Source organism: Pseudarthrobacter sp. MDT3-1, from assembly GCF_054510755.1.
The window spans coordinates 55,569-150,495 of record NZ_JBTNDX010000010.1; the positions used below are offsets into that span (position 1 = coordinate 55,569).

A 94,927-nucleotide genomic window follows, 5' to 3' on the forward strand; every position below is an offset into this window, starting at 1 on the left:
TGGCAGCCATGGTTTCGTAGCCGGCGAGGATCCGCGGCTTGTCCTTGGGTACCTCGATGTCCGAGATGGCGACTGTAACGCCTGAGCGGGTGGCCCAGTAGAAACCGGCATCCTTCAGGTTGTCCAGCGTTGCCGCCGTGACCACCTTCGGGTAGCGCTCGGCGAGATCGTTGACGATCGTGGACAGTTCGCCCTTGTCCGCAACGTTCTCAACCCACGGGTAATCCGCCGGCAGCGTCTGGTTGAAGATGACCTGTCCCAGGGAGGTCTGGACGATCACCGGCTGGCCGGCTTCCCAGCCTTCCGGAGCTTCCCAGCCCGCGTACGGAACGAAGCCTTCGAGACGGATCCTGACCTGCGAGTTCAGGTGCAGCTCGCGGAGGTCGTAGGCCATGATGGCTTCGGCAACCGAGGAGAAGACGCGTCCTTCGCCAGCTGAACCGACACGCTTGGTGGTCAGGTGGTAAAGACCGATGATCATATCCTGCGAAGGCAGGGTGACCGGACGGCCGTCGGACGGCTTCAGGATGTTGTTCGAGGACAGCATCAGGATGCGTGCCTCGGCCTGGGCCTCGGGGCTCAGCGGCAGGTGGACTGCCATCTGGTCGCCGTCGAAGTCAGCGTTGAAGGCGCCACAAACCAGCGGGTGGAGCTGGATTGCCTTACCTTCAACAAGCTGCGGTTCGAAAGCCTGGATGCCAAGGCGGTGCAGGGTGGGTGCACGGTTGAGCAGCACCGGGTGTTCGGTGATGATCTCTTCCAGCACGTCCCAGACCTGCGGACGGTAACGCTCAACCATGCGCTTGGCCGACTTGATGTTCTGTGCGTGGTTGAGGTCAACCAGGCGCTTCATCACGAACGGCTTGAAGAGCTCCAGTGCCATCTGCTTGGGCAGACCACACTGGTGCAGCTTCAGCTGCGGGCCGACGACGATGACCGAACGGCCGGAGTAGTCAACGCGCTTGCCGAGGAGGTTCTGGCGGAAACGGCCCTGCTTGCCCTTGAGCATGTCGCTCAGGGACTTCAGCGGACGGTTGCCAGGACCGGTGACCGGACGGCCGCGACGGCCGTTGTCGAAGAGGCTGTCAACAGCTTCCTGAAGCATGCGCTTCTCGTTGTTGACGATGATCTCCGGGGCACCGAGGTCAAGCAGGCGCTTGAGGCGGTTGTTGCGGTTGATCACACGACGGTAGAGGTCGTTGAGGTCGGAGGTCGCGAAGCGGCCACCGTCCAGCTGGACCATCGGGCGCAGTTCCGGCGGGATCACCGGGACGGCGTCCAACACCATGCCGAGCGGGCTGTTGTTGGTGGTCAGGAACGCGTTGACCACCTTCAGGCGCTTCAGGGCGCGGGTCTTGCGCTGGCCCTTGCCGTTGGCGATGATGTCGCGCAGCAGGTCAGACTCGGCCTGCATGTCGAAGTTCTCAAGACGCTTCTTGATCGCTTCGGCACCCATGGAGCCTTCGAAGTACATGCCGTAGCGGTCGCGCAGCTCGCGGTAGAGGCCTTCGTCGCCTTCGAGGTCTGCGACCTTCAGGTTCTTGAAACGGTCCCAGACCTGCTCGAGCCGCTCGATCTCGGCGTCGGCACGCTTACGCACGTTGGCCATCTGACGGTCCGCGGAGTCGCGGGCCTTCTTCTTGTCGGCAGCCTTGGCACCTTCACCTTCGAGGCGCGCGATCTCGTTTTCGAGGTCACGGGCGATCGTGGCGATGTCGGAGTCGCGGTTGTCGATCAGCTGCTTCTTCTCGATGTCGTGCTCAACCTGCAGGTTGGGCAGTTCCTCGTGGCGGCTGTCGGCGTCGACGCTGGTGATCATGTAGGCAGCGAAGTAGATGACCTTTTCGAGGTCCTTCGGTGCCAGGTCAAGGAGGTAGCCCAGGCGGGACGGAACACCCTTGAAGTACCAGATGTGCGTGACCGGGGCGGCCAGCTCGATGTGGCCCATGCGCTCACGGCGGACCTTCGCACGGGTGACTTCAACGCCACACCGCTCGCAGATGATGCCCTTGAAGCGCACACGCTTGTACTTACCGCAGTAGCATTCCCAGTCGCGGGAAGGGCCGAAGATCTTCTCGCAGAAGAGGCCGTCCTTCTCGGGCTTGAGCGTGCGGTAGTTGATGGTTTCCGGCTTCTTAACCTCGCCGTAAGACCAGCCACGGATGTCATCCGCGGTGGCGAGGCCGATCTGCATGAGGCCGAAGGAGGATTCGCTGGACATATGGTCCCTGTTCTCTCTTGTTCTCTAAATTCTGAAGTCTTGGTTACGGGAAGAGGGAGGTCATGCCCTGGGAATAGACAGCCGGCGGGCCGACTGCTTTTCCCAAGACATCAACCTGCTAAACCTCTTCTACGGAACTGGGCTCTGCACGAGACAGATCGATGCCCAGTTCTTCCGCAGCCGTGAAGACTGCGTCATCAGAGTCACGCATTTCAATTGTGGTTCCGTCCGTGGAGAGTACTTCCACGTTCAGGCACAGCGACTGCATTTCCTTGATCAAGACCTTGAAGGACTCAGGAACGCCCGGCTCGGGGATGTTCTCGCCCTTGACGATTGCTTCGTAGACCTTGACACGACCGTGGATATCATCCGACTTGATGGTGAGGAGTTCCTGGAGCGTGTACGCGGCGCCATAAGCTTCCAGCGCCCACACTTCCATCTCACCGAAGCGCTGGCCACCGAACTGTGCCTTACCACCCAGCGGCTGCTGCGTGATCATGGAGTACGGGCCAGTGGAACGGGCGTGGATCTTGTCGTCCACCAGGTGGTGGAGCTTCAGGATGTACATGTAGCCGACCGAGATCGGATCCGGGAACGGCTCGCCGGAGCGGCCGTCGAAGAGGCGGGTCTTGCCTGAGGAGTTGATCAGGCGGTCGCCGTCGCGGGTGACGTTGGTGGAGTCCAGCAGACCCGTGATTTCCTCTTCACGGGCGCCATCGAACACCGGCGTTGCAACAGTGGTCTGGCCACTCTCGCGCGGCAGGTTCGGCAGCTGCTTCATCCACTCGGGCTCGCCTTCGATCTTCCAACCGGTCTTGGCAACCCAGCCGAGGTGCGTTTCCAGCACCTGGCCGACGTTCATACGGCCCGGAACACCCAGCGGGTTCAGGACAATATCAACGGGGGTACCGTCGGCGAGGAAGGGCATGTCCTCGATCGGGAGGATCTTGGAGATAACGCCCTTGTTGCCGTGACGGCCGGCGAGCTTGTCGCCGTCGGTGATCTTGCGCTTGGCGGCCACGTAGACGCGCACCAGCTGGTTCACGCCCGGGGGCAGTTCGTCGTCGTTGTCGCGGTCGAAGACGCGGACGCCGATGACGGTGCCGGACTCGCCGTGCGGAACCTTCAGGGAGGTGTCGCGCACTTCGCGGGACTTTTCACCGAAGATGGCACGCAGCAGGCGTTCTTCCGGGGTCAGTTCGGTTTCACCCTTCGGGGTGACCTTTCCGACCAGGATGTCGCCGGCTTCAACTTCGGCACCGATGTGGATGATACCGCGCTCGTCCAGGCCTGCCAGGACTTCCTCGGACACGTTGGGGATGTCACGGGTGATTTCCTCGGCACCAAGCTTGGTGTCGCGGGCATCGATCTCGTGCTCCTCGATGTGGATGGAGGAAAGAACGTCCTCGGCAACAATGCGCTGCGAGAGGATGATGGCGTCCTCGAAGTTGTGGCCTTCCCATGACATGAATGCCACGAGCAGGTTCTTACCGAGGGCGAGTTCGCCCTGGTCCGTTGCCGGACCGTCGGCGATGATGCCGCCGACCTCGAGGCGCTGGCCTTCGTTCACCAGGACACGGTTGTTGTAGCAGTTGCCCTGGTTGGAGCGTGCGAACTTGTTGATGCGGTAGTTGGTTTCCGTACCGTCGTCGTTGAGCATAATGACGAGCTCAGCGGAGACCTCGGTAACCACACCGGCCTTCTTCGCAATGGTGACATCACCGGCGTCGACGGCTGCGGCGCGCTCCATGCCGGTACCCACGAACGGGGCCTCGGAACGGACCAGCGGCACGGCCTGGCGCTGCATGTTGGCACCCATGAGTGCGCGGTTAGCATCGTCATGCTCGAGGAACGGGATCAGGGCGGTAGCCACGGACACCATCTGGCGCGGGGAAACGTCCATGAACTCGACCTCGCCGGCGGGAACGAGCACAGGCTCGCCTCCACCACCACGGGCGCGGACCAGGACGGTCTCTTCGGCGAACTTCTTGTTCTCATCCAGCGGAGCGTTGGCCTGGGCGATCAGGACCTCTGCCTCGTCGTCGGCCGTGAGGTACTGGACCTCGTCGGAGACAACGCCTTCAGCGACGAGACGGTAAGGAGTCTCGATGAAGCCGAACGGGTTGATGCGGCCGTAGGATGCCAGCGAACCGATCAGACCAATGTTCGGGCCTTCAGGGGTTTCGATGGGGCACATACGTCCGTAGTGGGACGGGTGAACGTCTCGAACTTCCATGCCTGCGCGGTCACGGGACAGACCACCCGGGCCAAGCGCGGACAGACGGCGCTTGTGGGTCAGACCCGAGAGCGGGTTGTTCTGGTCCATGAACTGTGACAGCTGGGAAGTTCCGAAGAACTCCTTGATGGCTGCAACAACAGGGCGGATGTTGATCAGTGTCTGCGGCGTGATGGCCTCGACGTCCTGGGTGGTCATCCGCTCGCGGACAACGCGCTCCATACGGGACAGGCCGGTGCGGACCTGGTTCTCGATGAGCTCGCCGACGGCGCGGATACGACGGTTGCCGAAGTGGTCGATGTCATCGATCTCAACGCGCAGCTCGTGGTCCTGGCCGTCGCGCTTGCCGGTGAGGGTCTTCTCGCCGGCGTGCAGGGCAACCAGGAACTTGATCATGGCCACGATGTCTTCAACGTGCAGGACAGAAGCTTCCTTGTCGCCAAGGGAGCGGTCGATGCCAAGCTTGCGGTTGATCTTGTAACGGCCAACCTTGGCCAGATCGTAGCGCTTGGAGTTGAAGTACAGGTTGTCCAGGAGTGACTGGGCAGCCTCGACTGTGGGCGGCTCGCCCGGTCGCAGCTTCCGGTAGATGTCCAGCAACGCGTCTTCGCGGGTCTCGGTGGCGTCCTTCTCCAGCGTTGCACGCATGGAGTCGTACTGGCCGAACTCTTCGAGGATCTGGCCTTCGGTCCAGCCGAGGGCCTTCAGCAGAACGGTGACGGACTGCTTGCGCTTGCGGTCGAGGCGAACGCCGACCTGGTCGCGCTTGTCGATTTCGAGTTCAAACCATGCACCGCGGGACGGGATGATCTTGGCAGTGAAGATGTCCTTGTCACTGGTCTTGTCGGCGGTGCGCTCAAAGTAGGCGCCCGGTGAACGGACCAGCTGGGAGACGACCACACGCTCGGTGCCGTTGACGACGAAGGTGCCCTTCTCCGTCATGAGGGGGAAGTCGCCCATGAACACGGTCTGCTGCTTGATTTCGCCCGTGTTGTTGTTCATGAACTCGGCCTTGACGTACAGCGGTGCCGAGTACGTTGCGTCCCGGTCCTTGCACTCGGCCATGGTGTACTTCGGGTCAGCGAACTCCGGATCGGAGAAGCTCAGGGACATGGTGCCCTGGAAGTCCTCGATCGGGGAGATCTCTTCAAAGATGTCCGACAGTCCGGACGAGGTGGCGACGCTGAGATCGTTTTCTTCGACGGCCTTCGCTACGCGCGCCTGCCAGCGTTCGTTTCCGACCAGCCAGTCGAAGCTGTCCGTCTGCAGGGCAAGGAGATTCGGAACGTCCAGCGGTTCGTGAATCTTTGCGAATGAGAGCCGGCGAGTGGCACCATCAGTGCTGTCGGCGGTGTTAGCGGTTTCGTTATTAGAGGTGCTCGAGGCGACCAAGAGGGATCCTTCCACAGACCTTCAGGCGTTTTCAGATCTCCCCCGCTGTGCACCCTGCGGAATGACTCCGCAGTGCTACCATCCGGTTCCGCTATATGACCCGGGCCGGGGCTTTCCATACAATGACGTTGTTGACGGCACGTTGATGGTCAGCTGCCAGGCAAAGCCCACCGCTATATGAAGGCTGAAGGTAAACAGGGAAGACGCAAATATCTACGATACGGCAAAACCAATTACGTGTCTACCCCACAACCGGACTTATTGCAAGCACTGATTTCTTGATACCGGAAGCGGCATCAGAGCCGCAGCGTAACGTCCTCAGCCGTGCAGGCCTGGGCGTTTGCGAAGACAGCATCACGCACACCATCCTTGGAAGTCTGCTCGGGATCGCCGCCGCTTTTCGCGGCCGTGGAGTGGTCAAGCGCGAGGACGCTGAGCGAGGTAAACAGTCCCACCAGGTTCCCCGACACCGTGTCCTTGGCGTCCTGGGCGGCAAAGTAGATGTCCTCGTAGGCGTTGGAATCGTCCTGGATGGCCTTGTAGTCGGCGTAGAGCGAGTTGAACGTCTCGCAGGCTCCCTTAACACCGCCGGCCTGGGGCGCTGCTGACGGAATGGAAGAGCGCGACGGCGATGCGGTGGAAGGTGCCGACGTGGACGCAGTGGGGGCTGCTGTGGATGAAGTGCTGTCCGGCGCAGGAGTGGCAACGCTGCAGGCGGTGAGTCCGGCGAGGCTGGCCATGGCTGCCGCGGCGAGGATTTTCTTCAAGATGCTGCTGCTCCCTGTTTTGCGTTGCTCTGATGTTCTTGCGTCGCTCTGTTGCTTTCGTCTTCGCCGTCCACCCTACGCACCACCGCGACCTCGCGCACAACCGGCGGATGGGTAGTTCTCCCCTGGTGGCCACGGCCGGCAGGATTGGAATCATCGGCACCCCTGCGGCGTTTGGATAAATAGGTGACATGCCTCACGGTAGCCTTGGAAGTACATCGATTCAGAGCGGAAGAGATCACAATGGGCAACTCCAACGACAACACTGACGTGGTCATCCTGGCCGGTGCGCGCACCCCGCAGGGCCGGCTCAACGGGCAGTTGGCGAGCTTCACCGCCGTCGAACTGGGAGCGCACGCGATCAGGTCCGCGATTGCAGCGAGCGGCGTGGACGCCGGCCAGGTGGACGCCGTCATCATGGGCCAGGTACTGCAGGCCGGCGCCGGGCAGAACCCCGCACGCCAGAGCGCCATCGGAGCGGGAATCGGCTGGAACGTTCCGACCGTCACCATCAACAAGGTGTGCCTGTCCGGGCTGACCGCGGTGATCGACGCCGCCAGGATGATCCGCAGCGGCGACGCCACCGTCGTCGTGGCCGGCGGCCAGGAATCCATGACCCGTGCGCCTCACCTGCTGCCGGGTTCCCGCCAGGGCTGGACCTATGGCGCCATCCAGGCGCTGGATGTTGCGGCGCACGACGGCCTCACGGATGCGTTCGACGGCCAGTCCATGGGCCTGTCCACCGAAACCAAGAACCTGACCCTGGGCATTGACCGGACCTCGCAGGACAACGTGGCCGCCCACTCGCACCAGCGTGCGGCGCTGGCGGCGAAGAACGGCGTCTTCGACGACGAGATCGCACCCATCAGCGTCAAGCAGCGCAAGGGAGATCCCATCGTCGTCTCCACGGATGAAGGGGTACGGCCCAACACGTCCATCGAGTCCTTGGCCGGGCTCCGGGCCGCCTTTGTCAGCGACGGAACCATCACCGCCGGCAACTCCTCTCCCCTGTCCGACGGCGCCTCCGCACTGGTGCTGGCATCGCGCCGATTCGCGGAGGAGAACGGCCTGGAATACCTGGCTGTGGTGGGAAAGCCCGGACAGGTTGCCGGTCCGGACAATTCCCTGCATTCGCAGCCGTCCCACGCCATCATGAACGCACTGCAGCGGGCGGAATGGAGCACCGCCGACCTTGACTTCATCGAAATTAACGAAGCGTTCGGTTCGGTCGCGGTGCAGTCGCTGAAAGACCTGGACTACCCGCTGGAGAAGTGCAACATCCACGGGGGCGCCATTGCCCTGGGCCACCCGATCGGGGCGTCCGGTGCGCGGTTGGCGCTGCACGCGGCCCATGAACTCAAACGGCGGGGCAGCGGCAGGGCCGCGGTCTCCCTGTGCGGCGGCGGCGGTCAGGGCGAAGCGCTCCTGCTGTACCGGGACTGATGGCGGGCACGGAATAATGGTGGGCAGGAACTGATGGCGGGCACGGACTGATGGCGGGGCAGGCGGACAACGGGAGCGCCGCCGTCGGACGTCAGCGCTTCCTTGCTGACGCCGCCGCACGCGGCCTGGACGTGCAGCTGGTGGAGCGGCTGGCCGCGCGGAGCCTCGAGGAGGCTGCCGGGTTCCTGGGCATCACGCCCGCGGACATCGTGAAGTCCCTGGTGGTCAAGCACAAGGACGGGACGTTCCTGTTCGCGCTGATTCGGGGTGACCGGCAGATCTCCTGGCCAAAACTGCGGACCCTGATGGGCGTCAACAAGCTCTCGTTGCCGCCCGCGGACGTGGCCCTGGATGCGACCGGCTACGAACGCGGGACCATCACCCCGCTCGGCAGCACCACCGCCTGGCCGGTGTACGCGGACGCCACCATCGCCGGCCGACGGATCTCCATGGGCGCCGGCGAACACGGCTACAGCGCGTTTGTGGACGCCGATGCGCTCACCGCAGCTCTGGGCGCCGTCGTCGCCGATATCTCCGAACCGAACTAGGCACCACACGCAAGTAGGTCGCACTAACTGTCGTTTTGAGCGCTCATAACGACAGTTAGTGCGACCTACTTGGGTTAAATGCAGGAAAACCCCGCCCACCGAAGTGGACGGGGTTTTCCGTGAAGCGGCGTGAGTTACTTGAGGGTAACGGTTGCGCCGGCAGCCTGGAGCTGCTCCACTGCCTTTTCGGCAGCTTCCTTGGTGACGCCTTCGAGGACAGCCTTGGGGGCGCTGTCAACAACGTCCTTAGCTTCCTTCAGACCCAGGGAAGTGATTGCGCGAACTTCCTTGATCACTGCGATCTTCTTTTCGCCAGCTGATTCGAGGATAACGTCGAATTCAGTCTGCTCTTCAGCTTCTTCAGCTGCGCCGCCACCGGCGGGGCCAGCAACAGCAACTGCAGCTGCAGTAACTTCGAAGGTCTCTTCGAAGAGCTTGACGAACTCGGAGAGCTCGATGATGGTCAGTTCCTTGAAAGCTTCAATGAGCTCTTCGTTGGTGAGCTTCGCCATGGTGTGGCGTCCTTCCTATAGGTGGTGCTTGGCGGCCTGGGCCATTGCCTTCACACCGGAGTCTGGTGGGTGAAGAGAAACTAGTTCTCTTCGGCAGCGGGTGCTTCGGCGGGAGCCTCTGCAGCTGCTTCGGGGGCTTCGTCTGCGGCCGGAGCTTCTTCCGCGGCGGGAGCCTCGGCAACTGCCGGTGAACCGTTCGCTTCTTCGAGCTTGAGGCGCAGTGCGTCAATGGAGCGTGCAGCGGCGGCAGCAGGAGCCTTGAGGATGCCTGCAACCTTGGCGAGCTGCAGCTCACGGGACTCGAGTGCTGCCAGGGCAGCGACTTCGCTCGCGTTCAGTGCCTTGCCCTCGAAGTAACCGGTCTTGATAACCAGCTGCTTGTTGGCCTTGGCAAAATCCGTCAGGCTCTTGGCAGCGGCAACTGCGTCACCCTTGATGAACGCGATTGCAGTGGGGCCGGAGAGCTGGTCGTTGAATGCTTCGACACCAGCTTCCTTGGCTGCAATGGCGGTCAGGGTGTTCTTGACGACCGAGAACTTGGTGTCCTGGCCGAGAGAAACACGCAGCTGCTTGAGCTGTGCAACGGTGAGCCCGCGGTATTCGGTCAGGACAGCGGCGTTCGATTCCTTGAAATCGTTAGTGATCTCAGCTACTGCTGAAACCTTTGTAGGCGTTGCCATAACCCTCCTTCCGGGGATAGTGCCGGTATGCGACGGTCCCCGCTCAGATGAGCTAAAACTAAAAAACGCCCCGCGCAGATGCACGGGGCTTGGCTCAACACGGCTTTCACTGTGGAGCGTTGCTTCGTTCACCTGCGCCGGCCGCCCTATGTTCAGGGTCCTTCGTCCAGAAATACATTTGGCCTCCCGCACGCAACTGCAGAGTTGAGCTGTGTTCAGGAGAATGGATTTCCAACAACCGACGGTCTTTGGTACTGCAAGCTTACGGGACCGGCCGCCTGACCACCAAATCGGCCTTAGCTCTTGCTGGTCCCCAGGTACGGGAGTTCCTTCTGCCAGATGCCGGTCACGCCGGCGGTGGTGAAGCCGAGCTGCTGGTTGACAGTCAGCAGGTACCTGTTCTCGGGGGCGTTCCAGGTGTAGATGACACGGGCATCGGGGAACTGCTCGGTGAGCCGCTCCATGTTGGCCACCTTGATCAGCAGCCCCAGCTTGTTCCCCCGGTGCTCCTGCAGGACCAGGGTGTCGTCCTGGAACACCACATCGGGCCGGTGGGCCAGGACGCTGATGGTGGTCAGGCCCACCAGGGCCCCGGTGGCCAGATGCTCGACGGCGGTGACCACCGTCCGCCGCCCCTGCGCGATGGTGACCTCTTCGGCCTCGCGGAGGATGCCGCCGTCGAACACCATGTCCTGCTCAACGGGAGTCTCGAGGGAAGGGTCGACGTCGGCGCCCGCCTGGTTCTCGAGCACGGCCACGGCTTCCAGCCACTCATCCGGGCAGCGGTCCGTCCAGTGATGGAGCCGGTACCGCCCGCTATTGGCTTCATCCGCCTCGGCCTGGAGGTCGGCCACGAGTTTGGTGTCCAGCGGCAGTGCACAGGAGCTGAACTGTTCGATGTGCTGAAGTGTGTAGCCGGTCCGGCGCGCGAATTCGACTTCCCGGCTGTCCAGCGGCACAAAGCCCTGGCCTGAACCCGGCACCAGCTGGCCGGTCTCGAACTCGTGCAGGGACGCGCCGGGATGGTTGGTGTCAACGAGGATCAGCGTGCGGCCCTCGCTGCGGGCAAGGTGTTCAGCCGCGAGGAGCAGCTTGCGGCCCACTCCCTGGCGCTGGAATTCCGGCAGGATGTCCAGGGTGAACTCCGCCATATCCAGGTTGTCGGTCAGCGGCAAGGCAATGTCAACTGTACCGATGATCTGCTCCCCGGCCTTGGCTACCAGGATGACCTGGCGCTCATAGGGATCGGCCAGCTCCAGGAGCTTCTCCAGCGGTGTGTACGCGAGGTCGTCGCTGCCCCAGGTCTGCATCCGGACTTTGCGGCCCACCTCTACGGCAGCCAGGAAATCCACCGCGTCAGGTGCGTCCAGGGTGTCCGGGATCCACAGCTGCTCTATCCGTACGTCTTCTGCCATAAGGTGCGTCATCCCAGCCGTTTCTGCCATTCGCCCTCATAACCAGCAGGTTTGAATCCAAACAAATTATTTATCGCCAGCATATGCCGGTTTTCCGCGGCGTTCCATGTCAGCACCGACCGCGCCGCCGGCCATCGATGCTGCGCGGTGCGGAGGTTCGCGGCCTTGATCAGCAGTCCCAGCCTCTTGCCGCGGTGCCTGGCAGGGTCCCAGTCCCCGGCTTCCCAGTCCAGTCCGGCAATGGGGACATCCTTGCTCATCCGGTTCTTGAGAACTGCGCATTCAGCCAGGAGTTCGTGAGGACACGTATCAGACCAGCCCACCAGGACGTAGCCGGTTGCCCGTGAACACGCATCCATCTCCAGCGTGTCCAGCTGGTTCGCCGGGACCGGCAGCGTTAGCCGGCTAGACCTCTCCACCTGCTCAAGTTCGTAGCCCGCACCGGCTGCAAAGGCCACGGCAGGATCATCTGCGGGGAGCCCGACCGCGCCGGATTTGGCGGGGATCAACCGGGCCGCGTTCTCCACCGGCCCGGCGGGCAGCTCACAGTACGCATCCAAGGAAGTGCGGACGCTGTCCGCGGCCACCGCCTCGGCGTGCTCCAGCAGCCGGCGGCCCCAACCCCGCCGCCGGAAGGCTGCCGCCACGTCCACCATGATCCCTGCCGTGGACGTGTTCTCACGCAGGGGCAGGGTTACGGAGCAGGTACCCACGGTTTCCTGGCCCAGCCGTGCTACGAAAAGGCGGCGTTCCTCATACTCATTGCCGCGCCAGTATTCCAGGCTCTCCATGGCCGTGGGGCAGCGGTCCAGGTCGCCCCATTTCTCCAGTTCATGCTTCTCGCGCAGGGCGTGGCACTCGAAGAAATCCATCACGCCGCCGGCGCCGCCGGCACTGTGGTCTGTCCCGGCGTCGAGCGCTGAAGGAATGGCCCCTGCGGTGATCATCAGCTGCTGACCGGTCATGCCCCATCCTAACCATCCGTTGGGTTTGGTCGAGGGCAGGCGGAGGCCGTTTGGTCCAGGGTCCTTGGGTAAGCAAAAGGACCGTCCGGCGCAGTGCCGGACGGTCCTTAGGTGTGCCGGGATAAACCGGCCGAAGTGCTGTTGAGGACTAGACCTCGGTCAGGACCTTCGTGACGTTGGGGTCGACGGAGATGCCGGGACCGAACGTGGTGGCCACGGTGGCCTTCTGGATGTAGCGGCCCTTGGAAGCGGACGGCTTCAAACGAAGCACCTCTTCCAGTGCTGCTGCGTAGTTCTCGGCCAGCTTGATGGCGTCGAAGGAAACCTTGCCGATGATGAAGTGCAGGTTCGAGTGCTTGTCGACGCGGAAGTCGATCTTGCCACCCTTGATGTCGTTGACAGCCTTGGCCACGTCTGCGGTCACGGTGCCGGTCTTCGGGTTCGGCATCAGGTTACGGGGACCCAGGACCTTACCAAGACGGCCAACCTTGCCCATGAGGTCAGGGGTGGCTACGGCTGCATCGAAGTCGGTCCAGCCGGCTGCGATCTTTTCGATCAGGTCATCGGAACCAACAAAGTCGGCGCCGGCAGCGATTGCTGCCTCAGCCTTGTCGCCCGTTGCGAAGACCAGGACGCGGGAGACCTTACCGGTGCCGTGGGGCAGGATAACGGTGCCGCGGACCATCTGGTCAGCTTTGCGAGGGTCAACGCCCAGGCGGAAGGCAACCTCAACGGTGGCGTCGAACTTGGACGGGTTGGTGTCCTTGGCGAGCGTTACTGCCTCGAACGGCGCGTAGAAGTTCTCCGCGTCGATCTTGGCGGCTGCTGCCTCATATGCTTTGCTGCGCTTTGCCATGCTGCTTATTTCTCCTTGTGCAGTTGTGGTCTGCGGACCGCGCTGGGCCCTGCCACAGCCGAGGATCCTGGGAGGACCCTGCGGCATTACGGTTTGTGCCGGTTGTCCGGCAGTGGTGCCGGTTTCCCGACGGTGAAGGCTATTAGCCCTCTACGGTGATACCCATGGAGCGGGCGGTACCGGCGATGATCTTCGCTGCGCCTTCGAGGCTGGTGGCGTTGAGATCTTCCATCTTGGTGGTGGCGATCTCGTTGACCTGGGCCTGAGTCAGCTTGGCAACCTTGACGGTGTGCGGGGTGGGTGAACCCTTGGCAACGCCTGCAGCCTTCTTGATGAGCTCTGCAGCCGGCGGGGTCTTGGTGATGAACGTGAAGGAACGGTCTTCGTAGACCGTGATTTCCACGGGGATAACGTTTCCGCGCTGGGCTTCTGTGGCAGCGTTGTACGCCTTGCAGAATTCCATGATGTTGACACCGTGCTGGCCAAGCGCAGGACCGATCGGCGGGGCCGGGTTAGCGGCGCCTGCCTGGATCTGCAGCTTGATGAGGCCGGTGACCTTCTTCTTGGGAGCCAATGTAAGGTCCTTCTCTCAATATCTTCCTAGGACACAGGAGCGTGCCTCAGGTTGTTGGCCGCCATGGCGAGGCGACCGGCCGTTCCGGGGCTGCTAAGCGGGCAGTCCGGAACGAATTCTGTGCGGGTAACTAGATCTTGCTGACCTGGTTGAATGCCAGCGTGACCGGGGTTTCGCGTTCGAAGATCGACACGAGCACCACGAGGGTCTGGGATTCCACCTTGATCTCGGAGATCGTGGCGGGGAGGGTCTCGAACGGACCTTCCTTGACGATGACCGATTCGCCGACCTCGAAGTCGACGTCGATCTGGGCGGCAGCGTGCTTGACGGGCTTGCCCTTTTCGGCCTGCTCTTCTTCGAAGACCGGCGCGAGCATGGAGAAGACTTCGTCGAGGCGCAGCGGCACCGGGTTGTGGGCGTTGCCCACGAAGCCGGTAACACCGGGAGTGTGGCGGACGGCGCCCCAGGAGGCATCCGTCAGGTCCATGCGGACCAGGACGTAGCCGGGGATCCGGACGCGGTTGATGACCTTGCGCTGAGCGTTCTTGATCTCAACGACCTCTTCCATGGGCACCTGGATTTCGAAGATGTAATCTTCCATGTCCAGGGTCTGGATGCGGGTCTCAAGGTTGGCCTTGACGCGGTTTTCGTAGCCGGCGTAGGAGTGGATGACGTACCAGTCACCCTCCTGGCGGCGCAGCTTGGCTTTGAATTCGTCGGCGGGGTCAACCTCGGCCTTGGCGGCCGCGGCTGCCAGGGCGTCTGCATCAGCGTCGTCGCCCTCCGAGTCGCCCTCAGCAGGTTCGCCTTCTACGGCGTCACCCTCTGAATCGGCACCCTCTGAATCGTCTGAATCGTCGGCGGAATCGGCGTCGGCGGATTCGGGCGCAGCGGACTCAACCTCGGACTCTTCACCGGCTTCAGCCGTGGGGGCCGCCGTCTTGTCCGTGGACTCTTCCAGCTCAGTCTCGGTTACCTCGAGCTCCTGCTCAGACACTTGGTCTCCTGCTTCCTCATTGCCTAACATGCCTATTTAAATGGCTCAATTCCGCACACCGCGTGGATTCTTCCGGTTTACCCGGACAAGGCCACGCGGCCTGCGGACGATATGCCTTAGCGGTCCCCGGGAGCTATCCCGCCGAAGACCCAGCTGACCGCGGTTCCAAAACCGATGTCCAGCAGGCTGACGATCACCATCATGATGGCCACGAACACCAGCACCACGAGCGTGTAGTTGATCAGTTCCTTGCGGGTTGGTGCAACAACCTTCTTCAGTTCGCCGATGACCTGGCGAATGAAGAGTGCAATACGAGCGAAGAAGTTTGCCTTGGCGTCCTTCTTAGCTGGGCGGCCCTTGGAGCTGCTGGCAGCTGTTTCGGTCACCTGGTCCTCGCTCATCTTTGCAATGTTGGATTACCCGGTTCTGATCAGAACCATGGTTGCTGCGCTTGCTCCGGCATTCCGCCGGAACAGCTTGCGCAGGGCAGACAGGACTCGAACCTGCAACCTGCGGTTTTGGAGACCGCTGCGCTACCAATTGCGCCACTACCCTATGGATCGAAAACAGCATCCTGACAAACTTCCGCAGTTTGCACTGGGGCGCACGTCATCATCCGTGTTTTCAACACCGGAAAACCAGTCTACGCAACAACTTCGTCTACGTCGAACCAGCCTCATTCCGGACCGTCCAATCCGCCCTGGTGGGTGACTTGACCTGCAGTCACATCCACGCCGGCAGCCCGAACGATCCGCTGAACAGCATAGAGTAGATCACGTCGAATTCCACCATTCAGCCTCCGGGCTGCAAGCGAAGAACGGACCCCGCCATGTCTGCCGCCCGCGTTTCCAAGCGCATTTCCGCTATTGCCGAATCCGCAACCCTGGCCGTTGATGCCAAGGCCAAGGCGCTGAAGGCAGCTGGCCGGCCCGTTATTGGCTTCGGGGCAGGGGAACCGGACTTCCCCACCCCGGACTACATCGTCAAGGCGTCCATTGAGGCCGCCGGCCAGCCCAAGTACCACCGCTACTCCCCCGCCGCCGGCCTGCCGGAGCTCAAAAAAGCCATCGCCGAGAAGACTCTCCGCGACTCCGGCTACGCCGTGGATCCGTCCCGGGTGCTGGTGACGAACGGCGGCAAGCAGGCCGTGTACAACACCTTCGCCACGCTGTTGGATCCGGGCGACGAAGTGATTGTCCCCACGCCGTTCTGGACCACCTACCCGGAGGCCATCAGGCTCGCCGGCGGTGTCCCCGTTGAGGTGTTCGCCGGACCTGAGCAGGACTACCTGGTCACCGTTGAGCAGCTTGAGGCCGCGGTGACGGACAAGAGCAAGATCCTGCTGTTTGTCTCGCCGTCCAACCCCACCGGCTCCGTCTACAGCCCCGAGCAGGTCGCCGAAATCGGCAAGTGGGCCGCCGCCAAGGGGCTCTGGGTGGTCACCGACGAGATCTACGAGCACCTGACGTACGACGGCGTCCCGTTCACCTCCATCGCCACCGCAGCCCCGGAACTGGGCGACAAAGTGGTCATCCTCAACGGCGTCGCAAAGACCTATGCGATGACCGGCTGGCGCGTCGGCTGGATGATCGGCCCGGCCGACGTCATCAAGGCAGCCACCAACCTGCAGTCGCACGCCACCTCCAACGTTTCTAACATCATGCAGATCGCAGCCCTCGCCGCGGTCTCCGGACCGCTCACCGCCGTCGACGAGATGAAGGTGGCATTTGATCGCCGCCGCAAGGCGATCGTTGCCGGCCTGAACGCGATCGACGGTGTTGAATGCCCGACGCCGAAGGGTGCGTTCTACGTCTACGCGGACGTCCGTGCGCTGCTGGGGAAGGAATTCCCGACGGCGGCAGGCACCGCAACGCCGTCGACCTCCGCCGAACTGGCTGCTTTGATCCTGGATGAGGTTGAAGTTGCCGTGGTACCGGGTGAGGCGTTCGGCCCTTCAGGCTACCTGCGGCTCTCCTACGCCCTGGGCGACGATGACCTCGCCACCGGCGTCGCCCGGCTCCAGGACTTCCTGGGCCAGGCCAAGTAGGGACGCTCTCTCACTTCCTGCAGGAAATACTCAAACGCTCTATCACTTTCTTTAGGAGTGATAGAGCGTTTGCGCTTAAGCCGCATCAAGTGAGAGAGCGTTGGGGGAAAAGGCACATTATGTGAGAGAGCGTCCGGGGTGGGCTAGAGGAGGCGGCGTTCGGCGGCCCACTTGGTCAGCTCGTGTCGGCTGGAGAGCTGGAGTTTGCGCAGCACCGCTGAGACGTGGGTTTCCACGGTTTTGATGCTGATGAACAGCTCCTTGGCCACCTCCTTGTAGCTGTAGCCCCGGGCGATCAGACGCATCACTTCAAGCTCGCGGGCAGACAGCCTGTCCAGCTCGTCGTCGGCAATATCGGCCGGAGCGGTGCCGAAGGCGTCCAGCACGAAGCCGGCCAGCCGGGGCGAGAACACAGCGTCGCCACCGGCGACTCGGAACACGGCGTCGGTGATCTCGGCCCCGGAAATCGTCTTGGTGACATACCCCCGGGCACCGGCGCGGATGACTGACACCACGTCCTCGGCGGCGTCGGAGACGCTCAGGGCCAGGAACTTGGTGGTGGCCAGGAGCGACGCGGAACCCGCGATGACTTCCCGGCCGCCGCCACCCAGACCACCGGGCAGGTGCACGTCCAGGAGCACCACCTCCGGACGCTCCTGCGCGATCACCGCGATGGCCTGCTCAACCGTTGCCGCTTCCCCCACTACTTGGATGCTCTCAGAGAGGTCGGCCTTGAGTCCCGAGCGGAAGATGGCGTGATCGTCCACGATGACCACCCTGACCGGCGTTGCGGGGCGGATGGGCCCGGTCCCCTGTATGCCGGTCCCCTGTACGTTGTTCATGATTTCCCTTCCGCGTTTTCCGGTTGGAGTGCCGGCATTCCCAGCCGCACCTCAGTGCCGTTGGGCGTGCTGGTGATGGAGGCGGACCCGCCGTGGCGTTTCATGCGTCCGATGATCGATTCGCGGACACCGAGACGGTCTTCGGGCACCTCCTGCAGGTCGAAGCCCGGCCCCCTGTCCTTGATGAAGATTTCCGTCCGACCATCGGAAACTTCGAGGTAGACAGAGACGGTCCCGCCGCCGTGCCGGGAGGCATTGAGCATCGCCTCACGGCTGGCCTGGACCAGGGCTTCATGGGATTCGGTCATGGCTGTGTCCCCGACGCTCACCACCTCCACAGCGTTGCCGAGCGAGTCTTCCACTTCGGCACCCACGGCCTTGATGCGGTCCGAAAGCTGGCCCGCCTCCTTACCCGGGTCCTGGAACAGCCAGCTCCTGAGCTCACGTTCCTGCGCCCGGGCGAGCCGGACAACGTCGTGCTCGTTTCCCGCCCGCCGCTGGATCAGGGCGAGGGTCTGGAGGACGGAATCGTGCAGGTGGGCAGCGATCTCGGCCCGCTCCGTTTCACGGATACGGCCCGCCCGCTCAGTTTCCAGGTCCCGCCAGAATTTGAGGGCCCACGGAAGAAGTACCAGCACCACGCCGCCCAGCACCGACACCGACGCCAGCAGCGCCAGCCAGGTCTGTTCCCAGGATCCGGAACCGGACACCATCACCAGCACGCCGGCAACCACCAGCGCCAGACCGGCGGCCAGGCGCGCCCAGCCGCCTGCCTGATCGGCCTTGGTTTTGTCCACGAGCCCCGCGCGGCGGGTTTCGTCGAGCTGCATCCAGGCGATGGCTGCACCGCCCAGCACGGCAGCCGCGGGGATAAGGGTCTCCAGGGGCACGTCCACGCCCAGGAGCCGGGCAATCATGATGCCCGCCACGAGGAGGAGTCCGGCGCCCAGCAGAATCTCCTTGCCATAACGCATGCTGCGGACCCGGAACCACGGCGGCCGCACGGGGGCCCCGTAGCTCGAACCGTAGCCGGCAGCGGGCCCGCCGGAAACACCCCCCGGGGCGAAAGCACCGGCGTCGGGATTTCCCCACCAGGGAGCGGCCGCGGGCGAGCCCTGCGACGGCGCCGCCGAGTGCGGCCCGGCGCTGAATGCCGGGTCAAGGCTGACGGCCGGGGCAATGGGCGACGCCGGACGCCTGGCATTGCGCCGGGCACTTTCGTCGGCGGTGGGGACCATGATCCACAGCCACGCATAGAAGGCCAACCCGGCGCCACCGGCGAGCGTCGCGAGTGCCATGCCGATCCGCACGCTTTTCACCGGCCAGCCCAGATGCGCCGCGAGGCCGGCACAGACGCCCGCGATGACGCGGTCGCTGCTGCGGACAAGCGGTGGGCGGGTGAGGGCGGTGGTCATGTGTCAATCCAAGCACGGATCAGGGTTCCCCGGACCCGATTCCGGCCTGAACCGGGGGTAACTCAGGGGCGAGTCAGGGTGTTCCCCAGTAGAGCTGCGCCGCCCCGGACGGCAGGATCGAAGTATGAACTCCCAGACCCCCACCCCCGATGACGGCCAGCCCACCGAACCGCTCCCCCCAAGCGACCCGGACCAGCCGACCGAACCCCTGCTGCCACCCCCGGCTGCTTCGCAGGACACACCCCCGACCGCCGGTCCCTATGCCGGCCCGTACGCAAGCCCGCATGCCGGCCCGTATTCCGGCCCGTACTCCAGCGCCAAAGCGCCGGGGCAGTCCGGTGACTTCTTCACCTGGGTCCGGAGCCACGGTATCCAGCGCGGACGCGACCGGTGGATCGGCGGTGTCTCCAGCGGCATCGCGCACCGGATGGGCATCGATCCGCTGATTGTCCGCGGCATCTTCATTGTCCTCACCCTCTTCGCCGGAATCGGCGTCCTGCTCTACGGCCTGGCCTGGGCAGTCCTTCCCGAACCCGACGGGCGCATCCACGTCCAGGAAGCCGGCGCCGGCCGCTGGTCCAGCGGCATGACAGGCGCCCTGATCACCACTGTGGTGGGGCTCACCGGGCTGGGCGGCGGATTCTGGGGCTGGAGCCGCAACGGCTTCGGCGGATTCCTCTGGACCGTCTTCTGGGTGGGCGGCGCCATCTACTTCATCTACTACCTGACCCAACGCAACAAGGCCCGGAATGGAGCTCCCATGAACGCCGCACCGCAGCCGGCCGGCGCAAACTCCGGTTACTCGGCCGACCCCACCGCCCCCTATGCCTCGCCGTTTGCGGCCACGGATTCCGCCTCTGCCCGCACGTCGAGCACGTCCGGCGCGACCGGCAGCGCGCCTTACCTTCCGGTCCCGCCGTCGAGCGTCAACCCGCCTTACGGTGGGGGCAGCTACGGCGGCGGCAGCTACGGCGGGGGCGGCAGCGACGGCGGTGCCTACGGCGGCTACCAGCCTCCACAGGGCCCGGCACGCGCACCCAAGGTCCGCCCGTCCGGCCCCGGCGCCCCGGCAGTAGCCATTACAGCCGGAACAGCGCTCCTGGTGGGTGGCGGGCTCAAAGCCCTGGACGCCGGCAACGTGATCAACCTCGGCGACGCCGCCAACGCGATCGTCTGGGCCAGCGGTGCAGCCGTCCTGGGCCTGGGCATCCTGGTCGCGGGCCTGCGCGGCAGGACGTCCGGAATCCTCGGATTCTTCGCCGTTGTTGCCCTGGTGATTGGCAGCATCTTCAACGTTGTGGGCAACGGCGACAGGGTCCGCTTCACCCAGGTCGACTGGGCACCGACGAGCCAGCAGCAGGCGGCCGATGGCTTCAGCGTCACCGGCGGCAGGGGAACCGTTGACCTCACCCAATTGGGCGCGCAAGCCCCGCTGGACTCAGAAGTCGTGGTTCCCCTGGACATCACGGCGAGCAACGTCACCGTGATCCTCCCCAGCAACATTCCCGTGGACGTGAGGGCAGACATGACGCTGGGGAACCTCAACGAAGGCACCAACCACCGGGGCGGCATTACCTCCCAGGAAACCAGCTACAACACCGACAAGCCAGGCGGCCACCTGATCATCCGGATCGACGGCACCCTCAGCAACGTCACCATCCAGGAAGGAAACTGACATGAGCAGCTTCGATCCGGCACCGGATTCGTCTACCCCGCAAACCCCGACGACGGTGCACACCGACGCGGCCGGACCCTCACCCACACGGGTGGGCACGATAGTCTGGGGCCTGATCGTGATGGCGCTGGCCGCCCTGATCATCATCGCCCAGTTGGGCGTGGTAACCCTGAACGGCACCTACGTACTGATCGGCCTTATGATCGGCGCCGGCGCCGCGCTGGTGATCGGCGGGCTGCTTTCGGCCCGAAAGCGTGACAATGAACCCACAACAGGGAAGTCTTGAACCATGGACAAGTTCTTCAGCATCGTCAGGGGCTTCGGCCTGAAACGTGGACCCCAACGCTGGCTGGGAGGTGTGTGCGGCGGCATTGCAGCAAAGCTCAACGTGGATGTGGCATTCGTCCGGATCGCTTTCCTGGTCTTCTGCCTCCTCCCCGGCCCCGCCGTCGTCCTCTACATCGCAGCGTGGCTGGTCCTTCCTGACCAGCAGAACTCCATCCCGCTGCAGAAATTCCTGGACCGCCGCTCCATCAGCTGACCTCAGGTCAGAACCGCAAGGCCCCCGCTCCCCGGAGAATTCCTTCCAGGAGCGGGGGCCTTTCTGCTGTCCTTGTCCACCGGCCGGTGGACAACAGATTCAACCGGCCGGGCCTGTTGACCGGCACCCCGGGACTGCAACGCTGGAAGCATGAACACTTCCCTCATCCCCGGGCAGCGGCAATCGCCTGATGCCATCTGAGCAATCCCGAGGTGGCCACCGCGCTCCATATCGCCGAGGCGACGGTCAAGACCCACCTGCTGCGGATCTTCAACAAGCTGGACGTGGACGACAGGACCCGTGCCGTGGTCCTTGCCATGGAGCGGGGCGTTTTGTAACCGGTTTGTGTCGTAACGCACACCGCCGACTACAATCTAGGTGAGCTCAGCGTGGCGCTCTGCCTGTAAACCTTCACACCAGGATTTGAGCCGAGACATGAAAATTGGAATTCTTACCAGCGGCGGCGACTGCCCCGGACTGAACGCTGTCATCCGCGGAGCCGTCCTCAAGGGCATCGCCATCCACGGCCACGAATTCGTGGGGTTCCTGGACGGCTGGCGGGGTGTCGTCGAAGGCGACATCATCGACATCCCCCGCAGCATGGTCCGCGGCATCGCCAAGCAGGGTGGCACCATCCTGGGCACCTCCCGCACCAACCCCTTTGAAAACGGCGGCGGGCCGGAGGTCATCAAGGCCCACATGGACCGCCTCGGCATCGACGCCATCATCGCTATAGGCGGCGAAGGGACCCTCGCGGCCGCGAAACGCCTTACCGACGTCGGTCTCAAGATCGTGGGTGTCCCCAAGACCGTGGACAACGATCTTGACGCCACCGACTACACGTTCGGTTTTGATACGGCCGTCCAGATCGCCACCGAGGCCATCGACCGGCTCCGGACCACGGGCGAGTCCCACCACCGCTGCATGATCGCCGAGGTCATGGGCCGCCACGTTGGTTGGATTGCCCTGCACGCCGGCATGGCCGCCGGCGCCCACGCCATCCTGATCCCCGAGCAGAAGGTCAGCATCGAGCAGATCACCGAATGGGTCCAGGAAGCCCATGACCGTGGCCGCGCCCCGTTGATTGTTGTTGCCGAGGGCTTTGTTCCGGACCACATGGAATCCCCGCACTCCGAGCGCGGCCTGGACACGTTCGGCCGGCCCCGTCTGGGCGGCATCGCGGACCAGCTCGCCCCCGAGATCGAAGCCCGCACCGGCATCGAGACCCGTGCCACGATCCTGGGGCACATCCAGCGCGGCGGCGTCCCGTCCGCGTTCGACCGTGTGCTCGCCACCCGGCTGGGCATGGCCGCAATCGACTCCGTGGTGGAGGGCTACTGGGGCACCATGGTGGCCCTCAAGGGCACCGACATTGTACACGTGAGCTTCGACAAGGCCCTGGGCCAGCTGAAGACCGTACCGCAGAACCGCTACGACGAGGCTGCGGTCCTGTTCGGCTAAGCCTGATCAGCGCGAACGGACACTTGAGGCCCTCCGCTGTGGGGCCTCAAGTGTCCGTTCGCGCTTCCCTGTGCTGGGTAGGCTGGGGATATGACTCTTGACCCCGGTTCCGCCGCCATCATCCAGCTCGCTTGGGCCCGGCATTTGGGGCTCGACGACGGCGCTTTCGCTGCGTCGCTGACTTCCGGCGAGCGTTTGGTCAGGGCCGACGACGCTGCAGGGACTGTGGAGTTCGTCAGGCTGTTCGGCAGCTCGGCACTGGTGGGACCCCAATGGGTCATTGACGCCGCCGCCGGAATTCCGGATGAGGAGATGGCCCAGCATGTGACCCTCCTGACCCTGACCCGGTCCCACGGAGGCCACGGCCTCGGCGCCGCGGCATTGTTCTTCGCCGACGACCTGCCCCTTCGCCAGCCCTCCGAAGAGCTGACCGTGTCCCACGGAAACCCGGAGGCGATCGAGCTGGAAGGCCTGTGCCCGCCGGACGACGTCAACGAAGTGCACCTGTCAGAACTTGGGCACCGCTACACGATTCTCCACGAGGTGGACGGGCGGCGCTTCCCGGTGGCCTGCGGCGCCTACGGGGAATGGGAAGGACTTCTCGCGCAGATGGGAGTCCTGGTGGACCCCGAGTGGCGGCGACGCGGGCTCGGATCGGTGGCCGCATCGATCGCCGCCCACGCGGCCCTCGCGGCGGGCCTCACCGTCCAGTGGCGCGCCGAGGTCAGCAACACCGGCGCCGTGGCCCTGGCGCGGCAGCTGGGCCTGTCCACCGGCGGCATCCAGACCAGCGTGCACCTGGGCTGACGCCGCCTGGGACGGCTGCCTACTTTTGGGACGCCGCCTAGGACGCCCGGGTGGCACCCTCTACGGCCGGAGCCGCCGGCTGACCGCCCCAGCCCGCTGCTACCTTGGGCTTGGCGAAGAACAGTGCCACGGCTGCGCCCACCAGGATCACACCGGCAGGAAGCAGGATGGACTGTCCCATCGCCGTCGAGAATCCCTCATGGAGCGCCTCAGGCAACAGTCCGGAGAATTCCATTCCGCCGGACCCGGAACCTTGCGCGGGAAGCTCCGCGGCCAGGCGCGCCTGGATGAGCACGGCGAGGGCCGCGCTGCCCAGTACCGCGCCGATCTGACGGGTGGTGTTGTAGACCCCGGAACCTGCCCCGGCCTGACGCGGGGGCAGATTGCGCGTGGCCGTGGAGCTCAGGGGCGCCCAGATGCCGGCATTCGCGAACCCCAGGACAGCACTGGGCAGGAGAAAGAGCAGGATGGGGGTATCCGGGTGCATCAGGTGAAGCCAACGGTGGTGATGCCGATGTTTGCCAAGGAGAAATTGCGGTCCCGGAACAGGCCCAGCGGCAGGAGCGGCTCGCCCTTGTTGAAGCGCTGCCAGAGTATGAACGCCCCAAGGACCAGCAGGCCGGAGATGATGAGACCCCAGACGCTGACGGGGCCAACGATGGTCCCCCAGTTGTACGTCTCGCCTTCCTGGATGCCGAACACCAGGAGGAACAGCCCGGCGGCGCTGAGCAGCACGCCCGGGATGTCGAACTTATGGGGGTCCGTGCTGAGGGTGGGGACGAACCGCCAGGCGAGGATAAATCCAACGATGCCGACCGGCACGTTGATGAAGAAGATCCATTCCCAGCCGAGGCTGTCCACGATCAGGCTGCCCAGGATTGGTCCCCCCAGCGTTGCCAGGCCCGCGGTGGCGCCCCACAGGCCCATGGCGGCGCCCCTTCGGTCCGGCGGGAAGATCCTGGTGATCACCGCCATGGTCTGCGGCGTCATGATGGCGGCGCCCAGGCCCTGGAAGATCCGGGCCGTGATCAGCGTCTGGACGTCACCGGCCAGCCCGCACCAGAGGGAGGCGAGCGTGAAGACCACGAGGCCGGAGAGGTAGAGCTTCTTGGGTCCGAAGCGGTCGCCGAGCCGGCCAGTGCCAAGGCCGCGCTACATTTTCCAAGCCTCAGTTGCCCAACAGATCGAGGATGTCGGTACGGGCGAACATCTGCGCGGCAGCCCGGGCGGAGGGGCTGCCGGCGTCGGGATCTGCTCCGGCGTCGAGCAACACGCGGGACACGTCCGTGTACCCCTTGAATGCTGCACCGGCCAAGGGGGTCTGGCCGCGGTCGTTGGCCGTGTTGGCCTCTCCGCCGTGCTCCAGGATCAGCTGTACCGTCTCAGCGTGGCCGTGGTATGCGGCCAGCATCAGAAGCGAATCGCCCGCGGTGTTGGTCATGGTGGCGGGCGCTCCGGCCTCGAGATAACTCCGCAGCAGACCGGTGTCCCCCTCCCGGGCAGCCTGGAAGAGCCGGTGCGCCAACGCCACCGCTTCGTCGTCGGTCGTGGCCTCGGGTTTGGCGGCGCCGGGCGTAGCGGCGTCGGGTGCGGTGTTCTCGGTCATGAGCGGGTCCCCCTCAGGAATCCAGTCTGGCGTCCCACTACCTGGCCGGCGTCGGGAGCAACAATTACTTCCTGGGCAGCGATGTAAGGCTCGTCGCCGTCCAGCACGGTCAGCATTTCGTCCGGTGCGACGGACCGTTTGATGACGGCCAACGCCACCGGGCCCATTTCGTAGTGCTGCGCAACGGAGGTCACTGTTCCGACCTTCCGTTCGCCGAGCATGACCTGGCTGCCGGGCGCGGGCATGGTGTGCTGCGATCCGTCCAACTGGAGGAACACCAGGCGCCGCGGCGGATGGCCCAGGTTGTGCACGCGGGCGATGGTCTCCTGGCCTTTGTAGCAGCCCTTGGACAGGTGCACGGCGGTGCGGAGGAGGTCCAGTTCGTGCGGAATGGTTTTGTCGTCGGTTTCGGCGCCCAGCCTGGGGCGCCACGCAGCGATGCGGAGGGCTTCGGCCGCCATTACGCCGGCGAGCGGGCGGTCTGCCAAAGTGTCCTCAAGTGCTGCGGCCGGGACGAGGTACTCGATCCAGGGCCGCTCCAGCCCTGGGTGCCCTTCCTCCGGAACCACAGCGTAGGAGTAGCCGCCGGCGCCGACGTGCGGCCACGGATCCCGCCAGGCCAGCAGTGCGGACCATTCCTCCACAGTCTTGGTGGACCCGAGAACTGCCCAGTCGGCGGAGACGTCGGTGACCTCGACGCGCAGCATGAACTTCATTTTGTTCAGCCACTCAGCCAGCGGTGCAGCCTCGGCGGCTTCAACAATCAGCCAGGTGGTCCCGCCGTCGTCCACTACACGGGCGTCAAACTCGATCCGGCCTTGGATACTCAACAGCAGCAACTCACTTGACTCGTCCGGCTGCAGGCCTGTGACCTGCTGGGAAGACAGGGTGTTCAGCCAGGTCAGCCGGTCCGGACCGCTGACCGTCACCACGCCGCGGTGGGAGAGGTCGACGACGGCGGTACCGGCCGCGAGGGCGCGCTGCTCACGCAGCGGCTCACCGTAGTGGGATGCGACGCCGGTGTCCGCGCCGGTGGCCTCGACGGCGCCGGGGCGCGACAGTAGGGGGCTGGGAGTAGTCATACTGGGGGAACGTCCTTAGGTCGGTGGGTATTCCGGTCTCGGGCAGCGGGTCCTGACAGGCTCGACCACCGGTGGGTCAACCACCGCGCCGCGGCGTTAGCGGTATTCCGGGTTTTCGAAGTCGAAGCGTGTTCCGGCTTTCCATTCTTCAGGAAGATTGCCGTAGGCGGGAATCCCGCCGGCGTCCTTAAGCATCCGGGCGAAATGCAGCAGGTTCCATGTCATAAACGTGGTGTTGCGGTTGGTGAAGTCGGATTCGGGGCCGCCGGAGCCTTCGTCAAGATAGCTCGGGCCGGGGCCAACCGGGCCGATCCAGCCGGCGTCGGCCTGGGGTGGGATGGTGAAGCCGATGTGCTGCAGGCTGTACAGCACGTTCATGGAACAGTGCTTGATGCCGTCCTCGTTGCCGGTGATCAGGCACCCGCCAACTTTGGGGTAAAACACCCATTGGCCCTTGTGGTTGAGTTCCCCCGAATGCGCGTAAAGCCGTTCGATCAGCTTCTTGGTCTGGGAGGAGTTGTCGCCCAGCCAGATGGGACCGGCCACCACCACAATGTCGGCCTCCTCAACAGCAGGGTACAGTTCCGGCCACTCATCGGACGGCCAGCCGTGCTCGGTCATGTCCGGGTAAACACCGCTCGCGATGTCGTGATCGACAGTCCTGATCACGCGGGTGCTCACGCCCTGTTTCTCCATGATGAGGCGGCTGACATTGATCAGGCCCTCGGTGTTGCTGGTCTCGGGCGACCGTTTCAGAGTGCCGTTGAAGAACACAGCCTTCAGGTCGCTGTAATCCGTGGAGTCCTTCTGTGTAGCCATGATGCTCCCTTGATTCACTCGTGGGTGAAGCCCAGGATGCCAAGTCTACCGATGACCGGTGACACGGCAGGGCGTCAGGAAACCTTTTTCAGGAAGGCAGAGGCGTGCGCTTCGAGGCCCTTGCCGGGCTGCGATGTTCCGCCGGTGGCCACGTCCCAGCGCCAGAGCAGGTTGCCGTCCACCAGTCCGAAGATCCGGGTGGCCGCGCTGTAGTCCTTGGAATGGCTTCCGCGCATCACCATATCGGTGGTCAGCTGGATCTGAGGGCCCTTGATCTGCCCGTAGTAGAGCTCGGAGATCCCGCCGGGATGTGAGATGGACACCGAGATATCGAACCCGCCGTCTTTATTGCGGAGCGCTTCGACTTCATCGGCGCTCTTGAGAGCGGGAACAATATCGGCCGGAATCAGGCCCGGTCCGCCGTCGGCATCAAGCTGTTTGCGCTCCAGCGCCCAAAAACCGGTCTCAACCGTCAGCGGCCGCAGGCGCGTGCCGTCGTCGTCGGTTAACCAGCTCTCCGCGCGGTACTGAAGATACGGCAGGCCGTTGTGCGTGAAGGAGACATGCTGGAGGAAGTGCTCCGAGTCCTCGTCCCCGCTGCCGAGCCGGCCGCTGCCTTCCCACTCACCAATGAGCCAGGAAAGCGGAACAAGTTCCGGTGTCAGGTCTGTAGGAATTTCTATCGGCACGGCAATTACCTCAGGAAAATGCTAGCTCGTTGAACGGGTTTACTTCTGGCCTTTGAAGAGGCGGTAAACCACAAAGCCGGCGAACCAGGCCATGGACAGGCTGGCGATGCCGAGCAGGACGAGGAAGAAGATTTCAAATGCAAGTACGGACATGATGCCATCCTAACCGGTTAGTAGATGAGTAGTTTGTCTATGAAGTAAGCCAGGGAGCCCACGGCCGAAACCGGCGCAAGGCCCATGCTAACCGCAGCCAAAGGATTCAGCGGACCGCCGCGGAGTGTTACGAGTCGGCGGAAGCTGACCAGCACGGCGCCCACCACAACACCGAAGATCGCCGCCGGCAGAACAGCAATATCGGAAAAGACCAGTCCGGCGAGCGGCCCGGCAAGTCCTGCCATCACAATGCCGAGGGGGGCCACGATGCTGTCCGGCCAGCGGATCAGGCCGGCCAGCAGAGCCACGGCAGCGCTGATGGCTGCCACCAGGAGCATCTCCCGCACGCCGTTGAAGCGCGCGCCGGCAATCCAGCCTGCCCCCAGGCACGAGAGGAGTACCCCGGCGCAGCAGCCCAGCGTGGACTCAAGCCGTTGGGCCTGGCCCGTGCCTCGGATGAGCTGCACCACAAACACAGCCATCATTCCCAACGCCATGAACGCCGGCGTCCAGTCCAGGAAACCCGGGGCGGGGACAAAACCGGCAGCGAGCGCCGATCCGACGCCCGGCAGCGCAATGACGGCTGCAAGGGTCTTTTTCGCGGGGATGCGCAGGAAATGGGGCCAGCCGATGCCTACTGCCACAGCGATCGCCACAGCGACGCCGATGAGTACCTCACGTGAGATGTAGACGCCGGCGATGATCGCTACGAGTCCCGCCACTCCGACAACACCGATGACCCACGAGTCCAGTGACTTTGCCGGGGCCTGCACGTCGGCGGTCATCGGAAACCCGGCCGGCCAGTTCGCTTCGGCTTCGACTCTGCACTCAATTCGTGGCATCCCATTCTGGCTGTGGACCCGGCGGCTCGGCCTTCGGTGTCAGGGCGTTCTGCCCGACGGTTCAATCCTGCCTTATGTGACCCGGATATGTCGCAAAACGAAGGTTTGAGGGGGCGGAATCCGTGCTGTCGTGCAGGCCGGTGGGTATACTCAGAGTTCAGCTACGCTTCCTGCTACGGATGCCGGCCGGATAGATACTTAGTCGGCCAAGTCCGCTGCAGTGAGATAGTACCGGCCGGTGAAAACCCGGTTCAGTCGCCCGAAGATGCGCGGACGCCCCTTGGAGGAACAATGTCGCACATCCTGCTATTGACGAACAGCACCGGTTCTTCGGTAGACATTCTGCCTGCCCTGGAATTGCTGAACCACCGCGTGCACATCCTCGCCGCGGAACCCACAGCCCTGCTGGAGACCGATCCCTGCGACATTGTGCTCCTCGACGCCCGCAAGGACCTGGTGGGCGCCCGCTCCCTCACCCAGCTGCTCAAGGCCACAGGTCTGAGCGCACCCCTGGTCCTGATCCTGACCGAGGGCGGCATGGCCGCTGTTTCTTCGGCCTGGGCCGTGGATGACATCGTGCTCGATTCAGCCGGTCCCGCCGAAGTGGAAGCCCGCATCAGGCTCTCCGTGGCGCGGGCAGTTCCGGACAAGGATGACGCCCCCACGGAGATCCGGGCGGCAGGCGTGGTCATCGATGAAGCGAGCTACACTGCCCGTGTCAACGGCGCCCCGCTGAACCTGACGTTCAAGGAATTCGAGCTCCTCAAATACCTGGCCCAGCACCCCGGCCGCGTCTTCACCCGCCAGCAACTGCTCACCGAGGTGTGGGGCTATGACTACTACGGCGGCACGCGCACCGTGGATGTCCACGTCCGGCGGCTGCGTGCCAAACTCGGTGCAGACCACGAAAACCTGATCAGCACGGTCCGGAACGTCGGCTATCGCCTGACCCTGGTGCGGCAGCAGGAAGACGAACTGACGGAAGCCTGACACCGTTCAGACAGCAACAGCCCCGGACCGCTGGTCCGGGGCTGTTGCTGTCGTAGTGATGCTGTATTTGTGGAGGACATACGGGTCGAACGTATCGAGGCCACCCCACTGGTGGATCCCCCTCGTTTCCCACCGTTACCGGCGGGTGAGATATCGACTATACGTGCCTGCCCCGGGGCCATCAAATCGGAGCGCCGTCCGGCCGGGGCGTATAGCCTAGCCTCATGAGTCCTGCGCACCCGGAAAAATGGCCCGTCCTTATTATCCACGGCGGTCTGGAAGAACAGCTGCTGAAGGACTGCGTGGCGCTCCTCGCAGCTGCCGAGGAGTCTGACGGCAACCCCTCGCTTTCCGAGCAAACGGTGGTGACGCTCCGCGCCGGGGACTCTGCAGAGCATTCCCTCCTGACCCTGGCGCTCTACGCGCCGGACGAGGACTCCGATCCCTCCTCCGGCCAGGACCTGGCCGGGTTTGCCGTTGTTGTGGAGGAGCCGGACGGCAGCGGAGTGCTGGAAATTGCCGTCCACCCCAGCTACCGCAACCAGGGCGTGGCGGACAGGCTTGTCGGCGCACTTCAGTCCGGGCGAGGCCTGGATGGGCTGAAGGCTTGGTCCCACGGCAACCACGAGGCAGCCGCGGACCTCGCCGCCCGCTACGGCTACGGTCCGGTGCGCGAACTCTGGAAGATGAGGCTGACCACCGCCACGGCAGAACTGCCCGACGTCGGCCTGCCGGATGGCGTCACGCTCCGCGCCTTTGCGCCGGGCAGGGACGAGGACCGCTGGCTGGCTGCGAACCGCGCCGCATTTGCCCACCACCCCGAGCAGGGCTCGATGTCCCGCGCGGACCTGGATGCCCGCATGGCCGAGGACTGGTTTGATCCCGCCGGCTTCCTGTTGGCCGTGGACGCCGAGGACCGGTTGCTGGGATTCCACTGGACCAAGGTGCATCCGCGCCACGGCGCCCACCCTGCGATCGGCGAGGTCTACGCGGTGGGCGTCACACCGGCCGCGCAGGGTATGGGCCTGGGAAAAGCACTCACTGTGGCTGGCATCAGGCATCTGCAGGGCCTGGGGCTTCACGCCGTCATGCTCTACACGGATGCCGACAACACCGCTGCCGTTTCCCTTTACCGGGGCCTGGGCTTCACACGCTGGGATATGGACGTGATGTACGGACCGCTGGCCTCTGTTTAGTGCCGCCCGGGTGAGTTATCCCTCTCGTGTGACTAACGACTTCGGATGGCCCGAAATCTAGGGCTTGTGGACGCTGATTGATTGTAAGGTTGGTAAAGAACCGCGCCGGCCGAGGGCCAGCATCAAGCGCCAGGTAAGAGGAGAGACCATGAAACCGGAACCCGCCGGAACAGTCACGTCCGAGGGCGCTTCAGTGCCGGTGCGCGCGCGCTTCGGCTCATCCGAAGTCCCTGCCTCGCGTGCAACGCAGGACCGGATCGACATCCCCGAGTTTGCGCCCAACCTTGTGCCCGAAGGGGACATCCGGCCTGACCGTTTCCTGGACCGCGAGCTCAGCTGGCTGGCTTTCAACTCCCGCGTCCTGGAACTCGCCGAAGATCCCTCGCTCCACCTCCTGGAACGCGTGGCTTTCCTGTCCATCTTCGCGTCCAACCTGGACGAGTTCTTTATGGTCCGGGTGGCCGGCCTGAAGCGGCGCATCGCCACCAACCTCGCCGTGCCCTCCCCTGCCGGCCTCAGCCCTGTGGAGGTACTGGAGAAGATCGGCGACGAAGCCCACCGCCTCCAACAGCGCCATGCCCAGGTCTACGCCGAACAGATCCGCCCCGCCCTGGCCTATGAGCACATCCACCTGATGCACTGGGACGAACTGGATGACGCCGCCAAGCAGCAGCTCAGTGCCATGTTCGCCGAAAAGGTCTTCCCGATCCTGACGCCGCTGGCCGTGGACCCGGCACACCCGTTCCCCTACATTTCGGGGCTCTCCCTCAACCTGGCCGTCGTGGTCCGCAACCCCGTGAGCGACAAGGAACTGTTCGCCCGCCTCAAGGTTCCGGACCAGCTTCCCCGCCTGATCTCCATCGACGGTCCGCGGGCCGGGGCCGTGGCGGGACGCGTGGCGCGTTTCATCGCGCTTGAGGAAGTCATCGCCGTCCACCTGGACAAGCTCTTCGCCGGCATGGAAGTCCTGGAACACCACATCTTCCGCGTCACGCGCAACGAGGACCTCGAAGTGGAAGAGGACGACGCCGAGAACCTCCTGCAGGCGCTGGAGAAGGAACTGCTGCGCCGCCGGTTCGGCCCTCCCGTCCGCCTCGAAGTCACCCACGACATCAACCCGAACATCCGGGCCCTGCTCATCCGTGAGCTCGGAGTGGAAGAGTCCGAGGTGTACTCGCTCCCGGCTCCGTTGGACCTCCGCGGCCTGTCCGTCATTGCCGGAATTGACCGTGCCGACCTTCATTACCCCAAGCACATGCCGCACACGTCCCGATTCCTCAACGAGTCCGAGACGTCCAAGGCCGCCAACGTTTTCTCGGCCATGCGCCGCCGCGACATCCTGCTCCACCACCCGTACGACTCCTTCTCCACCTCCGTGCAGGCGTTCCTGGAACAGGCGGCCGCGGACCCCAAGGTCCAGGCCATCAAGCAGACCCTGTACCGGACCTCGGGCGACTCCCCCATCGTTGACGCCCTGATCGATGCCGCAGAGGCCGGCAAGCAGGTGCTGGCCCTCGTGGAGATCAAGGCCCGGTTCGACGAGCAGGCCAACATCTCCTGGGCCCGCAAGCTGGAACAGGCGGGCGTGCATGTGGTCTACGGCATCGTGGGCCTGAAAACCCACTGCAAGCTGTCGCTGGTGGTCCGCCAGGAAGTGGACGGGCTGCGCCGCTACTGCCACATCGGCACCGGCAACTACCATCCCCGCACGGCCCGCTACTACGAGGACCTTGGCCTGCTGACCGCCAATGACCAGGTAGGCGAGGACCTTTCCAAACTGTTCAACCAGCTCTCCGGCTATGCTCCGAAGTCAACGTTCAAGCGGCTCCTGGTGGCTCCGCGCTCCGTCCGCTCCGGGCTGATCGACCGCATCGAGACCGAGATCCGCAACGCCAGGGCCGGGCTGGCCGCAAGGGTGCAGATCAAGGTCAACTCCATGGTGGATGAAGCCATCATCGACTCCCTTTACCGCGCGTCCCAGGCCGGCGTGATGGTTGACGTCGTTGTGCGCGGCATCTGCTCGCTGCGTCCCGGCGTTCCGGGCCTCAGCGACAACATCACGGTGCGCTCCGTGCTGGGCCGATTCCTGGAACACTCCCGGGTGTTCGCCTTTGCCAACGGCGGCGATCCTGTGGTTTACATCGGCTCGGCGGACATGATGCACCGGAACCTGGACCGCAGGGTCGAGGCCCTGGTCCAGCTGTCCAATCCCGACGACATCAGCTACGTCCTTAACCTGCTGCGCCGCTACATGGATCCGGAGACAGCCAGCTGGCATCTGGATAACCAGGGCCTGTGGAACCGGCACCACATTGCCGACGACGGCAGCCACCTCGACGACATCCAGTCCTGGCTGCTGGCCTCGCGCACCCGCCAGCGCAGCCTGAGCCGTCGGTAGGGCTACGGCGTTGGCGGGCGACATCCTCGTAGCAGACCAAACAGAACATCCCGGCGAGGCAATCGCCGTCGTCGCAGCCGGGGCACTGCCTTGGCGTATCAACTCCGAAGGTCTCGAAGTCCTGCTGATCCATCGTCCGCGGTATGACGACTGGTCCTGGCCCAAGGGCAAGATCGACGCCGGTGAGACCCTTCCCGAATGCGCGGCCCGTGAGGTGCACGAGGAGATCGGACTTGATGCGCCCCTGGGCATTCCGCTGCCGCCGATCCACTACCGGGTGGCGACTGGACTGAAGGTGGTCCACTATTGGGCGGTCCACGTCAACGGGGCCCGCCTCGTTCCCGACGGCAAGGAGGTGGACCGCGTGGTGTGGTGCGCCCCTGAAACGGCCGCGGGGCTGCTGTCCAATCCGACCGACGTCGTTCCCTTGGAGTACCTGCGGGCAGCCCATGGCCGGGGTGACCTCAACACATGGCCGCTGATTGTGGTGCGGCATGCAAAGGCCAAGCCCCGCTCGTCCTGGTCCAAAGCCGAGGGCGAACGGCCCCTGGCCGCGACGGGAATCAGGCAGGCGCAGGCCGTCAGCCGGCTGCTGCAGGCCTGGAAGCCGCCGCGCGTGGTGACGAGTCCCTGGCGGCGCTGCGTGTCAACCGTGGCGCCATACCTGAGGGCAACAGGGGCCAAGGTCAAACTGGTGGAATCGCTGACGGAACACCGGCACGCCCGGACCCCCAAAAAAACCGCTGCCGCCATTGAGTCGCTCCTGGAGAAGGCACGGCCCGTCGCCGTCTGCACGCACCGTCCCGCACTGCCCACCATCCTGGGCCAGCTGGCCAAGCACATGCCTGGCCGCGTGCGCGCGCTCCTGCCGGACGCCGACCCTTACCTGTCCCCCGGTGAGCTGGTGGTGTGCCACGTGGCCATCGACAACAGGCGCCGCATCGTGGCAGTGGAGCAGTTCAAGCCCTTCGACGACTGAGTTTTCGGCACGCCCGGCCGCGCCGCCCGGCTCACCGATGAACTGCTGCTCGATCTGGTCCGCGGCAAACTGAGGAAGGGCTGATCCGATGCGCGGCCGGCGGCCAACGCTGGGGCCGGCCGCGGGACCCTTGCGGGGTCGGCGGGGCTTCGCCCGGTAGACTTTAGCCGTGAGCATCCCGACGCCTTATGAAGACCTCCTGCGCGATGTCCTGGCCCATGGCACGCACAAATCCGACCGCACGGGCACCGGAACCACCAGCGTTTTCGGCCGTCAACTGCGCTTTGACCTTGGCCGGAGCTTCCCGCTGATCACCACCAAACGCGTGCATTTCAAGTCCGTGGCAGTGGAGCTGCTGTGGTTCCTGCGCGGTGAATCGAACGTCAAATGGATGCAGGACCAGGGCGTGAGCATCTGGAACGAGTGGGCCGACGCGGAAGGCGAACTGGGTCCCGTCTACGGCGTCCAGTGGCGCAGCTGGCCCACCCCTGACGGCGGCCATGTTGACCAGATCGCCGAGCTGGTGGGGAACCTCAGGACCAACCCGGACTCGCGCCGGCACATCGTGTCTGCCTGGAACGTCTCCGAGCTCAAGGACATGGCACTGCCCCCGTGCCACGCGTTCTTCCAGTTCTACGTGGCCGACGGCAAACTGTCCTGCCAGCTGTACCAGCGCTCGGCGGACATGTTCCTGGGCGTGCCCTTCAACATCGCCTCCTACGCCCTGCTCACGTGCATGATTGCGCAGCAGGTGGGGCTGGAGCCTGGCGAGTTTGTATGGACAGGCGGCGACGTCCACATCTACGAGAACCACATGGACCAGGTCCTGAAGCAGCTGGACCGGGAACCCTATGAATACCCGCAGCTGAGGATCACCCGGAAGCCGGCCTCGATCTTCGACTACACGCTCGAGGACTTCGAAGTGGTGGGCTACCAGCACCACCCCACGATCAAAGCCCCGATCGCCGTATGAGCACCGAGAACGCAGCAGACCCCCAGGACTTCACGCAGGAACTCGCCGGTTCCGTGACCGGCGTCGGCCTTGTGTGGGCGCAGACGTCCGGCGGCGTGATCGGCAAGGACGGCGACATGCCCTGGCACCTCCCTGAGGATCTGAAGCACTTCAACCGGCTCACCATGGGGCACCCCGTGATCATGGGGCGCAAGACGTGGCTGTCCTTCGCGGACAAGTACCGTCCCCTGCCCGGCCGGACGAACATTGTGATCACCCGGCAGAAAAACTGGGGCGAATCGCCCGAGGCGGAGGGCGCCGTCGTGGTCCCCTCCCTGGATGATGCCCTCCTTGAGTCGCAGTTCGTCGACGGCGGCGGGACCGTCTGGATCCTGGGCGGCGGGGAAGTCTTCCGCCAGTCCACCGAACTCGCCAACGTCGCGGTGGTCACCACCATCGACGTGGAGGCGGACGGCGACACGTTCGCCCCCGAGCTCGATGAGACCTGGGAGGCGGCGGCGTCCGTCCCGCCAGACGGGTGGCTGACGGCGGCCAACGGAACGCGCTACAGGTTTACCAAATGGATTAGGACGCAGGGCTGAGATGTTGAAAAAACCGGAAACACTGTTTGTGCTGGGCTACATGCTGCTGCCGCTGCTCGCGCTGCTGTCTGCGATCGTTGGCCTGACCATGATCCTGGGCGGCAACAAGATCCCCGGCGCCATCGTGCTGGTGGTGGTGACGCAGGTGTTTGCCTTCGGCGCCTTCTACGCGTTGCGACTCCGCAAAGCCGCGGTGCTGGAGGAAACCAACCGCAGCTGACGCCTGTTTCCCCCGCACGCCGCTCGTACGCATCCCCGCGCGGGTGACGTAACCGACTGCGCCCTGCGCGATCCGGCGTCTAAACTGGACGAATGACTACAGCAGCTACCCCCTCCGTCGGCCTGGTCGGATGGCGCGGCATGGTCGGCTCCGTCCTGATGCAGCGCATGCAGGACGAGGGCGACTTCGCCAACATCAACCCGGTGTTCTTCTCCACGTCAAACGCGGGAGGTGCCGCCCCGTCGATTGCCGGTGCTGCCGCTGGCGCCGCCGGCAAGCTTGAGGACGCGTTCGACGTCGACACGCTGGCTAAGCTGCCCATTATTGTCACCGCCCAGGGCGGGGACTACACCAAGCGCGTGCACACCGAGCTGCGTGGCCGCGGCTGGGACGGCCTCTGGATCGACGCCGCCTCCACGCTGCGCATGAACGACGACTCGATCATCGTGCTGGACCCGATCAACCGCGACGTCATCGACAAGGGCCTGGTCAACGGGACCAAGGACTTCATCGGCGGGAACTGCACCGTTTCCTGCATGCTCATGGGCCTCGGCGGGCTGTTCAAGAACGGCCTCGTTGAATGGGGCACGTCCATGACATACCAGGCTGCTTCCGGCGGCGGCGCCCGGCACATGCGCGAACTGCTCAGCCAGTTCGGCACACTCAATGCCGAGGTCAGCTCGGAACTGGACGACCCGGCGTCGGCCATCCTGGAAATTGACCGCAAGGTCCTCGCCCACCAGCGCACCGACATCGACGCCACCCAGTTCGGCGTGCCGCTGGCCGGTTCCCTGATCCCGTGGATCGACGCGGACCTTGGGAACGGCCAGTCCAAGGAAGAGTGGAAGGCCGGGGTTGAAACCAACAAGATCCTGGGCACCTCGGACGAAAACCGGATCATGATGGACGGCCTGTGCATCCGGATCGGGGCCATGCGTTCGCACTCGCAGGCGCTGACCCTCAAGCTCCGCGAGGACCTCTCCGTGTCCGAGATCGAGAAGCTACTCGCCGAGGACAACGAGTGGGCCAAGGTCATCCCGAACACCAAGGAAGACTCCATGGCGGGCCTGACCCCCGTGGCTGCGTCCGGCACCCTGGACATCCCCGTGGGCCGCATCCGCAAGATGGAAATGGGCCCGGAGTACATCAGCGCCTTCACCGTGGGCGACCAGCTGCTCTGGGGCGCCGCCGAGCCGCTGCGCCGCATGCTCAACATCGCCACCGGGAACCTGTAACCTCCCGCGGCTCCGGCGCCGCACTTCTGCGGGATACGCCAAGTGCTTCCACTCAAGTCGAAGGACCAGCCAGCCTTCTTCGATCAGTGCGTTCTCCCGGCGACGCTCTGCGAGCAGCACGTCCTCCGTGGGCCCGTAGTCGGTGTATTTGCCGCTGCCATCAAACTCAATCACTATGCGGGTTAGCGGATCCGCGAAGTCTGCCCGGAATTGACCACTTGGCGTCTGAATCTCGAACTGCGGAATGAACATGTGCAGATCGAATGATCGCAGCAGCCTGGTCCGGGTCTCCCCCACCGATTCCGACCGCCCATCCAGGGCCGCCAGCAGATCCAGCGCCCGCCGGTTCCCGCGTTTGACCGGTCCCACGTCCAGAAGTTGCCGCATGCTGTCGATCCCGGCTCCCTTGCGCAGCGCGTGGTCGCCGATCACGGCTGCCTGCTCCAGTGGCAGGATACGGGCGCAGTCCAGGACGGTCCGTTCAATGCCGGTGGTCAGAATCTCTTTGCCACCCATGCTCCACAGCGTTGTCACATCTACGGGTTGCAGGTCCATCCGGTGGGTGCGGACGTCCGTGCCGGCACTATTCGTCGAGTTGGCGTAGTCCGTGGTGACGTGGATCATGGGCCCGGCATCCCAGACGTGACACTCGTGCAGCCTGGCGGCACTGATATGGCTGTAGCGGCAGGCCCCGCCGGTGGACAGGAAGTGCGCCTGGATCCGCAGGGCGTCCCTGGTCCACGGCTCCGCTCTCTTCCAGTCAGCGTTCCGGACGTAAGCTCCGCGTCGAAGGCGCAGGATGGTTCCGGGGCGGACTGCCGCCGTCAGGACCCGCTCGTCCAGCCCTGCCGCGTCCAACTGTTGCGTGGAGGCAACGGGGAAGGCCGGCCAGCGCACATCCAGGAGCACACGGATTTTGTCGCCATTCATGGTCCAAGGTTCTCGGACGAGTGCTGGCCCGGGTAGATCGCAGCCACGTTATGTGGACAACCCCGGCAGCAATACCCGCATCCGCTTCTTCCGGCATCCTGCGCTGCCTCCCCGCTTGCCACCCGCCGCTTGAACGGCCCTGCCCCGCAGGAACGGTGCTGCCCCGCACCGCTTTTGCGGGGCAGGGCCGCCCGTGTTCGGCAGGGCGGCGATTGGGGCCTGGCTTAGCTGTCCAGGAATGCGAGGCACTGTACGGCGGCCTTGCTGAACGCCGCCTGCGCAGCGGGTCCAAGCGGTTTGGATTCGTCAAAGAGTTCAGGCACGACGGCGGAACTGCGGCCGGTGCCGGCCCGCGCCCACGTGCCGATCACCTCTCCCCCTGCCACGACGGTCTTCTTGAACACTCCGTTGCCGCCCGGGACGATCTTGTTGGCGTGCTCAGGGGCCAGCACAAGGCTCCGGTCCATGTAGCCCAGCACAAACTCGTCGAAGCCCGGCAAGAGGAGGACGGACCGCTGCCCGGGCACACCGTCGTCGAGCATTGATGCAGTCTCCGGTGACATCCAGTAGTGGACGCCCGCGAACTCCAGCTCCACCAGTTGGCCGCTGACCAGCTCAAACGCCGCCCGCACGTCGGTCAGGGGAATCTGCGTCCACCAGGCGAAGTCGCGGACCGTGGCAGGGCCGTGGCTGCGGAAGTAGCGCAGCATGAACTCGGCGATCGCTTCCTGACGCTCAAGGCCCCGCGAAACCTGGATCCAGTCATCGAACGCCACCAGCAGCTGCTGGTTCCCGGCCAATGGCCCTTGAACCAGCCAGGCGTGCCGGCACAGCGTCCCCAGGATATGGATCCCCCGCTGGCCGGTGGTGGGCTGCCCGGCCGCCTCAAACACCTCGAAGAGTTCGGTCCGGCTCACGGGACCGCCGGCCGCAATCCGCTCCAAGGCAACGTCGCGGCACTTCTCGATGTCCGCCCAGGTGATGTCCAGTTCCCGGTGCCGGCCGGCAATGATGCGGCTAAGACGCTCGGTGGTGAGGTCCAGCATCCAGCGCAGATCCCCGGGAGCCACCAGGTGCAGGGTGCCGCGCATCGGCCAGGACCGGACCACCCTTCCGCTGTCCAGCGCGGCGCGCACTTCAGTCAAACCTGCGCCCGGAACGCGGAGGCCGATGGCCCAGAGCGCGGCCTGCAGGTCCTGAGCCTGCGTGGCCGTCATCCAGCGGACCGCGCCCTCTACGGAGCCGAGTCCGGGGCCAAGCAGTCCTTGAGAGGCCAGGCGTAACCTGCCCAGCACCTTGGGGCTTACGCGGTTCACTGCCATGTCCTCATCGTAGGACCTGGCCCGATAGGGTGTAAGCATGACTTTGGGGAGTTTGTGGCAATTGTTCGCGCGCGGAACACAGGCATGGCTGGTGGCAGGGACCGTATCGGTCCTGGCCGGCGTGGCCATCGGGCTGGCCCCGGCCATTGGTTTCCAGCCCCTGGGATTCCCGGGAGGCGGCGGCGAGGCACCCCTGGAACTCCTCTTGCCTTCCCTGTTCCTGTCGCTGGGCGGAGGGTACGTCGTGCTTTTTCCCGGTATCCGGGTGGGCCGCGGCAAGGTCCGCATTGTCCGTGACTGGAAGCTCTATCCCGTCAGCGGCCGGCTGCTCTGGATCCTCGCCCATGCCACCGCCGTGATCGGTTTGGTGGTCTGCATTCTTGCAGCCGCGACCCACCCGGCGGTTCCGGGCCTTATGGTCTGGCTGTTTATGGGGCCATATTTGGCGCTGACCGGTTGGGCCGCCGCCCTGCTGGGCATGGCCACGAACGTCCGGCTGATCGGCACCGTTGACGGGCGCCTGGCGCCGGTCACGCAAGCAGGCTGATGCCTTCAACGGGCTGAACGCTAGAGCGTCAGGCCGATGAGCAACGGTTCCGGGTGGAGTTCAATGCCAAAGCGTTCGACGACGCCGGCACGCACCTCGCGCGCGATGGCCAGCATGTCCTTCGCGCTGGCGGAGCCGCGGTTGGTGATGGCCAGCGTGTGTTTTGTGGACAGTGACGCCCGCCCGCCGGAGGCGCTGCCCTCCTCCAGGCCATAGCCCTTGCCGAATCCGGCCTGGTCGATCAGCCAAGCTGCGGACAGCTTCACCAGCCCGTCCGCCCCCGCGGGGTACTGCGGTGCGGACTCCGGCAGCGTTGCCGCCACGTCCACGGGCACAACCGGGTTGGTGAAGAAGGAGCCGGTGGAATACGTGTCCCGGTCGGCCGGGTCCAGCACCATGCCCTTGGAACCCCGCAACCGCAGGACCTCCCGGCGGACATCGTTGGAGTACGCCCGTTTGCCTGCTTCAACGCCCAGGGAGCGGGTCAGTTCGGCGTAGCGGATAGGCGCGCTCATCCGGCCCAGCGGCAGCTGGAATTCCACGGTCAGCACGATGTAGCGGGGTGAGCCCTCGACGGTGGTCTGTTTCAGGATGGAATCGCGGTAGCCGAACTTCAGCTCGGAGTTGGTGAACGTCTGGACCGCGTTCCGGGTCCGGTCCCAGGTGCGGACCGCCGCGATGGTCTGGGACACGTCAGAGCCGTAGGCCCCGACGTTCTGCACGGGCGTGGCGCCCGTGGCCCCCGGGATGCCGGAAAGTGCTTCAATGCCGGACCACGCATGCAGCACGGCGTGCTCCACCAGGGCATCCCAATTGTGGCCGGCCTGGACCACTACGGCCACGCCGCCGCAGGAGTCCTCGGCGTTGACGGTGAACCCTTCCGAGGCGATCCTGATCACGGTGCCGGGGAACCCGTCGTCGGAAATCAAGAGGTTGGAGCCACCGCCGATAATGAGGACCTGCTCCCCCGCGACGTCCGCCGCGCGGACGGCGTCGATGATCTCCGCTTCGGTGCTGGCCTCAACATATTTGCCGGCGGGGCCCCCGACGGCGGCCGTGGTCAGGGCAGAAAGCATTGTCTGGGTCACCAAACCAGCGTAACAAGACCAAACCGAATCAAACGCCATCAAACTGAGCTAGGGAATCTTCCGGGCCACCGGTGAGAGCAGGAACGTGGCTACCAGCATCACCATCACGCCCAGCAGCGAGTGCAGGATGCCTACGTGTTCAGCCAGCAGTCCCAACAGCGGCGGCCCGCACAGGAACGCGCCGTAGCCGATGGTGGAGACCACGGAGACGCGGGCCGCAGCCTTGGCGGGATCGTCGGCGGCGGCGGACATGCCCACCGGGAAGCCCAGCGAGGCGCCGAGTCCCCAGATGGCCAGTGCCACAAAGGCGAGCCAGGGAACGGGGGCAAACACAAACAGTCCGAGTCCGGACACTGCCAGCGCGGCGCACCAGCGCATCACCGGAACGCGGCCGAAACGGTCCAGGACCACAGTGCCGGCGAACCGTCCGATGGTCATGAAGGTCACGAAGAGCCCGTAACCGGCGGCTCCGGCGGCGTCGGTCTGGCCGTGCCCGTCGGCGAGGGCCAGTGCCACCCAGTCCCCTGCTGCACCTTCGGCCAAGGCAAGCCCCAGGACCATGACTCCGAGAAGCAGGGTGCGCCGGTCGCGCCAGGCCTCCGCGATTTTGCGCTTGTTGTCCAGCGGGACACCGGCACTGTCAGCGGGCGCCCCGGCGGTGACAATGGGGATCGGGCCGGTGAACGGGTCCTCGAAGTTGTCCGGTACATAGGTCCGTTCCCCCGCGACGGGGGTGACATCCGCACGGAACCAGGCTGCCGCCGTCGTCACCGAGACGGCAACCACGACGCCGGCCGCGGCCAGGTGCCAAAACACCGGGACGGAGGCGGCTGCGGCCCACGCGCCAAGGCCTGCACCTGCGACGGTGCCGAGGCTGAACGCGCCATGGAGCCTGGGCATGATGTGCCGGCCAACCGCGCGTTCCACCGAGGCGCCCTCGACGTTGGAGGCGGTACTCCAGCTGGCGGAACCCAATCCGATGACGGCGAGACCTACGGCCACCGCGCCCGGGGTGGCCAGCACCGACGTGCCAAATCCGGTGATGGCCATGCCGCAGCCCACCATGATGGCGCCGGCGCGGATGGTCCGTTTGGAACCCAGGCGGAGCACGATCAGCCCCGACGCGGACACCGAGATGAACGATCCCAGCGTCATACACAGCAGCAGCAAACCGACAGTGCCGGGGGTCAGGTCCAGCCCGTCGCGGATCGCCGGAAGCCGGGACACCCAGGACGCGAAGGCCAGTCCGCTGCCGGCGTAGGCAACCACCACGGCATTGCGCCAGGCAGTGACCTCGGCCGAGGCAGTTGTGTTGACGGTCAAAGGATCATGAAAGCCTGACGACAGCCTGGGCCTTCATCAGCACTTTCTGGCCGGCAGCAACCACGGTGAGGTCAACGCGGGCGGTGCCGGCATCGGCGTCGAGCTTTCCAATGGCGCCGCTGACCTCGATGGTGGCTCCGGCGTCCGTGGTTCCGGTGGTGTCCGTGACCAGGACCGGCTTGGTGAAACGGGTCTGGAAGTCGACGACGGCGGCGGGGTCGCCTGCCCAGTCGGTCACCAGCTGCACTGCGGCACCCATGGTGAACATGCCGTGGGCGATGACGCCGGGCAGTTCCACGCCGGTGGCGAAGGCTTCGTTCCAATGGATGGGGTTGAAGTCGCCGGAGGCGCCGGCGTACTTGACCAGGTCGGTGCGGGTGACCTCGATGGTGCGGCTGCCGATATCCTGCCCGGCGCTGAGTTCGTGGAAGCTGGGGCTCATGGTTACTGTCCCTCTCCGCGGACGAGGATGGATGACGTGGTGGTGGCGACTGCCTCGCGCGACCCGTTGCCGCCGTCGGTCAGGGCAAAAATTTCCTGGCGGGTGGTGATCATGGCCCCGCCGCCCATGGCACGGACACCGTCAACGTGCAGTTCGGCAACCAGGCGGTCGCCGGCAAAGATGGGGCGGTGGTGGATGAAGCGCTGGTCGGCGTGGACCACGCGGGAGAAGTCGATGCCGGCATCCGGGTCCTCGATCAGCTGGGCATCGGCGCGCTGGGCGATGATGATGGCGAACGTGGGTGGTGCCACCAGGTCTTTGTGCCCCAGGGCCTTGGCGGCCTCGACGTCGAAGTGGGCTGGGTGCGTGGCCTTGACGGCGCGGGCGAACTCGCGGATCTTCTCGCGGCCGACGTCGTAAACCTCTGCGGCAGGGTAGCTGCGGCCCTGCAGGTCCGGATTGATAGTCATGGCCTCCAGCCTATCGGTCTGCCCCGGGACACCCGGAATTCCGGCTACTTGCGGAGGTTCTTCCGGATGGTCTGGCCGCGCACCACGATCCCGGCGATGTGCAGGAGGAGGCCGAGACCGATCAGCGGCAGGGAAGCCGTGGCCAGGCCCTGGTTTCCGGACGTGTTGCCGATCAGGTTCAGGATGATCCCGACGCCGATGAGGCCCATGGCGCCGAAGACCAGGACTTTGTACGAGGTGGGCGCTGACTCCCAGAATTCTTTGAGCACCGTGACAGTCTACCGAGCACGTTCAGAACAGCGATTCCTGCACGGCCGGGACCTCCGAGGCGAAGCCCCCCAGGACGATGGTCCGGGCAGCCAGCCGGCCAAGGTTCACCACAAACGCCGCGTCCGTTCCGGCCAGGCTGGCGAGGGCGTTTGTCCCGCTCAGCGCGGTGATTCCGAAGCCGTGCTTTCCCTGCTCCAACGGATGCGGGTAGGCGTGGCGCGGCGTTGGGGCACAGAGCCCTGCCGCCTGCGCCGGCCGCACCCAGAGTTCGTCCACAATGCTGAAACCTTCTGCGCTGCAACCTTCTGGGCTGAAACCGTCGACGGCGGCCTGGCCCAGCAGCGTGCGGACCGCGGCCGCGTGCCGCTCATTGATGCCGTCCAGGGCGGCCGCTGGCAATGGCCCCGCCAGCGCCTCGGCTTTGGCGGCGGAGCGGACCTGCTGCGCCAGCCCGGCCTCGCGCGTCACCATGTCCTCAAGGATCCGCACCACCCGGCCGTCCTCCGCCCTGGCAACGTACCGTGCCACCACCGCTCCCTGTTCCGCGAGCCGGTTCCATTTCCTCAGGTGGGACGCCGTGCCCACCTTGCTGGCGCCGCCGGCGAACGTGGCCACGTAGAGCCAGTGATCCTGCAGAAGATAAGTGAGCAGCCCGTCCGGAACGCGGCCACCCCGGTGGAAATCGTGGATGAGGCGGGAATCGTCCAGCACAAAGCAGCGTTCGCACTGCTTGCCCTTCACAGCGGGAGCGCTGGCCGGGCACAGGATGTGGTCGCGGCTGCTGGCTGAGTGGACCTTGTGGTGCCCCAGGCAGAACCTGCCGTGATCGGCCACCGCGAAACCGAGCCTGGCGCCCGCCTCGAGGCTGACCTCGCGGAGATCCCCGGACGGTGACTGGAGGCGCAGAGCCGGGCCGCCGCCGTCGTGCCCTACAGACTGCGCCGGGGCGCCGTCCCAAAAGACCCCGTGAACCAGATAGCGGGTATGGGTCACGGGGTCTCCAGTGCTTGGGTGTACGGGTGGCGCTACAGCGCCGGCTGCACGCCGAACGCTATGGCGAGCTTCATGATCTTTTCGGCGCGACCCAGGCGGGGCAGGTCCGAGCCGTCACGGATGACGCGGCCGTTGGCCTCGAAGTCGGCCATAAAGTCCGTGGCCCAGGCGACGTCCGACGGGGTGGGGCTGATGACCTCGTTGATGACGTTCGTCTGGTCGATGGCCAGGCACAGCTTGCCGGTCATGCCCATCATCACGGTGATGCCGGTCTGCTCGCGCAGGATGGGGTGGTTGGTGCCGACGGTGGGGCCGTCGATGGGGCCCGGGAGGTTGCCCACGCGGCTAGCGACCACCAGCTTGGCGCGCGGGTAGGCCATGGCCTCCGGGGTGGCCGCCATGCCGGTGTCGCGGCGAAAGTCGCCGGAGCCGAACGCCAGGCGGAAAGCACCCTGGGCCTTGGCGATGTTGTTGGCTTCCTCGATGCCGAGCGCCGATTCGACGAGCGGGATGACCGGCGTCTTGCCGTCCATCCGGTGGAAACTTTCGGTCACCTGGTCAGCTGATTCGGTCTTGGCGAGCATCACGCCGAGCAGGCCGGGCGTACCGCGCAGCCCTGCAAGGTCATCGGCCCAGAACGGGCTGGTGGCATCGTTGATGCGGACCCAGGCCTGGCCGCCACCGCTGAGCCAGTCAATCACGTGACCTCGCGCTTCGTCCTTTTGCGACGGGTCCACGGCATCCTCGATGTCCAGGATGATCGAGTCAGCGCGCGAAACAGCCGACTGGTCAAACAGGTCGGTTTTCATCGCGTTGACCAGAAGCCACGAACGGGCGATTTCTGCTGGGATGTTGCGCTTGGGGCGTAATGTCTCGGTGGCGGTGGGTGACGTCATGCTACTACCGTATCTGCCCGGGCACTGCCAGCGCTAAGCCATGGCGCCGGACGTGCCGAACAATACAGATACGACCGGCCAGCGCCGGTGGTCGAGCCTGTCGAGACCCAGGTTTCGACAAGCTCAATCACTGGTTTGGACAGGCTTAGTTCCCTGTGAGTTCCGCATGGAGCTTTCGGACGCGGGCGTTGATGTCGTCGCGGACGAGGCGCATGCGCTCCGTGCCTTCGATGCCCCGGGTGGAAGGTTCGTCGGTTTCCCAAATTTCGAAGCGGGTGCCTTCGCGGGCTTCGAGCTTGGCTTCGGTGCCCAGGACGATCACGACGTCGACGGCGTCAAGCACCTCGTCGGTGACGGGCTTAGGGTGTTCCCCGGTGATGTCGATGCCGAGTTCGTTCAGGGATTCCACGGCCTCGTTGTTCAGGCGGCTGCCCGGTTTAGTGCCTGCCGAGTAAACGGTGACCTCATCCCCGGCAAGGTCCCGCATGAGACCGGCCGCAAGTTGGGACTTCCCGCCGTTTTTGCTGCAGACGAACAGGATACGGGGAGTCTTGTTGCTTTCGGTCATGAGTTGATGTTTTCTTTCTGTTCTGCGGCCAGGAGTGAGCCGACGAGGGTTTTGATGCGCGCCTGGATTTCATCGCGAATGACCCGGACCGTCTCCAGGGACTGACCGGCGGGGTCGGTGAGGTCCCAGTCTTCATAGCGTTTCCCGGGGTAGATGGGGCATGAGTCACCGCAGCCCATGGTGATGACGACGTCAGATGCCCGCACGACGTCGTCCGTGAGTGGCTTCGGATAGTCCTTGCCCATGTCCAAGCCCATTTCGGACATTGCAGTCACAACGGTTGGATCCAGCTCAGCTGCCGGCATGGAGCCTGCCGACCGGACGCGGATCCTGCCCTTGGCTTCAACATTGAGCAGCGCGGCAGCCATCTGTGACCTCCCGGCGTTCTGCACGCAAACGAACAGGACCTCCGGGACCTCGGAGACCACCGACCCTTTGGATTTGGCCAGGGCGGCCAGCCGGTCGTTGGCGAAGTGTTCCGTGGTGGCAGGCAGGTAGGCGCTGATCTTCGCTGTCCGGGCCAAGGCCGTGTAGGACTCGAAGACGTAGCGTTCGACCGTCTCGACGGCGAACACCCCGGTGAAACGCTCGGCGAGGCGTTCGCTGATCCGGTGCAGGATTTCAGTATTGTCCTGCAATCCCAGCGTCGTTTTCTGGTGTTCGGTCATGGCAATACTCCCTTGGCGTGCGTCTGGAACGGTGCGTCGTGGTTGGTTGTGGTCAGTGTTACCCGGAGCGGCCGTGAGCCAGCCCGGTGGGGAATCCAACGAGGACCGGTTCCGGGGCGGCGCAACAGCCGCTCTCCGCCGATCCGTCAGTGTCTGCTGTTGAGGCCGCGGGGACGTCGCAGCTGGTGCCGGCGTCGGTGGAGCAAACCCCGGTTTCGGGCAGTTCAAGGTGGACAGTGTCCGCCGCGGCCTGGTCGCCGGAGAGTGCCGCAGCGACGGACCTGACCTGTTCGTAGCCGGTAGCTAGCAGGAAGGTCGGCGCACGGCCATAGGACTTCATGCCGACGATGTAGAAGTCCTTTTCCGGGTGGGCGAGAAGCTTGGCGCCATGCGGCTTGACCGTGCCGCAGGAATGGAATTCGGGGTCGATCAAAGGGCCCAGCTCGACGGGTGCTTCGACAGCGGGGTCAAGGTTGAGCCGGAGTTCGTGCAGGCTGACCAGGTCCGGCCGGAAGCCCGTGCAGGGGACGATGATGTCCGCTTCCAGAGTGCGTCCGTCGACGGCTTCGACGCTCACGCTGGAGTCCAGGCTCTTGAAGGCAGCGATCCCGAAGCCGGTGTGCAGTTCGATTGTTCCGGCCTCCACGAGTCGGCGGAGCCGGGCTCCGAGTTGGCCGCGGGCGGGCAGGCCGTCGGCGTCGCCGCCTCCGTAGGCCTTGTCAGCGGATGCTCCGCGCACGGCCCACAGGATGGTGGTTCCGGGTTCCTCCTTGGCGAGGTCTGCCAGATTGATCAGTGTGTTCGCGGCCGAGTGCCCGGCGCCCACGACCAGGACGCGGCGGCCCGCGAAGGAGGTGCGGTCCCGTCCTGTGACGTCCGGCAGGGGCGAGGAGATCCGGGCGGCGGCCGTGTCTTCACCGATGGCGGGCAGCCCGGAAGTTCCGAGCGGGTTGCGGGTGGACCACGTGCCGGACGCGTCAATGACGGCCGCCACGGTGTGGTCGCGGATTTCACCGCCGTCGTGTTCGACCCGGACGGTGAAAGGGGTGGCGTCACGGTCCCGGACGTGGGTTTTGTCCATGCCCTGGCGTGTAACGGCAATGACGCGTGCGCTGGTCTGGAGCCGGGAGGATATCTCCGGGGTTGCAGCCAGCGGGGCGAGGTAATTGTCGATCAGTTCCCCGCCGTAAGGCAGTGCCGTCAGGCGAGGGGTTTCCCAACCGGCGTCCTCCAGCAAACGCACGGCCGCGGCGTCGAGGTTGAACCGCCAGGGTGAGAACAGCCGGATGTGGCGCCACTGTTCGATGGCGGATGCCGCCGTCGGGCCTGCCTCGAAGATCAGCGGCTCGAGGCCGCGTTCGAGCAGGTGGGCTGCGGTAGCAAGACCGACGGGGCCGGCGCCGATGACTGCGACGGGAAGGTTCTTTACTGGATCCATGCTGTCCTCTGTTTCATCCGTTGGTGTGCGGTTCGATCGGGGTGCCTGCCGGAGCCTTGTGGGACCGGCGGGCCGGGGCGGCGCTGTTCAGCAGCAGTCCAGATCGTCCTCGTCGCAGCAGCCCGTATCGGTGCAGCAATCGGTGTCCATCCAGTTCACCCCCTCCCCTTTCCCGGTGGTCAGGCGTGGATCGGCTCTTCGACCAGTGCGGTGGCGATGCTGTCCGCATCTTCCAGCGCGGCGAGGTAGCGTTCGGCGTCGAGGGCTGCCGCGCAGCCGGTGCCGGCTGCTGTGATGGCCTGGCGATAGCGGTGGTCCACGGCGTCGCCGCAGGCGAACACGCCGGTGAGGTTCGTGACGGTGGTGGGCGAGTCGACCTTGATGTAGCCTTCGGCATCCAGGTCAACCTGTCCGGCGACGAGTTCGGTCCGCGGCAGGTGGCCGATGGCAACGAAGATCCCGGCGGCGGCCTGCTCGCGGGTCTCCCCGGTGCGTGTATCGGTGAGGGTGACGCCGGTGACTTTGGCATCACCGTGGATGGCCGTGATGGCGGAGTTCCACGCGAAGCTGATCTTGGGGTTGTCCTTGGCGCGCTGGGCCATGATCCGGGAGGCCCGGACTTCGTCCTTGCGCACAACGACGGTCACGGACTTTGCGAAGCGGGTCAGGAAGGTGGCTTCCTCCATGGCGGAGTCGCCGCCGCCCACCACGATGATGTCCTGTTCGCGGAAGAAGAAGCCGTCGCAGGTGGCGCACCAGGACACGCCGTGGCCGCTGAGCTTCTTCTCCTCCGGCAGGCCCAACTCCTTGTAAGCGGAGCCGGTGGCCAGGATGACGGCGGGTGCCTCGTGGGTCTCGCCGGATCCGGTGACCACCCGCTTGAGGTGCCCCGTCAGCGTGACTTCCATGACGTCGTCGAACACGATGCGGGCGCCAAACTTTTCGGCCTGCTCCTGCAGCCCGTCCATCAGCTCGGGGCCCTGGATACCGCCCGGGAAGCCCGGGAAGTTCTCCACCTCGGTGGTGTTCATCAGGGCGCCGCCAGCCGTGACCGAGCCGGCCAGGACCAGCGGGTTGAGTCCCGCGCGGGCGGCGTAAATGGCCGCCGTATAGCCGGCAGGGCCGGAGCCGATAATGATCAACTGATCGGTGCTCACGTTGGTCTCTCCTGGTGCTTGAAAATGCGCGGGGTGGGTTACTTGGCGGCCGGGATCAGGGACTCGATGAGTCCTTCGATGCGCGTCTTGATCTCGTCACGGATGGGGCGGACAGACTCCACGCCCTGTCCGGCCGGGTCTTCCAGGACCCAGTCCTCGTAGCGCTTGCCGGGGAAGTAGGGGCATTCGTCGCCGCAGCCCATGGTGATCACGACGTCGGACTCCTTCACGGCCTCGGTGGTGAGGACCTTGGGGATCTCTGCAGACATGTCGATGCCCAGTTCGGCCATGGCCTCGACGGCGGCCGGGTTGACCTTGTCCGCAGGCTGGGAACCGGCGGAACGCACCTCAATCCCGCCCCTGGAGAGGGTGGTCAGGAAGGCAGCGGCCATCTGGGAACGGCCGGCATTGTGGACGCAGACAAAAAGGACGGAAGGCTTCTTGGCGGTTTCGGTGCTCACGTGTTTCTCCTGGAATCAGTTGCGTGTGGATCAGTTTTGACGAGGTCGTTGTGTCCGCACCACCACGCCGGCTAGACATTGATATGCGTCGATGTATGCAGTATCGGACAATATATTGATGGTTGTCAATATTTACGGGCGTAGACTATCAGGCAGCATGCAGTCGGGGCGCGAGGCCGGAAACGCGGTGGAAGATGTCAGTGAAGGCGCCCTCGAAAGCATCCTCCGTGTTTAGGCGCAGTGGATCCGGAACAGACCAATGGATCCCTCCCAGGTTGAGGATTTCCTCGTGGGCGTTGTCGCATACGGTCACGACGAAGTCATCATCGTGCGCCACTTCATCGAGCCGGCGCGGGGGAAGGTCCGCGAGAGCAACGCCGTGGCGACTCGCGACATCAATGGCACCCAGGGCGATGCGGTCCGCCGGATGGGTGCCCGCCGAAGTCGAGGGGATGTCGCTGACCTGATTCCAGAGTGCGACGGCCAGCTGGGACCTGGCGCTGTTGCGCGTGCAGACGAAGAGGACACGGCGGGCGCCGTGTTCGCGGCCGGGGGCCAATCCCTCCAACGCCCCTGCGGCCAGCCGGATGTAGCTGCGGCGCTTGTCCGCCTCCGAACGGTGGCGTGTCGCCAGGCCCGCGACTTCCAGTGTGCGCAGGTGGTGCGACAGCAGGTTCGACGGCATCCCGAGCTCGGCCTGCAGCTCCGTAGGGGAAAGATCCCCCAGGGTCAGCAGGTCCACGATGCGCAGCCGCGCGGGATCCGCCAGGGCCGCATGCTTGGCGACCCGCGCGCGGAAAACTTCAACTGGGTCAATGTTCATTGATTCAATTTTGACTGAGTAAATATCTTGAGTCAAGCTGTTGGTATGACTTCTCAACAACCGCCGTTGTGGCGCCGCGCCTTCGCCGAACTACTCGGTTCCAGTTTGCTCGTCATGATCGTCGTTGGCTCGGGGATCATGGCACAGCAGCTCTCCCCCAGCGACATCGGCCTGCAGCTGCTGCAGAACAGCACCGCCACGGTTCTGGGTCTGACGGTGCTGATCCTCGTCTTCGGCCCGATCAGCGGCGCGCATTTCAACCCCGTGGTCTCGCTCGTGGACTGGGTCCTCGGCCGGCGCAGCGGAACCGGATTGACACTTCCGGACCTGGGCACATATGTAGTTGCCCAAACCGTCGGTGCAATCAGCGGCAGCGTGGTGGCCAACGCCATGTTCGAGGTGGGCACTTCCATCTCGGCGAAGGACCGCGCCACCACCGGGCAGCTGCTGGGCGAAGTTGTCGCCACCGCAGGGCTCGTACTGCTGATCTTCACCCTGGCGGCCACAAACCGGGGCACCCTCGCAGCTCCGGCCGTGGGCGCCTACATTGGAGCCGCCTACTGGTTTACGTCCTCAACGTCGTTCGCGAACCCCGCCGTGACGGTCGGCCGCATCTTCAGTGACACCTTCGCCGGCATCGCACCCGCTTCAGTTCCCGGCTTTGTGGTGGCGCAACTGCTCGGGGCGGCCGTGGGCTTGGGGCTCCTACTCGCCCTTTTCCCCTCCGTGGCGCGCAACGCGGACGACGTCGTTCTTCCGCACGCCACGGAAAAGACCAGCTCCTAAGACTTCGTCGACCGGTCCGACGGCGGGCAAGCCTCCGGAGCGTAGCCACTTCCGGGTCGAGCGGCGGGATTAATACATTGATGATGGTCAATATTCGGGCATAATGGGTACATGAACTTGCTGCCCGTAATCGATCAGGCCACGGATGACGCCTGCTGCATCCCGGCAGGTCCGCCCGCATTGGGGGCCGAGGAGGCGAAGCAGAAAGCCCTGGTCTTCAAGGCGCTGGCCGATCCGAACCGGCTGCGGCTGCTTTCCATCGTCAAGGCCGAATCCTCGGGCGAGTCCTGCGTGTGCGACCTGACCGACCCCCTGGACCTGGGCCAGCCAACGGTTTCCCACCACCTGAAAATTTTGGTGGAGGCAGGGCTGCTGCACCGCGAAAAGCGTGGCACGTGGGCCTACTACTCTCTCGTCCCCGGAGCCCTCGACGACGCCGCCGGCATCCTGGCCAATTTATGACCTACCCGGTGGCCTTGCAGAACATGGAGCAGTCCGACTGGCCGGCCATCCGACGGATTTACCAGCAAGGTATCGACACCGGGCAGGCCACCTTCGAAACCCAAGCCCCTGACTGGGACTCCTTCGACCAGTCCAAGCTCCCCGGCCACCGCCATGTCGCAGTATCCAGCGAAGGTGAGGTCCTCGGCTGGGCCGCGGTTTCGCCCGCCTCCTCCCGGCCGGCCTATGCAGGAGTAGCGGAACACTCCATCTTCACCATCGTCGGGCGCAGAAACCGCATCGCCCGAATGCCACACGGCCCTCGCGCCGGCCAGTGGCGGGACACCCTCCTGATCGAGCGCCGCTCCCCCGCCATCTGAACGGAGGACGAAAGCCAGCCAAAGGCCGCCATGCGCAGGCAATGCCATGATGGCCTGAATCTCCGCTTTGAGTACACGATTGCGTGAATACACACTTGGATGTACTTTGGCTATATGGAAACCCTCGTACACGCCCCAGTGCTGGCCCGGTTCGGCTACGCGGTCTCCGACCCTACCCGGGCCCGGATTCTGCTGGCATTGGAGGATGCGCCCGGATACCCGTCGGACCTGGCCGATTCGTTGGGTGTCTCACGGCAGAGCATGTCCAATCACCTGACATGCCTGCGGGGCTGCGGCCTGGTGGTGGCTGTCCCGGACGGCCGGCGGACCCGGTACGAGCTCGCCGACGCCCGGTTGGGCCACGCGATAAGAGATCTGCTGGGTGTCGTGCTGGCCGTGGATCCTGCCTGCTGTGCCCCAGACGGGACGTGCTTGGTGTGACCACCACAATTCAAAGTGCGCCTACGGTCAGCCGCCGCGTTGTCCTGAGCCGCCGCATCCGCCTGTTCGCGGCCGCGACGATCACCTACAACGTCGTTGAGGCCGTCGTCGCGCTATGGGCGGGCAACCTGGCCGACTCCTCGGCCCTCGTGGGCTTCGGACTTGATTCGGTGATCGAGGTCGCTTCCGCGGTCGCGCTGTCCTGGCAGTTTTCCGCGACGGACCCCGAACGGCGCGAGCACATCACCCTTCGGATCATCGCGATGTCCTTCTTTGCCCTTGCATTGTTCGTCTCCGTGGACTCGGTCAGGGCCCTATCCGGAGGCGGCCAGGCACAGCATTCCACTCCGGGCATCGTGATCGCTGCCCTGAGTCTGGCCATCATGCCTGTCCTGTCCTGGCTTCAACGCCGCGCGGGCCGTGAACTTGGCTCCCGCACGGCGGTCGCAGATTCGAAACAGACCCTGCTGTGCACATATCTATCCGCAGTTCTTTTGGTGGGCCTGGTTCTCAACAGCACACTGGGATGGTGGTGGGCAGACGCCGGCGCGGCGCTGGTCATCGCCGGGATCGCCACTCGCGAAGGCCTCAACGCCTGGAAAGGGGACGTCTGCTGCGCCGTCCCCGAGCCGGGCACCCGCAGCAAGAAAGTCACCGGTCCGGCCGATTTGGGCGAACCGGCACCTCTGAACGCGGTTGTTGTGCAAAGTGATACTTCCGGCTGCTGTGAGGGCTGCGGAACCAGTTCTGAACCGCCTACCAGCCGCTCCGAACCCGCTGGGCAGGGCCATGCCTAGAGCCTGCCCGCCTGCAGCGACCGGAATAGGATCGGCCACAGACGACACAAACCCTGATCAGCACTACCGCGATAGGCGAACCGGAGAACGACAACGTGAGAATAGAACTCCTCCACATCGATGACTGCCCGAACATGGCCCCTGCACTCAAGCAGGTGGAAGCCGCCTTGGTCGCTTTGGGGCGCCAAGACATCCGCGTCCGTTTGCGGCACATCAAGACTCCGGCAGATACGCTCGGGACGGCTTTTGCCGGTTCGCCGACGATCACGGCAGACGGGGCCGACATCTTCCCCGACAGGGCGCCGGCCAGCGACCTCGCATGCCGGATCTACCCCACGCCAGATGGTCTTGCCGGCGTTCCAACCGTCGATCAGATGACGGAAGCTCTGACGAACCATGGCCTCTGACACTTACCATCAGTGTTCCTGCTGTGGCCGGACAATGAAGCGCGAGAAGCTCCATGCCCTCGGTGCCGAACCCGCCTACATTTGCCGGAGATGCGGGCTCCGGGTCGCCTTGCGCCCTCGCCCTAAGGCCAAGCCACATACTTGACATCGTCCCACGTCGAAGCGAGAGGCGCCGACGGTGTCGCTGTCCGGCGCTCCCTGGAAAGGCCCGCTCCTAGGACTTCATCTCAGGGGAGGGTGCCGCCCCGCGCCGCAATCCACAGTCCGTACCAGTCGGCCCGGGTCATGGCCTCCGCCACGCGGGCGGCGTCCGCGCAGGCGGCGATTCTCGCCGGATTCACGGTCCCGATCACGGGCGCAATGCCGGCCGGATGCTTCATCAGCCACCCCAGGAGGACGGCCTCCCCCGTGGTGCCGTACTGACTCGCAAGCTCCGCAACCATCGCGGCCGCGGCAGTCTCCGCCGCCGTCGGGTTTTCCGGAGCTGCCCCCGTGTACAACCCCTGCGCCAGCGCACCGTAAGCCTGCACGGTAACGCCGTTTTCGCTGCAGTACTCCAGGGTCCCGTGCGGGAAGCTGTAGTCCAGCGACTCCGGATGGTTCACCAGGACCTGGCTTTCCAGCCAGGCCCGCTTCAGCAGGCTCATCTCCAGCTGGTTGGCCACCACGGGCACCTCCAGCCGCTCCTGCAACGCCTTGATCTGCGCGCCGGACATGTTGGACACCCCAAGCGCCCGAACCTTGCCGTCGGCCAGGAGTTGCCCGACGGCGGCCGCCACCTCCGCCAGGTCCGTCAGGGGATCCGGGCGGTGCAGCAGGAGGACGTCCACGTAGTCCGTCTGCAGCCTCTTCAGGCTGCCGTCCACGCGTTCCAGGATGGATTCCCGGCTGAGGTCATAGTGTGTGGCCAGCCCGCGTTCGCGGAGCCGGATGCCGCACTTGGTCTGCAGCCGGATCCGGTCACGCAGGCCGGGCGTTGCCGCGAGGACCTCGCCGAACACCGACTCGGACTTGCCGCCGCGGTAGATGTCCGCGTGATCGAACAGCGTAATGCCGGCGTCCAGCGCGGCCTCGACGGCGGCGGCGGCCTCGTCCACATGCTGCACCTGATGCGGTTCGTCGGTCCAGCTGCCGCCCAGGCCCATGCAGCCGTATATGAGTTCCTGCGCGGGGGATGGAACGGTGTGTTGGGTCATTGCTTCACTCTTTCATGAGCCGTGGCCGACGCACAGGTGGCGGGACCCGGCCGGGTCCCGCCACCTGTCGATCTTGGGTTATGTCAGCGCAGCCAGACGGTGCTGTTGGCGCCCAGTTTGCCGTCCACCAGCGGTGCGCTGCTGACCAGGACGGTCCCTGCCGGCAGGTCGACGGCGGTGTCCCCGAAGTTGGTAACGGACTGCCAGCTACCGGGGCGGCGGAAGTGCAGGACCTCCGGGTTGCCGGTCTCCACCCACTCCAGCTCCTCGCCGGCCTGCAGTTCGCGGCGCAGCTTCAGGGCCGTGCGGTACAGCTCCAGGGTGGAGTTTTCGGTGCCGTCCTGCGCCTCCACCGCATACTTGCTGAACCAGTCCGGCTGCGGCAGGTGCGCACCGCCGTCGCCAAAGCCGAAGGAGGTCCCTTCAACCTTCCAGGGCAGTGGCACCCGGCAGCCGTCACGGCCCACCTCAACGCCCCTGTTCCGGAAGAACGCGGGATCCTGGCGCTCGGAGTCCGGAATCTCCGCCACTTCCTGCAGGCCCAGTTCCTCGCCCTGGTACAGGTAGGCCGAGCCGGGCACAGCGAGCATCAGCAGGGTGGCGGCGCGGGCACGTCGCTCGCCAAGGTCCACGTCGAGTTCCTCCTTGGGGCCGCCGGCCAGCAGCCAGCCCTTCCCGTCCTGGCCCTTGGCGTGCTTCTTGCCCTTGGACGCCTTGGGCAGGCCATAGCGCGTGGCATGCCGGACGACGTCGTGGTTGGAGAAAACCCAGGTGGAGGACGCGCCGGTCGCGGCGGCTTCGGCGAGGTTGCGGGTGATGATTTTGCGGAAATCCTCGGCATCGAAGTCGGCCTGCAGCAGGTCGAAGTTGAAGGCCTGGCCCAGGCCCTCCGGGCTGGCGTAGCGGGCACGGCGGGTAGCGTGCACCCACGCTTCGGCGACGGCGGTGCGGGGCGGGTTGTATTCGTTGAAGACTTCGCGCCATTCGAGGTAGATGTCGTGGACGTCGTCCCGGTCCCAGAAGGGGTGCGAACCGTCGTCGAACCCGTCCGTCCCCGAGTTGGCCTCGGTCAGCTCCAGCTTGGAGAGCAGCGGCTCGGTGAGATCCTTGGTGAGGGCATGTGCCACGTCCACGCGGAAGCCGTCGACGCCGCGGTCGGACCAGAAGCGCAGGGTCTTGAGGAAGTCATCGCGGACCTCCCGGCTGGACCAGTTCAGGTCCGGCTGCTCCTTGGCAAAGATGTGCATGTACCACTGGCCGGGGGTGCCGTCCGGCTCGGTGATGCGTTCCCAAGCCGGTCCGCCGAAGACGGAGTCCCAGTCCGACGGCGGGAATTCCCCGTTGGGTCCTTTGCCGTCACGGAAGATGTATCGCTCACGGGCGGCGGAACCCTTCGGCGCGGCGAGCGCCTCCTGGAACCATTCGTGCCGGTTCGAGGAGTGGTTGGGGACGATGTCGGCGATCAGCTTGATGCCGGCGGCGTGCAGCGCTTTGGCCATCTCGTCGAAGTCCGCCAGCGTGCCCAACTTGGGGTCCACGTCGCGGTAGTCGTCCACATCGTAGCCGCCGTCGGCCAGGGCCGACGGGTAGAACGGGCTGAGCCAAACGGCGTCGATCCCCAGTACCTTCAGGTACGGGACCTTGGCCGTGATACCCTTGATGTCACCCATGCCGTCACCGTTTGAATCGGCGAAGCTGCGCGGATAGATCTGGTAGACCGCGGCCTGGCGCCACCAGTTGGGATCGGCCAGACGGTCGGAATCGGACAGGGTTGCCAGCGTGGCAGTGGTGGACAAAGGATGATCCTTTTCTCTTGTTGGGGTTGTTCTTGCTGGGTGGATAAGTCTGGCTATTTAACGGCCCCGCGCATGACTCCGGACAGTACCCAACGTTGGGCCAGGATGTAAACCACCAGTGTGGGTGCCATGGCCGTCAGGTAGGACGCGAACGCGAGGCTGTAGTTGGTGTTGAACTCGCCCTGGAACAGCATTTGGACCACGGGGAGGGTCTGCAGGGCCGGGTCGGCGATCATCATCTGCGGCAGCAGGAAGTCGTTCCACGAACCCAGGAAGGCGAAGATGCCTACTGTGGCGTTCATGGGAGCCAGCAGCGGGAAGATGATCTTGCGGAACACCTGCCAGGTGGTGGCGCCGTCCATCCGGGCCGATTCCTCCAGCTCCACCGGGATGGAGCGGACGAACGCGATGTACAGCAGCGCGTTGAACGAGATTCCGCCCAGCACGTGCAGGAAGACGACGCCGGCCGGGTTGTCCAGGCCGAGCAATGCCGTCTGCTTGATCAGCGGAAGGATGATCACCGGGAACGGAATGAACATCGCGGACAGAAGGTACACAAAGGCGCCGCGGAAGAATCGGTGGTTCCAGTTCCGCGCGATGGCGTAGGCAACCAGCGAGCTGCAGGCCAGTGAGCCCAGGACGCTGAAGACGGTGACGAATGCCGTGGACATAAAGGCCCGGGGGAAGTTCGTGGCCACGTAGGCGGCTGCGAAGTTCTCCCAGTTCAGCGGGTTCGGCCAGGCAAGCCCGGTCCCGGTGCCGATCTGGTCCGGTGTTTTCAGCGCCATGGCCACGGTGAAGTACAGCGGCAGCAGGACAGTCAGCGAGGCCACCAGCATCAGGGCGGTGAGCCACCAGTTGATCTTGAAGCCTTCGCGGCCGGAGACTCGTTTTGTGAGGACGCGGGCGCTGCGCTGTGGAAGTTGTGATGCGGTCATTAGAGAGATACCCCCCGGCGCTGGATGAGGCGCAGCTGGATGACGGAGATCAGCAAAGTGATCAGGAAGTAGATGACCGCATTGGCCATCTGGTAGGAATAGTCGCCACCCGTGAAGCCGGAGAAGATGCGCATGGCCACTGACTGCGTCGCCATGCCAGGTCCGCCGCCGGTGAGGCCCACGATGATCTCGTAGGTCCCCAGGAATCCCTTGAACCCGAGGATCACGTTGATGACGAGATAACCGAGGATGAGTGGCAGCGTAAGGCTAAGGAACTGCCGGAAACTGCCGGCACCGTCCACGTCCGCGGCTTCGTAGACCTCCGCTGGCACGCTCTGGAGCCCGGCGAGGTAGATGATGGTGGCTCCGGGCGCGGCCTGCCACACGGTGACCAGCACAATGGCCAGCCAGGCGAGGTTTTCGTTGGCCAGGATGCTGGTGGCAAGCGGCGTTAAGCCGAACCGTTCAGCGAGCACCGGCAGGGTGTTGGAGAACAGGTAGTTGAAGACAAACGACACCACCAGGGCTGAGAGCACCATGGGGATGAAGAACACGGTCCGGATGCCGGTTCGCCACTTGATTTTCGCATTCAGTCCAAGGGCGATCGCCAGGGCCACGATATTGACCACCACGGTGGTGGTCAGGGCAAAGACGAACGTGAAGATGTAGGACTGCAGGATTGCCGGGTCCCTGAAGATGTTGACGTAGTTGGACAGGCCGATGAACTTCCAGTCACCGTAGCCTGCGTAGTTGGTAAGGCTGAAGAACACACCAACCAGCGCTGGCAGGGTGATGAAGAAGGCGAAGAGTGCGAGGACCGGCACCACCATCCAGTAGTACGTGGGGTCGATCCGTCGTGGGGACCGTCGCACGTTGGTCTCGGCCGGGCCCTCCGGGCTGGGGCCGGCCTTCGCCACGGTGGACGTCGTTGTCATGGGGACTCCTGGAATCGTGGTGGGCATCAGACCGCCGTCCGTTCGGCGACTCGGCGCCATTCGTCGTCGAGCGCGGCGAGGAACTGGTCGCCGTTTTTGCTGTAGACAAAAGACTGGATGTAGTTGTGCAGCGGCACCGACGGCGGGAAGTAGGTGCCGGCGCCCTGGTAGTAGCGGGCTTTTCTGACCGATTCGTCCAGTCCGCTGATCTGCGGGTTGGTCACCGGCGGGGCGTCCTTGAGCGGCGAGAAGGCGGCGTTCTTTTCGTTGTACGTGTTCACCACTGACGGTTCCAGCAAGTAAGCGACGAAACGCCGGGCCGCAGCCATGTTGGGGGTGTTCCTGGTGATGGACAGTGCCATGTCCACGTTCACCCGTGCCTTGGTTTCCTCCGGGTTGTTCGTTACGGGCAGGGGGAATGTACCCACCCTGATGTCCTTGTTGGCGGAAACCAGCTGCGACAGGGCCCAGGGTCCTTGGAGGTACATGGCGGCCTGTCCTTTGGCGAAGGCAGCATTTCCGTCCGCGTAATTCTTGCCGCTGGCGCCATTCTGGGAATAGGAAACGAGCTGGAGCATCTGGCGCAGCGCGGGCCCGAAGTTGGTGGTGAAGGATTCGGCGGCTCCCGCGCTAATATCGGCACCCTTGCCATTGATCCTGGTGAAAAATTCCGCCGTGTCCAGCGAACCGCCGGAGACGTAGTCGAACATGCCCTGTGCCAGGGTCCAGGAGTCTTTGAACGTTCCGTAAATCGGCGTGATACCGGCCGCCTTGAAGGTTTCACAGGCTGCCACGAATTCGTCCCAGGTGGTGGGGACGGCTACGCCATTGGCGTCGAAGATGTCCCGGTTGTAGATGACGCCGGCCGCAGCCAAGGAGAACGGCAGGGCGCTGACCTCGTTGCCGTTGTACTGGCCCCAAGAGCTGATGAGCTCCTGCATCTCAGGATCAATGGTCGACGCTGCGGGGAGGTCGCTGAGGTCGGCGAAGATGCCCTTCTTCACGAAGTCGGCAGTTGCCTTCGCGAAGCCTCGGGTCACTACGTCCGGCGGATCGTTCCGGACCAGGCCGGGGACGAAGTTGCCCTCGTTGAAGTCCTGGATCACCCGGATATCAGGATTGAGCGCCTCGAAGTCCTTGATGACCTGGTCGAAGTAGTTCACCACCTCCGGCTTGTTCTGCATGAAGCGGAGTGTGGTGACACCGTTCTGCTGGCCTGCGTGGCCGGCACAGCCGGAGAGCGGAATGAGGGCTGCCGCCCCGGCCAGACCGGCTACCCGGAAGAGGGAGCGCCTGCTGGGCAGCGTTGCCGGAACAGCGGCTTTCACAGGGCGGAGCCTGACGTACGGGAGTGACGGGGCCGCGGCTTGGGCGGGGGTGGGCAATGCTTCGGGATGCGGTTCATGGTTGCTCCTTTGCAAAGGCTGGGTGAAGGGCTGGGATGCCAGTGGTCGGCGGCCGTCCGGCCCACATAGCCTGGAGAGTATTTATTTGGAATCTAAATTTAGTTCCTCAAGTATTATGTGGTGCAGAGCACAGAGAGGTCAACGCCCATGACTGAAATATCCGTGGCAACGCCCCAATTACTACGTCGAGTGAGTGCCGGAGCCGTCCTTGACTTCATGCGCGCCTCAGAAGCGGTGACTGTCACCGAGGTCTTGGAGGCCACCGGACTCACGCGGGCCACGGCCATTGCGGTATGCGAGGACCTCATGCAGCGGGGCTGGATACGCGAGCTGGAGAACCAGCGGGCATTCGGTGGCTACCAGAAGGGCAGGCCGGCGCGGCGGTTCGAGCTCAACGAACGCGCCGGCTACGTCCTGGGCATGGACGTGGGTGTCTCCAAGGCCACCGTGGTGGTGTCCGACCTTCGCGGAAAGGCCCTCGGCAGGTCCAGCCAACCCTTCGCGGAAGCAGACATCCCGGCCGAGGAACGCATCGCCGTCATTGACCGCACCGCCATGATGGCACTGCACAGCGTGGGCGCTTCGCCGGATTCCGTCCTGGCCGTCTGCGCCGGCATTGCGGCGCCAGTGGACCGTAACGGCGAGGTGCTGGTGACGCAGCACTTCTGGGGACTGTTCGACGTCGGCCTGAAGGCTGCGCTGCGGGACCGGCGGGGCTGGACCGTACTGCTGGAAAACGATGCGAACCTGGCCGCCCTGGGCGACCGCTGGCGCGGCGCCGCTGCCGGCGTGGACGACGTCGTGGTCATCCTCGCGAGTGAGCGCTTCGGCTCGGGAGTGATCGACGGCGGACGGCTGCTGCACGGCCGGGGCGGAGGCGCCGGCGAGCTCGCCTTCCTCGACATGGTGGAGGGTGTGGGAGATACCTACGGCATCGCCGCATTGGCAAGGACGTGGGCGGCTGACGCCCTTGCCGGCAAGGTCAAAACATCCCTCCGGGAGTTTGCCGCCGAAGGAGTCGAGGCGGAGCAGGTCTTCGCGGCTGCCGCCGACGGAGATGCCGTGGCGCGGGCGATCCTCGAACGGCTCGCCGACAGGATGGCCAGGATCATCGGGGCTGTGTCCACCATCATCAACCCGGAACTGGTGGTCATCGGCGGCGCCGTGGCCAAGTCTGCCGGCGTGCTGCTTGGGCCGATCGCCAGGCACCTGACCAAGTACACCGTCACTCCCCCGCGGGTGGCGGTCTCGCCCTTGGGAGATTCAATCGTGACCGTCGGCGCCGTACGATGCGCCCTCGACTACGTGGAAAAGAACACCCTGGACCTGGAGCTCGCGGTTCCGGACTAAGCTGCGTGCTCCAACGGCGCGAAGGGACACTTGAGGCCCCGGACCCGCATCGGTTCCAGGGCCTCAACTGTCCCTTCGCGCTGTGTTATTCCAGCGTCGCGGCCGGTCCCTCTCGGCTACGGCTGCGGCTCCAGGGCGGCGGCAATCGGGAGTGTGCCGTCACGGAATTCGATGGTCCTCCCCGCCGTTTCGGGCAGGTCAAGCACCGCGGCGGCCACACTGGCCGTGTTGCTGCGGGAGGTTGCCCGGCTGTCGTCCGTTCCGGGGTCCACTTCGATGAGCCCTGTCCCCGGCTGGTCCGTCAGCGTCCCCGGACCCAGGATGGTCCAGGCCAGTGCGGTGCCGCGCAGGTACTCATCCGCCGCCGCCTTGGCGTCCGCGTAGGCAAAGAAGCTGTTCTCCGCCGGGACGCCGTGGTCCGGCCCCGCGCCCAGGTAGGACACCATCACATAACGCCCGACGCCGGCCTCCGCCGCCGCGTCCATCGACCGGATGGCCGCGTCCCGGTCCACCGCATACGTGCGTTCCGGGCTTCCTCCCCCGGCCCCGGCAGACCAGACCACGGCGTCATGGCCCCTGAGGGCGTCGGCGATTGCCGCCGTCGTCGAATTCTCAACGTCCAGGACCGACGGCGTAGCGCCGGTAGCCGCGACATCCGCCGCATGGTCCGGGTTGCGGATGATGGATGTGACGCTGTGACCTTCGGTTGTAAGAAGCGTGGACAGGTGGAGGGCCACTTTGCCGTGGCCGCCGATGATAACGATGCTGGTCATGCCCCCATTCTGCCCCTTATGCCCGTGTGCGGTAGCGGAGGTAGACCACGCCGTTTCCAAAGGTGTGCTCTTCGAGGAGTTCCAGCCGCAGGCCCAGCCCGTCCGGCAGGAAGCGCAGGCCTCCTCCCACGGCTACCGGATTGAGGAACACGCGGCATTCGTCCACCAGCCCGGCGTTGAGCGCCGCAGCGGCCAAGGTGGGGCCGCTGATGCTGATGTGCGCGTCCGTGGCGTTCTTGAGGCCCCGGACGGCGTCGGGAACAAAGGTCCGCTCGATCCTGGTCTTAGCCGTGGATGCGGCGGTGAGAGTGGCGGAGTAGACAACCTTGTCTGCCCCTTGCCAGATCCGCGCGAAGTCCCGGATGTAGTCCGGCTGATCGGGGGTATCGAAGGTTTCCCACGCAGACATGACCTGGTACATGCGGCGGCCGAAAAGGTAGGTGCCCACATCGCGTTCGAGATCATTGACGAACGTATGGACTTCCTCGTCCGGCTCGCTCCAGCTGAAGTTGCCGTTGCGGTCCGCGACGTAGCCGTCCAGGGACACGATGCCTGAGTAGATGAGCCGGCCCATCCGCCCATTGTGCCGCCGTCGGCAGCGGATGGGTAGGCTGTAGCGGCCGCGGGGTGCCTGCCCTGCGGTGAGGGGTGAGGTTTCAGCGCTTCGGGCGGCCGTTAGCGTCGAAACCTCACCCCTCATTTGATGGTGAACTGTTGCGCCATGGTCCAGAGGTTGGTGGTGGTCCAGTAGATCAGGACGCCGATCGGGAAGAGGACGCCGCCCACACCGAAGACGACCGGCAGAATGTACATGATCACCTTCTGCTGGCGCGCGAGGGGATTATCTGCGGCTTCGTCAGGCACGGTCCGGGCCACGATGCGTCGTTGCGTGATGAACTGCGCGGCCGTCATGGCCAGGATCATCAGGCTGGTCAGTACTGCGACCGCCGCGGGGTCGCCACCACTGCCTGCAGCACGGACGCTGACAGCGGGGCGCCGAAAATACTTGATTCGTCGAACTGCACAGCCTGTTCGTGGGTCATCGCTCCGATGCCGTGGGCTTCCCTGGCTGCGGCTGGAATGCCGGAGAGTACCTGGAAGAGCGCGAAGAAGAACGGCACCTGGATGAGCATCGGCAGGCAGGCGGACAGAGGGTTGGTCCCGTGTTCCTTGTAGAGGGCCATCTGTTCCTGCGCCATGGCCTGCCGAGACAGCTGATCGCTCTTGCCCTTGTACTTTTCCTGCAGCCTCTTCAGGTCCGGCTGCAGGAGCCGCATCCGGCGCTGGGCGCTGACCTGCCGCAGGAACACCGGAATCAGGGCGGCACGGATGATCAGCACGAGGCCGATTATGGACACAGTCCACGTCCAGCCGCTTGCCGCAGGCATGCGCATGGTGCTCAGGACGTCATGGATTCCGACCATGATGGCGGACACAATCCAGTTGAACGGACCCATGATTGCTCCGAAGAAGTCCACTGATATCCCCATCGCCACGTGCAGCAAAGCTACGGCGAAAAGGAGCTCTTGTCACGGCTTCGCACCGCCGCAAACACACCGTCGTGCGGGGAAACAGAAAAACCCCCGGAATCTCGGGGATTCCGGGGGCTTAGCCTGTAGCGGTGGGGAGGCTCGATCTCCCGACCTCACGATTATGAGTCGTGCGCTCTAACCAACTGAGCTACACCGCCACGAATGAGAAAAACCTGCACCAAGCCGGTCAAAAACCGCCTTGACACAGGCCCTCATCCAGAGCCCCCCACCGGAATCGATCCGGTGACCTCGTTCTTACCAAGAACGCGCTCTACCACTGAGCTAGGGGGGCAACGAGTAAATACTCTACCGGAAGATTTGGCCACCAACAAATCGGCTCCAGAACGACGCCCGCGGCGCCAAAAGTGCCGGAAATCCGGGCTTTCGGCGCCCTCCGGACGGCCCATAAATCGGCCCGGGGAGGGATCCCGGCGGGGATGTGACCAAGCCAACTTAAGCAGCAACCTTAAAGCAGAACGGGCCGGCAAGAAGCCGGCCCGTTCCCAGTTCACTTTAGGAAGCAGTGGTTACCACTTGTTGCGGGGCTTGAAGCCGCCTTCGGTGCGCGGCTTGCGTGCCGCGTCGGTGCCCACGCTGCGCTCGTTGCGGTCGCTGAAGGAGCGGCCGCCGCGGTCAGCGGAGCTACGCTCGCCGTCGGTCTTGCGGAATTCCTTCTTGAACCCGCCGTTGCCCTTGAAGTTGCCGCCACGGTCCCCGCCACCGGCGCCACCGCCGGAGTAACCGCCACGGTCCCCGCCACCGGCGCCACCGCCGGAGTAACCGCCGCGGTCGCCGCCGCCACGGTTGCCCTGGTAGCCGCCACGCTCGCCGCCACGGCTACCCTGGTAGCCGCCACGCTCGCCGTCACCGGAGGGCTTGCGGCCGTTGTCCAGCTCGAGGTGGATCAGCTCGCCGCCGATCCGGGTGCGGGACAGTGCCTTCAGCTGGTCGGCGCTAAGGTCCGCCGGGAGCTCCACGAGGGAGTGGTCCGCACGGATGTCGATGCCGCCGATGTTGGCCGAGGAGATGCCGCCTTCGTTGGCAATGGCGCCAACGATGGAACCCGGCATGACGCGCTGGCGGCGTCCGACGGCGATCCGGTAGGTGGCATTGCCCTCAGTGAGGGTACGGGTGGGGCCACGTGAGCCGAAGCCGTCCTTGGAGCGCTCGCGCTTCTGGAAATCGGGAGCTGCGGCCAGTTCCTTGACGAGCAGAGGCTGACCGCCCTGGGCCATCACGGCCAGCGCAGCAGCGATCTCCGAGGCCGGCACGTTGTGCTCTTCCTCGTAGGAGGAGATGAGGTCGCGGAACGCGGCAACGTCCTCGGACTCGAGGGTCTCCGTGATGCGCTCGGCGAACTTGCCCAGGCGCAGCGTGTTGACGGTCTCGGCCGTGGGCAGGTGCATCTGCTCCACCGGCTGACGGGTTGCCTTCTCGATGGAACGCAGCAGGTACTTCTCGCGCGGCGTCATGAACAGGATGGCGTCGCCGGAACGGCCTGCACGGCCGGTGCGGCCGATGCGGTGGACGTAGGACTCGGTGTCGTGCGGGATGTCGTAGTTGACCACGTGGCTGATGCGCTCAACGTCAAGGCCACGGGCCGCAACGTCTGTGGCCACCAGGATATCGATGCGGCCTTCCTTCAGCGCCTCGACAGTGCGTTCGCGCTGCTGCTGCGGGATGTCGCCGTTGATGGCTGCAGCCTGGAAGCCGCGGGCCTTCAGCTTGTCAGCCAGGTCCTCTGTGGCCATCTTGGTGCGCACGAAGGCGATGACGCCGTCGAACTCTTCAACCTCGAGGATGCGGGTCAGGGCGTCAAGCTTGTGCGGGCCCATAACCTGCAGGTACCGCTGGCGGGTGTTGGCGCCGGTGGTGGTCTTGGACTTGACCGAAATCTCGGCCGGGTTGTTCAGGTATTGCTTGGACATGCGGCGGATCTGGCTCGGCATGGTGGCCGAGAACAGTGCCACCTGGCGGTCCGACGGGGTCTGCTGGAAGATCTGCTCCACGTCTTCGGCGAAGCCCATGCGCAGCATTTCGTCGGCCTCGTCCAGCACCAGGTACTGGAGCTCGGACAGGTCCAGGGAACCCTTGGAGATGTGGTCGATCACACGGCCGGGAGTACCAACAACAACCTGGGCACCGCGGCGCAGGCCAGCGAGCTGGGGGCCGTAGGCGGAGCCGCCGTAGACGGGGAGGACGGTGAAGTCATCGATGTGCTTGGCGTACGAGGTGAAGGCCTCGGCAACCTGGAGCGCCAGCTCGCGGGTCGGGGCCAGAACCAGGGCCTGGGTCTTGCGGGACGGGCCGTTGAGGTCGTGGAGCTCGGCCAGGCGGGACAATGCCGGTACTGCGAATGCTGCAGTCTTACCGGTGCCGGTCTGGGCGAGGCCCACGACGTCGCGGCCTTCAAGCAGCAGCGGGATGGTTGCTGCCTGGATGGGGGAAGGCTTTTCGTAGCCGACGTCCATCAGGGCGGCGAGGACGCGGCCGTCGATGCCGAGATCGGCGAACTTGACGCCCTCGTCTTCGGTTTCCTCAGCCTTGGCGGGTGCTTCTTCGGTCTTAGCTTCCTCAGCCTTAGCTACGGGAGCTTCTTCAAACTTGGCAGCAGGCGCCTCGGTCTGAGCGGCAGGCGCTTCTTCGACCTTGGCAGGGGCTTCTTCAGCGCGAGCAACGGGCGCTTCAGCTTCGGTGGCGGCGGGCTCTGCTGCGGGGGCAACGGCCTCGGTGAACTCGACAGCGACGGTTTCGGCAGTTACTGCTTCGGCGGTGATAGCTGTCTCGTCGTTGGTCTGATTTTCAGGCATAGGGAAATTTCCTCATCCATAGGGGGCCAGGCGGCACAACCCGAGGTGAGCGGAGCCGCAGTACATGTGCCGTGGCGGCCGGGCATACATTGACCGGCCGGTCACTTAGAAGTCCGGCGCTTTCGCAATCCCGTGGCAGGACTTCCCGCTGCATCTCTTGGCTGCTATCCCAGCAGTCTGTACAGCGTTTTCTTTAGCCGGCTCTCCCTATGAAAATGCCCGCATCACAATAGCGGGCCCCAACACTTGCCAGTCCTGCCTCAAAAATTGGGCAGGAATAAGGGATTTCCGGAGTGGGGGATGTTTCAAGTGTAAGGTACAGATGCGCTTTGCGGCTAATTGAACGTACGACGACGGCGGTGAGCTTGCGCACATGGCCGTCGAGTTCCATGCGGCTAAGGCCGTGACGCTACCGTCCCAGCCGCCGCAGCAGCGCCTCAAAGGCGTCGTGGTACTCGGACTGGAGGCGGATCTCACCGTCGGCGTCGGCATCCCGCAAGGCTTCCATGGACTCAAGGTCAGGTTCGCTGAACCACTTTCCGATGGTGATGCCGTGGGTCGGCACGAAAAGCCGGTGGATGTGGTCGCCTGCCTGGACGGTGCCGGTGCGGATCACGCGCAGGTAGGTACCAATCCGGCCCGCTTCCGTGAAGCGCTTGACCCATTGCGGCTCCCCCATCCGACGCTGGAAGGCGGCGCACGGGACGCGCGGCGAAGTGACTTCAACTTCGACGTCGAGCCCGATCTTCCAGCGTTCGCCGATCACTGCCCCGGTGGTCTCGATGCCGGACACGCGGAGGTTCTCGCCGAAGATCCCGGGCGGGACGTCGCGCTGAAGCTCCTTCGCCCAGTAGTCGGCATCATCCTGGGAGTAGGCGTAGATGGCCTGGTCCTCCCCACCATGGTGGACCCGGCTCGCCTGGACGTCACCGTGGAGGCCGAGTTTGTGGACCTTAACGGGACCTTCCACCGGCCGCTTGTCGATGGCGGTAACTCCCACGCTGCCTTCATCGGGAAGGAGCTGGTGGACACGGCAGACGGCTAGCACTGATGCAGTTTCCATGGCTCCAGTGTAGGGTTCCCGGCGTTCCAGCCACCGTTGGAACCGGAGATGGGCAGTTCTCTCCCGTTTCGTGCTCGCAGCCGGACCGGGCAGAGACTACGCTGATTTCAGGATTGAGCTTCCGGCGCACAGTTGCGCCCACATTCAGCATGGACTACCAAGGGGGACGTCATGGACCCGGAAAAGGACCAAGGCAACGGTCCGGACAAAGACCCGGCCAAAGACCAGGGCACCGGTCAAGGCAAGGACCAGGGGGCGCCGAAGCCGCCGTGGCAGGTGCCCAAGCCGGAACTGCGCCCCGAACTCCTGAACCAACCCCTTCCCACGGTTGATCCCTTCGCCCGGGACCGCGAGCGCCAGACCCATGATGCGGCCGCGCGCAAGAAACGTTCCCAGCGGCGGACCGTTGTGGTGGGGTTGGGAGTCACGGCCCTCCTCGCCGGCACCATCACCGCCGTCGTGGCCAGCAACCAGGATGAGGCCGACTACGCCCAGGTCTGTTTCAACGACAAAACCGGCGAGCGCGTGGAGGACACGCAGTGCAACAGCTCCGCCGGACGCAGCGGTGCGCTCTTCGCGTGGTACTTCTACTCCCGCGGCGCCAGCGTTCCCGGGGTGGGCCAGAACCGGTCCTCGTATCCGAGCTACACCAGCACCATCCCCAGCGGCGCCAAGGCATCCACCGGGTACAGCACCAAGGGCGGAACGGTCAGCAGGGGCGGCTTTGGCAGCAGCTCCAAGGGCGGAAGCACGGGGGGCTAGGCGTGAAGCGGTTGTTGTTGGAGCCCAGGCCCGGCTGGAAGCAGAAGATCGAAGAGCAGGGCCTGGTCTTCTCCACCACCACCATGCCCGACGGCCGGAAGATTGAATACTGGAACGAAGCCGCCTACTACGAATTCACCATGGACGAGGTGGAGACGCTGGAGGTCACGGCCGAGGACATGCACAAGATGTGCCTGGAGGCCGCCAAGTTCCTCGCCACGGGCGCCATGGGGAACATCGGCATCGGCCCGCAGGCACTGGAGCTCGCGGCTGAGTCGTTGCAGGCCGCGGACATGGATGTCTACGGGCGCTTCGACTTTATCTATGACGGCCAGGGCGGACCGGCCAAGATGCTGGAGTACAACGCCGACACCCCCACCGGCCTGATCGAGGCCGCCGTCGCGCAATGGTTCTGGCTGCAGGACGTGTTCCCGGAAAAGGACCAGTGGAACGGCATCCACGAGGCCCTGATCCGGCAGTGGAAGAAAATGCAGTACCGCACCGGCATGAGCACGCTCCACATCGCCCATTCCGAGGCTGAGGAGTCCGGCGAGGACTGGATGACGGCCGCGTACATGCGGGACGTGGCCAGCCAGGCGGGCTGGACCACTATCGGCATCAACATGTCCGATATCGGCTGGGATCCCAACCTGAACCGCTTTGTGGACCTGGACAACTTCATGATCAGCACCATGTTCAAGCTGTATCCCTGGGAGCTGATGATGAAGGAGCCGTTCGGGCACCGGCTGCTGCAGCGCGCACATAATCCCCGCTGGGTGGAGCCTGCGTGGAAAATGCTGCTCTCTAACAAGGCCTTGCTGGCTGCTCTGTGGCACCTGTACCCGGACCACCCCAACCTGCTGCCGGCCTACCTCAACGAGCCCGGGCCCCTGAAGGAATGGGTGGCCAAGCCGCTGCATGGGCGCGAAGGCGACAACATCAAGATCCATGCGCCGGGCATCAGCCTGGAGCAGCCGGGCGGGTACGGCCGTGAGGGCTGGTGCTACCAGCAGTTCCATGCGCTGCCCGACTTCGACGGCAACCACCCCGTCCTTGGCCTCTGGGTGGTGGACGGCGAGTCCGTGGGCTGCGGGATCCGCGAATCGGACGGCCCCATCACCGACTACTTCTGCCGTTTTGTGCCCAACACCATCGACGCCCCGGCGCCGCTTTCAGCGCAGGCCCACTCCAGCAAAGCAGGTATCGCACTATGAGCACCCTGATATTCCAGAGCCCGGTGACCGTATGAGTGCGGAGACGACGACGGCGGGCGGCGCTCCCGGCGGACCGTCCGGCGGTGCCGTCCCCGACAAGGGGCTCCGGGCGGGGATCCTGGACCTCGGCGACTCGGTCATGCTGGGCCTCGCATCCACGGCGCCCGTGTATTCGCTGGCCGCCACGCTGGGCCTGATCGTGGCCGTCAACGGAAACTACACTCCCCTGATCCTGATCCTCGGGTTCATCCCCGTCCTGTTCATCGCGTACGCCTTCCGGGAGCTGAACAGCGCCATGCCGGACTGCGGCACCACGTTCACCTGGTCCCGCCGGGCGTTCGGTCCCTGGGCGGGTTGGCTGGGCGGCTGGGGTGTTGCCCTGGCCGGCATCGTGGTCCTGGCCAATCTCGCGCAGGTGGCAGGCCAGTACCTGTGGCTGCTGATCGGCGACGGTTCACTGGCCGAAAACAAGGTGGTGGTCACGGCCACCGGTGTGCTGTTCATCGTGTTTATGACCCTGGTGAACTACCGGGGCATCCGGGTGGGCGAGCATGTCCAGCGGGTCCTGACGTACGTTCAGTATGTGTCGCTGGGCATCTTCGCGCTGGCCATCATTGTGCGGATCGCGGGCGGGGCCCCGGAGGGCCAGGCGTTCGATTTCGAGTGGTTCAACCCGGCCGGTGCCTTCGCCGACCCCTTCGCCGTGGTGCACGGTTCGCTGCTTGCCCTGTTCATCTATTGGGGCTGGGATACCTGCCTGGCGGTGAACGAGGAAACGGAAAACCCGTCCACCACGCCTGGGCGCGGCGCCGTCATTTCGGCCTTTGTCCTGGTGGCCGTCTATGTCTCGGTGGCCTTGCTGGTGATGATGTACGCCACGGTTGGCACCGAGGGCATTGGCCTGGGCAACGAAGCGAACCAGTCCGACGTCTTCCTGGCGATGAAGGACGTGGTCCTGGGTCCGTGGGGCTGGCTGATTGTGGTGGCCGTGCTGGCCTCGGTCCTGTCGTCCACGCAGACCACCATCCTGCCCACGGCCCGCGGAACACTGTCGATGGGCGTGCACGGTGCGCTGCCGCAGAAGTTCGGCGAAGTCCATACCCGCAACCAGACCCCCGGATTCTCCACCCAGGTCATGGGCGCAGCGGCCGTGGTGTACTACGTGGCCATGAGCTTCCTCAGCGAAAACCTGCTCTCCGATTCCATCAGCGCCATCAGCCTGTTTATCGCGTTCTACTATGCGCTGACGGGCTTCGCGTGCTTCTGGTATTTCCGGGGGACCTTCCGGGAATCGGCCCGCAACCTCTGGTTCCGCGGCATCCTTCCGCTGCTCGGGGCACTGATCCTCACGGCGGCGTTCTTCATTTCCGCCGTCCAGATGTGGGATCCGGCCTACGGTGACACCCAGATCTTCGGCGTCGGCGGGGCGTTCGTCAGCGGCGTGGTGCTCCTGGCCCTGGGCGTCGTCCTGGCCGTTGTCTGCCGGTTCCTGCCGTCAACGCGGGAATACTTCATCGGGAAGCCGACGGCGGCGGCTGCCACACCGACGTCGGCCTAAGATACACAGATGAGCGACGCTGGAGTCACCGCCGAACTGCCCCTTACACCGGACCCGTCCGACGTCCTGGCCCTTAATGCGCTGCTGAGCGCTGACGAGCGGGCACTCCAGCAGCGGATCCGCGACTTCACGGACCAGCGGATCAAGCCAAACATTGCCCGCTGGTATGACGACGCCGTTTTTCCGCTGGAACTGGCTCCCGAACTCGGCGAGCTGGGCGTCCTGGGGATGCACCTGGAAGGCTATGGCTGCCCCGGCCGCTCCGCCGTCGAATACGGCCTGGCCGCGATGGAACTCGAGGCCGGCGATTCCGGGATCCGGACCTTTGTCTCTGTGCAGGGGTCCCTGGCCATGACGGCCATCCACAAATGGGGTTCGGAGGACCAGAAGCAGGAGTGGCTCCCCCGGATGGCTGCCGGCGAAGTGATCGGCTGCTTCGCCCTGACTGAGCCCACGGCAGGCTCCGACCCGTCCTCCATGACCACTTTCGCCCGCCGGGACGGCACCGGGGACAACGCCGGCTGGGTCCTGGACGGTGCCAAACGCTGGATCGGACTGGCCTCCGTGGCCGGGGTGATGGTGGTGTGGGCCCAAACCGACGACGGCGTCCGCGGCTTCCTGGTGCCGGCCGGTATGGCGGGCGTGACCGCAACGCCCATCACCCAGAAGCTCTCCATGCGCGCTTCCATCCAGTGCGATGTGGTGTTCGACGGCGTCCGGCTGGGACCGGAGGCCATGCTGCCGGCTGCGATGGGCCTGCGCGGGCCGTTTGCGTGCCTGAACGAGGCCCGCTACGGGATCATCTGGGGTGCCATGGGCGCCGCGCGTGATTCCTACGAAGCCGCCCTGGCCTATTCCCAGGACCGGTTGCAGTTCGGCAAGCCGCTGGCCGGGTACCAGCTGACGCAGGAGAAGCTGGTGAACATGCTGCTGGAGATCCAGAAGGGCACCATGCTGGCCTTCTATCTGGGGCGCCTCAAGGACGAAAGGAAGCTGCGGCCCGAGCAGATCTCGCTGGGCAAGCTGAACAACGTGCGCGAGGCCATCAGGATCGCCCGGGACGCCCGTTCCATCCTCGGCGGCAACGGCATCACGCTGGACTATTCGCCGCTCCGGCACGCTGCCAACCTGGAGTCAGTCCGCACCTACGAGGGCACCGACGAGGTCCACATGCTCGTCCTTGGTCAGCACATCACGGGCCTCGGCGCGTTCCGGTAAACCCACCCGCCCCTCCCCAACTAGGTAGCAGTAACTGTCGTTTTGAGGGCTCATAACGACAGTTACTGCTACCTAGTTGGGACTACGTGTGGTTATTCAGGCAGGATGACCAGCTCCAGGTAGCCTCGCAGGCACCCCGCCATGTCGACATTCGCGGGCGCCAACAGCCACTGCGTTTGGATCCCGTCCCACAGCGCAATCAATGATGCCGCCGCGGCTTCGGGTTCTACACCGGGGCGCAGCCGCCCTTCCTCGGCGAGTTGCGTAAACCGACGGGCGTAGCTCCGCCGCAGCCGTTCGAAACGTTCCGTGAAGAATTCGCGACCCGGATGGCCGTCCGTGACGGATTCCGCACACAGCACGGTGTACAACTCGATGACACCCGGGATCTCTTCGTTGAAGCGCGCCTGGCGGATCACGGCGTCAACAAGCGTTTCCTCCGGATCCGGAGGTGTGGCGCCGTCTCCGGTATTCGAGTCGCGCCAGTTGAGCACGGCAAGCAGCAAGTCGCTTTTCGACGGGAAGTAGTGCAGGAGGCTCGTCTGGCTCATTCCGACGTGGTCGGCAACGTCCTGCAGGGAGCCTGCCCGGTACCCGTGGGCCGCAAACACAGCGTGCGCGGCAACAAGGATCGCGTGCCGGCGTTCCGTCGACTTCGCATATGGTCCCCGCCGGGACGGCCGGCTCGCCTCGTTTGTGGTCATGGCAAGCCAGTGTACAGGCGGATGTAGCAGGCAGAATCAAAACTCGAGTAACTACTCGAATTTTGTGTTAGCCTGTCTCCTACCCGCTTCCATACGTGCCGCAGCTCACACTCGCTGGCACATGAACCGACACAATGAGGTGCAGGCAACATGGCCCGATTCACCCGGAGACGCGGCGGCGTATTGCTGTCGATCATCCCGCTCAGCATTGCCATGGTTATCCTGCAGCGCTTCTGGCGCGGCGGGCTTACAGAAGGAGCAGTCAAGTAATGTCCCAGTCCACAGCATCCGGGCGCACCGCCGATGTTTCCTACATCATCGACCGCGGACCGGGTTCGGGCAGGCGGACAGCCGCCCGATCCTGGCTGCACACCACAGCTCCCGCCCAGTCACTCAACGGCAACTGGCGCTTCCGGCTCCTGCCCGGCGCACCGGGAACCCCCGGGGGCCGCGGCGTCCTGCCCGCAGGCGAGGCCCTCGAGGGCGTGGCCGAGGAGACCTTCGATGACTCGTCATGGGAGGAGATCGCCGTCCCGGCCCACTGGGTACTGGAAGGCGACGGGCGCTATGGGCGGCCAATCTACACGAATGTGCGTTTTCCCTTCCCCACCGATGCACCCAACGTCCCCGATGAGAATCCCACCGGCGACTACCGGCGCACCTTCGAACTGCCGGAGGCATGGACCGAAGCCGTACGGATCCTGCTGCGGTTCGACGGCGTCGAGTCGCGGTACAAGGTGTGGGTCAACGGGGTGCCGATCGGCGTCGGCGTCGGGAGCCGGCTGGCCCAGGAGTTCGACGTCACGGATGCTGTGCGTCCTGGATCGAACGTGCTGGCCGTGCGCGTGCACCAGTGGTCGGCGTCGAGCTACGTCGAAGACCAGGACCAGTGGTGGCTGCCGGGCATCTTCCGCGACGTAACGCTCCAGGCGCGGCCGGCGGGCGGCATCGACGACGCCTGGCTGCGCACCTCGTTCAGCGGCTCCGGTAATTCCGGCGCCGGCACCATTGACCCTGAAATCACGGCAACCGGTGACGCTTTTCCGGTGACGCTCTCCGTGCCGGAGCTGGGCGTGGACGTCACGTGGAACTCTGCGGCGGACGTTGCCCCGGTCCTGATCGACGCCGTCGAACCGTGGTCTGCCGAGATTCCGCGGCTGTATGACGCAACGGTGAGCAGCGCTGCCGAAACGCTCTCCCTCAGCCTGGGCTTCCGCACGGTGGAAATCGTGGGGGACCGCTTTCTGGTGAACGGCCGGCGGGTGGTGTTCCACGGCATGAACCGTCACGAGACCCATCCCGACCGGGGCCGCGTCTTCGACGAAGAATCTGCCCGCGCCGATCTGGCCCTTATGAAGCAGTTCAACGTCAATGCGATCCGGACCAGCCACTATCCCCCGCATCCGCGGCTGCTGGATCTGGCCGATGAAATGGGGTTCTGGGTGGTGCTTGAGTGCGACCTCGAAACGCACGGATTCCATGCCCAGCGATGGGCCGGCAATCCCAGCGACGATCCCGCCTGGCGCGAAGCCTTCGTGGACCGCATCGAGCGCACCATCGAGCGCGACAAGAACCACCCCTCCATCGTTATGTGGTCGCTCGGTAACGAGGCCGGCACGGGCGCCAACCTCGCCGCAATGGCCGCGTGGGCCCATGCCCGCGACACCGGACGTCCCGTCCACTATGAGGGCGATTACAGCGGCGCCTACACGGACGTCTATTCGCGGATGTACTCCTCCGTCCCCGAGACCGAGGCGATCGGACGCGACGACTCCGGCTCCCTGCTGCTCGGCTGTTCCGCCGCCGAGTCGGCACGGCAACGGACCAAGCCCTTCATCCTGTGCGAGTACGTTCATGCGATGGGCAACGGCCCCGGCGCCATCGACCAGTATGAGGACCTCGTTGACCGCTACCCGCGGCTGCACGGTGGTTTCGTCTGGGAGTGGCGGGACCACGGCATCCGCACACGCACGGAAGACGGAACCGAATTCTTCGCCTATGGCGGCGATTTCAACGAGGTCATCCACGACGGCAACTTCGTGATGGACGGAATGGTCCTCTCCGATTCGACGCCGAGCCCGGGACTGTTCGAATACAAGCAGATCGTGGCGCCGATCCGTTTGGGCTTCGGCACCGAGGTGCCCCATGGAACACCGTCCGACGGCGGTGCGCGGCGGTTCATCACAGTCGCCAATCTGCGGCACTCGGCGGACGCCTCCGACGTCGTGCTCCAGTGGCGGACCGAAGTGGACGGCATCCGCAGTGACTCGGGCGAACTGGCAATCGCCGGCGCGTCGGGCAAGGCTCTTGCGGCTGGCGACTCGGCGCAGCTGGAGCTGCCGGCGTTTGCTGTCTCAGGTAGAGGTGAGAACTGGCTCACCGTTGAAGCCGTGCTCCGCAAGGACACTGACTGGGCTCCGGCCGGGCATGTGATTTCAGCCGCCCAGCTGGATCTCTCGGAGCCTGCGGCACGAGTTCAGGCTCCGCGCCCGCTGGCTTCAGTCGGCCGGACCGGCTCCTTGGCGGCGAGTTCGGATGCCGAATCCTCGGGAACCGGAACAGTAACCCTCGGACCCGCGGTCTTCGAGGAGGGCCGGCTTGTGTCGCTGGGCGGACTGCCGGTGGCCGGTCCCCGCCTGGAGCTCTGGCGCGCACCGACGGATAACGACGGCGGAGCGGGCCGCGGCAGTTACGATCTCGCCGACCCCTGGCTGAACAACGGAAACGGCGTGCCGGCCCCGACGTCGGCCGCGGTCTGGCGCAAAGCGGGCCTGGACCGCTTGACGGCCCGGGTGGAAAAGATCTCGGCGAACGATTCAGGCGTGGCGGTCCGGACACGGTATGCGGCGGCCGACAGCGCCGACTCCGTGACGGTCGAAGAGCAGTGGCAGCTCGCGGATGGGGAGCTGTGGCTTCGCCTGGACATCGTCCCCAGCGCTGGCTGGAACATGATCTGGCCACGCATCGGGGTCAGGTTCGATTTGCCCGGCTCCGTGGATGGCGCGTCCTGGTTCGGTGCCGGGCCCCGCGAATCGTATCCGGACAGCATGCACGCGGCCCTGATCGGGCGGTATTCGGCAGCAATCGACGACCTCACGGTGACGTACGCCAAGCCCCAGGAGAGCGGGCACCGCAGTGCCGTGCGTTCACTCGACCTGAACAATGAGGGGGCGCCCTGGCTGAGGATCGAGACGGTGGCCGATGGCCGCGGGCGCCGGCCCGGTTTCACCCTGGCCCGTCACACCGCACAGGAGGTCAGCGCAGCGGCCCATCCCCACGAGTTGCCTCCGAGCGAGCACAGCTACCTCTATCTGGACGCCGCCCAGCATGGGTTGGGTTCACGGGCCTGCGGCCCGGACGTCTGGCCGGACTTCGCCCTTCGTCCGGAGGCCCGCACGGTGATGCTGCGCATCGGGACGGCCGGGTAGCCGCCGAGATGGCATTTCGCGGCAATGTCAGGCGCCGCGACTGCCGTGAAGTGCCATCTCGACGCGTCCGGCCCCGGTTACGCAGCTCCGACCGGGACGGGTTCCTTGGCGCCTGCGTCCTTGCGGATGGTCGCGCTGATCACGGCGGCGATGGTGCACATGGCGGCCGCGCCGAACCAGGCGTAGGTGTACTGGCCGGTGGCGTCCCGGATGGCACCGGCGCCGAGGGCAGCAGCGGCCGCGCCCAGCTGGTGGGCCGCGAACACCCAGCCGAACACCACGCTGCCGTCCGTGCCGAACGTTTTCCGGCAGATTGCCGCCGTGGGCGGTACCGTCGCCACCCAGTCCAGGCCGTAGATCACCACAAAAACGATCATGCTCGGCTGGACGGTGGCGCTCAGGACCAGCGGCAGCACTAGCAGGCCGATCCCCCGGAACTGGTAATAGACGGCCAGCAGGATTTTGGGGTTGTAGCGGTCGGTCAGCCAGCCGGAGGCGATGGTGCCCAGGATGTCGAAGATCCCGACGACGGCGAGAAGCCCGGCCGCTGTGGTTTCGGGCATGCCGTGGTCGTGGGCGGAGGGGATGAAGTGGGTGCCGATCAGCCCGTTGGTGGTGGCCCCGCAGATCGCAAACCCGGCCACCAGCGCCCAGAATGTCCGCACTTTGCTGGCGCGCTTGAGAACCTGGAGGGCGCGCACCGCGGCGTTGCTGCTGCGCCCGCTTTCCACGGGGTCCGCTGCCGCAGCCGGGGACTCAGCCGTTCCCTCCTCAGGTGCCGTTTCACCGTAAGGCAAGGCGCCGACGTCGGCCGGTGAGTTTTTGAGGAACTTCAGCACCAGCGGCACCACCGCCAGCGCGCCGGCGGCGATCAGCAGCGAGGCCTGCCGCCAACCCGGATCCTGGGCCAGCATGGCGATGAACGGCAGGAAGACCAGCTGGCCCGCGGCGCTGCCGGCGGTCAGGATGCCGATCACCAGGCCCCGGCTCTTGGAGAACCAGGTGTTGGCGATGGTGGCGGCGAAGACGAGCGCCATGGAGCCGGTGCCGAGCCCGATCAGCAGTCCCCAGGTCAGGAGGATCTGCCAGGACTGGGTGACCAGGACCGTGAGCGCGCTGCCGGCGCCGATCATCACCAGGGCGGTGGCGGTGACGGCCCGGATCCCGAACCGTTCCATCAGGGCCGCGGCGAAGGGGGCGGTCAGCCCAAACAGCACCAGGTTGATGCTGACGGCTGCGGACAGCACGGTGATGGACCAGCCGAACTCCTGCTGCAGCGGCACCATGAGGACACCCGGGGCGGCCCGGAATCCGGCCGCTCCCACGAGGGCCAGGAAGGCGACGGCCGCGACGATCCATGCGGGGTGCAGTCGGCGGCGCGTGGTTTCGGTGGCACTCATGCGGCCGTGGCCAGCTGCACGGGCGCGTCCGTCCGGGTGAGGCTGTGCCAGCTGGTGTTGGCGGCCGTGAGCCGTTCCCCGCAGCCGGTGCAGGTGTCCGCGGAGCTGGTCCGCTGGCCGCAGCCGGAATGGATGACGTACATATGGGCCTGGTCAGACGGCGCCGGGAGGTGCTTTTCCGCCCACATGACCACGGCGTTCAGGACCGGGAGGGCGTCCTCACCCTTAGGAGTCAGGACGTACTCCTGGCGGGGGCGGCCGCCGTCGTCGTACGCCTTCTTCTCAAGCAGCCCCGACTCCACGAGACCCGCCAGGCGCCTGGTGAGCACCGAATCCGCGACGGCGAGCCGGGTCTTCATGGCGTCGAAGCGCCCGTTGCCGAAAAAGACCTCGCGGAGCACCAGCATGCTCCAGGGGTCACCCAAAATGTCGAGACCTCGTGCCATGCTGCAGTCGCGCTGGGACCAGTCGGAGCGGAGAACCATAAAGGCACCCTAGCTAACTTTCTTGAAGAAAGCCAGGGTGCCTTTGGCTGGCGAGCGCGGTGCTACTTGAGGCGCGCTGCTACTTGAGGAAGGTGAAGGCGCGCTCGAGGTCGGCGATGAGGTCTTCCACGTCCTCGATGCCGCAGGACAGCCGGATCAGGTTGACGGGAACTGCCAGTTCCGTGCCCTTGACCGATGCGTGGGTCATCTCGGACGGGTAGTTCATCAGCGATTCGATGCCGCCCAGGGATTCCGCCAGCGTGAACACCGACGTGTTTTCCGCGACCGTGCGGGCCGCCGCCTCGCCGCCCTTGAACTGGACGGACACCATGCCGCCGAACTTCTTCATCTGCTTCTTCGCCAGCTCGTGGCCGGGGTGGGAGGGCAGGCCCGGGTACAGGACGGCCTCCACCTCGGGGCGCTCGAGCAACCATTCGGCCACAGCCTGGCCGTTGTCGCTGTGCCGGTCCATGCGCACGCCGAGAGTCTTCAGGCCGCGGGTGGTGAGGAACGCGTCCATCGGGCCGGACACTGCACCCACCGCGAACTGCACAAAGCCGATCTTCTCCGCGAGCTCCGCGTCGTTGACCACGATGGCGCCGCCCACCACGTCGGAGTGCCCGCCGATGTACTTCGTCGTGGAGTGAACCACGACGTCAGCACCCAGGGCGAGCGGGGTCTGCAGGTAGGGCGACGCGAAGGTGTTGTCCACCACGAGGAGGGCCCCGGCGTCGTGCGCTACCGCGGCGAGTGCCTCGATATCCGTGATCTTCATCAGCGGGTTGGAGGGGGTCTCCACCCAGACGAAGCGGGTCTTGTTCGCGGCCACGGCTTTGCGCACCGCGTCCAGGTCAGCCATGTCCACGGGGGTGTTGCCGATCCCCCAGTCGCCAAGCACGCTGTTGATGAGCCGGTAGGTGCCGCCGTAGGCGTCGTTGCCGAGCACAATATGGTCGCCCGGCCGGGTCAGCGCCCGGATCAGGGAGTCCTCCGCCGCAAGGCCGGAGCTGAAGGAGTACGCGTGGCTTCCGCCTTCGAGCGCCGCGAGCTGCTCCTGCAGGGCGTCGCGCGTGGGGTTGGTGCCACGGCCGTATTCGTAACCGTCGCGGAGCCCGCCGATGCCGTCCTGGGCGTATGTGGAGCTGAAGTGCACCGGCGGAACCACGGCGCCGGTCCGGGGCTCGAAGGCCTGGCCGGCATGGACGGCGCGCGTGTTGAAACCCTGGTTTTCTGCAGACATTGAAAGTCCTTTCATGCGGTGATCAAGCCTGCCGAGATCCTGGTTTCGACAGGCTCAACCACCGGAGGATTAGTTGCTGAGGTAGGCGAGGAGGTCGTGGCGGGTGAGGATTCCCACGGGGGCGCCGACGAACGTCACCATCACGGTGTCCACGTCGGAGAGCAGCTCGCGGGCTGCGGAGATGGTTTCCAGCGAGCCGATGACCGGCAGGCGGGGCCCCATGTGCTCGGAGATCTTGTCCGTCAGCTTGGCCTCGCCGCGGAACAGCTTGGAGGTCAGGGTGCGTTCGTCCACGGCGCCGAGGACCTCGCCCATCACCACCGGCGGTTCCTGCGAGAGGACCGGGATGTGGCTGACGCCGAACTCGTTCATGATGTTGATGACGTCGCGGACGGTCTCGTTGGGGTGGATGTGGACCAGGTCCGGCAGCTCGCCGGTCTTGGACTTGATGACCTCGCCCACTGAGGCTTCTTCGCCGCCGGAGAGGAAGCCGTAGGAACGCATCCACTGGTCGTTGAAGATCTTGGCGAGGTAGCCGCGGCCGGAGTCCGGGAGGATGACCACCACTACTGCGCTTTCCGGGAGGTCGCGGGCGGTCTGCAGCGCAGCCACCACCGCCATGCCGGACGAGCCGCCCACCAGCAGCCCTTCCTCGCGGGCCAGCCGCCGGGTCATGGCGAAGGAATCGGCGTCGGAGACGGCAATGACATCGTCCGGGACGGATTTGTCGTAGTTGGCCGGCCACATGTCCTCGCCCACGCCCTCGACGAAATACGGGCGCCCGGTACCGCCGGAGTAGACCGAACCTTCGGGGTCCGCCCCGATGATCCTGACCCGGCCGCCGTCGGCCTCCGCACGGTCCGCCGAGATCTCCTTGAGGAAGCGGCCGGTGCCGGTGATGGTGCCGCCGGTGCCAGCGCCGATCACGCAGTGCGTCACCGTGCCGTCCGTGTCCTGCCAGATCTCCGGTCCGGTGGTCTCGTAGTGGCTGCCGGGGGCGGCCGGGTTGGAGAACTGGTCAGGCTTGTAGGCGCCCGGAATTTCCGTGACCAGGCGGTCCGAGACGCTGTAGTAGCTCTGCGGGCTGTCCGGGGCAACGGAGGTGGGCGTGACCACCACCTCGGCGCCATAAGCCTGAAGCACGGCGCGCTTGTCCTCGCCCACCTTGTCCGGCACCACGAAGATGCACTTGTAGCCCTTTTGCTGGGCCACGAGCGCCAGACCCACGCCGGTGTTGCCCGACGTCGGCTCAACGATGGTCCCGCCGGGCAGGAGCTTGCCGGTCCGTTCGGCCTCGTCGATCATTTTCACCGCGATGCGGTCCTTGATGGAACCGCCGGGATTGATGTATTCCAGCTTGACCAGGACTGTGGCTTTGAGGCCTTCCGTCACGTGGTTGAGCTTGATGAGCGGCGTGTTTCCGATGAGGTCCAGGACGGACTGCGCGTACTTCATAGGTACAAAGTTACCGCCTGCCGCCGCAGGTCCTGCCCGGGGCTCAGCTCCCTGCCGAGGAATCTGTGTGCCAGAGGCCCAGGGTGTTGCCCTCGGTGTCCTTGAAGTAGGCGTAATAGCCCATGCCGGGAACGGCGTCCTTTGCCTGGGCGACAGTACCTCCAGCGGATTCGACCTGCGCCAGCGCGGCGTCCACGTCCTCCACGTCGATGGTGATGATGGGGGTCTTGAGGTTGTCCGTGCGGGGGAACAGGGCCCCGTTGATGGCCCCTGGCGCGCTTGGCATGCCTGTCTGCTCGTCCGACGGCGTGGTGATGGCGATGGTGTAGTCCATCTCCTGCATGGGAGTCAGGGTCCAGCCAAACGCACTTTGGTAAAAAGTGTTGGCGCGTTCCTTGTCGTCGGAGGGGATCTCGAAATGCACAACTCCAGCCACAGCATGCTCCTTTGAATGCGAGGGGAAGGCGCGGACTCCCCGCGCCACACGCTGGAGTCTAGTCCTGGCATCTTCGGTCTGTAAGGGGCTCCGGAAGCTACCTTGTCAGCCCACCGTGGGACCATGAATACATGACCATCCTTGACGCCCCCGCCCGGCTTGCCGCCGCCGCGGATGCGTCCCTGCGCTGGCATCCGGACGGCCCGTACAGCCTGCACCAGACGCTGGGCATTCTCCTGCGGGGTACCGGAGATCCGTCGTTTTCGTTCGGGCCGGACGGGTTATGGACGGCGTTTACGACGCCGGACGGCCCGGTCACGCTGCGCCTCACCGCTGCCGCGGATAGGGCTGTTGACGCCGCTGTTGACGCGCAGGCCTGGGGTCCCGGTTCCGCCGCCGGACTCGCCGGCGTGCCCCGGCTCCTGGGCGCTGAGGACGACTGGTCGGCGTTTGACGAACCGGACTTCCATGCCACGCTCCCCCGGATGGTCCGTGACGCCCGACGACGGAACCTGGCTGTCCGGCTGCCCTCCACCGGGCGGGTGGTTGATTGCCTCGTGCCCACCATCCTCGAGCAGAAGGTCACCGTCATTGAGGCCCGCCGCGGCTACCGGTACCTGATGTACCGGTTCGGCTCGCCGGCTCCGGCGGCCGGAAGCGCGGCGCCGGAGGGGCTCCGCCTCCAGCCCACGCCTGAGCAGTGGCTGCGCATCCCCTCGTGGGAATGGCACCAGGCCGGCGTAGGACCCCAGCGTTCGGCGTCCGTTATGCGGGCGCTGCGATCCGCCGTCGCGCTTGAACGGCTGGCCGCCTTGCCAGCGGCGGAGGCGGCAGCAAAACTGCAGGTGATTCCCGGTATCGGGGTGTGGACCGCGGCCGAAGTGGTGCAGCGGACCCACGGCTGCCCGGACTCCATCGCGGTGGGCGACTACCACCTCGCCGCCTATGTGGGCGCCGCCCTCACCGGCCGCCGGACGGACGATGCCGGCATGCTGGCCTTGCTTGAGCCGTGGACCGGGCACCGGCAGCGGGTGGTCCGGATGATCGGCCTGAGCGGCTTCCGCAAACCGACGTTCGGGCCGCGGATGACCATCCAGGACCACCGCCGGCACTGACGGTTCCGCCGTGGACTCGGGCCGCGGATGGGTATAGCGTGGCGCCATGGAGCCCGCACCAGAGCCCCGGAATTCCGCATTCTCTGGAGTCACCCATGATCCACACTGACAAACTGACCAAAACCTTCGTCGTCAAAAAGGAGACGGTAGAAGCCGTCAGGGGAGTCGACATCGATGTTGCCCCGGGCGAGCTTGTGGCGTTCCTTGGCCCGAACGGTGCGGGCAAATCCACCACCCTGCGAATGCTCACCACCCTGCTCCGGCCCACTTCCGGCACGGCGACTGTCGCGGGCGTGGACGTCGTAGCGGATCCGGCCGGCGTACGCGCCCGGATCGGCTACATTGGCCAGGGCAACGGCGGCGGCCACAGCTTCCGGGTCATCGACGAACTGATCATGCAGGGCCGCTTCTACGGCATGAACTCCACGGATGCCGCTGCCCGGGCACACGAGCTCCTGACGTCCATGGACCTGGCCGACCTCGCCAAACGCACCGTCATCAAACTGTCGGTCGGGCAGCGGCGGCGGATGGACGTGGCGCTGGGGCTGATGCACTCCCCGCGGCTGCTGTTCCTGGATGAACCGTCCACCGGCATGGACCCGCAGAACCGGGCCAACCTGTGGGACCACATCATGCGGTTGCGCGCCGAGCACGGCACCACCATCGTCCTGACCACGCATTACATGGACGAGGCCGATTTGATGTCCGAGCGCGTGATTGTGATTGACCACGGGCAGATCATCGCCGATGATACAGCCGCCCGGCTGAAGGCCAACCTGGCCGGTGACCTGCTCGCCGTCGAGGTCGCGGCGGAGTCCGCCGCGGGCGTGCGCGGGCTGCTGGGGCGTGCCGCCGCGGGCGTGCGCGGGCTGCTGGGGCGTGCCGCCGCGGGCGTGCGCGGGCTGCTGGGGCGTGCCGCCGCGGGCGGTGAGGTCAACGAAAACTCGAACGACGGTGTGGTTCGCTTCCGCCTCCGGCTCACCGAAGGCGCCCGTCGGGCACCGGTGCTGCTGCAACAAATGAACGACGCCGGCGCTCCCGCCCAGTCCCTGGAGCTGCAACCGCCAACCCTGGACGACGTGTTCCTGGAGCTGACCGGCCGCAACCTGCGGGAAGGAGCAGACCGCTGATGGCGGTGCAAAGCACCGAGGTCCTGGAAAAGCCGGGCCTGGTCCAGATCCTGCATGACACCAGATTCGTCTTCTGGCGAGATGCTGCTGCCGCTGCGTGACCCGTTCTCGCTGGTCTTCTCGCTGCTCCAGCCGCTCGTGTTCCTGGGCCTCTTCGGGCCGCTACTCGGTGCGGCCGTGGGCGCACCGGCATTCGGCGGCCAGTCGACGCTCCAATGGTTCCTGCCCGGCGTCGTGGTCATGATTGCCCTGTTCGGCACCTCCATGATCGGCTCCAACCTGCAGTACGAGCTGATGACCGGTTCGTACGAGCGGATCCTGGCCACACCGCTGTCCCGCTCGTCGCTGATGATCGGGCGGGCGCTGAAGGAATGGGCACCGCTGGTGGTGCAGGGCCTGCTGATCGCCCTGGTCTGCATCCCGTTCGGCTTTGTCTTCTATCCGCTGCACGTGCTGTTCGGCCTGGTCATCCTGGGGATCTTCGGCATCGGACTCGGCGCCCTCTCCTACGCACTGGCCCTGGTATCGCAGAACAAGGAGTGGATCTTCTGGGGTGTGCAGCAGACGCTGCTCTTCCCGCTGATGATCCTGTCCGGCATCATGCTGCCCATCGAGGCCGGGCCGGACTGGATGAAGACCGCCAGCCTCTTCAACCCCCTGTCCTACCTGGTCAACGCCGAGCGGGAGCTGTTCGCCGGCAGCGTCGGGACCGACACGCTCCTGGGCCTCCTCGCCGCATCGGTGACGGCCGCCGTCGGGCTCGTTGCGGGCGTCCGGGCCATCAACCGCAACATCAATTAGAGCCCAGGCGGGCGGCGTAAACTGCAGCTTCAGAACGGTTGCGAAGGCCCAGCTTGTCCAGCACACTGCTTACGTGGTGGGCCACTGTCTTGTGGCTGATGAACAGCTGGCCCGCAATTTCAGGATTTGAATAGCCCTCAACCAGCAGCCCCAGAATTTCATGCTCACGCCGGGTGAGAATACCTGCCTCGCGGGGAACGGACCGGCCCCCGGCGCCCCACGATCGCAGCAGTGCCGCTGCCGTATCGGCATCATGGGACGCCCCCAGCTTGTCCATCGCGGACAGCGCAGCGCGGGCTTCGGAAATAGCGAGGGTAGGCTGGCCTTGGGCTAAAACACGCGCAAGTTCCAGCCGGGTGCGCGCGGTTTCCAGCGGGAGTTCCAAGTGCCCAAACCATTTGAGGGCGTCTTCAAAGTAACCCGTGGCAGGCTCCAGCCGGCCCTCGGCGGCTGCAACCCGGCCTCTGGCCAGGGCGGCATGCGCGGACACCAAGCGTATTCCTCCGGCGCTGGCGTCAAGGTCGCCAAGGTGCTCGGCGGCCACTGCAGCAGCGGCAGGATTGCCTGCTGCCAACTGTGCCTCCACCAGCAGGCTGCGTGCGCTCGCTGTCTCCAGGGAGGTCCGGTGCCCGCCGGCGTGCAGTGGAGGAACGACGTCGCCGGTATCCTCAATTTCCGAACGAAGCCAGCGCTCTGCCAGGGCCACGGCCGCAGCCGGTTCGTTGCTTCCGAGGGCCAGTCCTGCCGCCACCAGGCTGGTCTCGACCGGAGCGCCGATCCTCTCAATCAAGGCCTTGGCCTCGTCGAAGTGTCCTTGGCGCACACGGAGCTCGGCGAGGCTCGCGACAGCCCTGTGGTACATGCCGGGGAAGACGTCCTTTGTACTCGCTGCCGCATGCCGCAGCTCGTCCTCGGCTTCGGCCCAATGACCCGTCAGCAGGAGCACTCGCCCGTGGACCATGCGGCACTGAGCGTAAAGGTATGGACAGCCGTAGGCCCTCATGTAGTCATCTGCCGCCAGCGACCACTGGGTAGCTCGCCCGAGGTCGCTGAGCAGGTCGCAGACCGTCAGCATCGAGCAACTCGCCATGACCACTGTGTAGAACGTCGTTCCATCGCCACCCAGGGCGCTGGCCATGGCCTCGTCCACGCAGCGAAGCCCGGCCTGGACCTCCCCACCCTTGACCAGGACGACCCCGCGCTCCGCAAGCGCACAGACTGCCAGGTCGGGGTCGCCCAATTCATGCGACATGGCCAGCGCGCGCTCGATCAGGTCGCGACAGTGATGGGCATCCGTAGCCAGCAGCGCCGCACAGTAATCAGCCCAGGCCCGGGACAGTCCGTCGTCGGGCCCGGCCATGCTCTCCGCCCGGGCAAGCCAGCCCCGCGCCGCAGCCTCGTTGCCGAGGGACGTCCCGTAGACAAGGCACAGCCATACAGCGGAATCGATGGCTTCCGGAACATTGCCGGCACGGCGGCTGGCAGCGTAGGCGCGCTCCCGGCAGCGGACGCTTTCACCAAGGTCGCCGAGAAAAAAGAGGGCGTCGCCCAAGCCTGCGAGCGCGCCCGGCGATCCGGTGCCCGAGAGGACCTCCTCAAACGCGGCGCGCGCATCCACCCACCGCCCCGCTTCCAGTGCCGCGTAGCCTCTCGCTGTCACTTCCTCCAGCGCCACGATTCAATTAGAGCACTTGACACTGCCGTTCTCTAGGGACGGAACTACGGGCGCGGGCCGCCCCGGATCCGCCTGGTGGGCTCCGCCGGCATTGGCCACAAAATGGGTCAGTTGACCCATCCGCCCGGCCTTGGAGCCGGGCAGTCTGAAGTTGTCCCGAATAACGGACAACAGGACCAATAAAGGAGCAAACGATGAGTGCAGACGCAATTGCCAAGTCAGTAGACGCCATGAACTCTCATGATGCGAAGGCCTTCGCCGCAACCTATGCCGCGGACGCGGTTGTCCACGACCCGCTCTACCCGCAGCCGTTGAAGGGGCGGGACGCCGTTGAGCAGGACATGGTGGAACTCCTGCGGGCCTTCCCGGACGTCAGTCTCACCGTGGGGCCCCTGTTCCAGGACGGCGAGACGTTCGCAGCCGAGTACACCCTGCGCGGGACGCATCAGGGACCGTTGGCATCGCCCGGCGGCGAGATTGCCGCCACCGGAAAATCCTTCATCAATAACGCGGCTGTCTTCTCGAAGTTCAATGCTGAAGGGGAAGTCACGGAGGAACGCCGCTACTACGATGTAGCCGGCATCATGGCGCAGCTTGGGGTGACCCCGACAACCTGAGCCCATAACCTCGCCTCGAAGAGACTGCTGGCCCGTCAGAGCCCCAGGCGGGCCACGGCTTCCTCGCGCATCTCCACCTTGCGGATCTTCCCGGAGACGGTCATCGGGAAGCTTTCGCGGACGTCCACGTAGCGCGGGATCTTGTAGTGGGCCAGCTTCCCGCGGCAGAAGTCCGCAATCGAAGCAGCGTCCAGCGGTTCCGCGCCGGGCTTGAGGATGACGCACGCCATGAGCTCCTCGCCGTACTTGGCATCAGGCACCCCGATCACCTGCACATCCTGGATGGCCGGATGGCTGTACAGGAATTCCTCGATCTCACGCGGGTAGATGTTTTCGCCGCCGCGGATCACCAGGTCCTTGATCCGGCCTTCGATCACCACGTAGCCGTCGTCGTCCATGCGGGCGAGGTCGCCGGTGTGCATCCAGCGGTCGGCGTCGATGGCCTCCGCGGTCTTTTCCAGCTGGTCCCAGTACCCGGCCATGACGGCGTAGCCCCGGGTGCACAGCTCGCCTATCTCGCCGCGCTCCAGCACCTCGCCGGTGCCAGGGTCCACGATCTGGTTTTCCAGCCGCGGCATGGTGCGGCCCACGGTCTCGGTGCGCTGCTGAAGCGTGTCACCGTTCCGGGTCATGGTGGACACCGGGGAGGTCTCCGTCATGCCGTAGCAGATGGCCACATCCACCATGTGCATCTCCGAGATCACCCGGTTCATCACATCGATGGGGCACACCGATCCCGCCATGACGCCGGTGCGGAGCGTTGCCAGGTCGTAGGAGGAAAAGTCCGGCAGCGCCAGCTCCGCGATGAACATGGTGGGCACGCCGTACAGCGATGTCCCGCCGAAGTCCTGGACCGCCTCCAGCGCGGCCGCCGGCGTGAAGCCGCGCCCGGGGATGATGGTGGCCGCACCGTGGCTGAGGGCTGCCAGGTTGCCGATCACCATCCCGAAGCAGTGGTAGAACGGCACCGGAATCACCACCCGGTCATGCTCGGTGTAGCCCAGCAGCTCACCGATGGAGTAGCCGTTGTTCAGGATGTTGTGGTGCGTCAGCGTGGCGCCCTTGGGGAAGCCCGTGGTCCCGGACGTGTACTGCAGGTTGATGGGATCGTGCGGGTCCAGCTCCGCCATCCGGGCCAACAGGGAGGAATGGCCGACGGCGTCAGCCCGCTTGAGCAGCTCGGCGTACGTCAGCTCCCCGTCACTTTGGGGATCCCCGGCGTCGAGCCCGTCCATGTCGTAATCCGGCAGGAACACCAGTTCCTGCAGGTCCGGGCAGCCGGCGAGCGCCTGGCGCGCCATTCCCACATAGTCGCTGTTCCGGTCCGACGGCGCCGCCACCAGCATCCGCATGCCGTTCTGCTTCACCACAAACTCCAGCTCGTGGCTCCGGTAGGCCGGGTTCACGTTGACCAGGATGGCTCCGGCTTTGGCCGTGGCGTACTGCAGCAGCGTCCACTCGGCGCAGTTCGGGCTCCAGATGCCCACCCGGTCCCCCTTGGCCACCCCCGAGGCGAGCAGTGCACGCGTGAGGCGATCGACGTCGTCGTTCATTTTCGTGTAGCTCCAGCGGCGGGCATCAGCGCCCGGGACCGGCGCGGCCTCGATCAGCGCGTCGTGGAAGGGGAACCGGGCCACCACCCGTTCAAAGTTCTGGCCGATGGTTTCCACGAGGAGCGGGACGTCAGTGTCCCCGGCTGTGTAAGCGCGCATGGTGGCACGCTACCAACAGGAGCCGGGCAAGAGAAGCGCAACAGGAGGGTGTCCGCGCGTAAACAGGGCGGGCGTGTATCCCGAGTCCCGGTATTGTGAAATCCATGAGTGCACCCATCGACCTGCAGGCAACGTTCATCCCCAACGACGGCGAGTTCTTCCGTGTGAAGCTCGCCCTGGAAATCGCCATCGACGAGGTGGTGAACGAACCCGGCTGCATCCGCTACGAGCTGACCGAAGCCACCGAAGAGAAGCTGGTCCTCACGGAACAGTGGGAATCCGAGGAACTGCTGGCGAAGCACTCCAAGGGCACCGCCGTCCAGGACCTGAACGAATCCCTGAGCGCGCTGCTGGCCGAGCCCGTGCAGCTGGAACGCCTGTAACCCTCGCTTTAACTATCGACTGCTCCGTAAGTGCCGCTTTGAACGTTCAAAAGGGCCCTTACGGAGCAGTCGATGGTGTTAAGAGGAACCAGGGGCGCTTACGCCTCGGGGATCTGCGAGCCGTCCTGCGGGCCCGACGTCTTTCCGGCGGTGGCCGGGCTGCTGCCCGCGGCGGCTGCGGCTTCTGCCTGCGAGCGCGCCACATGGGCGTGGACTTCGTCCATGTCCAGGGCCTTGACCGCGTCAACAACCTGCTCCAGCTGCTGGGCGTTCAGGGCACCCGGCTGGGAGAAGACGAGTACTTTTTCGCGGAACGCCATCAGGGTGGGGATGGACGTGATGCCGGCCTCCGCGGCGAGCTGCTGCTGGGCTTCGGTGTCCACCTTCGTGAACAGGACGTCGGAATGCTTCTCCGACATGGCGCTGTACGTTGGCCCGAACTGCTTGCAGGGACCGCACCATTCAGCCCAGAAGTCCACCAGGACAATGTCGTTGCCTTCGATGGTCGATGCGAACTGTTCACCTGTGATATCTACGGTAGCCATGCCTTCAACGGTACGCGAGGCGCAGGCCGATGTCCCGGCCGGGTGCGCCCTGTTCGCTCCCCGCGTCATCGGGAATACCCGGCGCGGGGCCGTGTACACCGGGCATTGCGAGGCCTACCCTTGGGGTCATCAGCCGCTGACTGCCGCACACAGGAGGGTTCATGGCCCAGGCTATCTCCACCCGGTCCCTCACCAAAAAGTTCGGCCGGCGCGAGGTGCTCCACGGGGTGGATTTTGCCGTTGAGGCAGGCTCTGTGTTCGGCGTGATCGGACCCAACGGCGCCGGCAAGACCACCACCATGCGCTGCCTGCTGGACATCATCCGCCCCACCTCCGGAGAGGTTCGCGTCCTCGGCAAGGATCCGCGGGCGGGAGGCCCGGAGCTCCGCCGGCGAATCGGCTACCTTCCGGGCGAGCTGTTCCTCGAGGGCCGCGTCACGGGCCGGACGCTCCTGGCGCACTACCAGGCCATCAGCGGTCCGGTGGCTCCGGGCAGGATCGATGGCCTTGCCGAACGGTTGGGGCTGGACCTGGACCGCCACACGCGCAAACTGTCCAAGGGCAACAAGCAGAAGCTCGGCCTGGTCCAGGCGTTTATGCACGATCCCGAGCTCCTGGTCCTTGACGAGCCAACCAGCGGGCTGGATCCGCTGGTCCAGCAGGAATTCCATGCGATGGTCCGCGAGGCGCAGCACCGCGGCCAGACCATCTTCCTCAGCTCCCACGTTCTCAGCGAGGTCCAGCAGACCGCTGACACCGTGGCGATTCTCCGGGACGGACGGATCATCGCCGTCGAGTCCGTGAGCGGGCTTCGGGAAGGTGCGGTGCGCCGGGTCCGGTTCACCGCGAACGGAATTACAGCGCACGACGCCGGCGCGCTGCTGGGTGCGGTGCCCGGCGTCGGGCACGTTGAGGTGCTGGAGTCCGGCGGCAGCATCACCCTTTCGGCCACCGTGGAGGGTGCCATCCAGCCGCTGGTCAGGGCCCTGGGCACCCTGGAACTGACGGATCTGGTGCTGGAGGAACCGGATCTTGAGGAGGCTGTGCTGAAGATGTATTCAAGTCCCGAAGACACGGTCCCTGCCGTATCCGGAGCTGCGGAGGCCGCGCGATGAGCACCACGCTGCCGCTGTTCCGGAGAGCTTTCTTTGACTCCTGGCGCTCCACCCTCGGGTGGGCCGCCGGGCTGGCCGCCGCCACGTTCCTCTACCTACCGCTGTACCCGTCCATCGGCGGGAGCGCGCAGATGCAGGACATGATCGATGCCCTCCCGGCCGAGATGACCAAGGCGCTGAACTACGACCAGATCGCCACCGGCCCTGGCTACACCCAGGCCACGCTGTACGGACTCCTCGGGTTCCTGCTGATGACCATCGCCTCCGTAGGGTGGGGTGCGGCCGCGGTGGGCGGGGATGAGGAATCCGGCCAGCTGGAGCTGACCCTCGCCCACGGGGTGACCCGCGTCCAGGTGGTGCTGGAGCGCGCGCTTTCCCTGTTCCTGCGCGTGGTGCTGCTCGCGGCCCTGGTCTTTGTTCTGGTCCGGCTGCTCAATGATTCGGCCCAGCTGGCCATCCGGCCCGAGAACCTCTTCGGCGCGTCAGTGCTGTTTGCCGCGCTGGCACAGCTGAGCGGAACTGCCGCGCTCTGCGCCGGGGCCATGTCCGGCAGGCGGACGTACGGACTGGCCGCGGGCGCCGCCGTCGGCGTTCTTGGCTACGTCTTCAACGCAGTCGGCCGGCAGAGCGAGGACGTGGAGTGGCTGCTCAATCTGAGTCCCTACCACTGGGCTTATGGGAATTCCCCAGTGGCCAACGGTGCGGACTGGGCCGCGGCCGGGTGGCTCTGGGGAATTTCGGCAGCCCTGGTGGCCTTGGCCGCGTTCGCTGTGAACAGGCGCGACGTCGGCACGTAGCTGTCCGGCCGCGCCGGCGCTCAGGCCGACCGGCGCTCAGGCCCTGGTTTCCGGGGTGAGGCTGTCCCAAACGTGGGGAGCTTGCGTCCGGCTGCCGGGCAGGGCGTTGGTCTCCCGCCATTCATGGATCCACTCGGGCAGCACCAGGCCCGCCGGGGGCTGGCCGAACTCGCGCAGGATCTCCTCCTGGCTCACTGGCCTGCCCTTGTTGACCAGGCGGGTGGCGATGTAGGCACGCGCGTAAATCTCGCCGTCGGACACCATGCGCTGCTCAAAGTAGATGGCCTTGGCATCCAGGCCGATGATCTTTGTTTCGATGGTGTACTGCTGCCACAGCTGCAGCGACTTCCGGAAGGCGATGGTCTCCCCCGCCGCCACAGGGCTCCAGCCGCGCCGGCGCATTGTCTTCCATACGCCGCTGCGGACCATCAGGTCGAAGCGGCCCAGGTCCATGAGGGAAAAGTACATGCCGTTGTTGACGTGCATGGCGATGTCGATGTCGGTGGGCAGGACGCGCAGCGGCAGGGACGACGGCTCCCAGATTGTCAGTGCGGAGCGGCGGGCGGACGTGAACAGCATCAGGAGGGTTCGCAGAAGCAGGTGCATCCTCCAATATTACCCATCAGTAACTTGCTGGCAAGTCCCTAGGTCCGGCCCGCCACGTAGGATGTGGCGCATGACGCAACAACGCTACCGGGACCTCGCCGAGTGGCCGCTGATGGGGACGGCACTGGTTTTCCTGGCAGCGTATGCATGGCAGGTGATTGGCCGCGTCGACGGCAGCGGCGCGGAATGGCTTGAGACGGTGATGTGGCTGACGTGGGGTATTTTCGCCGTCGATTACGCCGCCAACCTGTGGCTGGCCACGGACCGCCGCCGCTGGTTCCTCTGGAACCTGCACGAACTCCTGATCGCGGCCCTTCCGTTCTTCCGGCCGCTGCGCCTGCTCCGGCTGGTCACGCTGCTTTCAGTGCTGCACAGGACCATCGGCGAGACCCTCAGGGGCCGGGTGGTCACGTACGTGGCGGGATCGGCGGCGCTCCTGGTATTTGTGGGCGCGCTGGCGGTACTCGACGTTGAACAGTCGGCCCCGGACGCCAAGATCCTGACGTTCGGCGACGCCCTCTGGTGGGCCATCACCACCATCTCCACGGTGGGTTACGGCGACATGTACCCCGTGACGCCGATCGGCCGGCTGGTGGCCTCGGCGCTGATGATGAGCGGCATTGCCGTGCTGGGTGTGGTCACCGCGTCCATCGCCTCCTGGGTTGTCCAGCGTGTAGAGGAGTCCACGGAAGCTGCCGCGGAGTCCGTGGAGGAACCCTTGCGGGCGGAGCTCGCCGGCCTGGCCACGGAGATCGCTGCGCTGCGGCGCGAAGTGGCCGAGCTCAAGGACCGCCCCACGTTGTAGGAATGTCCCGGTAGAAATGTCCAGCGGGGCGGGCGGCTGGACACCGAGTAGTCGCCGCCGCGGGGCCAAGTATTCGGCGGAAAAATTCAGGTAACGCCTACTCGTGCAGTGCCTGGCGCAGCTTCCTAGACTCGAAATTCCTAGGGCCAAACAAAGTTGCCGGCGCATCCTCCGAGCTGGGGTGGATGATGCCGCTTCATAGCGGGGCATCCGTATCTTCTGGGTATGCGGGCGCTCCCATCATGCGCGCTTTCCGTGCGCGGTTCCGTCATAGACCGGCACCGCGCAGCGCATCACTCCCCGATCCGTCCTGCATGTGGAACTCGCGGCACCACTGCCGCCCTGTTGCCGAGCCGACCTGCGATGGGCCACCCATGTTCCAGTTGACCGCACCTATTCCCGAACCACCCCGCCGAAATTTCGAAACCGACGTCCCGCGGGCCGATCTCCTGACACCGGGGCGCCGGCCGATCAGCAACAAGCTGTGGGCAGGCATGGCCACAGCCGCCGTGATTTCCGCCTTCGGAGTCGGCGCCCTGGCCGGCCCCGTCCCCACGGCAGAGATATCCGCGCCACCGGAGGCCATAACGACGGCGGCGGCGCCAGTTGTGCGCGTTGCCCGGCCTTTGGCCGCGGTGCCGTTGGATGCGCCCTATGTTGGGTCCGTTGAGTTTGGCAGTGCGGGAGCTGGCACTGCGCAGCCGGAGGTCGCGGAAGCTGCGGTGCCTGCGGAGCCTGCTGCGGCTCCCCCACCAGCAGCGCCCGAACCTGCTCCGGCACCCGCCGGGGACCCCCACCTCTACACGGTTGTCCCCGGCGATACCGTGGGTGGGATCGCCGGCCGGTACGGCGTTGACATGAACGCGATGCTGGCCGCCAACGGGCTGGGCCTTTACAGCATCATCGTCCCGGGCCAGACGCTGAAGCTGACGGGTCCCGCCGTCGAGGTTTCCGCTCCTGCCCCGGCAGCGGCTGTTGCTGCTTCACCGGCCTACGTCCCCGCCCCGGCGCCGGTCCAGGCCGCGCCCGCTGTCCGCACCATCTATGTCGCGGGCGCTGGCGGACAGGCCATGGTGGACACGTGCATCGGGCCGATCCACTACACTCCCAACGACGGCTACTCGCTGTTCATCACGGAGCACGACTTCTGCGGCGGGTGGGCGCGCTTCTCCGGCATCGGCGTGGGCGAGACCGTCAGCATTCCGGGCTACGGGACGTACACGGCGACAGCCAGGGGCCAGGTCCCCAACCCGGGAACCACCAACGATGTCATCGCGGTATTCGGCGGGTTCCCCCGGGCCATCCTGCAGACCTGCATCCCCGGGACCAACCAGATGCTCCTGATCGCGCTCAACTAGGCTCCGGTCCCAGCCCAGTTCGCGGTCCAGCATTTCCGTAGCTTGTTCGCGGTTCCGAACCTTAAGGCAAGGAGCCGCGAACAAGGCCATGCGGGAATTTGTCTGACTACGCAGACATCGGGTGGCGTTCCGAAATGTGCTCCACCAGTTCGCCCACGCGCTCCTCGCTGTAGTTGCGCGCGATGTCGCCCTGGCTGATGATGCCGACCAACTTATGGTCGGCGATGACCGGGAGCCGCCGGATTTGGTGCCTTTCCATGATGTCGATGGCGGCATCAACATTGGCATCGGCGTCAACCCAGTGAGGGCTGCCTGTGGCGAGGTCGCGGGCCAGCATCTCGCGTGGATCGCGGCCGGCAGCAACGCACTTGAGCACGATGTCGCGGTCGGTGATCATGCCCTTCAACTTGCCGTCATCGCCGCAGATCGGCAGCGATCCGCAGTCCAGATCCATCATCATCCGGGCGGCATCTGCGAGGGACTGATGCTCCTTAATACACTGTGCATCCGTGGTCATAAATTCACGTACAACGCTCATTGGTTCTCCTTCATCGATTGATGTATCGACACAGGGCATCGGGGGCACGTGCGCCGATGTTGCCAGCCTACGCCGGGGCCAAGGCTGATGTCGACGACGGTTTCTCCCCTGTTTCCCGCCTGCCCGGAATTTTTCAAGTCGGTCGGTACCAGTGGGAGTTAGGCTGCTAGTTTTTCGGTGTTTTCCTTGGGTTGGTTGATCCATGCGGGCCCGGGCAGGGCCAGTA

General features: G+C 65.3%; 91 protein-coding genes, 3 tRNA genes and 3 pseudogenes (1 of these 97 running past the window's edge). 40 read left to right on the plus strand and 57 right to left on the minus strand.

The window, feature by feature from the left end; genetic code table 11:
- The 3 genes from ACX80X_RS09845 to ACX80X_RS09855 all read right to left on the minus strand — a co-directional run.
- Positions 1–2,221, minus strand: the 5' portion of a protein-coding gene (locus tag ACX80X_RS09845; RefSeq protein WP_104062633.1) for a DNA-directed RNA polymerase subunit beta'. 1,679 nt of this gene lie to the left of the window's left edge; 2,221 of the gene's 3,900 nt are visible here — the first part of the coding sequence; it begins with the start codon at positions 2,219–2,221; its stop codon lies off the left edge, out of view.
- A 118-nt stretch (positions 2,222–2,339) separates the two neighbouring features.
- Positions 2,340–5,849 carry a DNA-directed RNA polymerase subunit beta gene (gene rpoB, locus ACX80X_RS09850; RefSeq protein WP_058931713.1) on the minus strand — a complete coding sequence of 1,170 codons (3,510 nt, stop codon included), beginning with the start codon at positions 5,847–5,849 and terminating at the stop codon, positions 2,340–2,342.
- 296 nt (positions 5,850–6,145) lie between these two features.
- Positions 6,146–6,616 carry a hypothetical protein gene (locus ACX80X_RS09855; RefSeq protein WP_252598409.1) on the minus strand — a complete coding sequence of 157 codons (471 nt, stop codon included), beginning with the start codon at positions 6,614–6,616 and terminating at the stop codon, positions 6,146–6,148.
- 243 nt (positions 6,617–6,859) lie between these two features.
- On the opposite strand from ACX80X_RS09855, the gene ACX80X_RS09860 reads away from it, so the two are divergent.
- Positions 6,860–8,059 (plus strand): acetyl-CoA C-acetyltransferase, encoded by a 1,200-nt coding sequence (locus tag ACX80X_RS09860; RefSeq protein ID WP_252608589.1) that lies wholly within the window; start codon positions 6,860–6,862, stop codon positions 8,057–8,059.
- Between the two features lie 50 nt (positions 8,060–8,109).
- The gene (locus ACX80X_RS09865; RefSeq protein WP_459311883.1) at positions 8,110–8,607 is read left to right on the plus strand and encodes an aminoacyl-tRNA deacylase; all 498 of its coding nucleotides are present in this window, start codon (positions 8,110–8,112) and stop codon (positions 8,605–8,607) included.
- Positions 8,608–8,741: 134 nt separating this feature from the next.
- Here the strand turns inward: ACX80X_RS09865 and rplL are convergent, their stop codons facing one another.
- The 9 genes from rplL to ACX80X_RS09910 all read right to left on the minus strand — a co-directional run bounded on the left by rplL (position 8,742) and on the right by ACX80X_RS09910 (position 15,161).
- Entirely contained in the window at positions 8,742–9,119 is a 378-nt protein-coding gene (gene rplL / locus ACX80X_RS09870; RefSeq protein ID WP_056344416.1) for a 50S ribosomal protein L7/L12, read from the minus strand.
- Positions 9,120–9,199: 80 nt separating this feature from the next.
- A complete protein-coding gene (rplJ, locus tag ACX80X_RS09875) occupies positions 9,200–9,799 on the minus strand; it encodes a 50S ribosomal protein L10 (RefSeq protein ID WP_459311885.1) in 600 nt (199 codons plus the stop codon).
- Between the two features lie 296 nt (positions 9,800–10,095).
- Positions 10,096–11,214, minus strand: coding sequence for a GNAT family N-acetyltransferase (locus ACX80X_RS09880; protein WP_252598413.1), 1,119 nt, complete (start codon positions 11,212–11,214; stop codon positions 10,096–10,098).
- An 8-nt stretch (positions 11,215–11,222) separates the two neighbouring features.
- The gene (locus tag ACX80X_RS09885) at positions 11,223–12,179 is read right to left on the minus strand and encodes a GNAT family N-acetyltransferase (protein ID WP_459311887.1); all 957 of its coding nucleotides are present in this window, start codon (positions 12,177–12,179) and stop codon (positions 11,223–11,225) included.
- Positions 12,180–12,327: 148 nt separating this feature from the next.
- On the minus strand, positions 12,328–13,035 hold the full coding sequence (rplA, locus tag ACX80X_RS09890; RefSeq protein ID WP_058931708.1) for a 50S ribosomal protein L1: 708 nt from the start codon (positions 13,033–13,035) through the stop codon (positions 12,328–12,330).
- A 142-nt stretch (positions 13,036–13,177) separates the two neighbouring features.
- Positions 13,178–13,609: a 50S ribosomal protein L11 gene (rplK, locus tag ACX80X_RS09895; protein WP_024365990.1), complete on the minus strand. Its 432-nt coding sequence runs from the start codon at positions 13,607–13,609 to the stop codon at positions 13,178–13,180.
- A gap of 130 nt (positions 13,610–13,739) precedes the next feature.
- Entirely contained in the window at positions 13,740–14,606 is an 867-nt protein-coding gene (gene nusG, locus ACX80X_RS09900) for a transcription termination/antitermination protein NusG (protein ID WP_252598415.1), read from the minus strand.
- Between the two features lie 116 nt (positions 14,607–14,722).
- On the minus strand, positions 14,723–15,007 hold the full coding sequence (gene secE / locus ACX80X_RS09905) for a preprotein translocase subunit SecE (RefSeq protein ID WP_056344431.1): 285 nt from the start codon (positions 15,005–15,007) through the stop codon (positions 14,723–14,725).
- Between the two features lie 81 nt (positions 15,008–15,088).
- Positions 15,089–15,161: transfer RNA gene (locus ACX80X_RS09910), tRNA-Trp, on the minus strand.
- Between the two features lie 274 nt (positions 15,162–15,435).
- Here ACX80X_RS09910 and ACX80X_RS09915 point away from each other — a divergent pair.
- Positions 15,436–16,653 carry a pyridoxal phosphate-dependent aminotransferase gene (locus ACX80X_RS09915; protein WP_252598417.1) on the plus strand — a complete coding sequence of 406 codons (1,218 nt, stop codon included), beginning with the start codon at positions 15,436–15,438 and terminating at the stop codon, positions 16,651–16,653.
- A 143-nt stretch (positions 16,654–16,796) separates the two neighbouring features.
- On the opposite strand, the gene ACX80X_RS09920 is transcribed toward ACX80X_RS09915, so the two are convergent.
- A complete protein-coding gene (locus ACX80X_RS09920; protein ID WP_210412321.1) occupies positions 16,797–17,495 on the minus strand; it encodes a LuxR C-terminal-related transcriptional regulator in 699 nt (232 codons plus the stop codon).
- Complete coding sequence (locus ACX80X_RS09925) at positions 17,492–18,910, minus strand: ATP-binding protein (RefSeq protein WP_459308379.1); 1,419 nt, start codon at positions 18,908–18,910, stop codon at positions 17,492–17,494. Before ACX80X_RS09925 ends, ACX80X_RS09920 begins: the two co-directional genes overlap by 4 nt.
- 124 nt (positions 18,911–19,034) lie before the next feature.
- Here ACX80X_RS09925 and ACX80X_RS09930 point away from each other — a divergent pair, with 124 nt between their 5' ends.
- The 6 genes from ACX80X_RS09930 to ACX80X_RS09955 all read left to right on the plus strand — a co-directional run bounded on the left by ACX80X_RS09930 (position 19,035) and on the right by ACX80X_RS09955 (position 23,394).
- Positions 19,035–20,585: a PspC domain-containing protein gene (locus tag ACX80X_RS09930; protein WP_252608562.1), complete on the plus strand. Its 1,551-nt coding sequence runs from the start codon at positions 19,035–19,037 to the stop codon at positions 20,583–20,585.
- 1 nt (position 20,586) lies between these two features.
- The gene (locus tag ACX80X_RS09935; RefSeq protein WP_252569547.1) at positions 20,587–20,871 is read left to right on the plus strand and encodes a hypothetical protein; all 285 of its coding nucleotides are present in this window, start codon (positions 20,587–20,589) and stop codon (positions 20,869–20,871) included.
- Positions 20,872–20,874: 3 nt separating this feature from the next.
- On the plus strand, positions 20,875–21,126 hold the full coding sequence (locus ACX80X_RS09940; RefSeq protein ID WP_056344450.1) for a PspC domain-containing protein: 252 nt from the start codon (positions 20,875–20,877) through the stop codon (positions 21,124–21,126).
- Between the two features lie 197 nt (positions 21,127–21,323).
- Positions 21,324–21,464 carry a response regulator transcription factor gene (locus ACX80X_RS09945; protein ID WP_374209980.1) on the plus strand — a complete coding sequence of 47 codons (141 nt, stop codon included), beginning with the start codon at positions 21,324–21,326 and terminating at the stop codon, positions 21,462–21,464.
- Positions 21,465–21,561: 97 nt separating this feature from the next.
- The gene (locus ACX80X_RS09950) at positions 21,562–22,587 is read left to right on the plus strand and encodes an ATP-dependent 6-phosphofructokinase (protein WP_252569560.1); all 1,026 of its coding nucleotides are present in this window, start codon (positions 21,562–21,564) and stop codon (positions 22,585–22,587) included.
- A 90-nt stretch (positions 22,588–22,677) separates the two neighbouring features.
- Positions 22,678–23,394, plus strand: a complete 717-nt coding sequence (locus ACX80X_RS09955; RefSeq protein ID WP_252598421.1) for a GNAT family N-acetyltransferase — start codon at positions 22,678–22,680, stop codon at positions 23,392–23,394.
- A gap of 37 nt (positions 23,395–23,431) precedes the next feature.
- On the opposite strand, the pseudogene ACX80X_RS09960 reads toward ACX80X_RS09955, so the two are convergent.
- The 6 genes and pseudogenes from ACX80X_RS09960 to ACX80X_RS09985 form a co-directional block, all read right to left on the minus strand.
- A pseudogene (locus tag ACX80X_RS09960) lies at positions 23,432–24,534 on the minus strand (MFS transporter); the annotation flags it as partial.
- 28 nt (positions 24,535–24,562) lie between these two features.
- A complete protein-coding gene (locus ACX80X_RS09965) occupies positions 24,563–25,000 on the minus strand; it encodes an ankyrin repeat domain-containing protein (RefSeq protein WP_252598422.1) in 438 nt (145 codons plus the stop codon).
- Complete coding sequence (gene ygfZ / locus ACX80X_RS09970) at positions 24,997–26,082, minus strand: CAF17-like 4Fe-4S cluster assembly/insertion protein YgfZ (RefSeq protein WP_459311890.1); 1,086 nt, start codon at positions 26,080–26,082, stop codon at positions 24,997–24,999. The genes ACX80X_RS09965 and ygfZ overlap by 4 nt, the downstream gene beginning before the upstream one ends.
- Positions 26,083–26,178: 96 nt before the next feature.
- Entirely contained in the window at positions 26,179–26,901 is a 723-nt protein-coding gene (locus ACX80X_RS09975) for a flavodoxin family protein (protein WP_141141233.1), read from the minus strand.
- Positions 26,902–26,975: 74 nt separating this feature from the next.
- Entirely contained in the window at positions 26,976–27,590 is a 615-nt protein-coding gene (locus tag ACX80X_RS09980) for a nitrobindin family protein (RefSeq protein WP_056344475.1), read from the minus strand.
- Between the two features lie 170 nt (positions 27,591–27,760).
- Positions 27,761–28,528, minus strand: a complete 768-nt coding sequence (locus ACX80X_RS09985) for a permease (RefSeq protein ID WP_252598661.1) — start codon at positions 28,526–28,528, stop codon at positions 27,761–27,763.
- A 348-nt stretch (positions 28,529–28,876) separates the two neighbouring features.
- Here ACX80X_RS09985 and ACX80X_RS09990 point away from each other — a divergent pair, with 348 nt between their 5' ends.
- The 8 genes from ACX80X_RS09990 (at position 28,877) to asd (ending at position 37,157) form a co-directional block, all read left to right on the plus strand.
- Positions 28,877–29,575, plus strand: coding sequence for a winged helix-turn-helix transcriptional regulator (locus ACX80X_RS09990; RefSeq protein ID WP_056344481.1), 699 nt, complete (start codon positions 28,877–28,879; stop codon positions 29,573–29,575).
- A 224-nt stretch (positions 29,576–29,799) separates the two neighbouring features.
- Complete coding sequence (gene mshD / locus ACX80X_RS09995) at positions 29,800–30,771, plus strand: mycothiol synthase (RefSeq protein ID WP_252598425.1); 972 nt, start codon at positions 29,800–29,802, stop codon at positions 30,769–30,771.
- Positions 30,772–30,919: 148 nt separating this feature from the next.
- Positions 30,920–33,169: an RNA degradosome polyphosphate kinase gene (locus ACX80X_RS10000; protein WP_252608559.1), complete on the plus strand. Its 2,250-nt coding sequence runs from the start codon at positions 30,920–30,922 to the stop codon at positions 33,167–33,169.
- A gap of 10 nt (positions 33,170–33,179) precedes the next feature.
- Entirely contained in the window at positions 33,180–34,148 is a 969-nt protein-coding gene (locus ACX80X_RS10005) for an NUDIX hydrolase (protein WP_252598428.1), read from the plus strand.
- Positions 34,149–34,317: 169 nt separating this feature from the next.
- Positions 34,318–35,121: a thymidylate synthase gene (locus tag ACX80X_RS10010; RefSeq protein WP_252598429.1), complete on the plus strand. Its 804-nt coding sequence runs from the start codon at positions 34,318–34,320 to the stop codon at positions 35,119–35,121.
- Entirely contained in the window at positions 35,118–35,702 is a 585-nt protein-coding gene (locus ACX80X_RS10015; RefSeq protein WP_252598430.1) for a dihydrofolate reductase, read from the plus strand. Before ACX80X_RS10010 ends, ACX80X_RS10015 begins: the two co-directional genes overlap by 4 nt.
- Before the next feature lies 1 nt (position 35,703).
- The gene (locus ACX80X_RS10020) at positions 35,704–35,922 is read left to right on the plus strand and encodes an NF038396 family protein (protein WP_252598432.1); all 219 of its coding nucleotides are present in this window, start codon (positions 35,704–35,706) and stop codon (positions 35,920–35,922) included.
- Between the two features lie 92 nt (positions 35,923–36,014).
- Positions 36,015–37,157: an aspartate-semialdehyde dehydrogenase gene (gene asd, locus ACX80X_RS10025; protein WP_252598433.1), complete on the plus strand. Its 1,143-nt coding sequence runs from the start codon at positions 36,015–36,017 to the stop codon at positions 37,155–37,157.
- A gap of 1,154 nt (positions 37,158–38,311) precedes the next feature.
- Here asd and ACX80X_RS10030 read toward each other — a convergent pair.
- The gene (locus ACX80X_RS10030) at positions 38,312–39,409 is read right to left on the minus strand and encodes a winged helix DNA-binding domain-containing protein (protein ID WP_459311910.1); all 1,098 of its coding nucleotides are present in this window, start codon (positions 39,407–39,409) and stop codon (positions 38,312–38,314) included.
- Between the two features lie 37 nt (positions 39,410–39,446).
- On the opposite strand from ACX80X_RS10030, the gene ACX80X_RS10035 reads away from it, so the two are divergent.
- On the plus strand, positions 39,447–39,956 hold the full coding sequence (locus ACX80X_RS10035; protein ID WP_252608557.1) for a hypothetical protein: 510 nt from the start codon (positions 39,447–39,449) through the stop codon (positions 39,954–39,956).
- A gap of 20 nt (positions 39,957–39,976) precedes the next feature.
- Here the strand turns inward: ACX80X_RS10035 and ACX80X_RS10040 are convergent, their stop codons facing one another.
- The 13 genes from ACX80X_RS10040 to ACX80X_RS10100 form a co-directional block, all read right to left on the minus strand.
- Positions 39,977–41,044, minus strand: a complete 1,068-nt coding sequence (locus ACX80X_RS10040) for a UDP-N-acetylmuramate dehydrogenase (protein ID WP_252598436.1) — start codon at positions 41,042–41,044, stop codon at positions 39,977–39,979.
- A gap of 48 nt (positions 41,045–41,092) precedes the next feature.
- Entirely contained in the window at positions 41,093–42,367 is a 1,275-nt protein-coding gene (locus tag ACX80X_RS10045; protein WP_252598438.1) for an MFS transporter, read from the minus strand.
- Between the two features lie 4 nt (positions 42,368–42,371).
- Positions 42,372–42,809, minus strand: coding sequence for a MaoC family dehydratase (locus tag ACX80X_RS10050; RefSeq protein ID WP_058931677.1), 438 nt, complete (start codon positions 42,807–42,809; stop codon positions 42,372–42,374).
- 2 nt (positions 42,810–42,811) lie between these two features.
- Positions 42,812–43,279: an FAS1-like dehydratase domain-containing protein gene (locus tag ACX80X_RS10055; RefSeq protein WP_141141246.1), complete on the minus strand. Its 468-nt coding sequence runs from the start codon at positions 43,277–43,279 to the stop codon at positions 42,812–42,814.
- 44 nt (positions 43,280–43,323) lie between these two features.
- On the minus strand, positions 43,324–43,548 hold the full coding sequence (locus ACX80X_RS10060) for a DUF3188 domain-containing protein (RefSeq protein WP_252598440.1): 225 nt from the start codon (positions 43,546–43,548) through the stop codon (positions 43,324–43,326).
- Positions 43,549–43,570: 22 nt separating this feature from the next.
- Positions 43,571–44,542 (minus strand): DUF2797 domain-containing protein, encoded by a 972-nt coding sequence (locus ACX80X_RS10065; protein ID WP_459311894.1) that lies wholly within the window; start codon positions 44,540–44,542, stop codon positions 43,571–43,573.
- A 32-nt stretch (positions 44,543–44,574) separates the two neighbouring features.
- A complete protein-coding gene (locus ACX80X_RS10070) occupies positions 44,575–45,438 on the minus strand; it encodes an HpcH/HpaI aldolase/citrate lyase family protein (RefSeq protein ID WP_252598443.1) in 864 nt (287 codons plus the stop codon).
- A gap of 145 nt (positions 45,439–45,583) precedes the next feature.
- Positions 45,584–46,006, minus strand: coding sequence for an arsenate-mycothiol transferase ArsC (locus ACX80X_RS10075; protein WP_459311896.1), 423 nt, complete (start codon positions 46,004–46,006; stop codon positions 45,584–45,586).
- Complete coding sequence (locus ACX80X_RS10080; RefSeq protein WP_252569619.1) at positions 46,003–46,674, minus strand: arsenate reductase ArsC; 672 nt, start codon at positions 46,672–46,674, stop codon at positions 46,003–46,005. The genes ACX80X_RS10075 and ACX80X_RS10080 overlap by 4 nt, the downstream gene beginning before the upstream one ends.
- 58 nt (positions 46,675–46,732) lie before the next feature.
- On the minus strand, positions 46,733–48,112 hold the full coding sequence (locus tag ACX80X_RS10085) for an FAD-dependent oxidoreductase (RefSeq protein WP_252613899.1): 1,380 nt from the start codon (positions 48,110–48,112) through the stop codon (positions 46,733–46,735).
- A 179-nt stretch (positions 48,113–48,291) separates the two neighbouring features.
- A complete protein-coding gene (gene trxB, locus ACX80X_RS10090) occupies positions 48,292–49,269 on the minus strand; it encodes a thioredoxin-disulfide reductase (protein WP_252569624.1) in 978 nt (325 codons plus the stop codon).
- Positions 49,270–49,307: 38 nt separating this feature from the next.
- A complete protein-coding gene (locus ACX80X_RS10095) occupies positions 49,308–49,730 on the minus strand; it encodes an arsenate reductase ArsC (protein WP_252569627.1) in 423 nt (140 codons plus the stop codon).
- 148 nt (positions 49,731–49,878) lie between these two features.
- Positions 49,879–50,553, minus strand: coding sequence for an arsenate reductase/protein-tyrosine-phosphatase family protein (locus ACX80X_RS10100; protein WP_252598448.1), 675 nt, complete (start codon positions 50,551–50,553; stop codon positions 49,879–49,881).
- Between the two features lie 45 nt (positions 50,554–50,598).
- Between ACX80X_RS10100 and ACX80X_RS10105 the strand changes: the two genes are divergently transcribed.
- The 6 genes from ACX80X_RS10105 (at position 50,599) to ACX80X_RS10130 (ending at position 53,805) form a co-directional block, all read left to right on the plus strand.
- Complete coding sequence (locus ACX80X_RS10105; RefSeq protein WP_252598449.1) at positions 50,599–51,339, plus strand: aquaporin; 741 nt, start codon at positions 50,599–50,601, stop codon at positions 51,337–51,339.
- Positions 51,340–51,450: 111 nt separating this feature from the next.
- Positions 51,451–51,801, plus strand: coding sequence for an ArsR/SmtB family transcription factor (locus ACX80X_RS10110; RefSeq protein WP_252576205.1), 351 nt, complete (start codon positions 51,451–51,453; stop codon positions 51,799–51,801).
- Entirely contained in the window at positions 51,798–52,160 is a 363-nt protein-coding gene (locus tag ACX80X_RS10115) for a GNAT family N-acetyltransferase (protein ID WP_252598451.1), read from the plus strand. Before ACX80X_RS10110 ends, ACX80X_RS10115 begins: the two co-directional genes overlap by 4 nt.
- Before the next feature lie 114 nt (positions 52,161–52,274).
- Positions 52,275–52,601 (plus strand): ArsR/SmtB family transcription factor, encoded by a 327-nt coding sequence (locus ACX80X_RS10120; protein ID WP_252613894.1) that lies wholly within the window; start codon positions 52,275–52,277, stop codon positions 52,599–52,601.
- Positions 52,598–53,398 carry a cation diffusion facilitator family transporter gene (locus tag ACX80X_RS10125; RefSeq protein ID WP_374209904.1) on the plus strand — a complete coding sequence of 267 codons (801 nt, stop codon included), beginning with the start codon at positions 52,598–52,600 and terminating at the stop codon, positions 53,396–53,398. The genes ACX80X_RS10120 and ACX80X_RS10125 overlap by 4 nt, the downstream gene beginning before the upstream one ends.
- 95 nt (positions 53,399–53,493) lie before the next feature.
- Complete coding sequence (locus ACX80X_RS10130; RefSeq protein ID WP_252598457.1) at positions 53,494–53,805, plus strand: thioredoxin family protein; 312 nt, start codon at positions 53,494–53,496, stop codon at positions 53,803–53,805.
- Between the two features lie 227 nt (positions 53,806–54,032).
- Here ACX80X_RS10130 and ACX80X_RS10135 read toward each other — a convergent pair whose 3' ends face one another.
- The 5 genes from ACX80X_RS10135 to ACX80X_RS10155 form a co-directional block, all read right to left on the minus strand.
- Positions 54,033–55,001: an aldo/keto reductase gene (locus ACX80X_RS10135; RefSeq protein ID WP_459311899.1), complete on the minus strand. Its 969-nt coding sequence runs from the start codon at positions 54,999–55,001 to the stop codon at positions 54,033–54,035.
- 83 nt (positions 55,002–55,084) lie between these two features.
- Positions 55,085–56,797 carry a glycoside hydrolase family 13 protein gene (locus tag ACX80X_RS10140; protein ID WP_252613890.1) on the minus strand — a complete coding sequence of 571 codons (1,713 nt, stop codon included), beginning with the start codon at positions 56,795–56,797 and terminating at the stop codon, positions 55,085–55,087.
- 53 nt (positions 56,798–56,850) lie between these two features.
- The gene (locus ACX80X_RS10145) at positions 56,851–57,735 is read right to left on the minus strand and encodes a carbohydrate ABC transporter permease (RefSeq protein WP_459311901.1); all 885 of its coding nucleotides are present in this window, start codon (positions 57,733–57,735) and stop codon (positions 56,851–56,853) included.
- Complete coding sequence (locus ACX80X_RS10150) at positions 57,735–58,670, minus strand: carbohydrate ABC transporter permease (protein ID WP_305884346.1); 936 nt, start codon at positions 58,668–58,670, stop codon at positions 57,735–57,737. Before ACX80X_RS10150 ends, ACX80X_RS10145 begins: the two co-directional genes overlap by 1 nt.
- 26 nt (positions 58,671–58,696) lie before the next feature.
- On the minus strand, positions 58,697–59,998 hold the full coding sequence (locus ACX80X_RS10155) for an ABC transporter substrate-binding protein (protein ID WP_252613889.1): 1,302 nt from the start codon (positions 59,996–59,998) through the stop codon (positions 58,697–58,699).
- 225 nt (positions 59,999–60,223) lie between these two features.
- Between ACX80X_RS10155 and ACX80X_RS10160 the strand changes: the two genes are divergently transcribed.
- The gene (locus ACX80X_RS10160; RefSeq protein ID WP_252598461.1) at positions 60,224–61,426 is read left to right on the plus strand and encodes an ROK family transcriptional regulator; all 1,203 of its coding nucleotides are present in this window, start codon (positions 60,224–60,226) and stop codon (positions 61,424–61,426) included.
- Between the two features lie 116 nt (positions 61,427–61,542).
- Here the strand turns inward: ACX80X_RS10160 and ACX80X_RS10165 are convergent, their stop codons facing one another.
- From ACX80X_RS10165 to ACX80X_RS10195, 7 genes and pseudogenes are all read right to left on the minus strand, one after another.
- Complete coding sequence (locus tag ACX80X_RS10165; RefSeq protein WP_252598462.1) at positions 61,543–62,199, minus strand: SDR family oxidoreductase; 657 nt, start codon at positions 62,197–62,199, stop codon at positions 61,543–61,545.
- A gap of 16 nt (positions 62,200–62,215) precedes the next feature.
- Entirely contained in the window at positions 62,216–62,773 is a 558-nt protein-coding gene (locus ACX80X_RS10170) for a dihydrofolate reductase family protein (protein ID WP_252598463.1), read from the minus strand.
- A gap of 128 nt (positions 62,774–62,901) precedes the next feature.
- A pseudogene (yidC, locus tag ACX80X_RS10175) lies at positions 62,902–63,677 on the minus strand (membrane protein insertase YidC); the annotation flags it as partial.
- 138 nt (positions 63,678–63,815) lie between these two features.
- A tRNA-Met gene (locus ACX80X_RS10180) sits at positions 63,816–63,889 on the minus strand.
- Between the two features lie 62 nt (positions 63,890–63,951).
- Positions 63,952–64,023: transfer RNA gene (locus ACX80X_RS10185), tRNA-Thr, on the minus strand.
- Between the two features lie 235 nt (positions 64,024–64,258).
- Positions 64,259–66,541 carry a DEAD/DEAH box helicase gene (locus ACX80X_RS10190; RefSeq protein WP_252613887.1) on the minus strand — a complete coding sequence of 761 codons (2,283 nt, stop codon included), beginning with the start codon at positions 66,539–66,541 and terminating at the stop codon, positions 64,259–64,261.
- 409 nt (positions 66,542–66,950) lie between these two features.
- Positions 66,951–67,604, minus strand: a complete 654-nt coding sequence (locus ACX80X_RS10195; RefSeq protein ID WP_252613886.1) for an MOSC domain-containing protein — start codon at positions 67,602–67,604, stop codon at positions 66,951–66,953.
- Positions 67,605–67,775: 171 nt separating this feature from the next.
- Between ACX80X_RS10195 and ACX80X_RS10200 the strand changes: the two genes are divergently transcribed.
- The 4 genes from ACX80X_RS10200 to ACX80X_RS10215 are packed head-to-tail and all read left to right on the plus strand — an operon-like array spanning position 67,776 to position 72,356.
- Positions 67,776–68,366: a Tat pathway signal protein gene (locus tag ACX80X_RS10200; RefSeq protein ID WP_252613884.1), complete on the plus strand. Its 591-nt coding sequence runs from the start codon at positions 67,776–67,778 to the stop codon at positions 68,364–68,366.
- 2 nt (positions 68,367–68,368) lie between these two features.
- Positions 68,369–69,580 (plus strand): glutathionylspermidine synthase family protein, encoded by a 1,212-nt coding sequence (locus ACX80X_RS10205; RefSeq protein WP_252613882.1) that lies wholly within the window; start codon positions 68,369–68,371, stop codon positions 69,578–69,580.
- 31 nt (positions 69,581–69,611) lie between these two features.
- Positions 69,612–71,138, plus strand: coding sequence for an APC family permease (locus ACX80X_RS10210; RefSeq protein WP_252613881.1), 1,527 nt, complete (start codon positions 69,612–69,614; stop codon positions 71,136–71,138).
- A 9-nt stretch (positions 71,139–71,147) separates the two neighbouring features.
- Positions 71,148–72,356, plus strand: a complete 1,209-nt coding sequence (locus tag ACX80X_RS10215; RefSeq protein WP_252613880.1) for an acyl-CoA dehydrogenase family protein — start codon at positions 71,148–71,150, stop codon at positions 72,354–72,356.
- Positions 72,357–72,448: 92 nt separating this feature from the next.
- Here the strand turns inward: ACX80X_RS10215 and ACX80X_RS10220 are convergent, their stop codons facing one another.
- The gene (locus ACX80X_RS10220) at positions 72,449–73,060 is read right to left on the minus strand and encodes a TetR/AcrR family transcriptional regulator (RefSeq protein ID WP_252608487.1); all 612 of its coding nucleotides are present in this window, start codon (positions 73,058–73,060) and stop codon (positions 72,449–72,451) included.
- Positions 73,061–73,234: 174 nt separating this feature from the next.
- Here ACX80X_RS10220 and ACX80X_RS10225 point away from each other — a divergent pair.
- A pseudogene (locus tag ACX80X_RS10225) lies at positions 73,235–73,330 on the plus strand (carbohydrate ABC transporter permease); the annotation flags it as partial.
- Positions 73,330–76,488 carry a glycoside hydrolase family 2 TIM barrel-domain containing protein gene (locus tag ACX80X_RS10230; RefSeq protein ID WP_252608485.1) on the plus strand — a complete coding sequence of 1,053 codons (3,159 nt, stop codon included), beginning with the start codon at positions 73,330–73,332 and terminating at the stop codon, positions 76,486–76,488. The pseudogene ACX80X_RS10225 and the gene ACX80X_RS10230, both read left to right, overlap by 1 nt.
- 77 nt (positions 76,489–76,565) lie before the next feature.
- Here ACX80X_RS10230 and ACX80X_RS10235 read toward each other — a convergent pair whose 3' ends face one another.
- From ACX80X_RS10235 to ACX80X_RS10255, 5 genes are all read right to left on the minus strand, one after another.
- The gene (locus ACX80X_RS10235; RefSeq protein ID WP_252608482.1) at positions 76,566–77,888 is read right to left on the minus strand and encodes an MFS transporter; all 1,323 of its coding nucleotides are present in this window, start codon (positions 77,886–77,888) and stop codon (positions 76,566–76,568) included.
- Positions 77,885–78,373 (minus strand): winged helix-turn-helix transcriptional regulator, encoded by a 489-nt coding sequence (locus ACX80X_RS10240; RefSeq protein ID WP_252608480.1) that lies wholly within the window; start codon positions 78,371–78,373, stop codon positions 77,885–77,887. Before ACX80X_RS10240 ends, ACX80X_RS10235 begins: the two co-directional genes overlap by 4 nt.
- 79 nt (positions 78,374–78,452) lie before the next feature.
- Positions 78,453–79,613 (minus strand): cystathionine gamma-synthase, encoded by a 1,161-nt coding sequence (locus tag ACX80X_RS10245; RefSeq protein WP_252613878.1) that lies wholly within the window; start codon positions 79,611–79,613, stop codon positions 78,453–78,455.
- Positions 79,614–79,682: 69 nt separating this feature from the next.
- On the minus strand, positions 79,683–81,068 hold the full coding sequence (locus ACX80X_RS10250; RefSeq protein ID WP_252613874.1) for a cystathionine beta-synthase: 1,386 nt from the start codon (positions 81,066–81,068) through the stop codon (positions 79,683–79,685).
- Positions 81,069–81,111: 43 nt separating this feature from the next.
- Positions 81,112–81,504, minus strand: coding sequence for a VOC family protein (locus ACX80X_RS10255; protein WP_141141279.1), 393 nt, complete (start codon positions 81,502–81,504; stop codon positions 81,112–81,114).
- A gap of 131 nt (positions 81,505–81,635) precedes the next feature.
- Between ACX80X_RS10255 and ACX80X_RS10260 the strand changes: the two genes are divergently transcribed.
- The 3 genes from ACX80X_RS10260 (at position 81,636) to ACX80X_RS10270 (ending at position 84,550) form a co-directional block, all read left to right on the plus strand.
- The gene (locus tag ACX80X_RS10260) at positions 81,636–82,619 is read left to right on the plus strand and encodes a DNA-3-methyladenine glycosylase family protein (RefSeq protein ID WP_252598477.1); all 984 of its coding nucleotides are present in this window, start codon (positions 81,636–81,638) and stop codon (positions 82,617–82,619) included.
- 95 nt (positions 82,620–82,714) lie between these two features.
- Positions 82,715–83,749 (plus strand): ABC transporter ATP-binding protein, encoded by a 1,035-nt coding sequence (locus tag ACX80X_RS10265; protein ID WP_252613872.1) that lies wholly within the window; start codon positions 82,715–82,717, stop codon positions 83,747–83,749.
- Between the two features lie 81 nt (positions 83,750–83,830).
- Positions 83,831–84,550, plus strand: a complete 720-nt coding sequence (locus ACX80X_RS10270) for an ABC transporter permease (RefSeq protein ID WP_252598479.1) — start codon at positions 83,831–83,833, stop codon at positions 84,548–84,550.
- On the opposite strand, the gene ACX80X_RS10275 is transcribed toward ACX80X_RS10270, so the two are convergent.
- The gene (locus tag ACX80X_RS10275) at positions 84,543–86,225 is read right to left on the minus strand and encodes a helix-turn-helix transcriptional regulator (RefSeq protein ID WP_252613871.1); all 1,683 of its coding nucleotides are present in this window, start codon (positions 86,223–86,225) and stop codon (positions 84,543–84,545) included. The two genes, ACX80X_RS10270 and ACX80X_RS10275, sit on opposite strands and share 8 nt — an antisense overlap.
- A 194-nt stretch (positions 86,226–86,419) precedes the next feature.
- Between ACX80X_RS10275 and ACX80X_RS10280 the strand changes: the two genes are divergently transcribed.
- On the plus strand, positions 86,420–86,842 hold the full coding sequence (locus tag ACX80X_RS10280) for an ester cyclase (RefSeq protein WP_193341940.1): 423 nt from the start codon (positions 86,420–86,422) through the stop codon (positions 86,840–86,842).
- A gap of 35 nt (positions 86,843–86,877) precedes the next feature.
- Here ACX80X_RS10280 and ACX80X_RS10285 read toward each other — a convergent pair whose 3' ends face one another.
- Positions 86,878–88,554 (minus strand): AMP-binding protein, encoded by a 1,677-nt coding sequence (locus tag ACX80X_RS10285; protein ID WP_459311908.1) that lies wholly within the window; start codon positions 88,552–88,554, stop codon positions 86,878–86,880.
- A gap of 104 nt (positions 88,555–88,658) precedes the next feature.
- Here ACX80X_RS10285 and ACX80X_RS10290 point away from each other — a divergent pair, with 104 nt between their 5' ends.
- Positions 88,659–88,937, plus strand: coding sequence for a putative quinol monooxygenase (locus ACX80X_RS10290; RefSeq protein WP_252598482.1), 279 nt, complete (start codon positions 88,659–88,661; stop codon positions 88,935–88,937).
- 98 nt (positions 88,938–89,035) lie between these two features.
- Here the strand turns inward: ACX80X_RS10290 and ACX80X_RS10295 are convergent, their stop codons facing one another.
- The gene (locus ACX80X_RS10295; protein WP_252598483.1) at positions 89,036–89,482 is read right to left on the minus strand and encodes a thioredoxin family protein; all 447 of its coding nucleotides are present in this window, start codon (positions 89,480–89,482) and stop codon (positions 89,036–89,038) included.
- A 161-nt stretch (positions 89,483–89,643) separates the two neighbouring features.
- Between ACX80X_RS10295 and ACX80X_RS10300 the strand changes: the two genes are divergently transcribed.
- Together ACX80X_RS10300 and ACX80X_RS10305 are read left to right on the plus strand one after the other, a co-directional pair.
- Positions 89,644–90,597, plus strand: coding sequence for an ABC transporter ATP-binding protein (locus tag ACX80X_RS10300; protein WP_252598484.1), 954 nt, complete (start codon positions 89,644–89,646; stop codon positions 90,595–90,597).
- The gene (locus ACX80X_RS10305; RefSeq protein WP_252598485.1) at positions 90,594–91,394 is read left to right on the plus strand and encodes an ABC transporter permease subunit; all 801 of its coding nucleotides are present in this window, start codon (positions 90,594–90,596) and stop codon (positions 91,392–91,394) included. Before ACX80X_RS10300 ends, ACX80X_RS10305 begins: the two co-directional genes overlap by 4 nt.
- A 36-nt stretch (positions 91,395–91,430) precedes the next feature.
- On the opposite strand, the gene ACX80X_RS10310 is transcribed toward ACX80X_RS10305, so the two are convergent.
- Positions 91,431–92,000, minus strand: coding sequence for an acyl-CoA thioesterase (locus tag ACX80X_RS10310; protein WP_252598486.1), 570 nt, complete (start codon positions 91,998–92,000; stop codon positions 91,431–91,433).
- A 70-nt stretch (positions 92,001–92,070) separates the two neighbouring features.
- Here ACX80X_RS10310 and ACX80X_RS10315 point away from each other — a divergent pair, with 70 nt between their 5' ends.
- The gene (locus ACX80X_RS10315) at positions 92,071–92,805 is read left to right on the plus strand and encodes a potassium channel family protein (RefSeq protein ID WP_252598487.1); all 735 of its coding nucleotides are present in this window, start codon (positions 92,071–92,073) and stop codon (positions 92,803–92,805) included.
- A 374-nt stretch (positions 92,806–93,179) separates the two neighbouring features.
- Positions 93,180–94,163 (plus strand): LysM peptidoglycan-binding domain-containing protein, encoded by a 984-nt coding sequence (locus tag ACX80X_RS10320; RefSeq protein WP_252613862.1) that lies wholly within the window; start codon positions 93,180–93,182, stop codon positions 94,161–94,163.
- A 106-nt stretch (positions 94,164–94,269) separates the two neighbouring features.
- Here the strand turns inward: ACX80X_RS10320 and ACX80X_RS10325 are convergent, their stop codons facing one another.
- Positions 94,270–94,701, minus strand: coding sequence for a CBS domain-containing protein (locus ACX80X_RS10325; RefSeq protein WP_252598489.1), 432 nt, complete (start codon positions 94,699–94,701; stop codon positions 94,270–94,272).
- Positions 94,702–94,927: the final 226 nt, after the last annotated feature.

Coding starts and splice junctions, on each gene's coding strand:
- ACX80X_RS10035 (WP_252608557.1), top strand. CDS start 39,447: ATGACTTTGGGGAGTTTGTGGCAATTGTTCGCGCGCGGAACACAGGCA.
- ACX80X_RS10200 (WP_252613884.1), top strand. CDS start 67,776: ATGGACCCGGAAAAGGACCAAGGCAACGGTCCGGACAAAGACCCGGCC.
- ACX80X_RS09990 (WP_056344481.1), top strand. CDS start 28,877: ATGTCGCACATCCTGCTATTGACGAACAGCACCGGTTCTTCGGTAGAC.
- ACX80X_RS09950 (WP_252569560.1), top strand. CDS start 21,562: ATGAAAATTGGAATTCTTACCAGCGGCGGCGACTGCCCCGGACTGAAC.
- ACX80X_RS10215 (WP_252613880.1), top strand. CDS start 71,148: ATGAGCGACGCTGGAGTCACCGCCGAACTGCCCCTTACACCGGACCCG.
- ACX80X_RS10210 (WP_252613881.1), top strand. CDS start 69,612: ATGAGTGCGGAGACGACGACGGCGGGCGGCGCTCCCGGCGGACCGTCC.
- ACX80X_RS10295 (WP_252598483.1), bottom strand. CDS start 89,482: ATGGCTACCGTAGATATCACAGGTGAACAGTTCGCATCGACCATCGAA.
- ACX80X_RS10315 (WP_252598487.1), top strand. CDS start 92,071: ATGACGCAACAACGCTACCGGGACCTCGCCGAGTGGCCGCTGATGGGG.
- ACX80X_RS09885 (WP_459311887.1), bottom strand. CDS start 12,179: ATGACCGGTCAGCAGCTGATGATCACCGCAGGGGCCATTCCTTCAGCG.
- ACX80X_RS10165 (WP_252598462.1), bottom strand. CDS start 62,199: ATGACCAGCATCGTTATCATCGGCGGCCACGGCAAAGTGGCCCTCCAC.
- ACX80X_RS10290 (WP_252598482.1), top strand. CDS start 88,659: ATGAGTGCACCCATCGACCTGCAGGCAACGTTCATCCCCAACGACGGC.
- ACX80X_RS10145 (WP_459311901.1), bottom strand. CDS start 57,735: ATGACCGCATCACAACTTCCACAGCGCAGCGCCCGCGTCCTCACAAAA.
- ACX80X_RS09975 (WP_141141233.1), bottom strand. CDS start 26,901: ATGGCTACACAGAAGGACTCCACGGATTACAGCGACCTGAAGGCTGTG.
- ACX80X_RS10260 (WP_252598477.1), top strand. CDS start 81,636: ATGACCATCCTTGACGCCCCCGCCCGGCTTGCCGCCGCCGCGGATGCG.
- ACX80X_RS09925 (WP_459308379.1), bottom strand. CDS start 18,910: ATGACCACCGCCCTCACCCGCCCACCGCTTGTCCGCAGCAGCGACCGC.
- ACX80X_RS10300 (WP_252598484.1), top strand. CDS start 89,644: ATGGCCCAGGCTATCTCCACCCGGTCCCTCACCAAAAAGTTCGGCCGG.
- ACX80X_RS09965 (WP_252598422.1), bottom strand. CDS start 25,000: ATGACCGAGAACACCGCACCCGACGCCGCTACGCCCGGCGCCGCCAAA.
- ACX80X_RS10070 (WP_252598443.1), bottom strand. CDS start 45,438: ATGACGTCACCCACCGCCACCGAGACATTACGCCCCAAGCGCAACATC.
- rplJ (WP_459311885.1), bottom strand. CDS start 9,799: ATGGCAACGCCTACAAAGGTTTCAGCAGTAGCTGAGATCACTAACGAT.
- mshD (WP_252598425.1), top strand. CDS start 29,800: ATGAGTCCTGCGCACCCGGAAAAATGGCCCGTCCTTATTATCCACGGC.
- ACX80X_RS10105 (WP_252598449.1), top strand. CDS start 50,599: ATGACTTCTCAACAACCGCCGTTGTGGCGCCGCGCCTTCGCCGAACTA.
- ACX80X_RS10320 (WP_252613862.1), top strand. CDS start 93,180: ATGTTCCAGTTGACCGCACCTATTCCCGAACCACCCCGCCGAAATTTC.
- ACX80X_RS10110 (WP_252576205.1), top strand. CDS start 51,451: ATGAACTTGCTGCCCGTAATCGATCAGGCCACGGATGACGCCTGCTGC.
- ACX80X_RS09955 (WP_252598421.1), top strand. CDS start 22,678: ATGACTCTTGACCCCGGTTCCGCCGCCATCATCCAGCTCGCTTGGGCC.
- ACX80X_RS10120 (WP_252613894.1), top strand. CDS start 52,275: ATGGAAACCCTCGTACACGCCCCAGTGCTGGCCCGGTTCGGCTACGCG.
- ACX80X_RS10135 (WP_459311899.1), bottom strand. CDS start 55,001: ATGACCCAACACACCGTTCCATCCCCCGCGCAGGAACTCATATACGGC.
- ACX80X_RS09935 (WP_252569547.1), top strand. CDS start 20,587: ATGAGCAGCTTCGATCCGGCACCGGATTCGTCTACCCCGCAAACCCCG.
- ygfZ (WP_459311890.1), bottom strand. CDS start 26,082: ATGACTACTCCCAGCCCCCTACTGTCGCGCCCCGGCGCCGTCGAGGCC.
- ACX80X_RS10030 (WP_459311910.1), bottom strand. CDS start 39,409: ATGGCAGTGAACCGCGTAAGCCCCAAGGTGCTGGGCAGGTTACGCCTG.
- ACX80X_RS10250 (WP_252613874.1), bottom strand. CDS start 81,068: ATGAAGTACGCGCAGTCCGTCCTGGACCTCATCGGAAACACGCCGCTC.
- ACX80X_RS10050 (WP_058931677.1), bottom strand. CDS start 42,809: ATGAGCCCCAGCTTCCACGAACTCAGCGCCGGGCAGGATATCGGCAGC.
- ACX80X_RS10220 (WP_252608487.1), bottom strand. CDS start 73,060: ATGACCACAAACGAGGCGAGCCGGCCGTCCCGGCGGGGACCATATGCG.
- ACX80X_RS10265 (WP_252613872.1), top strand. CDS start 82,715: ATGATCCACACTGACAAACTGACCAAAACCTTCGTCGTCAAAAAGGAG.
- secE (WP_056344431.1), bottom strand. CDS start 15,007: ATGAGCGAGGACCAGGTGACCGAAACAGCTGCCAGCAGCTCCAAGGGC.
- ACX80X_RS10310 (WP_252598486.1), bottom strand. CDS start 92,000: ATGCACCTGCTTCTGCGAACCCTCCTGATGCTGTTCACGTCCGCCCGC.
- ACX80X_RS10170 (WP_252598463.1), bottom strand. CDS start 62,773: ATGGGCCGGCTCATCTACTCAGGCATCGTGTCCCTGGACGGCTACGTC.
- rplL (WP_056344416.1), bottom strand. CDS start 9,119: ATGGCGAAGCTCACCAACGAAGAGCTCATTGAAGCTTTCAAGGAACTG.
- ACX80X_RS10115 (WP_252598451.1), top strand. CDS start 51,798: ATGACCTACCCGGTGGCCTTGCAGAACATGGAGCAGTCCGACTGGCCG.
- rplA (WP_058931708.1), bottom strand. CDS start 13,035: ATGGCAAAGCGCAGCAAAGCATATGAGGCAGCAGCCGCCAAGATCGAC.
- ACX80X_RS10015 (WP_252598430.1), top strand. CDS start 35,118: ATGAGCACCGAGAACGCAGCAGACCCCCAGGACTTCACGCAGGAACTC.
- asd (WP_252598433.1), top strand. CDS start 36,015: ATGACTACAGCAGCTACCCCCTCCGTCGGCCTGGTCGGATGGCGCGGC.
- ACX80X_RS10195 (WP_252613886.1), bottom strand. CDS start 67,604: ATGGAAACTGCATCAGTGCTAGCCGTCTGCCGTGTCCACCAGCTCCTT.
- ACX80X_RS09915 (WP_252598417.1), top strand. CDS start 15,436: ATGTCTGCCGCCCGCGTTTCCAAGCGCATTTCCGCTATTGCCGAATCC.
- ACX80X_RS10190 (WP_252613887.1), bottom strand. CDS start 66,541: ATGCCTGAAAATCAGACCAACGACGAGACAGCTATCACCGCCGAAGCA.
- ACX80X_RS10100 (WP_252598448.1), bottom strand. CDS start 50,553: ATGAACATTGACCCAGTTGAAGTTTTCCGCGCGCGGGTCGCCAAGCAT.
- ACX80X_RS09940 (WP_056344450.1), top strand. CDS start 20,875: ATGGACAAGTTCTTCAGCATCGTCAGGGGCTTCGGCCTGAAACGTGGA.
- ACX80X_RS10075 (WP_459311896.1), bottom strand. CDS start 46,006: ATGACCGAAAGCAACAAGACTCCCCGTATCCTGTTCGTCTGCAGCAAA.
- ACX80X_RS10240 (WP_252608480.1), bottom strand. CDS start 78,373: ATGGTTCTCCGCTCCGACTGGTCCCAGCGCGACTGCAGCATGGCACGA.
- ACX80X_RS10160 (WP_252598461.1), top strand. CDS start 60,224: ATGACTGAAATATCCGTGGCAACGCCCCAATTACTACGTCGAGTGAGT.
- ACX80X_RS10230 (WP_252608485.1), top strand. CDS start 73,330: ATGTCCCAGTCCACAGCATCCGGGCGCACCGCCGATGTTTCCTACATC.
- ACX80X_RS09880 (WP_252598413.1), bottom strand. CDS start 11,214: ATGGCAGAAGACGTACGGATAGAGCAGCTGTGGATCCCGGACACCCTG.
- ACX80X_RS10000 (WP_252608559.1), top strand. CDS start 30,920: ATGAAACCGGAACCCGCCGGAACAGTCACGTCCGAGGGCGCTTCAGTG.
- ACX80X_RS10055 (WP_141141246.1), bottom strand. CDS start 43,279: ATGACTATCAATCCGGACCTGCAGGGCCGCAGCTACCCTGCCGCAGAG.
- ACX80X_RS10270 (WP_252598479.1), top strand. CDS start 83,831: ATGCTGCTGCCGCTGCGTGACCCGTTCTCGCTGGTCTTCTCGCTGCTC.
- ACX80X_RS09985 (WP_252598661.1), bottom strand. CDS start 28,528: ATGACCGCCGACGTGCAGGCCCCGGCAAAGTCACTGGACTCGTGGGTC.
- ACX80X_RS09865 (WP_459311883.1), top strand. CDS start 8,110: ATGGCGGGGCAGGCGGACAACGGGAGCGCCGCCGTCGGACGTCAGCGC.
- ACX80X_RS10085 (WP_252613899.1), bottom strand. CDS start 48,112: ATGGATCCAGTAAAGAACCTTCCCGTCGCAGTCATCGGCGCCGGCCCC.
- ACX80X_RS10280 (WP_193341940.1), top strand. CDS start 86,420: ATGAGTGCAGACGCAATTGCCAAGTCAGTAGACGCCATGAACTCTCAT.
- ACX80X_RS10235 (WP_252608482.1), bottom strand. CDS start 77,888: ATGAGTGCCACCGAAACCACGCGCCGCCGACTGCACCCCGCATGGATC.
- ACX80X_RS10020 (WP_252598432.1), top strand. CDS start 35,704: ATGTTGAAAAAACCGGAAACACTGTTTGTGCTGGGCTACATGCTGCTG.
- ACX80X_RS10285 (WP_459311908.1), bottom strand. CDS start 88,554: ATGCGCGCTTACACAGCCGGGGACACTGACGTCCCGCTCCTCGTGGAA.
- ACX80X_RS09930 (WP_252608562.1), top strand. CDS start 19,035: ATGAACTCCCAGACCCCCACCCCCGATGACGGCCAGCCCACCGAACCG.
- ACX80X_RS10325 (WP_252598489.1), bottom strand. CDS start 94,701: ATGAGCGTTGTACGTGAATTTATGACCACGGATGCACAGTGTATTAAG.
- ACX80X_RS10150 (WP_305884346.1), bottom strand. CDS start 58,670: ATGACAACGACGTCCACCGTGGCGAAGGCCGGCCCCAGCCCGGAGGGC.
- ACX80X_RS10245 (WP_252613878.1), bottom strand. CDS start 79,613: ATGTCTGCAGAAAACCAGGGTTTCAACACGCGCGCCGTCCATGCCGGC.
- ACX80X_RS09920 (WP_210412321.1), bottom strand. CDS start 17,495: ATGAACAACGTACAGGGGACCGGCATACAGGGGACCGGGCCCATCCGC.
- ACX80X_RS10305 (WP_252598485.1), top strand. CDS start 90,594: ATGAGCACCACGCTGCCGCTGTTCCGGAGAGCTTTCTTTGACTCCTGG.
- ACX80X_RS10080 (WP_252569619.1), bottom strand. CDS start 46,674: ATGACCGAACACCAGAAAACGACGCTGGGATTGCAGGACAATACTGAA.
- ACX80X_RS09860 (WP_252608589.1), top strand. CDS start 6,860: ATGGGCAACTCCAACGACAACACTGACGTGGTCATCCTGGCCGGTGCG.